The organism is Bradyrhizobium diversitatis (assembly GCF_016031635.1).
Lineage (GTDB): Bacteria > Pseudomonadota > Alphaproteobacteria > Rhizobiales > Xanthobacteraceae > Bradyrhizobium > Bradyrhizobium diversitatis.
The window spans coordinates 55109-170451 of record NZ_JACEGD010000019.1; the positions used below are offsets into that span (position 1 = coordinate 55109).

Here is a 115343-nt window from a genome sequence, read left to right on the forward strand (position 1 = left end):
CTGCATAGGGCACCTTCCATTAGAGGCGGGAGGTGTCTAACCCAACGCCGTCGCCGTTTCCACCCCTTTAGACCTCGATATTTTCCAGTCGTACCGGCAGCTTGCGGATGCGCTGACCGGTGGCGTGATAGATCGCGTTGCAGATCGCGGCGTTGGTGCCGACATTGGCAAGCTCGCCGAGACCCTTTGCGCCCACCGGGTTGATGTGATCGTCCTGCTCGGAGAGCATGATGACCTCGACGCCGGGCACATCGGCATTCACGGGCACGAGATAGTCGGCAAGATTGTCGTTGACGTAGCGCGCATTGCGCTCGTCGATCTCGGTGGCCTCCAGCAGCGCCGAGGACATGCCCCAGATCAGGCCGCCCATCAGCTGGCTTCGCGCGGTGCGCGGATTCATGATCCTGCCTGCCGCGAATGCGCCGACCAGCCGGGGGCAACGGATTTCGTGCGTGAAGCGGTTGATGCGGACCTCGACGAACTCGGCGCCGAAGGCGTAGGCGATCTTGTCCTTCATTTGGTGACCGCCGACGAACCGAGGCTGCCCGGCATGCAAGGCCTTGAACGAGTCGAGCGGTGCGCCTTCCGGCTTCCACTCGCCATATTCCTCGACCACGCCGACACCGAGCGCATCGAACGCCTTCTCGATATCGAGCGGACGGTCGCCCTTCGTCGCCTGGGTCGACGGCGCCGGGCTGATGCCGACAGTCTCCTTGGCCTTGTCGGCGAGGCTGTCGCTCGGCCTCACCGCTTTGAACAGGCGCTGCCGGATCTGATCGCACACCATCATCACCACGGAGCAGGTGCTGGCGGTCGAGTTGGAGCCGCCGGCAACCGGCGCGGGCGGCAGGTCGCTGTCGCCGATGAAGACCGCCACTTTTTCAAGCGGCACGCCGAGCCGCTCGGCCGCCGTCTGGGCGATGACGGTATAGGCGCCGGTGCCGATCTCGTGGCCGGCGATCTCGACACGGGTGCGGCCATCGCGCTGGAGGCGCACGCGCGCGGCGGACGGCGCCATCTGCGTCGGATAGCAGGTGGCGGCACAGCCGTAACCGACCAGCCAATCCCCGTCTGACATCGATCTTGCCTGCGGCGTCCGCTGCGACCAGCCGAACGCCTTGGCGGCTTCGTCAAAGCACGCCATCAGCGACCGCGACGTGTAGGGCTTGCCGCCAATGGGCTCGGTGGTGGTGTCGTTGATGCGACGGAGCTCGACCGGATCCATGTTGAGCTTCACGGCGAGTTCGTCCATCGCGCTTTCCAGCGCGAACAGATAGGGCACTTCCGGCGGCGAGCGCATGAAGCCGGGCGTGTTACGGTCGGCGCGCACGATCGACACCAGGCTTTCGACATTCGGGCACGCATAGAGCCGCGTCGTGGTCTTGGTGCCGCCGACGCAATAGGCGTCGGGCCGCGAGGAGATTTCCGCTCCCTCATGCCTCAAGGCGACCAGCTTGCCATCCCGGCTCGCACCGAGCTTGATCTCGTGCCGCGTCTCGGCGCGGTAGGTCGCGATGGTAAAGCCCTGGTCGCGGGTCGGGACCAGCTTGACCGGACGGCTCAGGCGCTTGGCAATGCCGGCGATGATGGCGGTGCGCGGCGTCATCGAGCCGCGCGAGCCAAAGCCGCCGCCGACATAGGGATTGACCACGCGCACCTTGTCGGCGTCGATGCCGAGTTGCTCGGCCACGCCGTTCTTCAGGCCATAGACATACTGACTGCCCTCGTAGATGACGAGATTGTCGCCCATCCAGACGCAGCTGGTCGTGAACAGCTCCATCGGATTGTGGTGCTGCGTCGGCGTGTCGTAGGACGCGGTGAGCTTGACCTCGGCCGCATCGAAGGCCTTGGCGAAGTCGCCGACCTCGGGATCTTCCTTGAACTGCGCGTTCTGTCCCTTTGCGGCTGCCGTGGTCGTTCCCGGCGATTCGAAGCTGGCGCTCGGCGCCGTCGCCGTATAGCTGACCTTGACGCGATTGGCGGCCTCGCGCGCCGCCTCGTAGCTCTCCGCGATGACCACAGCGATGATCTGGCCGTCATGCGCGATCTCGGCCGATTTCAGCGGCTGGATCGTGGTGCCGGCATAGCCGCCATTGCTGAACAGTTTCGTTTCCTTCAGCTTCGGGGCGTTCTCGTGCGTGATGATGTCTATCACGCCGCGGACGCCTCTAGCGTCGTCGAGATCGAAGCGGTCGATGCGGCCCTTGGCGATAGCGCTGGTGACCAGGAACGCATAGGCCGGATTGTCCAGCGGCATGTCGGAGGCGTAGGTCGCACGCCCCGTGACCTTTGCGGCGGCATCGTAGCGCGGCACGGGCTGCCCCATATTCGCCTTCGGCTCGAGAGCTGCAGCGGTCATGATCAGATCTCCATCGTTGCGGCCTGCTGAAGCGCGCGTGCCACCACGCGCCTGCCGAGCCCGATCTTGAAGCTGTTGTGCCGACGGCCACGGGCGTCCGCAAAGGCGGCATCGGCCACGCGCCGTGCCAGCGCTTCGTCGAACTTCTGTCCCTTCAATAGCGCCTCCGCCTCGCGCGCCCGCCACGGCACGGTGGCGACACCGCCGAGCGCGACGCGTGCGTCCCTGATCGTGCCGTCCTGCACGTCGAGCGCGATCGCAGCCGAGGACAGCGCGAATTCGTAGGATTGCCGGTCGCGCGCCTTGAGATACACCGAACGGGGCCACCGGCCCTGGATCGAGAAGGCCGAGATCAGCTCCCCGGGCTGAAGCGTGGTCTCGATCTCGGGCGTGCTGCCCGGTGCCTTGTGCAGCTGCGCGAACGGTATGCCGCGCGTGCCGGCCTTGCCCGTGATCTCGACCACGGCATCGAGTGCGATCAGCGCCTGCGCGAAATCGCCGGGATAGGTCGCGATGCACTGGTCGGAGACGCCGAGCACCGCATGCATGCGATTGACGCCGTCCATCGCGGCACAGCCGGAGCCGGGATTGCGCTTGTTGCAGTTCTCATAGGAGACATCGCGAAAGTAGTTGCAACGCGTCCGCTGCATCACGTTGCCGCCGAGCGTCGCCATGTTGCGCAGCTGAGCGCTGGCGGCGAGCTTCAGCGAATCCGCGATCACGGGATAGCTGCGCTGGATCTCGGCATGCGCGGCCACGTCGGACATCCTTGCGAGCGCGCCGAGCCGCAAGCTTCCGCCGCCTGGCTCGATCGCCGACCAGGCGTGGGCCAGCGGATTGATATCGACGATTGCGGCGGGCCGCATCACGTCGAGCTTCATCAAATCGATCAGCGCGGTGCCGCCGGCAAGCGGCTGTGCCGCCGCCTTCGTCAGCGGATCGTTGGCGGCACCGGCGGCGAGCGCCCGCACGGCCATATCGGGGTCTGATGCTCTCTGATACGAAAACGGTCGCATGCGCCTAGCCTTTCATGATCTCGGGTGCTGCCTGCTTCACGGCAGCGACGATGTTGGGATAGGCAGCGCAGCGGCAGATGTTGCCGCTCATATACTCGCGGATGTCGGCCTCGCTCCCCGCGTGTCCCTCCTTCACGCAGGCCACGGCAGACATGATCTGGCCGGGCGTGCAGTAGCCGCACTGGAACGCATCGTTGTCGACGAAGGCCTGCTGCATGGGATGCAGGCGGTCGTCGGTGGCCAGACCCTCGATCGTCGTGATCTCCTGCCCCTCGGCTGCGAGCGCCAGCGTCAGGCACGACACCACGCGGCGATCATCGATCAGTACCGTGCAAGCACCGCACTGGCCGTGGTCGCAGCCCTTCTTGCTGCCGGTGAGTTTGAGATGTTCACGCAGCGCATCGAGCACCGTGGTGCGCGCGTCGATGAGCAGGCGCTTGTCCTTGCCGTTGACGCGCAGCGTGACCTCAACGGGAAGTGACGGATCCCGCGCGACGGGCACATTCGCATCCTGCGCAGCCGCGCGCGCCGTCATCGGAACCAGCGCAGTTCCGGCAGCACCGGCCATAAAGGCGCGGCGATCGAATGTCGATGTTCTGGAACTTGATTTGTCGGACATGGGCCGGCCTCCGCCGCTATCTGCAAGAGCAGCGCACACCTGCACCGCTCATCGCCCCCTTAACCTTGAGCAATGAGCGCAGTTCCGAATGAGAAAGGGCGGCGCAGTAAATACCGCGCCGCCCTTCGTCAACTTTTCCTGATCTTTTCGCGCGGCCCCCGCTGCGAGCTCAATAACCCAGCGCGCAGCCGTCCTTGCGCGGATCGGACCCGCCGGTGAGCGTGCCCTTGTCCCAGTCGATCCAGATGGCCTGGGCGCCGCCGAGCGGGCCGACCACGCTGGTGGTCTTGTGGCCAAGCTTCTTCAAGCCTTCGACGATCGCAGCCGGCACGCTGTCCTCGAGCTGATACTGGCCCTCGTAGTGCAGGCCGCGCGGCATGTCGATCGCCTCCTGCACGTCGCAGCCATAGTCGAGGATGTTGGTCAAGACATGGGTCTGGCCGGTCGGCTGATACTGGCCGCCCATCACCGCGAACGGCATCACGGAGCGTCCACCCTTGGTGAGCAGGCTCGGCATGATCGTATGCAACGGACGTTTGCCGCCTTCGATGCAGTTGGGGTGACCCGGCTGGATGCGGAAGCCGCCGGCGCGATTCTGGAACAAGACGCCGGTCTTGTTCGACACGATGGCGGAACCAAAGGAGTGCGCGATCGAGTTGATGAACGAGCAGACGTTGCGGTCCTTGTCCACGACCGTGATGTAGATGGTCGAAGGGTTCATCGGCGGCGCGACATTCGGCAGGTCGAGCATGCCGTCCATGCGGATCTTGGCGATGTGCTCGTCGCAGAACTCCTTGGCGAGTATCTTGGCGACCTCGGTCTGCATATGGTCGGGATCGGCGACATGCACCTCGCGCTGCATGTAGGCGATGCGTGCGGCCTCGGCTTCGAGATGGAAACGCTCGATGCTGAGCGGCGCGAACTTGGTCAGATCGAACCGCGACAGGATATTGAGCATCAGCAGCATGGTGAGGCCCGGTCCGTTCGGCGGGCACTGCCAGACGTCGTAGCCCTTGTACATGGTGCCGATCGGCGTCGTCACCTCAGTGGTATGCGCGGCAAAATCGTCGAGCGTATGCAGGCCACCGATGCCCCTAAGGGTCTCGACCATATCCTCCGCGATCGCGCCCTTGTAGAAGGCGTCGCGGCCGTCCTTGGCGATCGCGCGCAGGGTCTTGCCGAGCTCGGCCTGGCGAATGACGTCGCCGGCCACCGGCGGCTTGCCGCCCGGCAGAAGGTAGCGCACGGTGTTGGTGCCATTCTTCAGCTTCTCGAACTGGTTCTTCCAGTCGAAGGCGATGCGGGGCGCGACGACGTAGCCTTCCTCGGCCGCCTTGATCGCGGGCTGAAGCAGCCGGTCGAAGCCGAACTTGCCGTGGTCGCGCAGGACCGTCGCGAAGGCATCGATCACGCCTGGAATCGAGACCGCATGCGCCGAGGTCAGCGGCACGGAGTTGATCTTGCGCTCGAGATACCAATCGGCGTTCGCCGCCTTGGGCGCACGGCCGGAGCCGTTGTAGGCGATGATCTTGCCCTCGCCGCGCGGCTGGATCAGCGCAAAACAGTCCCCGCCGATGCCGGTCGATTGCGGCTCGATCACGCCGAGCAGGGCAGAGGCGGCAACGGCCGCGTCGACTGCCGTGCCGCCATCGCGCAGCACCTCGATCGCCGCGAGCGAGGCTTGCGGATGCGAGGTCGCAACCATCGCGTTGGTGGCATGGACCGTGGACCTGCCGGGGAAATGGAAGTTTCTCATCGAATTTCTTGCTCTCTTGGCCGTGGGCGCGAGTGGCGCGCCATCTCGAAAACCGCGTCTACATGACACATTCCGGCCCGGCGGGGCAATGCTGGCATACCAGGAAAATGGCTGCCATCTGCTGGGCGTATGGAGTTTTCGACGCCGGCAGCCATGCGGGTTCTCCGGATGGCTGCCGCCTGCTAAACGAGCCGCCATGTCTGATCTGAATTCGGCGACCAAGGTCGCGGCCTTCTATCAATTCGTCGCCCTCCCCGATTACCGCGAACTGCGCGAGCCGCTGCGCGCGTTCTGCGCCGGCCTCGGGCTGAAGGGCAGCGTGCTGCTGGCGCAGGAGGGCATCAACGGCACGGTCGCCGGTGCACCGGAGGCGATCGATGCCTTCACCCATGAACTCGCACACGGCGACATGTTCGGCGGCAGGCTCAACAATCTCGAATTGAAATTCTCGACCGCGGAGGCGATGCCGTTCGGGCGGCTCAAAGTGCGGCTGAAGAAGGAGATCGTCACGCTCGGTGACGAGACTGCCGATCCGACCCGCCAGGTCGGCACCTATGTCGATGCCACCGAGTGGAATGCGCTGATTGCGAAGCCCGACACGCTGCTGCTCGACACCCGCAACGCCTTCGAAGTGGCCATGGGGACGTTCGAGGGCGCGGTCGACCCCGGCATCAAGAGCTTCGGCCAGTTCAGGGACTTCGCCGCGATTGAGCTTAATCCGGCCAAACACCGCAGGATTGCGATGTTCTGCACCGGCGGAATTCGCTGCGAGAAGGCGAGCGCCCATCTGCTCGCGCGTGGCTTTACCGAGGTCTATCACCTCAAAGGCGGCATCCTGAGATATCTGGAAGAGGTGCCGGAGGCTGAGAGCCGCTGGCGCGGCGAATGCTTCGTGTTCGACGAGCGCGTGGCGCTCGGCCACGGTTTGCGGGAACGGGACAAGGGACACTGCCGTGACGAATGAGATCAAGGCGCTGAGCGAGCGCATCGACACTTTGGAGACGCGCCTCGCCTATCAGGACGACACGATCGAGACGTTGAACCAGACCATCACCGCACAGTGGAAGCAGATCGACAGGCTGACGCGGCAGATCACCGAGCTCAATACTCGGCTGCAGGAGGCCGAAGCGAATGCGCCGGGGCCTGCCAACGAGCCTCCGCCGCACTATTGAGCGGCGTTACTGGCCGGACGCCTTGGGCAGCAGGTCCATGACCTCGCCGGACATCAGCAGGCGGTTGCGGCCTGCGGCCTTGGCGGCATAGAGCGCCTGGTCCGCAGCTTCGACCAGGGCAGCGACTCCTGCGGTTCGTTCGAAGGCCGGCCGGCAGACTGCGCCGCCAAGCGACGCGGTGACGCATCCAGCCGCCGGATTGCTGCCATGCGCGAGGCCGGCCTCGTGAATGGCGCTGCGGATCCGTTCGCCGACCCGGGCGCAGCCGGCGGCATCGATATTCGGCAACAGCATGGCGAACTCCTCGCCGCCATAACGCGCCGCCAGATCGCTGGCGCGCTGCGCTTCGGCCGCGATGATCTTGGCGATCAGGCGCAGGCAGGCATCGCCCGCGGGATGGCCGTATTCGTCGTTGTAGGCCTTGAAGTGGTCGACATCGATCATCAGCAAACCAAGGCTGGAGCGGTCGCGATAGGCGCGCGCCCATTCCTCCTTCAGGCGCTCGTCGAAGCGGCGGCGATTGGCAAGGCCGGTGAGGCTGTCCTCGATCGCCAGCGTCTCGAGCCTTGTTTCCAGCTTCTTGTGCTCGGTGATGTCGCGGGAGATCGCGACCACGCCGTCGACGCGGCCATCGTCCCTGCGCGTCACCCGCATGGTCGATTCGAGCCAGATCTCGCCGTTCTGCCGGTGCTGGTTGCGATAGGTGAGACGCGCCTCCTCCCTCTCCCCGCGCTTCATGGCGTCGACGATCGCCTGGACCTCCGGCAGATCCTCCGGATTGACACCCGCAAGCGCCGGCGAACCGATCAGCTGATTGGGACGCCAGCCGACGACGCGTGCCGACGAGGGCGAGACATAGCGCAGCTGCTCATCGAGGCCGATGCGGGTCACCATGTCGCTGGAGCCTTCGGCCAGCAGGCGGAAATGCGCCTCGGTCTCGGCAAGCGCGACGGCCATGCGTTGGCCGCGCTGCAACTGCCGCACCAGCACACCGCCGATCACCGCGATCAGCATCACCAGCGCGAGCACGTAGAGCATGCGGGAGATTGCCGCCGCGCGCCAGGGCGCGAGCAGCTCGTCCTTGTCGACGGTGGCGAGCAGGAGGAGCGGGAAACGATTGCTGCGATTGAAGAAGCTGACGCGTTCGGCACCGTCGAGCGGCGAGGTGAAATGATAGGCGCCGCTCGGCCGTTGCAGGCTCGGCTCCCGGAACAACGGCTTGTCGGCGACACTACGCCCGACGAATGTCTCGTTGCTGGGAATGCGCGCGACGATCAGTCCGTCGCCATGCGCCAGTGACACCGAGCTGTTGCGGCCGATCTCGAACTGCTCGTAGAAGTGCGAGAGATATTTCGAGCTGATGGTCGCGACCACCACGCCGCCGAAGCTACCGTCCTGCTTGCTGAAGCGGCGCGACAGGGTCACGACCCATTCGCCATCCAGCAGGCTCTTCACGGGACGGCCGACATGGGCCTCACGCTTCGGCGAGAGCTGGTGATATCGGAAGAAGGCACCGTCGCTGAGGGTCGCGCCGATCGTACCGGGTGAGGTCAGCCAGTTGCCCTGATCGTCGATGATGGCGAGGCTGTGAATGCGCGCGATCGCCTTCTTGCGCGCGTCCAGCAAGATACGCAGCTTCGCGATCGTGACCGGTGCGGTGCCGTCCATCTCCAACCGGCTGACCACGCCGACGACGCCGGAATCCAGGAGATCGAGGCTGTCCTCGGCATGCTGGGTCAGCGAACGGGCAACGTTCGCCATCTCCAGCTCGGCGTCCTTGAGCACCGCATCGCGGGCCGTCCATTCGCGCCAACCGCTGACGCCGAGGATGGTCGCGCAGGTCAGCGCGACGAAAGCCGCTGCGCGCAGTGGCAAGCGGCTCCATCCGGCTCGTTGGGTAGCACTCATGCGACAGGTCCTCCGATCGCTCGGAAACTCTGCCGCTTCTGTTATTTAATCCTGAAGTCACTACCGGACTACGCGGCGATTCCCGCCCTTTCCAGTAGTCCTACGGACGCGGCGGTCGGCGCATCGCTAACAACACATTAGCAGGCTTATCGGAAACCGGCGCGCCCGATGCCACTAGCTGAAGATGGCCTTAACCCTGTCCCAGAGCGAGGGATGGTCGGCATCGGCATCGGCCTTCGAGGGCGTCGGTTGCGCGGCACTCACAGGATCGGAAGCCGGGAACGTATCCTTCAGCCCGGCGTCGAGCTTGGATTGCCGGTCGGCAGCAAGGGCTTCGTGCAGATCGTCGGCATGCTTGTCGTGCGGCGCGGGATTGAATGTCTCAGCCATGATCTCCTCCATGGACTGTCAACGCGGTCCGATTGCACAGGTTCCCCTGTTCCGCTGAGGGCCGCGGCGGTGTATCAGGAGCGATAACCTTCTTCAGGACCATTCGTGCCCCAGTCTGCAAAAAAGCCTTTCATCGACGTGCTCTCCGGCCAGCGCCAGACCATCCCGCCTGTGTGGATGATGCGCCAGGCCGGGCGCTACCTTCCGGAATATCGCGATGTGCGCGCCAAGGCAGGCGGCTTCCTCGACCTCTGCTTCAACCCGGAGCTTGCCGCCGAGGTGACACTGCAACCGATCCGCCGGTTCGGCTTCGATGCGGCGATCATCTTCTCCGACATTCTGGTGATCCCCTACGCGCTCGGACGTGAGGTGCGGTTCGAGGTCGGCGAGGGCCCGCGGCTCGAGCCGCTGGACGATCCAGCCAAGGTCGCGACGCTGGCGCCGCGCGCCGACCTGGGCAAGCTCGCGCCGGTGTTCGAGGCGCTGACGATCGTGCGCGGCGCGCTGGACCTGAAGACCGCGCTGATCGGCTTCTGCGGCGCGCCGTGGACGGTCGCGACCTACATGGTCGCCGGCCACGGCACACCGGACCAGGCGCCGGCGCGGATGATGGCCTACCGTCATCCGGAGGCGTTTGCGAAGATCATCGACGTGCTGGTCGACAGCTCGATCGAATATCTGTTGGCGCAGCTCGCCGCCGGTGCCGACGCGCTACAGATCTTCGACACCTGGGCCGGCGTGCTGCCGCCCGCCGAGTTCGCGCGCTGGTCGACCGAGCCGACGCGGCGCATCGTGGAGGGCGTGAGGGCCAGGGTGCCGGACGCGAAGATCATCGGCTTCCCCCGCGGGGCCGGTGCGCTGCTGCCCGGCTATGTCGAGGCAACCGGCGTCAATGCGGTCAGCATCGACTGGACCGCGGAGCCGGCCTTCGTCCGCGAGCGCGTGCAAAGCAAGGTCGCCGTGCAGGGCAATCTCGATCCGCTGGTGCTGATCACAGGCGGCTCCGCGCTCGACCGCGCGGTCGACGACGTGCTGGCCAATTTTGCGCAAGGACGGCTGATCTTCAATCTCGGCCACGGCATCCAGCCGGAAACGCCGATCGCCCATGTCGAGCAGATGATCCGGCGCGTGCGGGGCTGAGGGACAAGACAAGCCGTCTACCCACGTCGTCATGGCCGGGCTTGTCCCGGCCATCCACGCCTTGCCATGCGACACGAAGAACGTGGATGCCCGGGACAAGCCCGGGCATGACGAGCCGTTGTGATCGGGTCTTACAAAAAGTGCGAAAACAACCCCATGCACAGTAGCCAAGTCATTGAAAACCTTGGACGGGCATGACGCGCCTGTGCGTTTTGACTTGTCGGGCAAAACAGGCGCAGAATGGCATCATCAAAATCGTGATTTCGGCAGGGCTTACCTAGGCCGGCTGCGCTCGATGATCTCCCCCGCACCCTTCGCCAGCAGATCCAATCCCACAGCACGCCCGAGCTCGCGTGGGCGGTTGGCGGGGCCTGCACGCAAGGCTTCGATGATGGTGTTGCCGGAGAGATCGAGCACGGAGGCGGTGAGCGACATCTGATCGCCCGTGATGGTCGAGAACCCCGCGACCGGTGAATTGCAGTGGCCGTTGAGTATCCACAGCACCTCGCGCTCGGCATCGGCCGAGGCGTGCGCGGCGTGAGACAGGCCGACGCGATCGAGGCCGGAGCGCGCCATGATCAGCGCATCGGCCGGACCCACAGCACCGCCATCCGGAAGACGCTGCTTCTCGCCATTGTCGAGCTTGCGCACGCGCGTGTCGGCGGCGCCGCGGAAGTGGATGACCTCGACATCGGGAAACAACCGCCGCGCATAGGCCGCTCGGCGCACCGCGTTCGTGCCGATCTTGAAGCCCTTGCCGCGGGACTGGCGCAGCGCCTCAAGGGTCACGCCGTCGCGCAGCACCAGCGCATCACTCGGCGGATCGCGCGACAGCGTGGCACCGATGACGAGGCCGGGCGTATCCTCGTTGCCCGGCATGTCCTTCAGCGAATGCATCGCTGCCTGGAGTTCGCCCGACAGCACGGCAGCGCGGATCTGCGCCACGAAGGCGCCGCCCTTGCCGCCATGCGGCAAGAGCTTGCTGGTCTGGTCGAGATCGCCCGTGGTGTCGAACTTGACGATTTCGACATCGAGACCGGGCACGGCGGCGGTCAGACGGCGCGCGATTTCTTCCGTCTGTGCCAGCGCCATGGCGCTCTTGCGGGTGCCGATCCTGAGTCGTGTAGCCAAGTCGTTCTCCATCGGGGACGCGCGCTCAGCGCGCGTCCTCCAATATCATGTCGGAAGCTTTTTCGGCGATCATGATGATCGGCGCATTGGTGTTCCCCGAGACGAGATCGGGCATGATCGAGCCGTCGACGACGCGAAGGCCGTCGAGCCCCCTCACCTTCAGCCGCTGATCGACCACCGCGAGCGCGTCGTTGCCCATACGACAGGTCGAGGTCGGATGATAGATGGTGCTGCCGCGCTCGCGGCAATAATCCAGGAGCTCGGCGTCCGTCGATACCTTCGGCCCGGGATCGTACTCGCTGACCACGAACGGCTTCAGCGCCGGCGCGTTCAGGATCTTGCGCAGGATCTTCAGGCCCTCGACGTTGGTGGTGCGGTCGGTCTCGGTCGACATGTAGTTGATGCGGATCTCCGGCGGCACGCTCGGGTCCGCGCTCCTGATGCGCAAGGAGCCGCGGCTCTCGGGCCGGAGCTGGCACACAGACGCCGTGAAGCCAGAGAAATCGTGCAGTTTCTCGCCCATCTTGTCGGTCGAGAACGGCAGGAAGTGGACCTGGATGTCGGGCGAGGCGAGCCGCGGGCTGGTCTTGAAGAACGCGCCCGCCGTGCCGGCCGCGATCGTCAGCCAGCCCTTGCGGAACAGCGCGTAGCGTGCGCCGGCCATGGTGCGCCGAAGCGGATGATTGACGGTGTCGTTCAGCGTGATCTTCTGCGAGCAGCGCATCACGATGCGGACCTGCATGTGGTCCTGGAGGTCGCGCCCGACGCCAGCTGCGTCCAGCACCACATCGATGCCGTGCTTGCGCAGGAGGTCGGCAGGACCGACGCCGGAGAGCTGGAGCAGCTGCGGAGAGTTGTAGGCGCCACTCGACAGCACGATCTCCTTCCGCGCCCGCACGCGGCGCAACGCCGCGCCTTGGCGGTATTCGACGCCGACCGCGCGACGCCCTTCGAACAGGATGCGCTGGCCGAGCGCGGACGTCTCGATCTTCAGATTGCCGCGCGTCTTGGCGGGCCCGAGATAGGCCACCGCGGTCGAGGCACGCCGGCCGTTGCGCGTCGTGGTCTGGAACAGGCCGACGCCTTCCTGCGTGGCGCCGTTGAAATCAGGATTGTAGGGCAGACCGGTCTCGACCGCGGCGTCGATGAAGGCTTTCGACAGAGGATCGGTCACGATCATATTGGACACCGGCAGCGGACCGCCCGTGCCGTGATACTGATCCGCACCGCGCGATTGGTTCTCGGCCTTCTTGAAATACGGCAGCACGTCGTCGTAACCCCAGCCGGTATTCCCGAGCTGGCGCCAGCGGTCATAGTCCTCGTGCTGGCCGCGGACATAGAGCAGGCCGTTGATCGAGCTCGAGCCGCCCAGCGTCTTGCCGCGCGGCTGGAACACCTGGCGCCCCTTCAGCTCGGGCTCCGGCTCGGTCTGGTACATCCAGTTGACCGTCTTCTCCTTGAACAGCTTGCCGTAGCCGAGCGGGACGTGGATCCAGATGTTGGAATCCTTCGGGCCGGCTTCGAGCAGCAGCACGCTGTGCTTGCCGCTCGCGGACAGCCTGTTGGCGAGCACGCAGCCGGCGGAGCCGGCGCCGACGATGACGTAGTCGAATTCGGGATCGGCCGGCGCGGGGGAGGAATTTGCGTTCATGCGCTACTGTTCTTCTTGTTGGTGTGGGCGTTTCCGTCGTTCACTTAGCACAATCATTCGCGCACGCGCAGCGCCTCGACCAGCGACTTGAACGCACGGGCGTATTCCGCGCCTGCCCTTGCGATGTCGGCGCGTCCGGCGCAGGCGACCGCCGCTTCCGTGACTGCGCCGAGCAGCAGCCGCGCCAGCGGCTCGACCGGCTGACGGGCGATCAGGCCGGCCTCCATCGCCGCCGCGATCGCGCGCGGCAGCTTGCCGCCGAAATGCCTGGCGTCGATCTCGCGCCAGCGTTCCCAGCCGAGCACGGCGGGACCATCGCGCAAAATGATCTGGCCGGTCGGGCCCTTCGCGGTCGCCGCAAAGTAATGCTGGGTGCCGGCAACCATTGCGGCGAGGACGTCCTTCTCGGCCCGTGCGGTGCGGTCGATCTCGGCAACGAGGTCGCGCGAGACCTCGTTGAACACGGCTTCGAACACCGCCTCCTTGGTCTTGAAGTGATGATAGACCGCCCCCTTGGCGACGGCGGCTGCCTCGGCGATCTCGTCCATGGTGGTGGCTGCGAATCCTTGCGTCCCGAACAGACGGCGTGCCGACGTCAGGATCGCTTCGGTGGTCGCCGCCCGTCGCTCCGCTTGCTTCGCCATCACTCTCGTCTGAGTTTCGCCTCTCCCGCTCGGAAGAGGCGTTCTGTGTTCTCGGCCCGGATTGATTCAACTCACTCTCGCTTTAGTCCAATTGAGCGAAGCCAACCAGTTGACTTTTCGACCATTGGTCGGTATTTACCGACCATCAGTCGGTTTTTCCCGGGAGCACGCTATGCCGAGCCGCGATGTCGTCGAAGCCTTCGCGCAACGGCTGGAAGCCGGGGACTTCATCGGTGCCATCGAACAGTTCTGCACGCCCGATGCCGTGACTTACGAGAACAACGCCGCCCCGACGGTCGGGCGCGACAAGCTCGTCGCCAAGGAGCGCGGCGTGCTGGCGGCGTCCAGGGAGGTCAAGGCCGTCCGCGTGGGACCGAGCCTGATCGAAGGCGACCATGTCGCAACCCGCTGGCGCTTCAGCTTCACCAATGCCGAAGGCGTCACGCGGACGCTGGACGAGATCGCCTGGCAGACCTGGCGGGGCGACAAACTGGTCGAGGAGCGCTTCTACTACGATCCGAAGCAGCTCGGACGCTGACGCGAGGCACACATCAGCGCGGACGGCGGTGTTGACGCCCGGACCGGAGGCTGGAGATCACCCGAAGCTCGGTGCCCGACGATGCCTGCGCGGGGCTTGTCATTTAAGGACCGGTCGGTCTATATATCAGCATGAGGCAAAGCACCCCAGCGCCGTTGCCCCGTGGCCGGCCCCGAAGTTTCGACATGGACGCCGCTGTCGAACGCGCGATGGATGTGTTCTGGTCGCGCGGCTATCACGCCACGGCGCTGCCCGATCTCCTTCGTGCGACCAGGCTGTCGCGGGGCAGCCTCTACGCCGCTTTCGGCGGCAAGCATTCGCTCTTCTTGCGCGCGCTTGATCGTTACATCGCGGGTGCCTTGGCGCGGATGGATGTCGAATTCGATCCCCGAAACGACCCGGTCGACGGCCTGCGGGCCTACCTGGCCGGCTACGTCGATCGCACCAGCGGGAGCAACGGCCGGCGCGGATGCCTCCTGGTGGCCACGGCCATGGAATTGGCTGGCGGGGATGCCGAAGTCGGTCGACGCGTTGCGGGCTTCTTCAAGGCGATGGAGGCCAAAGTGACCAATGCACTGTCCCGCACGAAAGCGGCGGGCAGGTTGGCCGATGGTGTCGAGCCGGCAACGGCCGCCCGGGTTCTCGTCTGTTTCGTTGAAGGGCTGCGCGTGGTCGGCAAGACGGCACCGACACGGACGACATCGCAGGCCGCCGTCGACGCTCTCATCGGCCGTTTCGTCAGGTAAGGACACCGCAACGCTTCCGCTGATGCCGGGCTTATATTTGGACTGATCGGTCTTGAAAGGGACGTGCGCCATGTCTGCCATCCAGATCGTCTGCGCGGTCGCCGTTCCCCTGATCTGGGGTTATCAGTTCGTGGCCATCAAAGTGGGCGTTGCGGAGTTTCCGCCGCTCTTCTTCCTCGCACTGCGCTTTCTGGCCATTACGCTGCTGCTTGTTCCGTTCGTCGACAGGCCCACGCGTCGGCAGCTCGGCCCTGTCGCGGCCATTTCGCTTTTCCTTGGCGGACTGAATTTCGGGCTCTTCTATGTGGGCCTTGGGCTCGGCTCGGGAAGCATGTCGGCGGTCGCGTACCAACTCGCCACGCCCTTCACCGTCCTGCTGGCCTGGCCGCTGCTCGCGGAGAGGCCGTCACTCGCCACCTGTGCCGGAGTGCTGCTTGCATTCGTCGGCGTGACCGTGCTGGCAGCGGAGCCGGGCCAGTCCGCCAACCCGCTTCCGCTGCTGCTTGTGGTTGGAGCAGCTTTCGCCTTCGCGGTATCCAACGTGTTGACGAAACGCTATGGCCCCTTTGATCCCTTGATGCTGATGGGATGGTCGTCGCTGCTCACGGTGCCGCAGGTCATGTTGATGTCGTTGCTGCTCGAATATGGACAGGCGGCGAGCCTCGTGACGGCAGGCGAGCGGGGCTGGCTGGCGCTCGCCTACACGGTCTTCATCGGCGGAATCATTGGGTTTGGCCTCTGGTTTTGGCTGATCGCCCGTTGCTCGATGGTTCGCGTCGCGCCCTTCGGTCTGCTGCTTCCGGTATTTGCGTTGCTTTCGAGCGTTGTCTTTCTTGGCGAACGCATGACGCCAAAGCTGATCATCGGCGGGCTGCTCGCGATTTCCGGGGTCGGCATCACACAAGTAAGGCCGCGCGCTCGCTCAATTTGATCCCGGACGCCCCCCTCGCGGTGACCTGCGGGGCTTCGCGGCCAGGGTCAAGCGAACGTCGCCCGGGCTGCTGCCGCACGAGTTCAGGAGGATACGAGCACGGCGCGGTCGCCGCGCGTTGTATCGATTTTGTTACCGATACCGTGAATTGAACACGCAGATGTGGTCACGCCGGTCGTGGCAAACGGGGATAATTCATAGTTCGTCAAAGGTTTGCAACGAATTCTCCTGATCGAGCCGGACAACGGCCGGTGCTGCTAGGCCATCGCATGCGGACTCAAACGACCAACTATGTCGCACGGCTGTTCGCCGGCGATCTGTCGGCCTTTGGCGGTCCCGCAACCGACGAGGCCGTGGCCGGGCATATCCGGGCCGAACAGATGTCGCTCGTGCTCGGCTATTCGGTCGGCATCATGCTCGCCAATGCCTGCAACGCCATCGTTCTCGCCATCGCACTGTGGCAGTCGCCGGACAGAACCCTTGCCCTGATCTGGGCCGGCGCCGTCGCCGCCGCCGCTATCGGATTCGGCCTGCAATCGCGCGCGTCACGCCGCATCACCAAACCGCAATTCGTCTCGCGTCGCGCGATGCACCGGCTGGTGCGCAACGCCTTCATCCTCGGCGCCGCCTGGGGCACTGTCCCGGTCGCCTTCTTCGCCGACGCTTCGACCGGCGGCCAGCTCGTCATCACCTGCCTGTGCTCGGGCATGCTGGCCGGCGGCGCACTGGCCTTCGCCACGATCCCGATCGCGGCCATCGCCTTCACGGCCCCCATCTTCGTCGGGATCGCGATCTGCCTCGGCAGGAACGGCGACCTGGCCTTCCTGCTGATCGCCTTTCTCGTCGTGGTCTATGGCAGCGTGCTGCTGCGCGGCGTGTTCGTTAATTCGTTCGCGTTCGCGCGGCGCGTGATACGGCAGATCGAAGCCGAGCGCACGGTGCGGCTGGATCCCCTCACCCATCTGCCCAACCGCGTCGCCTTCAACGAAACGCTCGATGCGGCGCTCAAACGGCTGGCGTTGTCGGGTGAGGAATTCGCGGTGCTGCTGCTCGACCTCGACCGCTTCAAGGAGGTCAACGACCAGTTGGGCCATCCCGCCGGGGACGAATTCCTGGTCCAGGTTGCAAGCCGCCTGCAACGTTGCACGCGTGCGGCCGAGCATGTCGCGCGCATCGGTGGCGACGAGTTCGCGCTGGTCATGGCCAATCTGGCGCGGCCGGAGGATGCGCTCGAAATCGCCGAGCGTTTCGTCGCGGCCTTCACCGAACCGTTCCGGATCGAGGGCCGCCAGATCGTCGGCGCGACCAGCGTCGGCATCGTGCTGGCGCCACGCGATGGCAACACCGCTCTCGACATCATGAAGAACGCCGACACGGCGCTCTACCGCGCCAAGAAGGCGGGGCCGGGCACGGTGTGCTTCTTCGAACAAGCCGACGACAGGCTGTCCCGCGACCGCAAGGCGCTGCAATCAGACCTCGAAGGTGCGATCGCACGAAATGAATTGTTCCTGGTGTTCCAGCCATTCCTCGATCTCGGCACCGACCGGATCACCGGCCTGGAGGCGCTGCTGCGCTGGCAGCATCCTTCGCGCGGGCTGGTGCCGCCAAGCGAATTCATCCCGATCGCGGAAGAGACCGGGCTGATCCACGAGATCGGCGAATGGGTCATCCGACGCGCCTGTGCAAGTGTTGCCGAGTGGCCGGAAGACATCAGGGTCGCCGTCAATTTCTCGGCAGCGCAATTTCACAACACAGGCATCCTCCAGATCATCGTGCAGGCACTCGCCGATGCCAGGATCGCCCCACACCGGCTCGAGATCGAGATCACGGAATCGATGCTGCTGTCGAAATACGGCTCGGCCGCGACGGTCCTGAACGCGCTGCTGGAGCTCGGCGTCACGGTGGCGCTGGACGATTTCGGCACCGGATTTTCCTCGCTGACCTACCTGCGCAAGCTGCCGTTCAGCCGCATCAAGATCGACCAATCCTTCATCCGCGACATGCTGGTGCAGCCGGACTGCGCGGCGATCGTCAAATCGGTGATCGGGCTCGCGCGCGATTTGCGGATCGGCGTGGTGGCGGAGGGTGTCGAGACTGCCGACCAGCTCGAATGCCTGCGCCAGATCAGTTGCGACGAGGTGCAGGGGTATCTGATCAGCCGGCCGGTGTCGGCCAATGGCGTGCTGGCGTTGCTGGATACGAAGAAGTATCGGGCGACTTACGCGGCCTAGGGGCTTTGAAGATCAGTGCCGCTACGGAGCCGGTGTGCTCCCTCCCCCGCCTGCGGGGGAGGGCTGGGGAGGGGGTGTCTCCACGGCGGGTTCCCCCAGAGGAGAGAGCCCTCACCCGCGCCTTTGGCGCGACCTCTCCCGCAAGCGGGAGAGGTGGAGACCGCGGCGCCCGCCGATTGCTCCAACGAAATTCCGCCCCGGGCTCGATCAGACCGCGTCCGCCCGCAGCAGCGTGTCCACCGTGATGGTGCCGCGGGCGCGGGAGACGCAGGCGCAGATCTTCTGGTTGCTGTGCTTCTGGTGGTCGCTGAAGAAGACGTCGCGGTGGTCGATCTCGCCGTCGACCTCGACCACGTCGATGACGCACAGGCCGCATTCGCCGCGCTTGCAGTCGAACATCACGTCATGGCCGCAGGCGTTGAGCACGTCCAGCATCGAGCGCTCGCGCGGGATTTCGAGCTCGATATTCGAGTCCTTCAATCGCACGCGAAACGCTTCGGTCGGCAGCGTGCCGCTGGAACCGAAGGTCTCGTAGCGGAGATCGGGGAGCGCATGGCCGGCGCCGATCCAGGCATGGCGCGCGGCGTCCAGCAGCCGCATCGGGCCGCAGAACAGCGCCAGCGTTGCTTGCGGCAATGAGGCGAACAGCGCGTCGAGATCGAGCCGCCTGCCCCCGTCGCTCGCATGGACGACGAGGCGATCACCAAGCATCGCGGCGAGCTCGTCGAGATAGGCGGCTTCGCGGCGCGAGCGCACCGCATAGTGCAGCATGACATCCGACCCGCGGCGCGCCAGCGCCTGCGCCGCGCCGAGGATCGGGGTGATGCCGATGCCGCCGGCGATCAGGCAATAGTTCTGCCGCGTCCAGTCCACGGCGAGCAGCGAGGCGGGCTGCGTGATGTCGAGCCGCGCGCCCGGCTGCAGGGACCACATGTAGCGGGAGCCGCCGCGGGAATCATCAGTGCGGCGCACCGCAATTCTGAAGCCGTGCGGAGAGGCCTCGCCGACCAGCGAATAAGACCGCGTCTCCGGCTGGCCGTCGATGGTCACGCTGACATTGATGTGGCTGCCGACCGGATAGGCCGTGACGTCGAGCTGATCCGGCCTGATCAGGAATTCGCGGATTCCGGGCGCAAGGTCGCGGGTCGTGACGAGCGTTGCAGGAATCCAGGTTTCGATGAAGCGCATGATGACTGCCCTCAATCGGTTGCGGTCTTGATCAGCGCGAGCGCCGGCAAGAGGTCGAGATGGGTCCGGTTGCGCAGCGCGAGCCGCAGGTTTCGCACCGCGAGCCGCGCATGCTCACGCATGACGGCCTCGGCGCGAGCGCCTTCGCGGTTCTCGATGGCGTCGATCACGACGCGATGGTGCTCCTGCCCGATGATCAGGATCTGCTGCGCCTCGGGCAATGCCGACTGCGCCATCACGAAGCCGCTCGGGGAGGCAAACGGCAGCGCCGAGGCGCGGTCGATCTGGCGGATCAGCGGCGGGCTGCGCGACAATTCCGTGAGCACGGCGTGGAAGCGCGCGTTCAGCGTGACATAGGACGAGAAGGCATCGACCGAGATCGGCACCTGGCGGAGCAATTCGTCGATCGCCGCAAGGCATTCCTTCAGCGGCTCCAGCTCGCGCGCGGGGACGCCGCGTTCGGCCGCAAAGCGCGCAGCCAGGCCTTCCAGCGTGCCGCGCAGCTCGATGGAGTCGGAAATGTCGCGCTCGGAAAACGCCTTCACCATGAAGCCGCCGGAGGGGATCGCCTCGAGCAGGCCCTCCTCCTCCAGCCGCACCAGCGCCATGCGCACCGGCGTGCGCGAGGCGCCTGTGGTCTCCACCGCCTGGAGCTCGGAGATGCGCTCGCCCGGCCGCAAGGCGCCCGAGAGGATCTGGTCGCGCAGCGCGAGCTGCGCCTTCACGGTCTGCGAGACAGAGCGGTCGACCTCACGCTCGGCCATGCCCTACTCCGCGGCCTGAAGGTGCTTTGGGGCGTTTTCCTTCGCCACCATCCGGTCGATCAGCTTGCGCGACCACATCGCGCCGGCGTCGATGTTGAGGTTGTAGAAGATGCGGTCGGGGTTTTCGTCCATTGCGCGCTGCTGCGCTTCCAGGATCAGCTCGTCCTCGCGGAAGATGCCGGAGACGCCCTCGCGGATCTCGGTGGTGATCCGCTGCTCACCGAGGCGGTAATTGCGCACGAAGGACCAAAAGTAATGACAGGTCTTCTCGGTCTCCGGCGTGATCGTGTTGAGCACGAAGCCGTTGACGCCCTGCGACCGGTCGCCTTCCGGCGCACCGGTGCCGGTCGGCGCCACACCGACGTCGATCGCGATGGTGCACGGCGCCTCGAAGCGGATGATCTGCCAGCGGTCGACGAGACCGGGCTTGCCGAGCTGCTTGGCCCAGAACGGCGGCGGCTCGATGCCGCGCATCCAGCGCGTCACCGTCACCGTCTTCTCGCCATGGGTGACGTCGAACGGCGCTTCGGCGACCGCGTCGTTGCCGATCGACGAGCCGTGCACGAAGGTCTCGTGGGTGAGGTCCATGAGATTGTCGAGCACGAGGCGGTAGTCGCAATTGACGTGGATGGTCTTGCCGTCGCCCGCCCAGGCCGGATCGTGATTCCAGTGCATGTCCGGCACCAGCGCGGGATCGGCCAGCGCGGGATCGCCCATCCAGAGCCAGATGTAGCGGTGACGCTCGACCACGGGATAAGCGCGCACGCAGGCCGAGGGATTGATGGTCTCCTGCGAAGGCATGAAGGTGCAGCGCCCCTGCGCATTGTACTTCAGGCCGTGATAGCCGCAGACGACGGTGTCGCCTTCGAGCCGGCCCTTGGACAGCGGGACCAGGCGATGCCAGCAGGCGTCCTCCAGCGCGGCCACCGTGCCGTCAGCCTTGCGGTACATCACGACATGCTTGCCGCAGATCGTCCGCGGCAGCAGCGCCGCCTTCACCTCGGCGTCCCAGGCGGCGGCGTACCAGGCATTCATGGGGAAGGGCTTTGTCATCGGTCTCGCTCCCACGGCTTTATGTATGCGTTATGTATACAGTAAAGGTGGGATAGAAACATTCAAGGGCAAAAATAGCGTATTATGGTACCTAATGGTTGTTGTTTGTATACACATCTAAACCCAGCTATCATCGCACGCGAAGGCGGGCGATCCAGTACTCCGCAGCGGAAGTTGCCTGAACAAATGACCGCCACGGAGTACTGGATTCCCCGCCTTCGCGGGGAATGACAGCGGTGACTGTGGCCCAAGCGGAGGATGGGGCTACCATCCGGGGGACGGTAAGAGAGCTCGCGCCTGGCGCCTACGCCCCAAACACCTTCGCCAAGCCCGCCTTGGCCTCCTCCTGAATCCGCGTCAGGTGCTCAGTGCTGCGGAAGCTTTCGGCGTAGATCTTGTAGACGTCCTCCGTCCCCGACGGCCGCGCGGCGAACCAGCCATAGTCGGTCTCCACCTTGATGCCGCCGAACGGCTGGCCGTTGCCGGGCGCCTTGCTCAGCGTCGCGCGAACCGGATCGCCGGCGAGATCCTTCAGGCCGAGTTGCTCGGGCGTGACGGACTTCAGGATGTTCTTCTGCGGCCCGGTCGCGGCGACGTCGATGCGCGCGTAATGGGGCATGCCGAACTCTGCGGTGAGGTCGCCAAAGATCTGGCTGGGATCGCGGCCAGTCTTCGCCATGATCTCGGCAGCTAACAGGCCGAGGATGATGCCGTCCTTGTCGGTGGTCCACACCGTGCCGTCGCGGCGCAGGAACGAGGCGCCTGCACTCTCCTCCCCGCCGAAGCCGAAGCCGCCGGTGAGGAGGCCGTCGACGAACCATTTGAAGCCGACCGGCGTCTCCACCAGCTTGCGGCCGAGCTTTTTAGCGACGCGATCGATGATCGAGCTCGACACCACGGTCTTGCCGATCGCGGCATCCTTGCCCCAATGCGGGCGGTGCGCGAACAGATAGGAGATCGCGGTCGCCAGATAATGGTTCGGATTCATCAGGCCGCCGGTGCGCGTCACGATGCCGTGACGATCGGCATCGGTGTCGTTGGCAAAGGCGACGTCGAAGCGGTCGCGCATCGCGATCAGGCTCGCCATGGCGTAGGGCGAGGAGCAATCCATGCGGATCTTGCCGTCCCAGTCCACCGTCATGAAGCGGAATGTGGGGTCAATCGCCTCGTTCACCACCGTGGCGTTGAGGCCGTAGCGCTCGATGATCGGATGCCAGTAATGCACGGCGGCACCGCCGAGCGGATCGATGCCGATTTTGACGCCGGCGGATTTGACGAGGTCGAGATCGACGACATTGCCGAGATCGGCGACGTAAGGGGTGATGAAGTCACAGGCGTGGACGTTCGCGGACTTGCGCGCCTTGGCATAGTCGATGCGCTTCACGTCCTCGAGCTCGCCTGCGAGGTAGGCGTTCGCGCGCTTCTCGACGGCAGCGGTCACGTCCGTATCGGCCGGGCCACCATGCGGCGGATTGTACTTGTAGCCGCCGTCCTCCGGCGGATTGTGCGAGGGCGTGATGACGACGCCGTCGGCGAGGCCCGAGCTGCGGCCCTTGTTGTAGGTGAGGATGGCGTGCGAGATGACGGGGGTCGGCGTGTAGCCGCCGTCCTTGTCGATCATGACATCGACGCCGTTGGCGGCGAACACCTCGATGGCGCTGACGAGTGCCGGCTCGGCCAGCGCGTGGGTGTCGATGCCGATGAAAAGGGGACCCGTCAGCCCCTTTTCTGTTCTGTAATCACAAATGGCCTGCGTGGTCGCGAGGATGTGCCCTTCGTTGAACGTGTTCTTGAACGAGGTGCCGCGATGGCCCGAGGTGCCGAACGCCACGCGCTGCGCCGGATCCGATGCATCGGGCTTGCCTGCGAAGTAGGCCGTCACCAGCCGTGGAATATTGGTGAGCGCGTCCGGCGAGGCCTGCTTGCCCGCCGCGGGATGAACATCAGCCACTGAAATATCCTCGTCCTGTCGTCACGGAAATAGCGGGACACCATAGCATCGGCCGCGCCCCCGCCAAGGCCACAACACGCGCGACAGGGAAGGCGTTCCTTGGGGTGAGCGCCCGCGCGCGGCAGTGACTGCGCCAATGGCCGGTTTGTTAACTCCGGAGCTCTATGACAGAGCCATGCTGTGGGATCGGGCACGCTTCAATCTCGGCGCAACGTGGACGCACGTGGCGGTCGCGCTGCTGTTGTCGGCCCCGATCGGCGCACATGCGAGCGACGGCGATAGCGACGGGCCGCGCACGATTTCGACGATCTCCAGCGCCGAGACCGACCTCGGCGCCGGCGAGACGCCGTCATCCCGGGCCATGATCCGAAGGATCATCGAGAGAGAAACCGCAAAGACCAATTTGCCGGCCGATGTCGCCGAAGCCGTCGTCTTTGTCGAAAGCGGCTATAACCCGGCGGTCATCGGCAGCGTTGGCGAAATCGGCGTGATGCAGGTGCGGCCCGAGACGGCGGCGATGCTGGGATTCCGCGGAAGCAATGCGGAACTCGCGGAGTTGGACGTCAATATCCATTACGGGGTGCTTTATCTCAGCCGGGCCTGGCACCTGGCGGGCGGGGATCTCTGCCGCGCCCTGATGAAGTACCGGGCAGGTCACGGCGAAGAAGAGATGACCACGCGGTCGCAGGTCTATTGCAACCGAGCCCGCAACCGTCTCCTCGCCATGAACGCGATGCCGCCAGGGACCGCAGCTGCGGCGGCCCCCGATGCGGCGCCCCCGGTCGCTGCTGCGGCTCCGGCAAAACCTGCGAGCCGCCCGAAGATGCCGGTGCAGCCCAAAGCGGTCTATGCCCGCTATCGTCAGGGCACCGCGGCCGCCAGCCGCGCCTATTGGGCCGCACACGAGGCCCGGATCAGCCAGATCAAGGCGCGCATCGAAGCCAGATGGAAGCGCGTCGCATCGCGTTGACGGCGAGCCGGCTTGCCCCGCCGCGAGCTCCGCATCTACTGTGTGTCGCAAAAGTTGCGTACCTGGAGGTCGCGTCATGGAGGTCATACTGCTCGGCACCGGTGGCCCGCGCCCGGACCCGCACCGCATGGCGACCACCACGCTGATCAGGCTCGGCGACGAGAACATCCTGTTCGACGCCGGCCGCGGCGTCGTGGTGCAGCTCAGCAAGGCCGGCGTGCCGCTCGGCACCATCAACACGGTCTTTCTCACGCACCATCACTTCGACCACATCGGCGACCTCTATGATGTGATGCTGAATTCATGGATGCACGGGCGCAAGGACGAGCTGCGCATCTATGGTCCGCCGGATACCGAGCGGCTCGTCAGCACGCTGATCACGCAGGTCTACGACAAGGACATCATTTGGCGGGATAAGGGCGAGCCCGCCTTCGGCGGCTGGAAGCCTGTCGTCGCAACGGACATCGTACCGGGTCCTGTTCTCGACACCGGCCGCTGGAAGATCAGCGCCGAGCCGGTCTCACACGGCGATGGCCTCGACATGCCACCGGCCTTCCTCGCGCGCTGGATGTGTCTCGGCTACCGCTTCGAAGCGGAGGGCAAGGTCATTGCGATTTCCGGCGATACTGTCCCTTGCCCCGGTCTCGAGCGGCTGGCCGAGGGCGCCGACCTGCTCGTCCAGTGCTGCTTCCTCGCAACGCCCGAGATCAACAACGAGCACCTCCGCCGCCTTGCGAAATACACGATCGCCTGTGGTGACACGGTCGGCAAGGTCGCGGCCAAGGCCGGCGTCAGGAAGCTCGCGCTGACCCATCACCGGCCGCGCACCGACGACACCATGCTGAAGGCGCTGCTTGACGATGTGCGGCGGGACTATTCAGGGCCGGTCGTGCTCGGCGAGGATCTCACGCGGATCGAGGTCTGAGACCATCGGCCGTCCGGCCTCAGGACAATCCGACCTCGATCCGGAACGACAGCTGCTCTTGCGCCTCAGGCGCAATGTGCATCAGGCCCGGCTTGTCGGTGAACTCGCCGTCGAAGCCGGCGGGACTGGCATGGCCGCGCCACGGCTCGATGCAGAGGAACGGAGCACCTGACGGTTTCGACCAGACGCCGAGCTCGCGGAAGCCGCGCCAGGACATTTCCAGCCACGGCCCGGTCGATGCGCCCTGCCCCGCGGCATAGCGGACCGAAGTGCTCTCGATCCGGTCGAAGATGATGGCGTCGTCGGTGAACAGGGAGTCGGACAAAGGAAGCGAGTTGCCCTTGACCGGGCTCGGCTCCGCTGCCGGCCGCAGCAGCCCACCATCGAGACGGCGGACGGGAGACGACTCCGCGCGCGCGAAAGTCAGCGCATAGCTCTCCTTTGCCAGACCGGGCTGGAGCGGCCAATTGAAGGCGGGATGACCACCAAGCGACGCGGGCAATGTCTCCTTGCCGGTGTTGGCAATCGTGAACGTCAGGTCGAGGCCGGTGTCATCGATGGCATAGGCAGCCGTGAGCCGGAACGCGAACGGATAGAGCGCGCGCGTCGCCTCGCTGTCATGGAGCACCAGGGTGCAGCGGCTCTCGCCGCGTTCCGCCCACGCAAAGCGGCTGTCGCGGGCAAAGCCGTGCTGGGTCATCCGATACGTCTTGCCCCGGTGCCGCAATTCGTCGTTGGCGAGGCGCCCGACGATCGGAAACAGCAGCGGCGCGTGGCGCGGCCATTCCGGCCCCGCCTGCCAAACGAATTCGATGCCGCTGTCGTCCTTCAGCGAGCACAGCTCGGCACCGTGCGCCTTGATGGTTGCCGTCAGGGAGCCGCTGCGGAGAGAATAGGTATCGTCACTCATGCCCGGACGTCTACACCCCCAACCCACCCGCAGCAAGGCAGGGCCGATCATGCAACTCGAGCGTTTTGGCGCCGATCGAGCGCTGCGTCATATTTCCGTACCCAACGATTGCTCTGTTGGTTCAATCACCGTCTGTCTCCCCGAGGCCGATCCGACCTGAAGCCGATGAAATCCATGGTAGCCAATTGAAGTTCTTCATCAACGGCCGCTTTCTGTCGCAAAAGCTCACCGGCGTTCAGCGTTATGCCGCTGAAATGGTCAAGGCGATCGACGTGCTGCTGGCGTCGGAGCAGACTCCTGCCTCGCTGCGCAACGCCGAGTGGCAGTTGCTGACGCCAGCGGATGCAAGCGAGACCCTTCAACTCGATCGAATCAAGCTTCGCGCCGTCGGCCGGTTGCATGGGCACGCTTGGGATCAGATCGATCTCGCTCGCGCCGCGGCCGGAGGCCGCTTGATCAGTCTGGCCAATTCCGGCCCCGTCTTCCATCGCGACCACATTGTCGTGCTCCACGACGCCCAGGTCTTTCGCAGACCCGACTTCTTCAACTGGCGCTACTTGACCGTTCATCGAACGATGGGGCGGCTGCTCGCCCGCCACGCAGCCATCGCGACGGTGTCGGCATTTTCCCGCAGAGAACTTGCCGAGGTGCTGAATCTATCGGCACCGAACATTCCCGTCTTCCCCAACAGCGCCGAACACTTCGCCGCCACGAAGCCCGACCCCGGCATCCTTGCGCGACTGGGCATTCAACCGCAGAAATTCTTCCTGTTCGTGGGCTCGAAGACCAAGAACAAGAATCTCTCCGTTGCGATTCGCGCCGTCCAATTGCTCGACCGGGCCGACGTTCCACTGGTCATCGTCGGAGGCGATAACAGCAAGGTCTTTCAGGACAATTCGGGCGAAGGGGTTTCCGGCCTGTTGCTTGCCGGGCGTCTGACGGACGGCGAGATTGCAGCTCTCTATGCGCATGCATCGGCATTCGTGTTTCCCTCGCTCTACGAGGGGTTCGGCGTACCGCCGCTCGAGGCCATGATCTTCGGCTGTCCGGTCATCGCCTCGACGGCTGACGCCGTCGTGGAGACGTGCGGTGACGCGGCTGCGTATTTTCGCGCCACCGATGCCGACGCGCTGAAGCAGCTGATGCTCGAAAGACTGGCAATCGGCGCGATCTCGGACCAGGAACGCATGCGGCAGCAGGATCGCCTTGCCTTCTATTCGTGGAAGAAGTCGGCGAAGGCGCTGCTCGATCACCTCGAACGACCGGCGCACATCGCCAGCGCTGCCTGAAGCTCGGCGCAGCTCGCCTATTGCGCGCAATGGTTCTTGCACAAACCATTTGCAACTCGCGGCTCCCCTGCACAGTTCCATGAGAAATTTTTTTCGCTCTTGCAGCTATCGCGGCGCAACAACACCACATCGCTGCCCCAATATCGCTACGGATTCGAGGAACTGTTCCGCCAGCAGTGAAGCTCAGAACGAGGATGCACGATGCCCGGCTCTCCGACGCAGCCTTATGCAAGACAGACGATGAAGGTGCTGCACGTCGCCGAGACGATTCGTGGCGGGATTGCGAGCTACCTGAATGAGTTACATCCGCAGCAACAGGCGAGCTTCGGCGCCGAGAACGTGCACTATGTCGTTCCCTCGGATCATCGAGGCGATCTCGCCGCCGTCGATGACAAACAGATTACGACGTTCGAGCGATCCGGCCGCAGCATCGCCGGGCTATTGCAGATGCTGCGCGCAAGCATGCAGGCGCTGGATGCCTTCAGACCGGACGTGGTGCACCTGCATTCCTCGTTTGCCGGCCTCGTGCTCCGGCCCGCGCTGGCGGCCCGCTCGGACGGACCGCGCGTCGTCTATTGTCCGCACGGCTGGGCGTTTTCGCGTGAGACCGGCCGCCTCAGTCATGTGGTGACAAAGGCGGCGGAGAACCTTCTCGCGCGCACGTCGGACCGGATCATCTGCATCTCCGTCGACGAGTTCAACGAGGCGGTCCGCGCCGGAATTCCCGCCGACCGCCTCACCGTCGTCCACAATGGCATCTCGAAGAGCCGCACGCTGCAGCCCGTTGCGGCGGAATGGACTTCCAAGAAGGTCAAGGTCCTCTTCATTGGTCGTCTGGACCGGCAGAAGGGCTTTGATCTCCTGATCGAAGCAGCTCGCTCGCTCGAGGATGTCCTCGACGTCCGCATGATCGGCGCCTCCGTCGTCAACAAATATGAAGGCCCGACCGTCCCTTCCAACGTATCCCTGCTGGGCTGGCTGGACCGCCCAACCATCGAGACCCAGCTCGAGGCCGCCGACCTCGTCGTGATCCCGTCACGATGGGAAGCCTTTGGCCTCGTTGCCCTGGAGGCGATGCGCGCAGCCAAGCCCATTCTGGCGTTCCGCAGCGGCGCATTGCCCGAGATCGTCGTCGATGGCGTCACCGGCGTGCTGTGCGAGCCGGTCGCCGTCCAGCCGCTGGTCGACGGTTTCCGGCGAGCACTGGATCTCGATCTCAAGGTGCTCGGGCAGCGCGGCTACGACCGCTTCAAGCAGCTGTATGACGTTCAGAAGACGCATGGACAATTGCAGCAGGTCTATGCCGAGCTGCTTCAGGACGACCGGACACCGGTCGCAACGAAGGCGGGGCTGCAATCGGATCTCTCAAAGTGACGAACAGCATGCACGCTTGCCCGCGCAGATGCCGGAGATCGCGATGGCGATCCACCGAGCCCGGTCTGGTGTCGTCGCCGGTGTATCGCGCGTGGGCATGACCTAGACCATGACACACCCACGCACCTTGATTCGCGACAGTGTCCGCCTCGCGGGCTTCATCTCGTCCATTCTGCTGTCGGTGCCGGCCTGCGCTCAGCACGCTCAACCGCTCGATGCCCGATTCCTGCTGGGTGTCGGCACCCATCAGGGGCTGGGCGGGCCGGTGAGCGCGCGCGGGTACGTACCCGCAGAGAACGTCGCCCAGATCAAGCAACTCGGCCTCAATTCCTTCCGCGACGACTTCCCCTGGTCCGAGTTCGAAACGGCAGGACGCCGGATGGGCTTCACGCCCATACTCGGCAGGCTGGAGGCGCAGGTGAGGTCCGGCGTCGCGCGCCCGCTCCTGATCCTTGCGTTCGGCCATCATCTCGTTCCGAATTCCTCGCCACCGACGACCGACGAAGCCCGGCAGCGATTCGCCGATTATGCTGCGGCCGCGGCGCAATCGGTCGTGGCGCAACACCCGCTGTTCGAGCTCTGGAACGAATGGAACCTGGCGGCAAAGAAAGATGCCGCGTTCTCACCCGAAAACTATCTGGCGCTCGCGGAGGCCGCACGCCCGGCGGTGAAGCGGGTCGCGCCGAATGCGCCTTTCCTGGTCGGGGCGCTCGGCGACGATCCGGGCTGGACATGGACGGAGAAGATGCTGCGAACCGGCGTTCTCCAGTACGCGGACGGCGCTTCGATCCATCTCTACAATTTCTGCATGGGCCCAAGCAAACGCACCTCCGCCGAGATCATCGATCGGCTCACCGCGTTCCATCGGCTCGTGAGTCAGGCGAGCGGAAACGCCGACTTCCCGATCTATGTCACCGAGACCGGCTGGACCACGGCCACCAACAAATGCGGCGTCAGCGAACAGGCCCAGGCCGACAATACGGCACAGCTCATCCTGTGGGCGTCGACCGCGGCACGCTGGCTCAAGGGCATGTGGCTTTATGAGCTCAAGGACAGCGGCAGGAATCCATCGGAGCTGGAGGACAATTTCGGCCTCTACCGTTTCGACAATTCGCCCAAACCCGTCGCCTGTGCGGCCCAGGGCGCCTGGGCTTTCATTCGCTCCAGCCTGAGTGCCGAGCGACGAGAACTCGCCAGCGGCGTCGTGTCGATCAATGCGTCAACGGCTTCCGGCGGCAGAATTGCAGTCTGGTCCGAGGCCCCGGACCGACGTTACGAAATCCGGCTCAAGGACGATCAGGAAGGAGCAACCTTTGCGATGCCGTGCGATTCGGCGGCAAGACCGGCGTCCAGGGCCTGGATTCCGGTTTCGAGCACACCGGTTCTTATTGCAGTCAACAACGGTGCCATTCCCGCCCTGGAGATCCGGCCGGCGCGGTAGGCGTGAATTTGCAAAACACGAGGTTACGCGATGAAAGTTCTTTTGACGTCCACGCTTTATCCGACACCTCAGGCACCAAAGATCGTTGGCGGTGCAGAGGTCTTCGCCCGACGTTTCGCCGAAGGCCTGGTGCAGCGCGGAGACGAGGTCGAGGTGATACGGGCCGCACCGGCACCCCACCAGGCTCGCGAATCCTGCAACGGCATCGACATCTATTCCGCGCCGGTGCAAAACATCTATCTGCCTTTCACCGAACAGAAGAACATCGCGCTGCGCAGCATCTGGCACGCGGTCGACGATTGGCAGATGCAGGCGCCCCTGATCGCGGAACGAGTCCGGGCCTTCAAGCCGGACGTCCTGCACTCCAACAATTTGTCGGGTCTCACCACCGCGATCTGGCGCGTTGCCGCCCAGCTCGGCGTCCCGGTGCTCCATACGCTTCACGACTATTATCTGACCTGTCCGCGCTGCTCGCGTTTCGACAAGGGACGGTCTTGCGAGCGCACTTGCACGAGCTGCGGAATCCTGAGCTATCATCGCAAGCGCGCCACGCATTGGCTCAGTGCCGTGGTCGGCGTGAGCGAGCGCGTTCTGTCCATTCATACGGACATGGGCATGTTCACCGAGACGCCGATCCGTACCGTGATCCGCAACGCCTCGACCGAGCCGCCACGTGAGCCCTATCCTCGTCCGATCTGCACCACTGAAGTGACGTTCGGGTTCATAGGCCGCCTCACGGAGGAAAAGGGCATCGACAACCTCATGCGCGCTCTTGCTCTGCTGCCCCGCGATCGCATCCGCATGATGATCGCCGGCCGGGTCAGCGACGAGGAGCAGGGACGCCTCCGGGGCCTCTCGCGGGATGCGCGAATAGAGTTCATGGGCTTCGTGGCGCCGGACGATTTCTACAGGCAGGTCGATGTCGTGGTCGCGCCATCCATCTGGCACGACCCGGGTCCACTCGTCGTCGCAGACGCCAAGGCGGCTGGCAGGCCGCTGCTCGGAACGCCCTTTGGCGGCATGCCCGAGGTCATCGAGCACGGCGTGACGGGCTGGCTGACCGAAGCCGATCCGCAATCCCTGGCCGACAGCATGCTCGCAATCGCGGCGGATCCGCACAAGATCGACGAGATCAGCCGGCGCCTCATTGCGGATACCAACAAATGGGTATTTGCCGACGTGCTGTCGTCATACAAGAACCTGTATGAGCAATTGCGCGAACAACGGATGTCGCGCATGCGCGCAGCAACGGCCGAGGCGCCGCTGGGACGGACCGTCGGCAAGGAGCGCCTCATTCCGAGATGACACGCCTCTTGGCGATGGCGGGCTACGTCTATCAAAGCGCCGCGGCGATCATCCTGATCTTCGCGATCAGTCACCTGTTGCCCGCCGCCGACTACACCAATTTTTCCCTGGCACTGGCCTCGAGCCAATTGCTCTGCGTCCTGATGTTCGAGTGGCTGCAGCTCGCCGGACTGCGCTTTCTGGCGGCAGCGAAGGAGAACGAAGCGGCTCGGTTGAGGTGGTCGCTGCTTGTGGCGAGCCTGTCGAGTGCGGGCGCGCTCGTCCTTGTCGGGAGCTGCGCATCCTTGACCAGCGTGCTCCCGACAGGGATCGTCGCCCTGGGCCTCGGCATATCCGTGCTCCAGGGCTTGACGGATCTCTATTTCCTGTCGGTCCGCCTGTCCGATCGGCTGGGCATCGCGTCCTTTCTTCTTGCGTTTCGTGCCACCGCCCTTCTGACCGCGGCCGCCGCCGGCGCAGCGATCTCGGGAACGGCCGAAGCGGCGCTGCTCGGCGTTGCCGCCGGCCACATGCTGGGCCTTCTCGCCGGGCTGGTGGCCTATCGCACTCCCCTGGAGCGCGCTTCGCTGCAAACGATGCTCGCCGACTGGAAGGATTTCTCCCGCTACGGCATGCTCGCCGCGGGCGCGTCGGTCATCCATCTGTCGGTGCCGGTGCTGCTCCGTGTCATCGTCATCGGCCGGCTGGGTGCGACGGGGGCTGGCGCCGGATTTTCGATCGCGCTCGACCTGCTGCAACGTCCCTTCTGGGTCCTCAATGCAGCGATCCACACCGTGAACTATCCCGAAGTGGTCAACGATTTCGAGCACGGGACCGGCACAAAATCCCTGCAATCTGCACGCCGCATGTTCGAGTTCATGATCTGCACGACCCTCGTGCTACTCGGCGGATTGGTCGGCTTCATTCCGGATGCCGCGCGCATCCTGGTGCCCCGGGAGAGCCTGGATGGCTTCCTGGCGACGGCGCCGGCGATCGCCGCCTTCTATTTCCTGCATACCCATTTGCAGGCGACGATAGCCGTTGTCCCCCACCTCGAGAAGCTGGCGACCAGGCTGGTCCTGGTCGCCGCCGGGCAGCTCGCCCTCGTTGTCGCCCTCTCCCTGGTCGCCGTGTCGGCCGGCCTGTCGCCGCGAGCGGCGGTGGGCTGTGCTTCGCTCGCCACCCTCGCAACGATTCTGGTCGCGCTCGGTCCTACGCTGCGGTTCGAGGCATTCCCGCGCTGGTCCTTGGTCATGCAGGCGCTGGTGGCCGCGATCCTGATCGGATCGCTCGGTTCGATGCCGACGGAGCCCGCTGCATGGCTCGCCGGCAAGATCATGATCGCCGCGCTCGCAACGGCGATCATCGCATGGCGCGGGGACTTTCTCATGCTGGCTCGCCGCGGCTGATTCGCCGCACCCGCAAGTCTGCCAAATCAGATCCGACATCCGAGACTGAACCGGGCCTCGCTACCAACTCCCGCAGCGGGTGTGTGCACCGTCACGAGCGACCACAACCATACCGGGTATATCCTATATTTTAAACGACCATAGAAACGGCATCTGCAAACGTTCTGTGCAGGAAGTTTCACGAAGAGCGGATGACACTCCGTAGGATTGCGGACGCTGCACAACCCTTTGCCGACATCACGCACTGCAAGCGTGCAGCATCGTTCCCCTTCCCGACTGTCGCATGGATCCAATCGGCATATGCTGCGCATACATTCAGCAGTCAGATCGACAAAATTCTTGAAAGCGCCTTCCTCACGCCATCCTGCTCCGGCATCGCAGTCAACGTTCTGCTGCAACAGAGCGAGTCTGTTCCTGCACAAGGAACACGTTTCGCTCGCTATTTGTAGCTTTGGTTTTTATCTGAAATTCACACTCGCCAGAGAAGCTTGAACGCAAATCCCTGCGAGCAATTTGGTTCGCGCTGAAATCGAGTGTGCAATGCCTGATCAAACAATCCTCTCCGCCGGCGGCTTCATCAACTCCATCGGCGTCAATACACATGCCGGCTTCGGGTGGACCGGCTACAACAATCTCGCGCTGATGGTCGACAATCTGGAGTATCTCGGCGTCACCCATCTCCGCGACGCCATGGGAACCAGCCCGGCTGCGCAACCGGTGGTCGAGGGACTCGCCGCTGCCGGCTACAAGTTCGACTTCCTCGTATCGTCCGCCCTGCCCCAGATGGGCACGACCGGACTGCAGAAGTATATCGTGTCGCTCGAGAAATTCGTGGCGAGCCATCCGGGCAGCATCAGCGCCATCGAGGGTCTCAACGAGGCCAATCACCAGCCCTTCAGCTACAATGGCAGCTCCAGCCTGAGTGCCGCAGCCCAGTTCCAGAGCGCGCTTTATCAAGCGGTCAATGCCAACGCCGCCCTCGGCAGCATTCCCGTCTACAATCTGTCACTGGCCTACAACGATCCCCAGGGCTACAACCAGCTCGGCAACATGTCCGGCTCGGTCGACTATGCCAACGCCCACGCCTATGTCAGCACCAGCCTGACCCCCAGCAGCTCCATTGCGGCGACGCTGAGCGCCGTCATGACCGCAGCACCTAGAAAGCCCGTCGTCATCACCGAGACCGGCTATACCACGCAAGCCAACACCCAATATCTGGGCGTCAACGAGACCGTGCAGGCCAAATCGATCCTGAACACGCTGGTCGATGCCTACAAGGCCGGTGTCAGCGCGACCTATCTCTACGAGCTGTTCGACCGCGACTCGTCGGCCGCCAATACGAACCCGGAAGCGAACTTCGGACTGTTCAATTCCGACGGCACGCCGAAGCTCGCGGCGACGGCGATTCACAACCTGACGACCATTCTGGCCGACGACGGCAAGGGCGGCCTGCAGCCGACTGATCCATTGAACTACACCCTGAGCAACATGCCGGCCACAGGCAACAGCATGGTGCTCGGCAAGAGCAATGGCGCCTACGAGCTCGTCGTCTGGGCCGAGCCGAAGCTCTGGAACGACGCCACCGACACCGAGGTAACCAACAGCACCCAGACGGTCACGGTGAATCTCGGCGGCGTGCATCATACGGTGAAGGTCTACGACACGCTGACGGGAACCACGGCGATCGCCAGCTACACCGACGTCAGCTCGATCACGATTCCGGTCAGCGATCACCCGTTGATCATCGAGATCGACGCGCCTCCGACCACGCCGACTCCGCCTGACAGCCGGGCCAGCGTCACGGGCACGGCTGCCGAGATCGTGCCGCAACTGTCCGACCTGAGCGAGTCGACGGCGCTGCAAACCATCACGTTGACGGATTCGCACGTCCTGCCGGTCGCTTCGAAAGCGACGATGGACTACATCATTGCCCATTACGGCAGCGCGCTGTCCAAGATCCAGGGCGGCTACTCGTTCTCCGTGACGAATACCGCCGCGACCTGGACCAACACGAAGACTTACGACGCGAGCGGGAAGCTGCTGTCGAAGTCCGACACCGGCCTCAATTCGAGTGGACAGCCGACCTCGACCACCGTCGTCTACAGCGATGGTTCCCAGGACCTGATCAGCTACACCAATGGTGTGAAGACGAAATTCGTTCATGTCGGCACCGATGCGACCCGGACCACCGATACCTACAACACGGCCGGAACCCTTCTGAGCGAGATCGTGCAGAAGTCGGACGGCTATTACTCCACCACGCTCTACACGAACGGCGTGAAGACCGCCGCCTACGTCAAGAACGCCGATGGTTCGCAGGACAATTATTCCTACAACATCACCGGAAAGAGCTTTACCACACAGGTTCAGCACCTTGACGCGTCGGGGAAGGTCACCTCGGTCGTTCGCAGCCATGCCGACGGCTCGCTGGATTCGACCCAGGTCTACAAAAGCGACGGCAGCAGCGTGATCGCGTTGTACAGCGCCACGGGCGTCAAGCTGGTCGAGACCAGCTATCATGCCGACAAGAGCAAGGACGTCTGGACCTACAACATCAAGGGCCAGACCTATGCGACCGAGCACGACGTCTACGATGCGACCGGCTTCCTCACCACGCTGGTCCGCAGGCACGCCGACGGCAGCCTGGCCTTCAAGCTGATGCAGACCGCGGACGGCACCAAGACGACCAACTGGTACAATGCCTCCGGCAGCCTCACCAGCGAGGTGGTCCAAAAGGCCGACGGATTCACCTCGACGACCCTCTACAGCAATGGCGTGAAGACGAAGGCCTACATCAAGAACGCCGACGGTAGTCTTGACAATTATGCCTATGGCGTCACCGGCCAGAGCTACACCACGCTGATCCAGCACATCGATCCGTCCGGCAAGGTCACCGCGGTGACCCGCAAGCATGCCGACGGCACGCTCGACTATACGCAGGTCATCAATGCCGACGGAAGCAGCGTCATCACCAACTACGACGCTGCAGGCGTGCGAACCAAGCAGACCGACTATCACGCCGACGGCAGCAAGGACGTCTATCTCTTCGGCATCACCGGCCAGAACTACACGACCGAGCACGACATCTACGATGCGACCGGCTTCCTCACCACGCTGGTCCGCAGGCACGCCGACGGCAGCATGGCGTTCAAGCTGGTGCAGAGCAAGGACGGGATCAAGACGACGGACTGGTACGATGCCAAGGGCGTCCTCACCAGCGAGGTGATCACGAAGGCCGACGGTTACAGTTCGACAACGACCTATTCCAACGGCTTGAAAACTGCGGCCTACATCACCAATGCCGACCAGAGCCAAGACATTCACAAATACAACATCACCGGCCAGAGCTACACCACGCAGCACCAGCACATCGATCCGGCCGGCCGGACGACCGAGGTAACCCGTTGGCATGCCGACGGCTCGCTCGACTATACCGAGGTCGTCGGCAGCGATGGCAGCAGCGTGGTGACCAACTACGACGCCTCGGGCATCAAGAAGACGGAGACCGATTATCACGCCGACGGGTCGAGGGATGTCCATCTCTTCAACGTCGTCGGTCAGAACTACACGACGGAGCACGACACCTACGATTCCACCGGCTTCCTCACCCACATCGTGCGCACCCACGCCGACAACAGCCTGGCATTCACGTTGGTGCAGAGCGCTGACGGCACCAAGACCTCCGAGTGGTATGACGCGAAGGGTGTCATCACCAGCGAGGTGACGACCAAGAGCGATGGCTACAACTCCACGACCGTCTATACCGGCGGCGTGAAGACCGCGGCCTATATCAAGAACGCCGACGGCACGTCGGACAATTGGAACTACAACGTCACCGGGCAGTCCTATACGACCCAGCACCAGCACCTCGATGCCTCGGGCAAGCTGGTCGAGCTCACCCGGACCCATGCCGACGGCACGCTGGACTATACCCAGGTCATCCACGACGACGGCAGCAAGCTGACCGACATCTATAACAGCGCCGGCGTCAAGACTCAGGAGATCGCCAACAACGCCGACGGCTCGAGGGACGTGTTCCTGTTCAACTTCAACGGACAGGCCGGCACGACGCAGCACGAGAACTACAACACCGCCAATGCACTGCAGTTCATCGATCAGACCAAGACCGACGGCACCCATAACGTCACGGCCGTTGGGAGCGGCGTGACGATCCAGGGCGGAGCCGGCAACGACGTGTTCTCGGCCGCGCCGAATTCGACCACCATCGCCTACGATCACGGCCAGGACCAGATCCTCAACTTCCAGGCCGGCGACGGCACGACTCACGACGTGATCCAGATCTCGAAGCTGTTGGCGGCAGACTACAGTCACCTGCAGATGACGCAGTCCGGCACGAATGCGCTCATCACGTTCTCTGCTAACGATTCGATCCTGCTGAAGAACGTGTATGTCAGCAACCTGACGAGCCACGATTTCCTGTTCGTCTAGAATCGCGGCAGATTGGCATCCATCGAGACAGCGTGGGATGGGAGGAGCCCCTCTCCCACGCACAGCTGACAGCCAATGCCCTTTCAACAGGCAAGGATCGCCTTCGACCTACTCACCTGATACTTCCGGACCGACCCTGGCTCGTTCAGAGGCACATCAGCACTTCACATGATTGGCGCTGGTTGCGAACTTGCGTCACAATTGCTGTCTAGAAGAGACCTTCCTGCTGCAGGGATATCGACGCCGACATGGAAGTCCGCGAACCAAAGCGATTCGTTCTTCTCGACTTCTACCGGTTCATCGCCGCGCTAGGCGTCTTCATCTTTCATCTGAAGAACATCGACAAAGGCATCTCGCCGGTCTGGAACGGCTCTTACGGCCTGTTTGTCGACATGTTCTTCATCCTGTCCGGCTTCGTGATCTCCTATTCCTATCCCGCGACCTCGACAGGCCTGCGCACCTATGTGCGCTTCCTCGTCAGGCGGATCGCGCGAATCTACCCCTTGCATCTGCTCACATTATTGATATTCGCGGTCCTTGCTCTCGTGGGTATATCCGGGCCGACCTCGCACGCGAGCTGGCTGGACTTCCTTCACAACCTCCTCCTCGTCCAGGCGTGGGGCGTCACAGATCACCTCAGCTTCAACTCGCCGGCCTGGTCCATCAGCGCCGAGCTGTTCTGTTACGTTCTATTCCCACTGTTCATGCTGCTGGCCGGCAGGGTCTCGCCGCTGATGCTCGCGATCATCGTCGCGCTCTGTTACGGAATCCTCGCCCACGCTCACCTGCCGATCTGGCAGGAACGCTCGCAGATGTACGGAGCAACCTTCGATTTCGGGATGTTGCGGGCCCTTCCGAGCTTCCTGAACGGGATTCTCCTGACCGTCCTGTTCAGGCTCTCGAGCGACTATCGCAGGAAGCCCGTCGCATTCGCCGGAATAGCACTGTTCGCCGGCTCGGTCCTGATCCTCAACCTCTATGCCAAGCCCGACCTTGCAATCATAGTGTTCTCTCTCGCGATTCTCGTCACAGCCACCGGAGAAAGCGCCTTCGCCCGGTTTCCCGGCTCTGACTGGCTCGGCCGCCTCGGCAACACGTCATACGCGATCTACATGGTTCACGAAGTGCTGCTGATCCTGCTTTTCAAGCCAGCGTGGCACTATTTCGGACTTCAACCAAGCATGTTTCCAGTGTTTGCGTTGGTCTGCTGCATCATTCTGACAGTCGTCGCCGACGTGACGTATCACTATGTCGAGAATCCCGCTCGAAAATTGATCAACCGGCTTGCGCCGGGCGATGCAAGGTCGGCCCGCATCCCGAAGGCCGAGCCGCTCGATCTTTCGAAGACCCGGCAAGCGGCCAACGCGAGCTAGGTGTCTGCAGGGCGGATCTTGCAGCTAGGTTCTCGACGATCGCCGCACACGGCCCAGGATTTCCTGGCATATCCGCACCACGGCCGGCCGGGCGATCGCGACAACAACGACGAGATATACCGAAGAACCGAGCAGCACGAGCGCCGCGAGACGCAGCCATGGCGACGTGGCCGGCATCGCAACGGAGGCACCAGCCACCGCGCATGCCATCACCGCGGAGCCCGCAAGTGCGGGCATCAGCGCCGCGGCATAGGGCCTGATACCGAGTGACAGGATCCGCATCGAGGCTCCGGCGGATAGCGGATACAGCAACAAGGCGCGAGCGACGTAGCCGACAGCAATCGCGATAAGGCCAAACGGCGCAGCGAGGATGAAGATTGCTATGTTCGAAACCGCGTAGATCAGCGTCAGCCAGGTTTGCCAATGCGGTTTGCCGAACGCCAGGATAACGGAGTGATTGTAGAGGCCAATCGTGGTCAGGAATCCGGTGACCGACATGATCGCGAGCAGAGGCGCGGCCTCGCTCCACTTGGACCCGAAGAAAGCAGTGATCAGATCCGGCGCCAGAACCGCTATGCCGGCGAAGATCGGAGCCGTCAGCAGCGACGTGTACATGACGAAGGCAACCAGCGTCGAACGCGATGCTTCACGGTCATGCTGGAGGCCAGCGATGGTCGCAAAGAACACCCGGTTCAACGCATTCCCAATCACGGTACTCACGGCATTGACCAGGCGCTTGGCCAGGCTGTACAAGCCCGCGCCGGCGGCGCCGGTATACCAGGTAACGAAAATCAGATCGGAATTGGCATTGGCGAAGTTCGTGATTCCCGTCAGCGCCACGTAGCGCGCATAGCTCAGGAGTTCGATCACTGCCTGCCGGCTGACCCTGAGCCGAGGGCGCCAGGGCGTCAGGATCCAAAGGCTGACCAGCGAGATCAACGACGTCGAAACGAGCTGTCCGACCAGCGCAACGACCCCGTACCCCTGGATCGCCAGCCCGATCCCAACCGCCCCGCCAACCGAGATTGAAGAAAGCGAGCGGATGGCGAGGGATCGAAACAGTTGATTGCGCATCAACCAGGCTTCGTGCGTCCGTGACAGGCCCTGTACGGCCACCACGATGCAGAACCCCTTGAGAACGATGGCAATGTCCGAAAGACCCGAGAATCGTTCGATTGCGCCGCTCGAGGCGAACAGTGCGAGCGCTGCAAACAAGGAGAGGCCCGCGATGAGCCAGAACGAGGCAGTGTAATCCTCGTCCTTCGGCTCGGCACGCGCTTGGACCGCTATCGCGATGCTCTCGATCAGGACTGCCCGGCAGAATTCGAGCGCCAGCGCCCCCGTTGCCACGATGCCGAGAATCTGCGGCGACAGCAGCCGCGCCATGATCATGTAGATCGCGAGCGTGAGAGCCTGCCCGACTGCGGAATCGAGTGCGGACCAAATGACGCCCGAAACGATCGAGCGCGGCTTGATATTCTCGTGGCGCAATTGGAGGCCTGTCACAATTTCCGGTTAGGCCGACTTTCGTCGTTGAGCCATTGGCTGCAATGGTCCAATAGTCGCCTTGTTTACGAGGACACTACGGCAAGAAAGCAGCTACAATCCGAGGCAGCATGAATTTTCGGACCAATCTACGACGGTTGATGAACGAGGTCGGTTGCGACTTTATTCATCAGCTGCCGTATCCGCACGTGGACTTGTTCTTCTGGCGTCCCGACGACGGAACGATAAATTTCGGTGACTATCTTTCGGTCGTCGTCGTTGACCATCTCTTGCGGCATTTCGGCTATACGCTCGCCGACGAGGTGCCGCGGCAAACGCGCTTGTTCGCGATCGGCTCCGTGCTCCATTACGCGCGAAATGACGATGTGATCTGGGGCAGCGGCGTGAACGGACGCCCCGGCCAGGATGACCTCAATCGCCGCGTGCAGAACCTGGACGTGCGAGCGGTGCGCGGCCCTCGTACACAGGAGATTTTGCGGCGCCGGGGCATCGCGGTACCCGAAGTGTTCGGGGACCCTGCGTTGCTGCTCCCTCAGCTGTTTCCGAATCGCTTTCGCCCCACCGCCAAGAAGCCGTGGGTGTTTGTTCCGAATTTGCACGATTTGAGTCTTATCGACCGTGGCGCCGATACGGTGGTCTCACCGCTGGGATCATGGAACCGACGAATTGACGCCATTCTCGAAGCGGAGCTGGTTCTGGCAAGCTCGCTCCACGGCATCATTGTCGCCGAGGCATTCGGGATACCGGCTCGCTACGTGCGTCTGAGCAGCGGAGAATCCGAGTTCAAGTATCGTGACTATTACGAAGGCACCGGCCGGTTTGCCGTCGAGTTTGCCTCGAGCATTGACGAAGGTCGTGAAATGGGTGGGGCTGAGCGCCTCAACTTCGATCATCGTGCCCTGATGAGTGCATTCCCGATCGACCTCTGGAGCGGAAACAGCTGACATGGCCAAGCGCCTCCGCGTCGCCATCTACGCACCGCATTTTGCGGAATATTCCTATCGTCTCGCGTCGGGATTGGCTCGCCATTGCGACGTCCGGCTGGCGCTCAACCGCAAAGACGCGAACCAGCAATGGGAACTGGCCGATATCGCCGTGACCGCTCCATTCGAGACGAGAGTTCGCGACCTGAGCCTGCGCCGCGGCGGCGCGATCGGCATCCCGGCCTCCTTCCTGGACATAATTTCCTTTCGTCCCGACGTGATTCATTGTCACGAAGTTCCGGAGATCTACACGTCCAGGCTGATCCAGCTAATTCGTCCGCTCGGCATTCCGCTGGTGTTGACCGTTCACGATGCGATCCCGCATTCGGAAGGCGGCTCCGGTACGTCGCCGCGTGAAGATTCATGGCGGGGTCGCATGCGGGCAGCAGCATCCGTCGTCACCACGCATGGTGAGAGCTGCATCGCCGATTTTCGCCGCGCCTCGCCCGACTTCAAAGGCGAAACCGTCTCCAGCATGCACGGCGTGCTCATGGTTCCACCGGCCGGGAGTGCGGTCACCGCGCCTGAAGCTGCACGCATCCTGTTTTTTGGGCGGATGTGGGCTTACAAAGGTCTCGACGTTTTCATCGATGCGCTCGACATGTTGGCCAGGCGCGGTGTGGCCCATGAAGCGATCGTCGCCGGCCGCGGCCCCGAGATGACACGGCTCGGCGCGCGGATGGAGGCAATGCCGACGGTCAAGACCATCAACGCCTACATCTCGCCTGCCGATACCGGGCGACTGTTTCAATCCGCGACCGTTGTCGCCCTGCCCTACAAGGATGCAACGCAGAGCGGCGTGCTTGCATCTGCCTATGGCAACTCCCGGCCCGTCGTTGCCAGCGCGACCGGCGGCATTCCCGACGTCGTGACCGATGACGTCAACGGGCTGCTGGTCCCGCCCGGCGATGCCACGGCACTGGCCGACGCGCTCGAACGCGTGCTGACCTCCAAGCCTCTGGCCGAGACATTGACCGAAGGCGCACGGCAAACCGCGGCCGGCCTCCTCAACTGGGATCGCATCGCTGAAGGTCTGCTGGGGTCCTATCACAAGCTCGCCGGTCGCACCGTGAGCTGAGCGGCATGATCCGGAAAAGTACGCAGCGGTTTTCCGAAAAGCTCATGCTCAAACGACAATCCAAAGCGCGATGACGATTCATCCTTATCGCATCGCGCTTCAGCGGCGCCCTCAAACCGATTGCTCGATCTGCGGCCGGGAGAACATGCTGCGGATCGCGCCGTCCAGCAATCGCCTTAGCCTGACCTCGATCAGCTCATAGCTGATCGCGCTTGCAACCAGCGACACCACCAGCCCAAGCCCGATGAAGGCGGTCCACAGCAGCCAGCGGTCGACGCCGGCGGCGACCAGCTTCAGGCCGATCACCTGCAGGGGGAACAGCACGAAGGGGTGCACCAGATAGAGGCTGTAGCTGATCTTGCCGACATATTGCAGCGCCGGTAGGCTCAGAGCCCTGCCGAGGCCCGAGTCCGGAGCGAGCACCATGCCAAACAGCAGAAATCCCGGAATGAGCCCGACGAAGGGGTGAAACAGCACCAGGCTCGCATACAGCGCAGCTCCGCAAGCAAGGCCCGCGAGCAAGCCGATGCGTCCCGGAATCGAGATGCGGAATCCCGTGGCGCTGAACAGCATGCCGATGCAGAAGAAGGCGGTGATCGGCCAGTGCATCAGGCAGGCGATGCCAAGCAGGACCAGGGGCGCCGCCAGCAATCTGCCACCGGTGCGCCACACCGAGAACGTCAGCGCAAACCAGATGTAGAACGCCCACTCGTATGTCAATGTCCAGGCGTTCTGCTGGGCGATGGGCAGGCCGAGCGCGTCCTGCACGAAGAACAGATTGGCCGCAAAGATCGCGAGGTAGCTGCTCAGATCGATGCCGCGGAAGAACTTGTAGGCCACGATCGGACCGATCGCGAACAGCGCAAGATGCAGCACGACGAACACCGGCATGATGCGCAGGACGCGGTCGAAGAAGAACCGTGACAGCGACCCGTGCCGCACCAGGCTCGCCGGGATCAGGAATCCGCTGATCATGAAGAATAGTTCGACGCCGTGCCCGCCGACATTGATCACCGATTGCAGCCAGGGCCAGAGCGGCGGCAGGAAGCCGGGATCCGGGATGTCGTACATGCCCCCCTTCGGCATGTCGTAGAAATGATCCATCAGCACGCTCAGCGCAGCGATCGCGCGAAGGCCCTGGACCGACGGAACGAACGATCCGTCATAGGCAGTGCCCGGCTGGTGGGGTGTTTTGATCACTCTGCGGCACCCTGGGTGCTGAGGGCCGGCTCGAGAATGACAGGTTTTCTCCGCGCCGAGCGGAACCTCTGCCCGAAGGAAATGCTGGGCTTCTCGATGAAGGCAAATGTCATCCAGCTGACCAGGATCGACAACGCAAGGATCACGGCCAGGAAGATCGACCATCCCAGCGGCCCGTCGCCGAACCAGAACAGGCGGTGGACGACCACGATCACGAACGGCGACATCAGGTAGACCGAATAGCTGATCACACCGACGAACGCCATCGGACGCCACGCCATTCGCTCGCCGAACACGGCAAAGGCGATGAAGACCAGCGCCGCGCAGACATAGGCCGATCCGATCGAATAGCTGTAGAAGAAATTCTCGTGATAGACGCCTCCGAAACGCCGATCGGACAGGGCGGCGGCGAAGATCGCATACAGCAGCGTGCAGACGGCCACATGGGTCCATCGCAGCTTGCCGCCAATGACGGTGTCGCGGATGATCTTGCCCAGGAACATCGCCGACAGGTTCAACCCGACCTCCATCACGGAGGATACGGTTCTGTTCTCGATCAGAAGCGCAGCGGTCGTTCCGACCAGCGCGGCCGCGACGACGATCGTCACCGCCGTGAAGCGCTGGTTCAACAGTCCCATCGCAAAGAGGATCGTGCATCCGACGTAGAACAAGAGCTCGATCGCCAGCGTCCAGTAGAACACCCAGAGGTTCGGGACGTTCACGAAGGTCTGTAGCATCGTCACGTTGGCGGCGACCTGCCCCAGCGGATAGACTTTCGAATTGAGCAGCTGCATCGTCACGAGCCCGACGACGAGCGAGGTCCAGTAGGCCGGATAGAGCCGGAAGAAGCGGCTGATCGTAAAGTCCCGCACGGGCGTGGCGCTGTCCGGAAAGCTGAACGGAATGACGAAGCCGCTGACGAAGAAGAAGAGGACGACGCCGAACCGGCCGAAGTTCATGTAGTAGCCGAACACGTCATGGATGGGCCGGTAAAAGGCGCCCGTCGGGTGCTGCTCGACGATCACCTCGAATACGTGCTGGACAAGGACCGACAGCACGGCGATGCCGCGCAGCGTGTCGATGAATGCGAGCCGTCTATGCATCGTTCGTTCTCACCTGCTTCCGCTCGCCGCCGGTAGATCCGGACCGAAGCCATCCAATGGTCGTATCGGCGGCCGCATGACGATCGGCACGGCGTCGGCCCCGCGTGCGGAGGTGGCACGCCGCGAGAACACTTCGCTGAAACTCAATGCGATGATCAGTAGGCCGGAGGCTGGGCCGTAATTCAGGACCGTGATCGTGAACAGGTTGACGACGAAGAGAAGCGTCAGCTTGTACACGTCGGTCGCACCGAACGTTGCCCGAAACACCATCACCATGAACGCGACGAAGGGAAGACCGAACATCAGGTACGTCCCGATGTAGAAATTGTCGACCGGCACCCAGTAGGGCGAAAGCGGCGAGAACAGCTTCTGCGGATAGTTGAAGCAGCCCGCGCCGCAACCCGTCACGAGGCCTATCGGCATGAGCTGGCTCATATAGACGAAGGGCAACTGCCAGCTGTTGTTGATGCGATCGAGAATGCTGAACAAGGTCGAGTGCGGCACGGCGGCGGTGCCGGAGGCGACCACGATCATGAAGAACGGCACGAAGATCGCGACGAAGGACCACTGTGCAATGGACCGGATCGCGGGGAAGCGCGATCTTTCCGGCAACATCCGCACGAACACCAGCAAGAGCAAATAGAGCACGAGGACGATCATGGTCGTCTTGCTCGTGGTCAGCTTGGTGGCATAGATCGCGATGGAGCCGAACAGGAGGCACCACGTCGTGCTCATGCGAATGGAGGTGATCGCGAACGACACCAGGATGAAGAAGGCCGCCATGGTATTGTCGGCTGCAAAGCCCATGAGGCGCTGGTCGTCGCCGCCATAGGCCCACCACAACCGGCCGGCCTCGCGTACGGCGCCGAAGGCCTCGTATTTGTAGCCCACCCAAGGCATCAGGTAGAACTTCGTCAGGAAAACGCCGATCACGGACAGGTAGAAAGTCACAGCGATGACCGACAGCAGCTTTCGGTATGAGCCCAGGCTCGAATCGCAGAAGCAGAATCCGACGAAGACCGGCAGCATCATCTTGAACGATGAGATCGCTGCGTTCATCGTCCCCATCATGAAGTAGCCCAGCACGAGCGACAGCATGATCTGCACGAGCACCAGCAGAGCCAGCGTGCTGCGACTGCGCAGGACACAATGGACGAAGAACTGGGCGAGGCACAGGAGCGCAACGCCGTCGGGCACATACCACAGCGCATCCATGTGATAGATGCTGGTATAGTAGCGCATCACGCCGCCGAAGGCGTCGCGGACCAGATAGGCGCCGAGCGCGATCGCCTCGATGTTGAGGCTGATCAGCGTGATTTTCGGCCGGTTCAGCGCGAGGATGGTCATGTCCGGCTCAGTTCGTCGGCCGCGCCGATGGCGCCGGTGAGGCGGAGAAATCGGTCCGGCTCCCGAGAGCGTTCCGCATCCACTTGCCGCCGGGAATCTCGACGTAGCGATAAGTGAAGTGCGAAACCACGAGCACCGCGGCCAGCGAGACGACCAGGTTCAGCGTGGCCGGCAGGCCCGCCCAGACCGAATCCAGCGCAGCGATCCGCCCGGCTCCCACGGCCCGTACGAAATATTCGGCCAGCAGCACCACGAGCGCGTGCACCATATAGATGGAGTAGGAACGGCGACCGAGCCAGACCAGCGGCTTGGCCACCAGCATCCGCGGCACCAGCAGCGCATCCGGAAAGGCCAGCAGACTGCCAAGGAAGACCGCGAACGTCACCGGCGCGAGGAAAGTTGCCGCAGGATTGGTCTCCGCCAGGGACACCAGGACGATGCTGGCGATCATGGCGACGAATTGCAGCATGCCCTGCACGGCAGGACCCGGCTTCGCCGGCAGGCGATCGACGATCCTGACCGTCAGCACGCCCAGGAAGAAGCTCACGAAGCAGCGCAGGATCCCGAAATCGGTCTGAAGCCCGAGGCTCCTCTTGTCGAGCACGAAGATGATGAAGACCAGGCTGCCGACGGCAAGCGCCCCGCACAGGACGTAGAACCACAACAAGGAACGCATGCGCTGGGCCAGCAGTACGATCAGACCGAACACCAGATAGGTATAGAACTCGACGCTGATGCTCCAACTCGGCGCGTTCCAGCTGAGATAGTCGATGAACCCCATGGAGTGCAGCAGCAGGACGTTGAGAACGAAGGAATAGGCGTTGTTCACCTCGAAGGCCGCCGGCGCGGCCACCACGACGCCGGCCATGACCAGGCTGATGCGCAGGAGGCGAAACAACAGATTTGCCAACAGCATGACGATGTGCAGCGGATAGACCCTCGCCAGGCGCCGCACCATGAATTCGCGCAACGAGAAGCGCCCGAAGTCGCTCTCGACATAGCTGAGCGACATAACGATCCCGCTGAGAACAAAGAACAAATCGACCAACAGCCAAGCGCTCCTGAAGAACGAGCAGTTGATCCACGCATTGTGCGGGAACGCCGCGAGGAAAGTCGGCATCAGCAGCAGGTGGTGAATCACCACCGAAGTCGCGGCGATCCCCCGAATGCTGTCGAGCGGCAGGACATGCGTCTTCTCACGATGAACCGACTCCGTCACATCAACATTCCATAGCTATTGCACCGCAGCAGTGTGTATCAGGTCTCGCGCATGTTCAATCTTCGCGATCGCGGACTCGCGCTCGATGCATGACGATCGACGATAGTTTCAATGCTCGCAGATCATTCCGACATGCGAGCGCCAACTTCACGCCACTTTTTGTTCGAGGGCGCGCATGCTTCGGGCGCAAATTTCATGAGCCGTGATGATTGCGAGTATTTGCGTGGAAAGTGTGCGCGAAATTCGGCGCTGTTGCGGTGGGGCGCAGCGACATTGATCCCGGATCTCTTCGCATGCAGATGTCGCATATGTCGCGCGGACATTTTTCGGCAGGAAGGGAACAATGTCCGCGTATGGCGCTTGTGTCCGTTTTGCGACGCGTGCTTGCGGCGCTTTGACGGGCGAACGCCTCATTTGTTTTCAGGTTGCAACATTCCTGGGCGCAAGCATGCCGATCTCGCAGGCATTGCATCTCCCGCTCTTGCAACCGATCGGAAGCAGCTAACGCATTCGTTGTGGGCGATCGGTGTATCGAGCTTTTGCGCCGCACAAAAATTGACACAGTTGACTGGCAAGTTTCGCGTGTTCTCCTACTGCAACAGGGACGACGAAGGGACACGGATGGGCTGCGGAGCGACACGTCGTCACATGAAGCCGCGATGGCTCCCGATCGCCTTCGCGGGCTCTGCCCTGATTCTCATCAGCGTCGATGCTTGCCATGCGCAGTGCGTCGAATTCTCGGACCGCGCCTCGCAGCTCGAACTCGACACCTTCGTCAAGTCGCCCTCCTCGCTGCTGGAGCGGCTGCGCAATGACAAGGAGAAGTTGCGATTTCGGCTCTCCACCTATATCGCGACGGATCCATCAGTGTTGCCGTCCGTGCAGACGCTCATCTCCGCATCGGCTTCAGCCGATCGGACAGGCATCGGCGCCGCGCTGCGGATAGCCGAAGGGCGGTGCACGTCGACGAAGCCTGACGCGGCGCGCAAGATCAGGGATTTTGCACAGCGGATCGGAGATCTCAACGTGCAAGCAGGCTATTCCGCAGCGGGAGAGGACAACTCCGGCGCCCAGCAGGCCCAATCGCAAGGCAAGGGACTTGCACAGCCGCGCCGAGGCGGAGCCCTTCTCGAGGGCGAATGGAAGACCAAGCTGGCCGACCCGTTCAAACCCGTCCCCCTTCCGAATTGATCAGCGACCGTCAAAGGCAGCGAATTCACAGATGTATCAGCCTAGAGAGCACTTTCAGTCGGGCCACCGTTTCGGTATCGAGTTCGGCGGAGCGGTCCTCAGCTTCGAGCGCGTGACCGATGTGCTGCGCCGCCAGTGGCCGATCATTGCGGCGTGCGTCGGAGCTTCGCTGGCCCTGGTGATCGTGTACCTGGCCACGGCGCAACCCATGTATACGGCGAATGCCCGCATCATGATGGATACGCGTCAGGCGCAGGTGCTGGACAAGGACAGCAACACCAGCAGCGCTCTGATCGATACCGGCTATGTCGACAGCCAGGTCGAAATCATCAACTCGGACGACCTGATTCTGTCCGTTGTCCGTCGCCTGAAGCTGACGGAGGATCCGGAGTTCAATGGTTCGAGTCCGGGCCTCCTCTCCCTCATCATCGGCAAGGTCACGTCGCTATTCGGCTCCCGCGAGCCCGCGTCCCAGGAACGAATCGAACATGCCGTGGTCGAGCAGATTCAGAAGAACCTGCGAACGGAGCGCGTCCTCGCCACATATGTCCTGTCGCTGAGCTATCGCTCGCGGAGCCCCGACAAGGCCGCCAAGATCGCCAACGCCGTCGCCAATGCCTACCTTGTCGGCGCCCTCGAAGCCAAATATCAATCCACAAAGCGGGCAACCGAGTGGCTTCAGCAGCGCAGCCTCGAGCTGAGCGAGCAGGCGACGGCCAGCGACCGCGCCGTGCAGACCTTCAAGGCCGAGCACAACATCGTCGGTACCAGCCGCGGCCTGATGTCCGAGCAGCAATTGTCGGACCTGAACACGCAGCTGGTTCAGGCGCGGGCTGCGACCGCCGAGGCCAAGGCCCGGCTCGACCGGATCGACGCAATCTCCGATCAGGATCTCGCCCAGCCGACGGTGACGGACGCTCTCAACAACTCGGTCATTACCCGTCTCCGCGCCCAATATCTCGACCTCCAGGCCCAATATTCCGACTGGTCCAGGCGCTACGGCAAGCAACATCTTGCGGCGGTCAATTTGGCCAACAAGATGGAGGAGCTGCGCAAGAATATCGCCGATGAGCTGCGTCGGATCGGCGACGCTTATCGCAGCGACTACGAGATCGCAAAGAGCCGCGAGGCGTCGCTCGAAAAGAACGTGAAGGAGCTCGTTGCCCAGGCGGGCCACACCGGCCAGGCCGAAGTCAAGCTGCGCGATCTCGAAAGCGCCGCCGACACCTATCGCAATCTCTACAACAACTTCCTCGAGAAGCTGCAGAGCGCGACGCAGAACCAGAGCTTCCCGCTCAGCGAGGCGCGTCTCATCAGCACCGCCGCCAAGCCGGATCGCAAGAGTTCGCCGCGCACGGTCCTGGCGCTGGTGGGAGGCCTGGTGGGCGGTCTCTTTCTCGGCTTCGGCGTCGCTTTTGCGCGGGAGCTGCTGAGCGACGTGCTGCGGACCCCCGGCGAGGTCGAGGACGAGCTCGGCGTGAAATGTCTCGGCGTCCTGCCCGATATTCGGTCGTCCACGAAGGCCGGCCCATCCGATCTGTCCCGCTACGTCGTTGACCACCCATTCTCGCGGTTTGCCGAGACGCTGCGCAACATCAAGGTGTCGATCGACGTTGCCCGCCTGACCCGCGAGATCAAGGTGATCGGCATCGTCTCTTCCCTTCCCAAGGAAGGAAAAACGACTGTCGCCGCCAATTTCGCGCAGTTGGTCGCCCTGACGGGGCACCGCACGGTTCTGATCGACGGCGATCTGCACACGCGCTCGCTGACGCGAGAGCTCGCGCCCAATGCCAAGAGCGGACTGGTGGAGGCCCTGAACGATCCCGCGAGCCTCGGCTACCACGTGCAGCGGAGCAAGGAAACGGGACTGGATTTCCTCCCCTCCGTCGTAGCTTCCCGCATGGTGAATTCGGCCGACGTCATCGGATCGAAGGCGATGGCCGAACTGCTCAAGGTGCTGAGAGACCACTATGAGTACATCGTGATCGATCTTGCCCCGGTGATGCCGGTGGCGGATTCGAAGGCCGTGAGCTTCCTGATCGATGCCATGGTCTACGTCATCGAATGGGGGCAGACGACACGAAGCGCTCTTCAGGAGTCGGTTTCCGGCTCGGAAGTCCTTCAGAAGAAACTGCTCGGCGCCGTGCTCAACCGCGCCAACCCGAAGATGCTCAAGCGCATCGAGGCCTACAAGGGCAAGCACCACAACAGCTATTACGTCGAGCATGCCTGAAGCGCAGGCGCGGCGACTGGCTTTAGGTTGAATTGATTGCCGCGGGTCGGTCGCCTCTCCCGCCTGCGGGAGAGGCGTAGGCCGCCTCCGGCGGCCGTCGTCTCAAAAGACGCCGAGGCAAAGCCTCGGCTATGGCGAAGCGCCGGGTGAGGGCTTTCTCCTCTTGGGGATTGTCTCATTGCGGAAGCACCCTCTCCCGCAAGCGAGAGAGGGGGCCCACTACCGTCGTCGCAGCCGATCAATCCTCATTTCATCGCACTTTAGCCGAAACTGGACGGCTTCGGGCCCGCTGCCGTTTGGCGGCAGGCCTTATTCGTGCTTAGCGGGATTGCCGCGCGAAAGGCCATCGGGTGCGTCTTCGCGCACGAGACAGCTCGAGCCCGTCGGGCGATCGGAGATTGCGCCAGGCACGCCCGGGCTGTTCGGGCCTCCGTATTCGTCCGGAATCCACAACTTGCGGTTATTGCTCTAGCCAAAAGCAAGGATTGGCGACAAAATGGTGGCTCAGACAATGCCACCATCGGCGCGACCTCCGTCGGAAAAGACGAGACAATCCTGGCCTTGATGCCTCAAAATGCTGAAACTTTAGGCATCTTTCTTTCTCGGTACCCCTGAGGCTAATCTCGCCTCATATTCGCAGTTCCTTTTCCGGTGGCTCGGATGCTGATCGTACTTACGATTCTGACGATTTGGGTTCTGCTCAACATTCTATTCGTGTTGATTGTAGTTCCCCCGCGCAAGCCGCTTCGGCAACCTATGACGACGACGCTCTCACCGGCGCCCATCGACCCAAGCCAGCGTGAGATCGAGCATGACGAACCCTTCTCGATCCGCCATGTCATCGTCTCCGTTGCAATGGGGGCCTTCTTCGTGCTCGTGCCGCCGTTGCTCGCCCTGCGCGATGCAATCATGCGGCTCTTCGGCAGGCCGCCGCGCAGCGGAACCTGAGGCCCTCAGGCCGGAGGTTCCAGCCAATTCAGAAATCGACCGACTAATAGGCTTCCTGGAACATCACTGCGGACGCAGTGCGGGCCATGATCTTCAGGTCGAGCCAGATGCTCCAGTTGCTGACGTACCAGACGTCGTACTCGACCCGCTTCTCCATCAGGTCGATCGTCGGCGTTTCTCCCCTGAATCCGTTCACCTGGGCCCAGCCCGTCAGGCCCGGCTTCATGTGATGGCGGTAGACGTACTTGCTGATGAGCTCGTCGTAGTAATTGTCGTGGGCGAGCGCGTGCGGGCGCGGGCCAACCAGTGACATGTCCCCACGCAGCACGTTCCAGAGCTGCGGCAGCTCGTCGATGCTCGTCATGCGCAGGAAGCGCCCGATCTTGGTGACCCGAGCATCCCTCTTGGTCGCCTGCGTCACTGTCTCGCCGTTCTCACTGACGGTCATCGTCCGAAATTTCCAGATCTCGAACGGCCTGCCGTTAAAGCCGCGGCGCGACTGCCGGAATATGACGGTTCCCGGGGAATCCAGCTTGATCAGCACGGCAACGGTCAGCAACAGCGGCGTGAGCATCACAAGCGCGAACACAGCGATGCCGATGTCGAGACATCGCTTCTGCAGCCGCTCGAGGATAGTGAGCGGGGGCCGCTGGATCTCGACCGCGACGGTTCCGCTGACCGGCAGAAAGGGACGGGTCACCAAGTCAGCGACCGGGTCGTCCGGCAGCAGGCGAATGGGCTGCGGGACGGCGCGCAAATATGGCCCGAGCTTGCGCAGCATCGGCAATTCGTTCCAGTCGATCGCAAGCAGGTATTCATCGACATCAGCCGAACGCGACTGGCGGATGACGTCGCGGATCTGACGCTCCCAGTGCCCATCATCCCGGTCGGCTCCGAGCACGAAATGGCGCGTGACGTCGAAGCCATTCCTCCGCAGATCCTTGAAGCGGTTCGAGGTGAAGTCGAGCGGCTTCAGGCTGAGCAGGATCACCTTGCGGTCGACCAGCCGGCTTCTCGCAAAGCTCATGCCGAACACGGCCTGCCAGCCGAAGCGGAGGCTGATCAAGCCAAGGCCGCCGATCAAGGCGAACACGATGACGGCGCCACGCGATAGGTTGTCGGTCGATTTCAGCAAGAAGGCCGCAACGGCTAGGATCGTGAGCGACGTCAGCCAGATAAACACCGCCATTCGAAGCTGCCATACGAGATTGAGCAGGCGGTGCGTGGAATAGACGTCGCGGAAATAGGCTACCCCGACGAACACCACGCCGACAAACAATCCGGCTCCCACCGACGCGCCATCGGGAGGCGAAGCGACGGCCATACCATACAGCGAAGCACCCGCCGCATAGCTCAGCAGGATCAACAGAAAGTCAGCACCGATGACGACGATCTGAAAAGGCCTCTGAAGAGCGCTGCCGCGCGCAGATGACAGCGCATGAGCATTCTCAGAACCATAAGTTGCAACAGCCATTCGAACCTCTGCCTATCGAGAGAGTGCCTGACGCTCATCGTGATGCTGAAGACTCGTCACTTCCCCGCAGTGAAAGTGTTGTTTGATCGCAGCGACATTGTGGCGCTGCACGCAAAACTTTTGCGGCGCACGGATGACGCGTCGTGTTGAAATGCGCAGCGAAATTCGACGCGCTGAAAATGTCGTCACAGTGCTGACATATGAGCGGACGGACTGCCCTATTTTGAATCAAGTTCCGCGTCCAATGCGGTGCCGGTCGTTGCATCACGCGACTTCGCTCAACTTTGAGGCGGCGCGTTGCTTCCGCCGAAAGCAAAGCCGGGTCGACACGAGAATCTCCTCGGGCTTCAATCTGTGGATGCATGCGAAGATTTCTGCCGAGTGATGCAGACTTGCCGCAAGCTTCGGCGCAGCGATGCAATTCCTGCGGATCGCTCCTGTTCCTGCACGCGCTGTTCCTGCGCCCCCGACCCGAGGCCGGCAAAAAATGCCGCGCCCTTCTTTTGGCGTGATCAGGTCGGAGAACAAGACGCGGCCCCACCGAATTCACGTTGTTCGAGTTGGATGGAAGCTCTCCGGTGCCGACGACTTGGGGATATTGTTTCGACCACCGGATCGATTGAGCGCCATGATATCCCTCGTGCGACCACGCCCGCCCGCTCCCAAACCGCAATTGCCGGACGGAGTGAGGATCTATGCGATCTCGGATATTCACGGCTGCGCGCATTTGCTCCAGCCGATGCTGCGGGTGATCGACGCCGACGTCGCGCGCAGCCGGCCACGCTATGCCGTCGAAGTCTTCATGGGCGATTACATCGATCGCGGCCCGGATACGCGCTCCACCCTCGACATCCTGATCGAGCGGAGCCGCCGAGGAAATGCGGTTTTCCTCAAGGGCAACCACGAGGCTTTCCTGGTCAGGGTGTTCGAAGACCCTTCACTATTCGAGGACTGGATTGCCGTCGGCGGGACCCAGACATTGATGTCCTACGGGCTTGCGCCGCCGGACCTCAAGCGCGACGAGCCGGCATCGATCCTGCGCGATTTGATTCGCGCGATGCCGACCGAGCATCTGGAATTCCTGGACAATCTGCGGTTGAGTTTCAGTTGCGGAGACTTCTTTTTCGTCCATGCCGGCGTTCGCCCGGGCGTGCCGTTGGCCGAGCAGACGGAGCGCGATCTGCTCTGGATTCGCGAGGAATTCCTCCGGAGCGAAGAGCAGTTCGGCAAGTATATCGTCCATGGTCACACGCCGGTGCGCAGCGCGGAATTCCTGACCAACCGCGTCAACATCGACACCGGCGCCTATGCGACCGGCAACCTCACGCTGATGAGCATCCAGGGAAGCCGCATGCTCGCGGTGTGATACGGACGCGGCGTGCCGCCATGGCGAAACGCTTCGCCTAGTTGAGCAAGCGGGGCTTCTCTACCCGGGCCCGGGTTTCGGCCATCCAATCGTTCCAGGCCCGCTCATGTTTGACGTAGAGCTCGAGCCAACGCTCGTTCTCGCCCTCGCGAACACAACGCTCCTCGTCAGCCAAACCAGCGCTCAAGCGGGCGTCAGGATTGTCCAGGGTTTCGAATTCGATCGTCTCCGATATCGTCAACCCAACAAGCACACGTTGTCCGGCGCCATCGACGATGTAGCGCCGAGGCGCGTCCTTTTTGGGTTCACTCATACCTCATGCCCCATTCTGTCAGTGAGACCCCAGATGCCTGACCTTACCTAAAAGGCTCGCCGGGCATGGCCGAATGTCGAGGTGGGATTCGGCTGGGTCGCTCGACGCGAAGTACCGCGGGATGAGTTCGCAGGTCCTCGCTGGACGCGCCAGGCGCGCAGTACGTATCCCAAGATGAGGCCTGTGCCGAAAATGGAAGCGGAGACAAGTGCAGAAGCCATAGGAGTCGTCCCGGATAGTGCAGGACTTATCAAGGCCAAGCAGTGTGTCGACATCATGGTTCTCGGCGATTCCTGGCGCCGAAAGATTGTTCAGGCGTGACCTCTCGTGAGCATGCAGCGCTAGTGGCGGCCCTGTGGGCCTCCCGTGCATCTCATCTCGGCCGCAACGTTCGTGATCTTTCTAAAAGGGCCACCCTCTATATAGAGAGTGTGCTCTTGATATGGAGAGTGTGCTCTTGGCCCTCGTATCCTGTTGCCGTCGAGCAAACGCCTCTTCCTCGCGCAATGAAATTTAGGACAACCGGGCCAGCCCATGCCCTTGCAACCATCTGGAACCCGTCGCATTATTTCGCGTCTTACTCACGAGGGATTCAATCCAATGCAGGTCCGCGTCCTTATTCCATCCATTGCCCTGTCTGCCCTCGGCCTCGGCTTGACTGTATCGGTGGCTCCAGCCGCCGAGCTCGCCCTTGCTCCGGCGCATCAGCGGGCAGCCCACGTTCAAGGCGGAGTTGTGCTATGGGATGACGTCTACCCGCCCGCAATTTACGGCCCCCAGCTTCGCCCGGTCGAGGAAGTCGCGGCCATGAAGGCACAGGCGCGCCCGGTGTCCCAGCGCTGGTGGGGATATTGGTACGTCCGGTAGGAGACCGAAGCGAATTGACTTGAGCGACTTTGCGCTAAACACCAAAGGCGCTGGATTGACCGGGGAGCGGTCGCCGGATTTGAGCCAGCGCATTCTCCAAGGCTGCTTCTCGTCATTCTGGCTCGGGGCCAGTATCGCCCACATGCCTCGCAAGTGCCAGCAGGCTGGCTTGCAACCCGAAGGCATGGACCGACGGATCGTACTTGAGGTGGGTCATGCGCAATACGTCATGGCGCGCGACTTCACCGCCTCGGGGTCGGCTCTGGCTCACAGATATCACCTGCATCCCGACTGAAAAGGCTAGCTGTATCCGGCTGCCGTCATCGACCTTCTCAAGATCGTACGCCTGCGCGACCAGGTGCGCTCGAACCCGCATCATCCGCACTGACGATCGCCATCCGTCGGCGGCGGGTCCGCTGCCGGATTGATCAATCAATTCCGATTGCGGGGTGCCGCGTGCCTCCCAAGAACATCGCTCACGGCAAAGCAATCAAAAGACGAATGCGGGTAAGATCGAATCGGGGACATTCTTGAAGCAGGACCAGGGAGGGCTGCCATTTCTCCCTTGCGGATTGCAGCATCCACAACCGCCGGTTTTACAGATTCAGTTGGCGGCGCAAAGCTTCACGCTCGTCGAGAAGTTCTCGTAGTCGTCGAGCATTGTCAGATTGCGTCTCCTGCCACTCGATGCGGTCCTCGGCAGTCCACAGGTAAGACTCGCAATTCAACCGAGCTTTCTCTGCCCTATCAAACTCGGTGAAGAGTTTGATGTCGCGCTCAACCTGGTCCAGCTGTTCCTGCAGAGTTCTTGGCATCAGCCGTTCCCTCGGCCCTGCCTCTAGCCCATTTCGATTTTCCGTGTATTCGGCGTAGCGATCAACAGGCATTCACTCGCCTCGGGCGCATGGATCGTCGCTCAGACATCACCGCAGGTTGCATTTCTAGGTGTAGATATCCTTATTTCTCGATTGAGGTCAAACGAGGACGGCTGCGACGCAACTTTTGATCTGGAACGGGGCCGCCGGATCCGGACCACGAGGGCAACAAGATTGCTGCAGATTTCTCGACTTGAGAACAGGTCCCAGGAGCCGCCTACATATATATAGCTTACGATTGAATTGATAACTTATTGCAACTCAGACCTGTGCCGGTCCGTGAGCGCTCTGGAATTGAAGGCGCAGCGCGGCATCCGTCCGGTCGTCGATCTCGCCACGACCGAAGCGCCGAAAGCCGCGACGAACCGCTACTGCTCATATGGATCTCTGCGATGAAGTCGGCCTAGACGCCCGAGCTTATTGATCGCATCGCCGCTCCAGGCAATCGCTCCATGGTTGGCACATCAACGGCCCTTTGGTCAGCCAGGTTGTACTGGATCTGCATCATGATCTGCACGTGTCCACCGGAAGACGACGCAGGATCAGGAATCCGAGGCCCGTGGCTCGAGCCAATCAGCGGCGCGGATCGGATGGCTCCGAGATTGCATTGCAGGACTTGTCCCCATCGGACGCGAGGCGATCGCGCACGACCCGCGCGGGCTCGCCAATGGCCACGACCTCGGGAGGAACGTCCTCGCGTACGGTGCTCCGCGCGCCGACGACGGCGCCTCTGCCCACCTTCACGCCCGGCGCAACAAACACGTCGCTGGCGATCCAAACTTGATCGCCGACCGTGATCGGGGCGGTGATGTAGCTGAACGCGAGATCGGCCATGTCATGCGATCCCGTGCAGAGATAGGATCGCTGCGAAATGACCGAATGAGAACCGATTGAAATGCAATCCAGGCTGTACAGTTCGACGTGATCACCAATCCAGGAATAGTCCCCTATTTCAGTCTTCCAGGGGTAGGTCACGCGCACCGTCGGGCGCAGCAGCACCTTGCGGCCGATCTTTGCTCCGAACAGGCGCAACAGAAAGCGCCGCCATGCAAAAAAGGGCTGAGGCGAAAGTGCAAAGAGTGTCGATTGAACGACCTGCCAAAGCAGCACGACGACCGCTCCCCGTCCGCGAAACCCCGGCGGTACACGAAACTGATCCAGCTTCTGAAACTCGCGCATTCTGGTAAGTTCGGCCGACAGAGGGAGGACTATGTTTCACCGGTCGTCTATGGCGGATGCCTGGGTCGTCAGGTAGGCCTCATAGGCGCGCCGCATCCCGGCCTCCAACGGAGTCTTGGCCTGCCACCCGAGTGCTGAGAGGCGACTGACATCAAGCAGCTTGCGCGGCGTTCCGTCAGGGCGTGTCGGGTCAAAGACGATATCCCCCCGATAGTCGACGATACCGGCGATCATACGGGCGAGCTCAGCGATGGTGATGTCGCTGCCGGTCCCGATGTTGATCGGCCTCTCGTCGGAATAGTTCTTCATCAGGTGAATACAGGCGTCCGCCATGTCGTCGACGAAGAGAAACTCGCGACGCGGCGAACCGCTTCCCCAGACCACGACGCTCTTGCTTCCGGCGACCTTGGCTTCGTGAAAGCGTCGGATCAGGGCCGCTGCGACATGGCTATATTCCGGGTGATAGTTGTCCCCGGGGCCATAGAGATTGCTCGGCATCACGCTAATGAAGTCAGAGCCATATTGGCGTCGATAAGCCTCTGCCATCTTGATGCCGGCGATCTTGGCGATCGCATAGGGCTCGTTGGTCGGCTCAAGCAGACCAGTCAAGATCGAGTCTTCGCGCAACGGCTGAGGCGCAAATTTTGGATAGATGCAGGATGAACCGAGAAACATCAGCTTCTCGGCACCGCTTGTATGCGCAGCGTGGATGACGTTAGCCGCGATTGCGATGTTCTCGTAGATGAACTCGGCGCGAAGCTTGTCGTTCGCGGAAATTCCTCCCACCTTGGCCGCTGCGACGAACACGACCTGCGGCCGCATCCTTGCGAACCAATCGGACACCTGAGCTTGGTTGATCAGGTCGATTTCGGTTCGCTTCGCGGTGAGCAACCGGACGTTTTCTTGCGCGAGCCTGCGCACGAGCGCAGCACCGACCATCCCCCGATGCCCGGCGACGTAGACGCTCTTGCCATTCAGATCAAACTTTGTGGTTGGCACTCGATAGCTCCCGCCTTGCATCCTTCAGATCGCTTGCCACCATCTCGTGCACGAGCTGGCCGAACGTCCGCTTCGGCTTCCAACCCAGCACCCTGTTCGCTTTGCTCGCATCGCCAACCAGAATGTCCACCTCGGTCGGGCGGAAATAGGTCGGGTCGATTCGAACCACCGTCTTGCCGGTGCTTCTGTCGATGCCAGTCTCATCAACGCCCTTGCCGCGCCATTCGATCTCGCGTCCTACCTCCTTGAAGGAGAGTTCGACCATCTCGCGCACCGAGCGGGTCTCGCCAGTGGCAAGCACGAAATCGTCCGGTTTGTCCGCCTGCATGATCAAGTGCATCCCTTCGACATAGTCCTTGGCATGCCCCCAATCTCGTTTCGCCTCGAGATTGCCCAGGTAAAGCGTATCCTCGATCCCGACCTCGATGCGGGCCACGGCGCGCGTGATCTTGCGGGTTACGAACGTTTCACCGCGGATGGGACTCTCGTGGTTGAACAGGATGCCGTTGCTGGCAAACATCCCGTAGGCCTCGCGGTAGTTGACCGTGATCCAGTATCCGTAGAGCTTCGCGACACCATAGGGCGAGCGCGGATAGAACGGCGTTGTCTCCCTCTGCGGGATCTCCTGCACCAGCCCATACAGCTCGGACGTGGATGCCTGATAGAACCGCGCCTCCTTCTCCATGCCCAGGATGCGGATCGCCTCCAGAAGCCTCAGTACCCCGATTGCGTCGGCGTTAGCGGTGTATTCGGGACTCTCGAAACTGACGCCGACATGGCTCTGCGCCGCGAGATTGTAGATCTCCGTCGGCTTGATCTGCTGCACGAGCCTGATCAGGTTGGTGGAATCCGTCATGTCGCCGTAGTGCATCAGGAACGGCACATCGCCAATGTGCGGATCGCGATATAAATGATCGACACGAGCAGTATTGAAGGAAGACGAACGCCGCTTGATGCCATGAACGACATAACCGAGCGATATAAGGTGCTCGGCGAGATATGCACCGTCTTGTCCAGTGACGCCCGTAATTAGCGCAACACGCCCACTCATATGCGAAAACCTGCCGTTGACCGCCGGGATTGGAAACAAATACGATAACGATGGAACGGCTCAACCACCGTTGTCATGTAGAAGCGACCTTCCATGCAGGTCAATCGTGGCAGGGACTGATCATTAACGCCGGAGACATTCTGACGTGTCACGTCAGGACAGACGAAGAGCGTCATTGATCGATGTCGTCGCCTTCTCGGAAACCACACCCGTCCCGTGTTCAGATCTACCCGGCAGATCGCAAATCGAACTCATGCTCTCGATCCAGCGACGCACGATGGTGCGGCGGTCCCAACGTTCGATGGAACGCTTTCGTCCCTCTGCGCCAAGCCTCTCGCTAAGAGAAGGATCTTCGCTTAGCTGAAGGATGGCATCTGCAAGCGATCGAACGTCTCCCGGCGCAACGAGCAAACCGGCACCCTGCACTTCGGCAGCAAGCCCCGTGCCCCGTTCTGCCATCGCGACGACGGGGCGCGCGGACGCAAACATCGCCCCCAACTTGGACGGCAATACAAGGTCGGCCGCCTCCGCCCTCTGCGGGACTACGTGAAGGTCAGCCGTCGCCAACAATTCGTTGAAACTTTCGTTCGACTGGAGTCCCAGGAAATGAACTCTCGGATTCTCAGAGGCCATGTCTACCAGTCTTGCCTTGTGCGGCCCTTCACCAGCGAGAATGAAATGCAGTCGCGGATTACGCCGAAGAAGAGCGGCGGCTTCGACGAGGAGGTCGAGTCCCTGCTTGGCCGACATGGTCCCGGAGTAGAGAGCAACGACGTCATCTTCGTCGATATTCAGGGATGCGCGATATTTGGTCTGCTTCGGACGGGGAAATATCACATCCGTGTCGATCCAGTTTCGGATCTCGGTCGTTCTTTGCGGATCGACGTCCTTGTCCCACAAACGCTCCACCATTTGCGGACAGATGCTGGAAACGCGATCAAACGACCTGAGGACCGCCGCCTCCGCCTTGAGCATCACCTTCCGTAGGGAAGCATTCCGGAGCAGTCCTAGACCGTATGCGGCATCAATTTCGAAGTCTTGCACATGAAGCCACGACTTAGCACCGGTGCGACGAGCAACAAAGGAAGCAAACCGGGCCGACATCAACGACGGCGCGACGGAAATTATGATGTCGGGCCGCCAGGAATATGCATCGATCAGCGCCGGCACCAAGCTTGTCAGTGCAAAGGACAAGTGGTGAATCAGACGCTTTGCACCAGTCGGCTGCTTGGGAACGTAGATCGGCGCTCGCATGACGCCCACGCCCCCCATCATCGAGCGCCTGAAATAGGAGCCACTCAAACCGGCTGGGATGCTCCAGGCCGGATAGTAGGGAGGCGCCGTAACGACCCTCACCTCGTGGCCCTCGGCAACAAGGCTTTCGCAAAGCTCCGTATTGTATTTGGCCACGCCGATCAGATCGGGAGCGTAATTGATGCCGACCAAAAGAATACGCATTCAATCCAAATCCTAAACGATAACTCGTATCCAAAGAACCCGAGACAGCCAAGGATCACCGCTTTGGCTTCGCAGCCTCCGCTGAAACGATCGCTGCCGCGGCGGCTAATCGCCGCTTGAACTCCGGTGCGAAATCGAGGGGACTACGCTCGGTAAGGCCCGCCAATCGTCGGAAAGAAAAACTTCGCTCCGGGCCAGTACGTGCGCTTGCGCAAGGTACCAGTCTGTCGCTCCCCGCACTTTCGCTTGCGAGGTGGTGGCAGCTCTCATTAACGGAGTAAAGAAAGGATCATTTTAATGATGAACGCGTACCGTCAAGAGCCGTCAAGCGCGACAAGCAACGCAAGCTCTCCGAGAAACGTCCCGCCTAGTAAGGCCGGCGAAGGACCGGGCTTGTCTCCGCTATACAGACCCGATCCCAATACCAACCGTAGGGAGTTTCCACGCGGACTTGAGGGCAACGCCGCCGCGGCACATAGCGGTATGGATATGGTTGAGCCCAGAAGGTAACCGGGAATACGTGTTCGGCCGGCGTCGGGACGACGGGTGCCGGCAACTGCATCGCAGCGATTGCCTGCGGCCCGGCCAACAAGACCATTGCCGATACCAACAACCCCAAACGCCGGATAGTCTGCTTTGCCATCACCTTCCCCTGCGCTCGCCAACCGGCGACGAAATGCACCAAATCAGAATATTTCAAAATTCAGCCGGATATCGAGCAGATTATTTATCAACGGGATCGGAAAAAGGCAACGGACCATAGCGTATTCATCCACCAGCCCGGAATATCGAATCGGGGCCGCTAGAAGGCGCCGGCACCCTCCTTTTCCGGTGCTCGCCGGTACTCGCCCCTGATGAATTGTGTGCTGACAGCCTGAAACAGCGGGGCGTTCTCCCTGCCAAGACCCGCGAAGACCAGGATATCGCGCAGGGTTCGCCACCGACTTTCGTCGTATTCGCCTATTCGGGCGCCGACAGGCAGCACCAGCGACCGCTGCTGCTCCATTTCGAACTTGACGCGCTCGGGAGCGAGGCCGGACCGGTCAAAATCGACAATGATCGGAATCGCCCGGCTGTAATCGGCATAGGCAAATTGCCACCCCCGAACCAAGCCGTGCAACAGATCGGCAATTGCGGACGGCCGCTCTCGAATCAGATCATTGCTGGCGAAATAAACCTGCCCAGGCACGTGGATTGCGTAGTCCTGGGGTTTCATGACGCTCAATGGGACGTAGTCCGCGCTTGTCTGGCTAGGCTGCTGATCGATCGGGACAACGATCGCGTCCACATCCCCGGATCTCAGTGCCTGGAAGTTGGCCCGGTCGGAAACCTTGACGATCTGGCTACGTGGCAATCGAAGCCTGGCCATCATGGCGTCGAAGACGACCTCTGCCTCACTCCCCTCGCGGCAACCGATGCGCTTGCCGATGAGGTCATCCGGCCGATGCAAGCCCGACCGCTCCAGCGCGAAAATCGCCACCGAGGTGTCAAGGAAGCTGGCTGCAAAGGCAGTGACAGGAGCCCCTCGCCAAACCGCAAGCAAGAACTTCTGGCCCGTCGTCACCCCGATTGCATTCTCCCTCGCAACCGTTTCGACGAAATTGGGATCGTCTGGAAGGGCTCTCATTGCGACGCCTCGCTTGAAATAGCCCTCCTTGGCAGCAATCATCTCGCCGGCGAAGCGAGCGGAGTAAGGTCCATCCAGGAAGAAGCTGGCGTGAAACGAGGAATCGGCGGGGGTGTGGACGGGCGTAACGTCGGGAATCAAGGCGAAGACAACAATGCCGGTTGCGGACAGCGCCGCGAGACCGATCGCCACCCGGCGCGTCACCGTTGATCCCGATCGCCGTCGTCGGTGACGCATGAACGTATCCCCTTCCGACCTTCGAATTTTGTGTTCCAAATGGCAGAATTAGGATAATAAGAGCACAAGAAGTAAGGTTATTTTTTCATTCGTCTTGTTTCGGCTACGGCCTTTCCTGATAGCACCCAACCGGATCTTCCTTTTTCTGAGTTGATATTATGACAATTGCATCGGCTCGCCCGACCTGCGCCGCGGACAGTCCGGTAGAGATTCACGTTCTCGATGAGGCGAATCCGGCACGTGCAAGTTTAGTCGTACGATGGTGGCGACCCAACATTGTCGAACTGCTGGCTCTTGTGGCCGACGCTATCATCATCGTCGCAAGCGGCGTCGGCTGCGCTGCCGGATACCAGATCTATGCACGGCCTGAGCACGACCAACTCGACGTCTACACCGCACTCAGCTTCCTCGTTGCGCTCAACTTTATACTTCTGATCAAGGTTCAGCACGGCTACGCTCTCAAAAACTTTACTGACCTGCCGCAGCTATTCAAAAAGACACTGGCAACGTGGACCGCCTTGTTCAGCGCGCTGATCGTTATCACCTTCGCCATGAAGGCCAGCAATCAAGTCTCGCGCGGCACGATAATCTCGTTCTACCTGGTCACTCCAGTCCTGCTTCTGCTGGCGAAGGCAGCCATTGCGCGATTTGTCACGACGGCGTTGCGGAACGGTGGTGCCTTCGCCAGGCGCCGCGCCGTGGCGATCGCCGAGCGCGGGTTGCTGTCATCGGAGGCAATGGCAGAGCTCACACAGCATGGCTACCGGATCACGCGGATCATGGAGCTCCGCCCGGAGTGCCTGACTTCGCCGGCGCTGATCCCGTCGATCGGACCGCGCCTCGACGACTTCGTCGCCTACGCGCGGGAGAACCAGATCGAACAGGTGTTCCTGCTGCTCAAGTGGGATCATTGGCACGCGATCGACATGATCGCGGACGCGCTGAGAATCCTTCCGATACCGGTAAATCTCGTCTCCGATCCGGATGTCTCGAGGTTCTTGCGCTACCCGGTCACGACTGCCGGAAGCAGCATGATTGCAGAGATACGGCGTGCACCAATTTCGCGACAAGAACAGGCTCTCAAACGCGCGTTCGACCTGATCGGTGCCAGCCTCGGCCTGCTGGTGTTCGCACCGGTCATGCTGATGACCGCGATCCTGATCAAATGCACGTCGACCGGCCCGGTGTTGTTTCGGCAGACCCGGAACGGCTTCAACGGTCGCGCCTTCAAGATCTACAAGTTTCGGACGATGCGCGTGCTGGAAGATGGACCGATCATTCTGCAGGCGCGCAGGAACGATCCTCGCGTAACCCCGGTCGGCAGATGGCTACGTAAGACCTCGATCGACGAACTGCCGCAGCTCCTCAATGTCCTGCTGGGCGACATGTCGCTGGTCGGCCCCCGCCCCCACGCGGCTGCGCACAACTCGGAGTATGAGCAGGTCATCAGCAACTACGCGTTTCGCCAACACGTCAAACCAGGCATCACCGGCTGGGCCCAGGTCAACGGTTACCGCGGCGAAACGCTGACCGTCAACATGATGAAATCCAGGGTCGACCTGGACTTGTGGTACATCAACAACTGGAGCATCTGGCTCGACGCGAAGATCATCTTGCGCACCGTGGTACAAGTGACTCGCGATCCCGTGGCCTACTGATGTCTTGTCCCGCCCCATCCGGTAGAGGCATTCCATTCATTCAGCGATGCCGCCAATCGTATGGGCACGCGCCTGATCGTGGATTCGTTCGCCCAGAATGAGAATCAGGCAATTAACTCTGTCCTCAAACAAGCTCGCATCGGGGCTGCGCATCATCCTATAACGTTGCGCAAAGAGGGCACCACCGCTAAGGCCCTAGCGCCCGCCAGCAGCAATCCAATTTCAGGAAGATGAAAACCTACCTCATCAAATATTTCGTTCTGGGCAGCGAGCAGGTCATCTTCAGCTTCTCCAATTTCTTCTACCTGGCGGTGGTCGCGCGCCGGCTGCCGCTGGCCGAATTCGCCGAGCTGAGCCTTGGATATACCTGCTATCTCATTCTCATCGGCGCTCATCACGCGGTCATCTGCGATCCCATCATCGCGACCGGAATCAGCGCACAGGACAGTCAACGATCATTGTTACGGCGCCTGTGGACGATCAATGTATCCTTTTGCTGCCTGGCACTGGCCGCAGGATGCGCACTCGTCTTGACCAGCAGCACTCACGAGATGCAAACGCTCACCGTTGTAGCTCTCGCCTGCCTGTTCTTCAGCTTTGCCGGTCCGGTCCAGTTCGTTCGGCGAATTATGCACATTCAGGGACACGTGCAGGCATCCGCCGTCGCAGCAGCGGCTTACGCAACGGTCCTGATCGTGTCAGCCTGGATGCTGCCCCACGTCAATCTGGAATCGCACTTTGCATATACCGTACCGTTCATCCTCGGCAATCTGGTCTTCCTTGTCTCAGCTTGGCGAAACATCCCACGCAAGCTCAACGACAACCAGAACATCTCCCTGAAGTCCCATTTCCGGGCGGGATATTCGTTCCTGATCAACAACCTCCTCGGCCTGGCGACGACAAATATCTATCCGTTCGTGTTCGTGTTTCTGAACTCGCCTGAAGCCGTTGCAAGCTATCGGCTGATGTTCGCCGTGATAGCTCCATTCGCGCAGTTGCTTGGCGGGCTCTCAGGATTCATCACGCCGCGCATTGCAGTCGCGAGGATCAGCCAGATTGAAACGCCTCACCTGCTGATCCTGGCTCTGATCGTCTTTGCTCCGCTTCCGTTGGCCGTCATGGCAATTTGGTTCGGCAGCGACGCGGCCTCTCTCATCTTCGGAGCCAAGTATGTCGCGCTCGGAGGATCAATCCCCGTTGCATTGATTTCGACGAGCTTCGCCCTCGCACTCGCGACCGTGAGCATGTGGCTGAGGGCCAATCACCGGCTCGGCCTGATGCAGGCCGGCAGCTTGATCTCCGCGGCGATCACCGCCGTCATCGCGATTCCCAGTTGCCTGGCTCTTGGCGTTACCGGTGCGTTCGTGTCGCTGGCGATTGCCAATGGCGCCGCGGCGCTTTGGGTGGCAGTCAAGGGAACCTCGGGCCGTATCCGAACGCAGCCCGGTTAGCCGCTCAATTCTGCGACGTCTCCGGCATTGAGCCGCGGCGGATTGAGGGGGGTGCAGGAATATGGACCGTCCGTTTGGTGAGGAGGAGCATGACCGCCGAAGCCACGACGGTAGAGCTATGGATTGCCCATTCCGACCACCCCACTTGAAACGGGCCGCGAAGCAAGATCATGCATAGCATCGGCGAAAGACAGAGAATGAAGTACAGCGGCGACAGCCTTTGGGCAGCGAGGCCGCGACGTTCTACCCGATCGAGAACATAGACGATCGCAACCGACATCAGCATCGCCCCAACAATCCCGAAGCTGAAATAGCCCTCGATCGGCGGCGGAGCCGAAACGTTATCGGTGCCGAAGCCTTTCAGGATGAAGATGTAGTCATGCATGATCTCGCCGACTGTTCTTCCCTTCCCCGCCCAAAGATCGCGCGGAACGAAGAACAGCAGTGCCCCCATGATGTTCGATCCCCATTCCAAGCCCTTCATTTCGACCCACATGATGGCATAGCAGAACAGATCCAGGCCTGAGAAATCAGGATGGACGAAGAACTGGGAGAACGGCCGCTGATCGAGAGAGACGTTTGCGTACCGGAAAATGGATCCGAATATGGGCGACGCCAGCAATCCGGCGAAATAGGTGACAAGAAACAGACGAACGCTCCTTGGACCAAATATCGCAAGCACGCAGAATACGATCAATGTCGAGGAGCGAAAACGTGCGGAAATGAGCGGATTGTTGATGAAGAGACCCGCCAGAAGCAGAACTACAAAGCATGTCACCCAGCCCGTGTTCCGGCGAGCCAAGGCGACACTGGCACCGATTACGGGAGCAACCAGGGTGAATGGCCGGAAGAATGCCGTGACCAGAATGTTGATCATCTTGCTTTCGCCAACCACTGAACCGAAAGCCTCGCGGTTCACCTGAAGCAATGACGAGCCAAGATAACCAACCAATCCGAGCGATACGACCATCGAGGCAGCTGCCAGAAGGGTGTAGTTCGGGTTTGGCTCGGCGGCGAGGCTTCTGTCCAGAAACCGGTTAGGGCGGGATTCGGGAGCTCGAAAGGGACGATAGACGACGAAGCAGAGGCCCACGATCGTCATGAATGCGCAAAGGACGCTGGCCGGCACAACGAGACTTACATCAGCCAGAATTGGATCGAAGTCGTTTCCGATCTGCTGAAGAGGCGCCACGGCCAGAAACAGAAGGTTGAAGACGAAGAAGACAACGAACAGCAGGTAAGATCTGGCCAGAGCAATCTTCAGTCCGAATAGGGAAACGATCCCGTTCACCGCCAGTATCATGGCAGCGATCAACGAAGCACGCGGGCTGGACCAGGCCTGGGTGAACGAGAGGAGCAAGTAGGCTCCGGCCGAGCCGATCACGACATAGTCGAAGACGCTCTTCGGCGTCACATACAACTGGGAAGCGGCTGCACTACGCGAGAACTGGTTCATAACCTAAAAAACATTAGAGTTCGCCAAGCTCCACGTTGCGGCGCCGGCTCTGGAAAGAGCACATCCCACCGCAGTTCAGCCTCGGTGCAGATCGTACAATACATATCTCGGTCGCGTTAACGCTTCGAACTCGCTCACCTTGCGGCCAAATCTCAGGTGAGATATCCTTGTAATATATAGAAGATATCAACGGAATACTTACTTGAATGTCCTTTTTCCCGGCCCGGATTAACGACGACCTAAAGCTGCACGCCCGTATGGACCGGCGTCGGCTTCTCTCCGCCGGCATCCTCCTCGCGGGAGCATCTTCAATGCCGGCCTCGGTGGCGGCCGCGACAAGTTCAGGAGCAAAGGCGAAGAAAGTTTACGCTCATTGGCATTGGTTTCCGACCTCGTTCGATAACTGGCCGGCGGACAAAGATCAGTATGCCGATTATATGTCGCCAGACGGGACCCAAGGTAAACTTCGGGCCGAAGGCGGCTTCGTTCGCGAACGGCCCCTGCCTCGACCTCCACGCCCAGAGGCAAACTGGGCTGTGCTCGACATGCTCGATGAGATCAAAGCCGCTCGTCACATCGGGCTGGATGGTTTCCTGTTCAACATGGGAGGCATAGACGACGGCTCCCCGTACATGATCCACCTACGCAACATGCTCGAGGCCGCCAAACAGGGCCCGCCGGGATTTGAAGTCATACTATCGATCGATACCGTAATTCTGGTGAAGACACCGGTCGACGCGATCGCCGACGCGATCCTCAAGCTGGCGCGGAACTCCCACGTTGCGCGTCAATCCGACGGCCGACTGATCCTGGGGGCCTTTTCTCCCGAGCAATGGGACGTTGGCCGATGGAAGGAACTGTTGCAACGACTGACGGCCAGCGGAGAGAAGGTCTTCTTCTATCCTACATTTCTCGATGTGCGCAGAACGATCGATTTCATGGATTTGATCGATGGCGCATCGATGTGGGGGGTCGACAAACTGAGCGACATCCCTCTTCTCAAGAAAGTAGGAAAGTTGGCGAAGCAGGCCGGGAAGGTCTGGGCATCCGTGGTGTGGCCCCAGGACTTCCGGCCGCACAATCGCTGGTTCTCGGAATGCCACAACAGTGAATTATTCCGGGCCTCTTGGGCCGCGGCGATGGAAATCGGCTCCGACGCGGTCAACATCGCCACCTGGAACGACTATTCCGAAGGATCCGAAATTCGACCGTCCACCAGCATTCAATATGCTTTTTATGATCTCGCTGCGTTCTATATCGCTTGGTTCAAGAACGGCACGATGCCGCCGATCACCGAAGACGTGCTCTACTATTTTCACCGAATCGAGTCCACCGAGGCGGCTGGGACCGGCTCTGCTCAACCGTTTAGGTTCGCGACAAATCTGGTCAGCCGCTTTGCCGATCCGCCTCAGAACGACATTGAGTTGCTTGCGTTCTTGAAGGAGCCGGGCGAGCTCACGATAGTGACCGCGAAAGGCGCGAAGAGCCTGAAGGCGAAAGCTGGAATCACGTCGTTTCGAATTCCGCTGGTGCCGGGCAAAGTGAGTTTTCGCCTCAGCCGCGGAGACGCCAGCGTCATAGACCTCCCGAGCGCGTTCGAAATTCGTGAGACCTCGGCCTATCAGGATTTGCTGTATCACGGCGGATCGTCGTCCCGTCCACCGGTCTAGAATATTCCGGTCGTGGTTCAGGCGAGGACTGCCTGGATATTGGCCGTCATTTCTCTTGAGCGCACCAGCGTTAGTGAGTCCCATGCATTCAACTTTCTTCCCGGAATTGGCTGCCGGCGGATTTTCCAGAATCGACGGCACGATCGCGTTTTACCAACGCGTGAATGCCCTCGTGACGCCGAGCACCAGAATGATCGATTTCGGCGCAGGCCGCGGCTCGATCCATGAAGACGCCAGCTCGGAGTACCGGCGCAATCTCTGCAATTTCAAGGGACGCGTTGCCGAAGTCATCGGACTGGACGTCGACGAAGCCGTCTTCACCAATCCGTCGCTGGACGAGGCGATGCTCTTGGATCCGACGGGACGTGCGCCGCTGCCTGCCAATTGCGCCGACATCATCCTGTCGGATTACACATTCGAGCACATTCCGGATCCGGCTCAAAGCACCGCCGAGATGGACAGACTTTTGAAGCCCGGCGGCTGGATCTGCGCGCGAACTCCAAACAGGTACGGCTACATCGCATTGGCCAACCGCCTGGTCCCCAGCGGAATTAGCCGCACCATACTCAGCTCGGCACAACCCGAGCGCAAGGATGAGGACATCTTTCCGGCGGTCTATCGTTTGAATACGCCGGCTACGCTACGGAGGTATTTCCCACCCGCGCGTTTCGACCATTTTGTATATGCTTGGGACGCGGAGCCATCCTACCACGCCAACAACCGCGGCCTCTACCGTGCGTTCCAACTCGTTCAGTCGCTTACGCCTCAGGCCTTCAAGACCGTCTTGATGGTCTTCATCCGGAAGAAGCTCGACTGCCCGGCGGAAGCCGCCTAGCTGGTGCGCTGGTGAATTCGCGTCCTCGAGGCGATACACTATCGAAATAAACCTTAAAGCCGAGATCTTGACCAAGCCGCAGCACTTTCGGTTATTTTGGGTGGGCGCGAGGAACGACTATGCTGAAGATTGTTATTCAAGTTTTATTTCTTTTCTTCCCCTGGAGAGTCCGTCGGCGGGTCCTCAACGCGATCCCCGGTTTTTCGATCCATCGCGACGCGCGGATCGGTCTGTCCTTGATTCTGGCCGACGAATGCGTCCTGGAAGCGAAGACCTACATCGGTCATCTCAACTATATCGGCCGGCTCGATCGGTTGCAGATGGATGAAGATGCGGTCATCGGCAATCTGAACTGGATCGGTGGACTGTCAACTCGCCTGAATTCGCCGGCCTTCCGAAACAGGACGAAGCGACGTTCGGATCTTATCATGCGCAAGGCGAGTCTGGTGATGAGCCAGCATTACATTGATTGCACCGACCGGATCGAGTTTCGTCAATTCTGCGGTCTCGCCGGATTCCGCAGCCAGTTGTTGACCCACGGGGTCAATCCAATGTCCGCCCGGCAGACATGCTCTCCAATCACGATAGGAGCCTACACGATGATCGGCACCGGCGTGATCATTCTGCAGGGCGTCACCATCCCGGACTATTGCGTGGTGGCTTCGGGCGCCGTCGTGACCCACGTCGCGCCCCAAGAATACTCGATGATCGGCGGTAATCCCGCGGTTCACCAGCGAGACATCCCCAAGACCGCAAAGATCTTTCACCGAACGGCCTTCACAGTCACCTGATATTCAAACGCGGCTCGTAGCCGTATCCGGGGCCGGGCCCATGTGCCGCAAACAGTGATTTGGCCTCCCCGACCCGTCGGGCGACATCAGGGATCCGCGGCGCTGCCCCGCCAAATGCTGCACTCGCCATCGATTATTCATTGGCTAACATGCTGAAGGACCGACGACCTCGTGCCCGGTAAAATGATCGTTGTGGCGGGCCCCCTTCCTCCGCCGGTTCATGGCGCAGCTCTCATCACCAAGCGGGCGGCCGACACTTTGCGCGCTGCCGGATTTCAACTCGCGTTCGGCAACACCTCACCAGGCGATGCTCGCGATCGGTGGCGGCATCATTTCAATCGCGCACGCGCATACGTCCGATGCGGACGAACTGTCCTTCGCCACCCGGAGGCCTCGATACTCTACCTCTCTCTGTCCGGCGGCTATGGACTGCTCTATGACCTGCTGGTCGTCGTCCTTGCGCGGTGGCTCGGGAAGACGATCGCGTTCCATCATCACAGCTTCGCCTACCTGACGAAGCGTAACGCCATCTTGGCGTCCATTATTCGCATGGCCGGCGTCAACCAGTTTCATATCGCGCTCTGTCCCAGGATGGCCACGATACTTTCGGAGATGTATGGCAAGCATCTAAGGACGCTCGTCATTTCCAACCTGGCGTTTATCGATTTGCCCGCCGTCGAACTACGGAGCTGTGACCGGACATTCAGCTCGATTGGCTATCTATCGAACATCTCGCTCGAAAAAGGTATCGACCGCTTTCTCGACCTGATGGCTCGACTGCGCGAGAGCGGATCCGGCCTGACGGCACGAATCGCTGGTCCCTGCGCCGATCTCGAGATTGAGCACTACATCAAGCGCCGCGCGAACGAGATCGGTGGGATTGAGTATGTGGGGCCCGTATATGACGACGCCAAGGTCCACTTTCTCTCCTCGATCGACGTCCTGGTATTTCCGACGAGATACGTCAACGAGGCGCAGCCTGTGGTGATCTATGAGGCACAGATGGCAGCTATCATCGTCGCTGCCTCCAACCGCGGATGCATCGCCAACATGGTGCCGGAGGAACTGCTGCTCGATCCGCGCGCGTCAGATCTCGACGGGATCGCGGAACAAATCCTCGCGTGGGAAAAGTCGGTCGCTGACTTTCAAACCGCCCTGAACGAGACCGAGCGTAATCGCGCAGCGCTGCTCGTTCAGCGCGAAGATGACGCGAGAAAGTTCGTAGACCTTTTCGATGCCCCTGCGATCAGATGAGCAGGGCGCTCGGCGAGCTCATTTTTGAGACAGTGAATATCGAAACATCGACATCTTCATCGTTCCCAGAATCGTGTCGACGCGCTGATAGCCGTAGACGGTCGCATCCTTGCAGTGATCACTATGGTAGTAGCAGATCTTGACCCTGATCATTCGAGAGCAGTTGTTCTTGACGCTCACGATATGATCCATAAGCTCTCCGTTCTGGACGTGCCCCTTGGCAGCCGCCTCAACATTGAGGCAGGGACGATTGGCGCCGTCACGGATGACGGGCGATTCCGATGTGTCGGCGGCGCCCTGCATCGTGAATTTTGATTTCGTGCTTTGTGCGTGAGCCGGCGGAACGTTCTGGATCAATGTCCAGGCCGGAGCCATGCAGATCAGCAGGACAAGCCGAAAGAGCGATCGAACCATTACCGCCACATCCTTTCAGGTAAATCGACTCCCGGCACAGTGGCCTTCACGCCGTCATATGCCAACCGCTTCGCAAAAGCTTCACGGGCGACCAGGCGAACGCCCCCGAGGCTCGCCAGCAATCTATCCCTCTGAGGCCAACCGACTCCCGTCAGGTTGCGTGCCGCATCATCGGTGAAGTCGCTTTCGACCATGCCAGCGAACTCGGCAACGACCTTTTGCTGCAGCTGCTCCCCAAGCAGTGGAAATATCGCAAGCGCCAACCTGTTGCGACGGAGCGCAATCCAGCCTTCGTATGGTCCAGCCGCGTACGACTGTTCAAGATAGCGAATATTTCCCGCGTCGAAACCGTCTCGCTCGTTCTTCACCCAATACAGCAACAGCCAAAGAAAAGCGTCGGCCGGATCGAGCATCAACGACGACTTCAGCTTGGTCTCTGCCGCCGTCAATCTGCGCTCCAGGTCATGGGAACCTTTTCCCTGCAGGCCCTCCTCGGCCGAGCGAAGCGCAATCAGCGCTCGGGCTCGTACCAGACTGGGGTAGGGAAGGCTCGATGGCGGGTCCGCGTCCATACGAACCGCGATCGACTCCACGATCCCCGGCTTGAGCTGTTCACCGACCAAAATGTGCGTGGCGACGGAGCTGACCTGCAGATCGGCCCAGAACGATGGCAACACGACCAGTGACCAGGCTACTCCAGCGATACCCGTCAGAAGCAATACGCCCCTGCAACATTTCCGCCAGATCCCGCCCATGTTAATCGACGTAGCCGTAACGGGCATAGTTCTTCTTGTAATAGTAACGGCTGTGGTACGACTCGTAGCGAGCAAGGCGCTTCGTATCTGCCTTGTTGAGAACGACGCCAAGCAGCTTGTCCTGGATTTCCTGAGAACCACGCAGATTGTGCCTGACGACGTCCATCAGGGTCTTGCCCCACTCCACGACGAATATGTAGGAGTCAACGAAAGTCGACGTCACGCGCACGTCCACGACCGGCGCCATCGGGGGCATGTCGAGCACGATGTAATCGAACTTGTCCCTCAGCTCGCCAATCAGGCCATGCATCATCTTGGATGCCAATATCTCGTTGGTATGAAGAAGCTTGGAGGTCGTACCCGCAGCCAAGATCGAGAGCCCCGTCTGCGCATCAACCGTCAATGCTTGCTCCAGTTTAGCCTTATGCGCGAGGATCTCGACCAAACCAAACTCCGCGTCGGGCGTCAGCGCGCGAGAGAGCGAGGGATTGCGGAGATCGCAATCGATCAGGAGGACGCGCGCACCGCCATGGGCCATCAATTGCGCCAGGTTGGCAGACAGCGTGCTCTTGCCTTCATTCGGAAGAGTCGACGTAACCGCCAGCACGCGGTTCTCTCGAACGATCGAGTTCAGATCGACTGCCACCTTCGTCGAGCGCACCGCTTCGGAGAAGCGCGAGAGAGGATGATCAACGACATAACGCAGCAATTTCGGCCTTGCGTCCTTGGTCGCAGCTGCGTTCACCGTCGGCAGCAGCGCTATACAACTCGCTCCGAGCACCTCTTCGACCTGCTGAGTCGTCCTGAACACCCGGTCCATCATTTCACGCACGATCGCCAGGACGAAGCTCAACACCAAACCGCCAAAAAGAGCCACGCCCAGCACGATGAGAGTCTTTGGATAGCTCTTGACCAGCGGTGTCGTTGCTGCACTGATCACGCGCGCTTCGCTGATGGGGAACGATTGCTGCTGGACCGATTCCATGTAGCGCTGCAGGAAATTGTCGTACATCGCCTGATACGACTGCGCATTGCTGTCGAGCTCGCGTAGCCGAACCTGCGCCTGATTGGTGAGCTGAGACTCCGAGACCACGGTGGCCAAACTGGCCTTGATGCTCTCCTCGCGCGTGACGGCGATATCATAGTCGCTCTTGTAAGACTCCTGAATGCGCTTGAGCTCGTCGATCATGTTCCGCTTGATCTCGTCCATTTGGCGACGCAGGTTCACCGCGGCAAGATGATCGTGGCCATACTTGGCGGCCCAGATCGCTTCCTTGGCGGCCATGTCGACATACTGGCCTCGCAGCTTGACGATGGTCTCGTTCCGAAGAGCGTCCGCCACTGCCGCGTCCGGTATTTCGCGCTTCAGAATATCGTTGATGCGGTCCAGCCGCGCCCTGGCCTCGGCCGTCGAGGCATGCGCCCCGACCAGCTGGCTATTCACTTCGGCGAGCTGTTGCTCGTTCATCAAGCGCCCGCCGGTATCGACAATGTTGTTGGCGGTCTTGAAATCGACAACCGCCTTCTGTGCCGCGGATGCCTGAGCGCGCAACTCCTTGATGCGATCCTGCAACCAGACGCTGGCGCGACGCGTCGATTGGTACTTGGCTTCCAGCTGGTCAACAATGTAGGCGTCAGCGATCGCATTGGCGATCTGCGCCGCTTTCGCTGGATCACGCGACGTGAAGCCGATCTCCATGACGTATGTGAGACCGAGACGCTTGATGGTACGATTGCTCTCAAAGCGTTGCAGAGCCTTGCGCTGCAATCTGAACTCGGAACCGGCACGGCCACTGGAAAACAGATCGGAAAAGAAATTGCCGATGGACCCGATCAAGCTTCCGCCGTTGCCGAGGAACTCCGGATCTTCCGTCAGGTGCAGGTCACGAATGACCGCCAAGCTGATATTCTCGGACTTGAGAATTTCGACCTGCGTTTCCACCGACGCGGAATCAGGGGCCACGTCACCGAGCATCGATTGCTGCTGGAACAATTGTACTTTGCGGGTGTCGATGACGATCGACGCCGTAGAGGTGAATTGCGGAGCTTCGGTAAAGAGATAGAGAAGCGCCAAGATCACAGAGGCGGATATGATCGCGACAATTGTTGGGAACTGATGCCGGATGACATCCAAATGCAGAGTCAGCGATTGAAACGGGGAGCCTTGAGTCTCGGCGAATTCGCGATTGATCTCTGAGGTGGACTTGTTCAGCTGCAACATCCGGTAAATCCTGAAATCAATCAATGCCCGTACTTGGGCCGACAAGCGCGCGGCGACGTGATTTCACGTGTCCGCAAATCACGCATAGTCATCGAAGCATGGACGCACCACGTGCTTCACGGGCAGTATATCGTGCGAGTCATCGCGGAAGATCAAAGGCAGCGCGTGACACGCTGCCTTGGTTTATTTTCTCTAAGGGGATGCCGGCGCAAGAGGCCCGGACGTTATTGCGTCGGACTGACCGCAGGATAGGCGGTCGAGGGAGACACTGAACCCGTATAAGTCGTCACACTGTTCGGGTAGTGCAGGCCACCAAAGTTCTGGGCACCGGAGCCGCTGCCACCAAAGGCAAATCCGAAGCCGGTCGTCGGGCCCCCACCACCGGAGCCACCACCCCCGGCACCGCCCGCCGCAGCGATTGCAACATCACCGGTTGCGGCCTGATAGGCAGCAATCACGTCCGGATTGTTTGTTCCGGCGACGGCGGCCTGAATCTCATTGGCAAACGCCTGATCGGTCTGTGCCGCCATGCGGGCGACCTGGGCAAGTCCAGCGACGATCGCGCGCAACTGGTCCTTCGATGTCGCCGGGTTCTTCAACAGTTCGATCAGACCCGGCACTGTCGTCGGATCCGACGCTCCAAGGTCGCGGACGCGCGAAATCAACTGCGGACCGCCGTCAGGATATTGCTGCAAAAGCGTTGCAGGAGATCCCTTGAAATCGGAGATGATCTGAGCCTGCAGTTGCCGGCTGGGCGGATAAACAGCCGCGCTGGCGGCGGAGGATATCGAGCTTGCGATCGCAATCACCACAGCGGCTCGAACCGTAAACCTGATAAGGTTCATAATTTCCTCAACAACTAGTTTGCCTTTATGGCCCGAACGAAACGATTGGAAAGTAGTCGAAAGAGGCAGTCCTGTCCACCAAATCTAAAGGAATAGTTAAGGCCCAAGTACCTGGAAAGAGGACTGTTTTGGCGATCCCGAAGTGCGAGCACGGGACGACAGCGCATTTGCCGCAGCCCCTTTCGGCTCGATGCTCCCCTCGCCGGAGTGAAAGGATTGCGCCAGGCCGACCCCGAAAAGCGCAAAGAAGGGGATGCTGTAACCCGGTATCTGCAACGTGAAATCGAGGCCGGAATGGAGCAATGCCAGCAGCGCAGTGCCGATGGCAGCCAGGGGAATCGAAGCGTCACGCTTGCGGCTGAGCACCCCGCGCGCAAGCACCGTGAGCATGACCGCCCAAGCAGACGCCAGGAGGAGCGTCATCGGAATTCCGGCCTCCAAAGCGACCTCCAGAGGGGTCGAATGGGCTGCATTCCAGGTACCGCGCATAGAAATATTCGGGCTGCGGAAGGCTGGAAAGACCGACTGGAAAGTCCCCATCCCAGTACCGAACCAGGGGGTATCGGCGATGATGAGCAGCGAGGACTTCCACCCCTCAAGCCGGCCACTATCGGTCAGCCCCTGGCTATCGAAGCGGCCCACGACACGACCACCGAGCAATTCCAAGAGAACGAGAGCGACCAAGGCGGCGGCCGCCAAGGCCATCCAGACGCCGGTGCGCGGCCGAAGGTCCTTCCGGAGGAAGACGACAAAGACGAAGATCATGGAGAGGAGCGAAACAGCCACGCCCGCCCGCGAGCCAGTCATGAACATCGCCATGACGCAGATCAGGAGCGCGGCGAATTTCAGAGCTATCGAAGCCTGGGGAATTTTAGCCAGATCGCGGGAGAGATTGCTCCATCTGAAACGTCCTCCGGGAAGGTGGCGGCGCACGTCCGTAAGAAGCAGAAGTATCCAGATGACCGCACATGAGCCGAAATAGGCCGCGGCGGTATTGCGGTTGATGAACGTGCCGGTGACGCTGCTGAGATAGGCGGTCTTGTCGCGCCACAGAATCATGGTCGGTTCGATGAGAAACGAGAGGACGCCATATGCAGCGTAGAAGCTGCCTGAGAGCGCAATCACCAGCATTACCTGGCGTGCACGCCTCGCGTCGGCGCCAATGACGAGCCCCACCAGAATAGCCAAGATATTTGCAAGTGGCGCCCCCACAGCAAAGAAAGCTTCGTACCTGACAATCGAGGCCGATGGCGCAACGGCCGTATCGAACAGCGAGCCGAGCTGCTTCCAGATCGGATGATATGGCGCAATCCACGGGCTGTCAGACAACTGTTCGTGCAGCGCGAAGCCGTAAGCGGCGACAACGATGAAGATGCCTGCGATGATCCAGAGATGGGGACGACGCAGCGCGTTCGCCGGCGCAAAGATCAGGGCAGTTCCCAGACAAGCGCACCAGAAGGCAATGGCAAGATTGTTGGTCGACCCAAACGGGAACGGCGCGCTCGCTACAACAAAGAACAGCACACAGCTGGATACGAGATCGGCCGACCAGCGAATGTTCATCGAAACACGGCCCATCGCTTTCGTCTGACGCCTCCCAGTGGAGAATACATTAGAGCGGATGATCCCGCAGGCGTCCAGCAAGTGCCGCACTCGGCAGAGACGGCGGTGGATGATCCATTCTGAACCGTACCCCGCCTACAGAGGTTAATTTCCGGCGTCAACTCATGCGGGAGCACAGTAAAGAGGGAGAACGCTTTGCCGGCCCTGCTCCGCAATGCGTCCCCATCCTGGCGGCCTCGAGTTCGTTAACAGGACGGTTCGCCCCAAGCGCGGATCTCATCCGATGAAGGGGCTGGACGGTCCCGATTTCAATCGTCTACGCTGGATTTCCGCAACGTGGTCCAGTAGTGCTTCGCCCGCACCGTATCCCCAGGCTTGCGAAAGCCCACGTCGCCAATTGCCGGCGGATTGTTTCCGGGAGAATTCCTGCTTCCGATCGAACGTTTCCACGAAGTTCTTATGTCAGACGACCAGCGTTGCTGGCCGTCGCTCTGCGAGGGTAAATTGAATATTGACGTCATCTTAGCGACACGCGGCAGACCGGCAGACGTTCAAGTTCTTCTAGACCAGCTTCGACTTCAAGAACGCGCGCCTGATAGCGTCATGCTTGTGGGCGCTGAACCCAAGGATTTGCCCGATGCTGCCGCCGTCCCGAATGATCCGAGCGTGCACCGACTGGTTTCTCCTCGACCGGGACTGACGTCGCAGAGAAACCACGGCGTACAAACGGCCAAGAAGATAAGCACTCCCGAGGCCTGGCTTGCGAAGATCATTGTCTTCTTCGACGATGACTTCAGGCCCGCAGCCGATTGGCTGCAGAAATGCGAAGCGCTGTTTGCTGCAAGTCCACAGGTCCTCGCCGTTACGGGAGCGGTGATCATGGACGGGGCAAGAGGCAGCATCGCAATCACCGAGGATCAGGCTTCCGATGCGCTGGCGCTGCCTCGGGCGAGCGATCAGACCGGATACAGCAAGTCGAAGGAGGGCCTGTACGGGTGCAATATGGCCTTCAGAGCGACAGTCTTCGACCAATGTGCATTCGACGAGAATCTGCCGCTCTATGGCTGGCTGGAGGATACGGATTTTTCCGGACAGATCAGGAAGTTCTCGGACATCTATCGAGCTTCAAACTTGACCGGTGTACATCTCGGGTCAAAGTCCGGACGGGTCAGCGGCTACAAATATGGTTACTCGCAGCTCGCCAATCCGCTCTACCTTGCGCGCAAAGGAACAATTACCCTCGGAAAATGCGCATACTTTTGGACACGAGCGCTCGCGTCCAACGCGCTGCGCTCACTTCGCGAGCATCCGATGATCGATTATCGAGGCAGGCTAGCCGGAAACATGGCTGCAATGGCGGATTTGATTGCCGGATCAATTCATCCAACCAACATCTTGTCCTTCCACCGCTAAAGCATAATCCGGAAAAGCGCGCAGCGGTTTTCCGAAAAGACCATGCTTAAATAACAACCTAAAGCGCCATGACGATTAGCCCTAATCACATCGCGCTTTAGAAACGCATTGCGCACGACGCTCATCACGCTCTGGACACGAGTACGAAAACCATGATTGACGAAAACCTCATTTACGATCTCGGCGCCCACAAGGGTGAAGACACCGGCTTCTATCTCAAAAAGGGATTCAAGGTCGTTGCCATCGAAGCTGTACCGGAATTCTGTAGCGCTCTTGGCCAGCAGTTTTCCCAGCAGGTTGCCACAGGGCAACTGAAGATCCTCAACCTGGCCGTCGCCAGGACGCCGGGGAATATCGACTTCTACGTCAACACCGAGCACTCGGTCTGGGGAACGGCAAATCTCGAGTGGGTCAAGCGAAACCAGATGCTGGGCGCAGCGAGCGTGCAAAAGATAACGGCTAAAGCCGAGCGGCTGGCCGATATCATGCGCGATCACGGCATTCCCAGATATTGCAAGATCGATATCGAAGGGAACGATTTTGACGCATTGTCATCGCTCGAGAACATTTCCGAACCGCCGCGATTTGTGTCGATCGAGTCCGAGAAGAAGAATTGGAATGATCTCGTAAGGGAGTTCGAACTGCTCAGGAACCTGGGCTATTCCAAATACAAGATCGTGGATCAAAGCCTCGTCTCCCTGCAGGAGCCGCCTCAGCCAGCGACCGAAGGCTGTTTCCAGCCGCACAGATTCGAACAAGGCAGCAGCGGACTGTTCGGCAACGAATTGCCCGGGCGGTGGATGGACATGTTCGAAGCGCTTGAGGTCTACAAGGGGATCTTCCGCGGCTATGCGCTGGCGGGAGACGCCGGCATCTTCCAGGGACGAAAGAGCGTATTCCGCATGCTTGGCGGGATTCAGGCCGCGCTGGTGCGCGCGGCCGGGCGAAAGGATTACCACTTCCCGGACTTTCCTCCAGCGGGTTGGTACGACACGCACGCAGCGCGATAGCGCGTCGGGAGCAGATCAGATCGGGAAGCGCCAGCTCATTTGCCGAGGCTGATTGCGCCTTGCCCGAACTAAAGAGGGCAATCGATCGAGTAGATCCTAAGATCCACATTCAGGCGGCTGTTCCGGGTCTGTGCCCGGAAGGCATAGAACGCCCCGAGGCTATCGTTCCCGGGATCGAGTTTTATTCCGGGGGTTAATTCGTCGGGCGGGACCAGAAGGCCGATGTGCCGGTTGAGGGCGGAGATCTCGATCCGCCCCTCGCCGTCCGCAAAATGCCCGCTGAGCTGGGTCACGGTGACCTTCGGCAGCCCGCGGCGCTGATGGCAGACATCCTCCTCCCAGAGCTTGGTCTGTTGCACCAGCGGTTTGCCGGCGCCATCGGGAACGACGATATCGGGAAAAGACGGGCGCAACATTCCGAAGAATTTGCTCTCCTTGGAGTTCGCCGAGAGACGGACGGTCAAGGACAGTTCGCCCTTGGCCCCCCTCAGGCGCGACAGGATCGGAGCATCGGGCTCGGCTGAGACCAGCACGTCGATCCGATGGCGGACGCCCAGCTCCGCGGCAGCCCCGAGAGCCTTTCCGATCGGTGCAAGCCCGAAGGCGAGAAGAACGAGCGCCAGAAGACGCCAGAATGCTCGAAACCGCATGAAGCCTCTTGCAACACTGCGGGGTGGACCGACGACCGGCACGCCGCGTTCAGTGGCGCCTTGATCCAAATCCCGAACTGGTAGCCCCGGCAGAACCGCTTCGATTGCTAAACGAAAATGGCACCGGGACAAAGGCCCGGTGCCATCGGTCTTGGTCGATCAAGTTGGCGTCTTACGGCGCCAGCTTGATGTTGTTGCGGAAGATCAGGGCATCGTTGGAGAGGTTCACGGCATCGCTGCCGGTCGCCATGATCACACGCAGATAGGTCAGGAACTTGGCGACTTCGACGTTGCGCGAGTTCGAGACGTAGATGATGTCCTGATTCTTCATCATGACCTTGGTGGCGAGGAAGAAGCCGCCCGGATCGCGGAAGTTCACGTTGAAGATGACCGGGATCGTCTCTGACGTGTACTTGCTCACGTCGATGCCGAGCTGGGCAGCGACCTCGCGCGGTTCGCGGCGATAGAGATAAACCGCAGCCGGATCGGCCTGGCCATCCAGCAGACCGCCGGCCTTGCCGACCGCTTCGCCGAGGTTGATGCGCCAGGCATCGAAGTTGAACTCGCCGCTCTGGCCGCTGGCACCGAACGCCAGGAACTTCTGCTGTTCGCGATAGACGTAGATGCTGTCGTCGGGACGAACGTAGACGTTGTTCTCGGGTGCCATCACGAGATTCTCGAACGGCACGGTCGCCCGCTTGCCGCCGCGCTCCAGCATGACCCAGGTCTCGAAGCCCTGGCCCTTGATGCCGCCGGCGCGGGTGATCGCGTCGAGTACGCGATCCTTCGCACCCGCCGCGCTCGCCGGATAACGCGCCGGCGAATTGACTTCGCCGAGCACGCTGATGAGCTGGGTGCGCTGCGAAGACATCGCAACGACCGCCTGCGGCTCGATGGCGCGGTTGCCGATCTTCTCAATGATCGAGCGCTGGATCTGGACCGCTGTAAGGCCCGCGGCTTTGACCTGGCCGGCATAGGGCACGGTGATGAAGCCGTCATTGTCCACCGCCTGGTCCGGGATGGTCACGAAGTTACCCGGACGGACGCCGGCTTCCGCCGGTATGAACAGACCGCCCGCCGCGGCTTCGAAGATGGTGACGCTGACGACGTCGCCGATGCCGAACACGATGCTGGCGGGCGGACGGCGATCGGTGAACACGCCGGCGAGCCCCTTGGGCTCATGGGTGTGCAGGATCTTCACCGTAGCCGGATTGAGCGGCACCAGCTCGTAGGCCGGCGCGTTCTCAGTCTGGATCTTGTTGTTGACGTCGTCCGTCAGTGGACCCGAGCCGGGATTGGTCGAACAGGCCCCGAGCGCTAAAGCGACCGCCAGAAACGCAGGCTTCAAAACATAGGTCTTGGCAATAGATGACATGAATCGCGCCCGATAGTCCCAATTGACGTAAGTTGGTACGGCCTAGGGGGTGGGTGCGACAAGCGTTCCGGGCGGTTAACAGAGCGATCCGTTGGCTAGTGTTGCCTGCGAGCCACTCTTGGAGGCTTGGTTTAACCCTTTGTGACTATTTGTTGTATTTCGTGTGCCCGGCGGGCGGGCAAAATGCGCAAGTTGAGGCCTCAGCATGTCGGGCGGAGGCCTCGCCGCCCTTCGCCAAAGCTGGGTCCATTCAGGATAGGACTCCCCCGTGTCTGGCCTCCTTCTGATCCCGCTGTTGGCAGGTTCCCTCCTTGGCGCCGCTGGTCGGCCCTGGAGCCCTGCCGCCCCCTGCCCCGGCAGCCCAGAATCGTCGTGCCACGAAGCGCCACTTGTTGCGGTCGCCCAACCGGCCCCCTCCTCCGTCTGGAAATTCACCCGGACCCAGGGGGCCAAGGACGGCGAGAGCGTCGCCGCCATCATGAAGACCGCGGATACGGCCCAGTCGGACCCGGACTTTGCCGGCCTGATCGTCCGCTGTGCGCCACAGGGCAAGATCGACGTGATGGTGGCCTTGATCCGGCCCTTCCCGCCACGGAGCCGCCCGAAGGTCACGATCGCTGCGACCGGCGGCGGCACCTTGACCTTCGACGCCCGCATGGCGGCCGCAGGCGCTACCGTGCTGCTACCGGACGAGGTCTCTGCCTTTGCCGCCGGCAAGTGGCAGACAGCGGCCTCGCTGTCCGTGGCGGTCAGCGAAGGCGACAGCGAAATCAGGGGCGTAGTAGCGCTGAACGGGCTGCGAGAGGCCTATCATTCGCTGCTGGCAAGTTGCAGCCAATAGGCCAAATTTAGCCATACAACTTAAGGGTCTTTTTAGGGAGGGAAACCTAGTGTCCGGAGCACGGAGAGTGTTTCGGATGACCGCGTTTTTGATTTTCAGCTTTCTCGTCGGTGCCGTGCTGGGGCAGCGCTTTCGCGTCCTGGTGCTGGTGCCGCTGACCTTCGTCATGTTGCTCGCCGCCGTCCCGGTCGGCTTGATGATCGGTCTCACGGTGATCGAGAGCCTGAAAGGCATGGTGTTCGCAGCCATTGCCCTGCAGGGTGGCTATCTCTTCGGGTCAGGGGCCCGCTTTGGCCTTGCTGCCGCGCGTACCGGGCGCGTATTCGCCCGCCCGGTCAAGTCTGCGCGCTGATGACGCCGGGCTGAGGCTGCCACCAGCCTTCGCAGGCCGCGCGAAAGACAGGCGGGTTGCCGGCAAAGACCTCTGCTTGAAAACCCACCGCTCGCTTGTATGGTGACCTGACCGTTTCAGGATTCCCTTCGAGCGCCGTTTGTCCTTCGCTTATTTTATCCTCATCGTTTCCATCGTTTCCGCTTCCGCTCTCGAAATCGCCGGCGTCAAGTTCGGGGCACAGCTCGCGACGATGGTCGCAGCACTGAGCTTGCTGGCGGCCGCCTCGAGCACGCGCAAGGCCGGCTACGATCACTATGTTCGCGCGACCTCGTGGGGCCGGTGGATCCTGATCGCCATTCCGCTGTGTATCGCCGCCCAACTGGTCCCTCTTCCGCTCAGCTCGGCGCATCCGATCTGGGCGAGCGCTCACGATGTCCTCGGCGGCCTGCCGCTCGGGCCGATCACAGCCGACATCGGCTTGACCCTGAACGCGCTGCTGCTGGCGCTTGCGGCGATCTCGTTGCTCGGCGTCACCGTCCTAGTCGTGCGCAACCGCAGCCGTGCCCAGTTGATCCTCTTTGTGCTGAGCGGCGTAGCCGCGGTCGCAGCCTTGATTCTCGACTTGCATCGGCTGTTGCCGGCGCTTGTTGCAGACGTACCGCACGACCTCACGACGACCTTGGCCGGCCTTGGCCTCATGCTCAATCTGGCGGTCATTCAGCTCGCCGCTGAACGGGCCGAAACGCATCACTCGGTACTGCGCTCGGCCGCGATCGGCCTTTGTGGCCTGGTCGGAGCTTTGGTCAGCGCCGCCGCGATCTTTGGGTTTTCCGGAACGAACAGCGCAATCGCAGCGGCTTTTGGCGTTGTGCTGATGCTGCTGATCCTCGTCATCCGCAGGTTGGATCTGTCACCATTGGCTGCGAGCGCATTGTCGGTGGCAGCCCTGGTCGGCGCCGCGATCGTGCTCACCTTCCTGTTCGAGCAGAGCTCCGGACCGGTCCTGATGCGGCTCGTCCCGGAGATGGGAGCCGAGACCAAGGCCGCCCTCGAGCGCATGTTGGCCGACACGCGCTGGTTCGGCGCTGGTGCCGGGACCTTTGCTGCGGTGGGCAGGATCTATCAGAGCGATGCCGGAGCTGTCTTGAACGCGCCCTCGGCGGCCACGGCCGTCTTTGCGGGGATGGGATGGATTGGGTTGGCTGCCATGATAGCAGTGAGCCTGATCGCTTTGGTCCGCCTGTTCTTCGGCGCTCTGCAGCGCGGACGCGACTCGTTCTTTCCCGCGGCAGCCGCGGCCTGTGTTCTCTTTGCGCTCGTCCAGAGCTTTGCAGGTCCCGGATTGCTGCGCCCGGCAGCAATCCTGTGTCTCTCGGTGATCGTGGGGCTGGGGCTGTCGCAGAGCGTCAGCCAATCCGGATCACGATAGAGGCGCAGTCCGTCAGACCGCGCGATCGCCGAGCGAGGCCCAGTAGTTCGGGTTCTTGGGCGATTGAATACGGACCCAGCGATAGGGCTTCTTCGACCAGGGCATGATATGGCCAGAGAGATTGTCCAGCACGAGATCGCCTGAGAAGGTCCGCACCACGACGACGAGATGATGCTCGCCCCAGGAGGTCACGACCTCGCTGAGCAGCACCGAACGCGCCGGGAAGCCCTTGGCGATCAGATCGTGGCGTTTTGTCACGGCGTAGTCGTTGCAGTCGCCGCTCGCGGGATGCAGCAGCCACTTTTCGCCGCGCAGCCCTTCCAGATTGGGTTCGGAACGGATCGCGCTGTTGACCCGCTGGTTGACCTCTTGCATCTGCGCCAGGCGTTGCGCCGTAAGCTTCAGGCGTCCGCCGCGGAAGACGATCTGTTGCGGCCGCGGTTTGCACTCGTCCTTGTACTTCAGGCAAAAGATGGTGAATGCCATCGGCGCCAGCGTCGGCCGGTCGAACTTGATGTACTGGATGGTACCGCGCAGCCCCATGGGCGCGCCGACGAACGCTGCGTCCGCATTCTGCTGCACCCCCGCAGCAACGACGATTGCGGCCACGGCCGCCAGGAATTTCACGACTTTGCGCATGTTGCGCTCCCCGTTCTTGTTGAGGGGACGGTACGTGAGACGCCTTGAAATACGGCTCAAACGCCGCGCGACCCTTTAATCAAAATGCGGGCTAAGCGGTCGGAAATAATTAAGAATACCGAAGTGTGACTTTTCTGCTAAGAGCGGTCGCGATGATCCGCTCGTGACGCCAGAAGCGATTCGACCGACCTGATGGGTTTTTCCAGCCATTTTCGAAAGAAGGCCAAGCCTCGGCTTCCCGACGGCGTTCGCGTCTATGCCATCGGCGACGTGCACGGCCGCGCCGATTTGCTTCAATCGCTGTTAACCGTGATCGACGTCGATCTCGCCCGCTCGGCCCCCGAACGGGCCATTCAGGTCTTTCTCGGTGACTATGTCGATCGCGGCCCGGACTCCCGCGCCGTTCTTGATCTCTTGATCGAACGCTCGAAATCGCACGAGACGGTTTGTCTGAAGGGCAACCACGAGGTCTTCCTGCTCGAGGTCCTCAAGAACCCGGCCCGCCTGCAGGAGTGGCGCCACTATGGCGGCCTGCTGACGCTGGTCTCCTACGGCATCACGCCGACCATGAATCCGTCCGCGGAGCAGCAGGTCGAACTGATCGAGGGACTGAAACGTGCGCTGCCGCCGGAGCACTTGGCCTTCCTCCAGCAATTGCCTTCCTCCTTTACCTGCGGCGACTTCTTTTTCGTCCATGCCGGCGTCAAGCCGGGCGTCGCGCTCGATCGCCAGAAGGATGCGGATCTGCTCTGGATCCGCGAGGAATTCCTGACCTCCGAGGAGCGCTTCGGCAAATATGTCGTTCACGGTCATACGCCGGTCAGCGCGCCCGATATCCGCCCGAACCGCATCAACATCGACACCGGAGCCTACGCGACCGGAAACTTGACGCTGCTGACCATCCAGGGCGATAGTCTGCTGGCAATTTAAAGGGCTCTGGCTAGACCTCGGTCCCGTCGTCGGGCCCGCCCGCACAGGCCTCGTCAATTCCTCCATGAACCGCATGATCCTGCTTCGCGTCGTCGGCATCTGCACCGCAATCGTGCTGGCGCTTCACGCCGGCATGGCGTTCTATGGCGATCTGACAAGGCCGAACTTTCGCGCCGGCGATTTGTTCTCGGGCAAGCTTCCGCCCGACAAGGCGAAGCTGGCAGCCGCCGCTGGCTTGGCTGCGTTTTCATGGGACGGCGATCTGCTTGCGAACTACGCGGCGGCGATGGCCGCTGACGTTCTTCAAGGTCCGTCGACCGCGGCGGGCGGCAGGGCCAGCGAGAACAAGGCAGCCCAGGCCGCCGTCTTGGCTGCCTTGAAAGTCTCACCGATCCGGCCCGCGCTGTGGCTCACGCTCGGCATGCTACAGGCCCAATCCGGCGAAGCGGTCACGCCGGCGGTGAAGATGTCCTACTTGACCGGATCGGTGCCGATCGACGTTGCCTTCTCTCGCGTCCGGACCGTGACGTCGAGCGCGGCGGCGACCGATGAGGAGATCAAGCTCCTGGCGCAATCGGACATCCGGTCGGCGCTGGCCAGTCGCTCGCGTTACGAGCCTCTGTTGATCGCGGCCTATGTGCAGGCAACACCGCAAGGCAAATCGCTGCTGCTGGAGACGACGAAGATCACCGATCCCAAATTCAACGAGATCTTGCGGCGGTACTGAGCCGCGCCAGCCTTGTGGCTATCGCATCCGGGGCTGCAGCGAATTCTTCAGCGTACCGATTTCGGATTGACGGGCACAAAGTCCTCGTCGCGGCGCGGCTGATCGGATCGCCCCTTGTAGACGAACATGCCCTTCTTGGTCGCAACGATGTCGCCTCGCTGCAGGCTTTCATCGTTGAGCAGGCTCTCGGTCGCGACAAGGTCCGGATCTACCGGAATGGGCTTGGAGAGCTCGGGATGCTCCCGCCGCTCGCGCAAGACGTCCTTGGCGCGGCGCCGTGCGTCCTCGATCCGCTGGCGCCATTCGTCGCGCGTGACTTCCGGCTCGCTGGATGGAAGATAGTCGTTGAGTGAGGGCGCCAGTTCGGTCTGAGCGAGACCCAAGGCCGGACAGGCGAGTCCAAGGCCGAGTATACCGGCGATGGTTGCGACCGTCCGAGACAGCTTCCCAAACCGCTTTTCACAGTGGCCACGTCGACCCGTTCGCACGCTGGTGCCTCCCTGACAGAACGATAAGGACGACCATCGGCCAATGTCCTCGTCTTCCATTCCTCAGCCTACACCTTTGCCGATGGCAGGAAAGCCAGTTCGCGGGCGAACTTCCCTGGGGCCTTCCCGCAAAAATCGAAAAACAACCCCATGCACAGTAGCCGGAGCCAGTCGGATCAATGGGTTACAGTTTTCCGAAATGAAATTGACCTGTCGGGCAAAACAGGGGCAGAATGGCATGGTCCGGAGAGCGGTCGACCGGATGACCGAAGGACCTGAGATCCGCGTCACGGGATCGGCCCAAGGGCAGACGGCTCTGCTCTAAGACCTCATTAGGTCATTGCTGCTAACTTTCGGCATCCGCCCCGTGGAGTTGCTGAGAATGCGCGCAAGTCCGGTATTGCTGGCAGGTGTCGTCGTTGCGGCTGCGGTCATATCTGGCCCCGCGGCGCACGCCAGCCCCCTCTGCATCAAGGAACGGACGCCGTTCGCCTTATCGCAGGATACGGTGAGATGGACGATGTCGATCGAACCCGGAGCCGACTGCATCCAGGGGCTACGTTGGTCGTACATGCAGATCTTCAACGTCTCGGTCGTGAGCGGACCATCGCGAGGGCAATTGGCGGTGGTCGGGTCAGGCTTCCGCTATTCGGCCGAAAGCACGGCGCGCGGTGCCGACAGGTTCACGCTGCTGATCTCGGGCAAGAACCGGCACGACCCCGGCACCTCGACCCTGGAGGTCGAGGTCAACCCGCAATAAAGCTTGTCTCACAGCGCCGCCGAAGCGGCTAATAGCGGCTCGACCCGCTCCCCCGGGTTCTGTTCCCGTGATAGGGCCGGGCGCGTCCGCCGCTCGTGACCGGCGGCTCGATGCGGCTCGGAATATTCCGGGTCGCGTTGGGAGGCGCGGGCTGCGAGGGGTTGACGATGATCACGTTGCGATTGGGCGACGAGGGGTCATTGACGCCCTGGGCCGAAGCGCTGGCAGGCACGGCAAACGCGAGTATGATCAAAACCAATCGTTTCATGCGATATCTCCCGATCAACAACGTCAGGGAGGCGGACACCGTTCCTTCACGGCTGCTTGACAGTTCGTTGCGTGACCTCACCTGGGCACGGCGACCAGCTTGCCATCCCTCCAAACGCCTTGGGCGGCCCTTCCGGCAGGAAGGCTCCCCGTCACGTTCCGGATTGCGGTCGGCCGGGACGCAGCTTGGGTGGTCTGCGCTTTTTTCGTCGGGGTCGTGATGATGCTGGAGCTGGTGGTGTTGGCCTGATCCTTGGTCCCCTGCGCAGAAGCGGACTGAACCAGGAAGGCCAAAAACATGGTTGCTGTCAAAACGCCGCGCATGGTCAAACACCGGAATGAGGAGCCGGGCGAAATGTCACAGGTTTCTGCCCAAAAGCAAGCGCTTCGAGACGATCGCGCAGGACCTTTGCAGGGCGGCCATAAAGCGCTCACCCCGGCCGAGGGGAGCCGGGGTGAAAAGCCTAGCGAAACAGCAATATCCGGGCTAGTTGATCGGCCTTGATGACCGAGACCGGCGACACAGCAGCCAACGCCTCGAAGGCGCAAGAGATCAAGGCCGGACTCGTCCGCCTGCTATCGGAGCGGATCCGCGAGATCTCCGACGACCCGCGGCAGATGCGGGATATCGTCTACGAGTTGGCCCGCGTCAAGCTTCTGGAACAATTCACCCCCGCCAGTGCGTGGGAAGCACGAGAGCTCCAGCAGGTCCTCGAACGCGCCATTCGGGAGGTCGAGCGGTCGTTTGAGCGAGACGGAACTTCCTCATCAGCAAAGGCGAGTGCCACCGTCGCGTCGCATTCTCCGCAAGTGGATGTCCCTCCTCACGCGCGGGTTACTCCTCCGCCCCTTCCAACGTCGCCTGCTTTGGCTTCCCCGACCCCTTCCATGGCTGCGGAAACGGCACGTCGTCCTGTCGCATCGCCGAGGTCGCCCGACCATCCCAAACAGCGGGGGGCCTTCAATTCTCTCATTCGCTTGACCGCCATCCTCCTGCTCATTGCGGGCGCCGGGACCGCGATCGTCTCTTGGCCACGGCTGAGGACACAACTGACCGCATTGTCGCAGGTAGCGCCGCCGTCCGAGCGGGCGAAGACTTCGGAGCCTCAACCGACCACGATTCCAAGTCCCTCGCTGGGCGAGACCTTGGAACGAACGCCGGAGAATCCAAAGGAGCCGGCGCCGATTGCGCACCCCTCGATGCCTTTGCCGACGACGTTCGGCGTCTACGCCTTGAGCGAGGGCCAACTCCATGAGCTCAAGCCGGTGCCCGGAAAGATTCCGGACCGGCGCGTCGCGATCTCGGCAGCCATCAACGCGCCGAGCGTGACCACACTGATGGACGGCGATGTCAAATTCGTCGTGTTCAGGCCCGATGGGGGCGTCGACGCAAGCGGGACTGAAGTTCGGGTCGTCGCGAAAGTTTCCCGGGCGTTGGGCGTCGATGCCAGCGGGAAAGCCGCCATGGTCAACGCCGGCGATTCCTGGGTCATCCGCAGCATGTCGTACCCCTACAAGGTAGGTCCGATCGAACAGCAGTCGCGAATGCTGTTGCTCCAGCCGGAGCAGGACGGCTTCACGCTCGCTCCCGGCCGCTACATCGTCGTGGTCAAGGGGATGGGCTACGACTTCACGGTCGCCGGAACGGTCACTGATCCCAATCAATGCGTCGAACGCATCAATGCGGCGAACGGCGCGTTCTACTCGCCCTGTCCGCCGCCACGACGCTAAAGCAACACGACGCTAGAGCAACACGAAGCTAGAGCAACATGGGTTCTGATTGTCTCGGAACCGAAGCCCTCGATTCCTGTCTCGATACGTCTTCTTCAAGCGAGCCGTCATCCACTCGCTCGAAAACGCTCTCGCCGCCTTTCTGTTTCTATTTGGACGGCTTGTTGTCCTTTGGGGCATCCGCCGGCATGTCGCCGACCTTGCCGTTATTGGCGACGCATTTCTGGAAGTATTCGCGCTGATCCTTTCCCGTTCCCTTGGCGCTGCCGGCTGCGGGATTGCCGATTTGTCTGGGCGGAAAGGCCTTGGCGACCGCAGCATCGCATGCGCGCGCCACTTCGGCGGTGATGGCCGAAGCCGTCGCCGGCGCAGCCAGAGTCAACACACCTGCCAATCCAACCAACGTCTGTAGATTTTTGACCGGCACCTCTGCTCTCCTTCAAATCCGTGAATGCTTGCCGGAACCATAGCAAAAAGGGCCGCAGCACCAAACCGCAAAGCGATGCTGAATTGTCCCGCGCTCTGCCCTGGGTGCCGCATAGGACTCTTGGCGGCATCCTGACGGCACGCCTGTTCTTCGAGACGGCGCTTACGCGCCTCCTCTCCATGTGCAGCGTCCGCTTTCGGCGCTGGCGGCTCAGGATGAGGCCATTCGGCGTCCGTGGCCGTTGAAACTGCTGTCGCGCACTCCGTCCTCATCTCGAGGCGAGCGATGGCTGCAGAGCGCGCAGCAAGATCCGCAATACTAGCTATCGAGCTGCGGCGGCTTGAAGTCCGGGAAACGCGTGAGCATCGCGGTCTTGACGAACTTCAAGTGAGCAATGGCGCTTGCCAATTCCTTGAGCCGGCGCTGGCCGTTCGAGATGTCGGCCGCGAAGAGATCCTGATGATGATTGTCGAGCGGCTCCCGCTCGAGATATTCATCGGTCCCGTTTCCGAACGTGACGGATGCACGCGCGAGGGCATCGTCAACGCGCCGGTTGAGCCCGGCCTGCTCCCTCTCCGACTCCTGCAATGCCGTATCGATCGCCGCCAGGACGGCACCGATCCGCACGCGGTCGGTTGCCGCATCACGCTCGACGGAGCGGGCCTTGAAACCCTTGTCCTCGCGGCGGGAGCCGAGAAGATTGTGTGCGCGCGCTCTCAGGAACAGCTGAAACATTTGGGCCATCCCACATTCGAGATCTGGGCCGCTACCATCGGTCAGGCATAGTTAACAAAGCTTAAAGCTTGCACCCGCCCAACCGGCTTTGTGCGATCCAGACCAGCCAAGCCTCTTCCTGCTTGGAATCACGCTGGAGCCATCGAACCTCGTCCGCGGCGGCAGCCCCTAATCTCCCTCATTCATGTGCGGAAGATCTTAGGCATGGGTGGACATAAGACGGAAGCCGAATCCCGTATTCCTCTCGGCAAGCGGCCGCAAGCGGCAAGCGCACGGTGGCCGAGCACGTCTGCTCTTCGCATTGATGAAGACGGCTTCGACGGATTTCGAATGCGGTCGCTGCCCGGTTGCAGACGACATTAACGAAACATCCGTGGTTATACGGAGCGTCATTCACCAACTTCATCTCGGTAAGGTTGAGAGGTTAGCTTAATCCGCGTTGTTTGTTGCGAATTTTCACGCTTTCCTTATCCATCTCTCGCACCGGGCTTCCCCAAGGCCCGGCCCCGCCCAAGCAAAGCCGTCGAGCGAATGGGTCCGCTTGGCGGCTTTGTCGTTGTGTCGACGAGAGGATCATTTCGCTATGGCGCGCAGGCCCTGGTCGTTCAAGGAAGACCGCCGGCTCATGGAGCTGGCGAAGTCTTCAGCCTCACTGGAACAAGCAGCGAAAATTCTCGGGCGCTCACCCGATGCAGTCAAGCGCATGGCGCTACGGCTTGGCCTTTCGTTAAAGCCGAAGACGGGCAAGAAGACCTGACTTCGGCGCGACAGCGCTCGCCTCGCGCCTCACAGTCCGTCGCTGCGCGGAGCCAGCAACGTTGAACTGCCCGAACGTATCACGTTGAAAGCAGGCGTGTGCAGCAGACACCCCTTTAACGATACTTTCGGCTTTCGAACCTGACGGACAACCAAACCTTGTATGTTGGCGTCATGCGCAGGAACCACCTCATAGCAGCTGCGAGCATCTGTCTTGCGCTGATCGTCTATGCCACCCTGGCGAGGCTGGCGGGTAGACCCGCGCTCATGGGGCATCACGAGGCCTATTGGGTCGTCGTGATCGAGCGCTTCAGCGCCTACGGGCTGCTCGGCTTCCTGCTTTCCTTCCTGCTGCCCGGACGGTTCGCTCTTGCCTGCTCTCTCGTCGTCGCGGTCGCTATGGGGCTGGAGCTGATGCAGGCGTTCATACCCGACCGCGATCCGGGTTTCCTCGACGTGTTGCAGAAGGCGGCGGGAGGCACCGTGGGCGTCATGCTCGCCCAGATGATCTTGGCGTTCTTGCCCAGACCACCTTCCTAAGGCGGCCGGCTCAAGCCACCCCGCGCCTGTTGCGGGACTCGGAGGGAGCGAGGAGTCCGGCCATCTGCCGATGGGTGTTCTGCAGCGCTTCAATGGCGAGATCGAGATCGAAATCCGTCTCGCGAATGGATGCAAAGAATTCGACCATCAGCGCCGGATCGAGTTTGACGCGTGTCATCCCATCGCGGCTCTTGCGACGATCGAGTGACAAATGGATGGCACGGTCCCGGGCCTCCATGGCGCCGCAGCCGCAAAGCGCACCGAGTTCGTCGTATGTCATCCAGATTTGAGGCATGTTCTTCCACCACGCTTGACCGGCCGCAATACTAGCTCTCGGTCGTAAAGGCAGCATTGCTTCAGCGCGGCTGCGACGCGACTTCGAGACAACAACGTCAATGCAACGCTAATCAGGGCGACAGGCACGAGCTTCGTGTGGCGCTGCGCGGATCGTCATCGATCTGGCTCTCACTTGGGCGAGCCAGCCGTGAAAGGACGCCGCGGGCGGGAACGGCCGTCGAGCCCCTTGGGCAACTTGTCGGACTTGAGCTTCACGACCGCGCTGCGGGCGTCGGCAACCGGCGGATCTTCCTGACTGTAGATCAGCGTCACCTCGAACTTCACGTCAGGCGCTTCCCGGGCCGTTCCCGAACAGGTCGCCATCGCGCCGGTATACACACCGGAGAGCTCGACCTCGACTTCGTCGAGCCCGAACACGGTCGGCGGGCCGTCGGCATGTCGCCGTGTGGTTAGAACGGCCGTGAAACGCTGGTCGTCGTGGAACTGATAGGAGCCGCCGTAGGTGAAGAAGCTGTCACTGCCGGAAATCCGACCCTGGGCCACATGCACGATACCGGTGCCTTGCGCTTGCGCGGTTCTGAACCACGCCGCGTAATTGCCCTCTTTCAGCATGGAAACATCCACCCATGAATTCCATGCGTATTTGCAACGAACCGTGGGGCCGCGACAATGACCGGCGCGGCGAGCATTCCGCCACGGTTAACGCCGTGCAAAGTCAATCCGTCAAATTTCCACCGGCGCGGGAGGCGGCGCCCCGCAGCAGGATCAGAACAACTCTATTCCGTCGTCCGCGGTCTCGACTGCCTCGACCGAGCGCACGGCGGCTCTCGACGCCAGCCCGAAGGTTTGCAGGAACTCCCGGTGCACGTCGCGCTCGCGTTCCATCGTGTAGCGCGCAAAGAGCTGGTCGAGCACCGCCTCGTCCTGCGCTTGCGGCCGCGGCTGCTGCGCGGCGGCGCTCGCGGTCTCGAGCCGCGCCGCGACCGCGGGCAATGCCGCGGAGCCTTCACCGAGCGTGGTCATCAGGCCTAGCGCCGAATTCATCAGGCCCTCGAATTCCGCACCTTCATCGACGAGCCGGCTCATCAGCTTGCCGAGCCGTTCATTGCCGGCCTCGACCTCGCGCAGTGCCTGAAGGATCCGCGGTTCGAGCTTGGCGAGCTGCGTGGGATCGCCCTGCACACGGAGCTCCTTCAGCTCCCCGGCCGATCGCTCGATGCCGTCGAGCACGGGCTTCAAACGCCCCGCTCCCACCGAGACATGGTCGGCCGTTGCCTTGAGCTCGTTGGCAATGACGACGAAAGCGCTGCCGCGGCTGCCGAGATGGCTGGCCTTGAGGCCCGCATTCATTCCGATCAGCGTGATGTCGATCGTCGCCTCGGCCAGCCCGGCGATCGCCTGGCGAAATTTCGTCAGCGTATCCTCGACGATCGCGAGCGCCTCGTCGACCGAGCGGCCCGCCCCCTCGCAGGTGGCGATCAGGGTCGATGCGTGCGCCAGCGTCTGCTTGATGCGCGTCAGGAACGACGACGAGCCGCCATCCTCGCCGCCAAACAAGGTGCGGCCGTGCCCGACGACGCTGCCCGCATCGTGCAGGATGGCGGTCAGCGCGCGAACGATCTGGCCGATGTCGCCGCCGAACTCGCGCTGGGCATCCCTGAGCTGGGCCGCCTGCAGCTGGCAGATCGCACGCGCGCCGTCATCGCTCGCGATCGGCTCGGGAACGAGGCTCGGGGCGGCTCCAGCCACAAGGCCGAGACCGTGGGAGACATGCTCGAGACGCTGACGCGTGCTGTCGCCCGCCTGCAGGGAAACAATCGCGCTGCCGACCGCCTCGGCGATCTTCCTGGTGCTGGAACCTGCGCGGTCGGCCAGATGGCTGCTGTTGCGGCGCTGGTCATGCAATCCGGAATAGGCGGAGCCGAGTTCGGCGCTCTCCGCCGCCAGTTGATTCCGGTAGCGGCTCTCGAACTCCTTCTGCCGGCCGAATGCGGTGGCGACCGCCTCCGAGAGGCGCTGCTGATCCCGCGCACAGCCCTCGATCGCGCCCTGCACGGCCTTGCCGAGATCATAGGCCTCCTGCGTGAAGGCGAGAAAGCCCTCGCGATCGCCGTCGAGCGCGGCTGCCTCGATCCGCGCGCTGCGGGCGATGATGGTGATCATCTGGATGTGCTTGAACAACGGCTTGAGCAAGGCGGACGCCTCCGCCGTGCTCTTGCCGATCGTCTCGAGCAGGGCGCTTTCGGCCGGCAGCGCCTGCGCCAGGTCGCTGAGCCGCGCTGCGATTTCCTGTAGCGCGGTCGCGGCGCCCTCGATCTCTGCGCCGGAGAGTTCCGAGGAAAGCGTTGCGAGGCCCTGGTTCAGCTCCTTGAAGATGAGATGTCCGCGCCCGAGCTCGTGACCGACGCGCGCGAACACGTCCTCGATACGCGAGGAGACGTCCTCGATTGCGGCGATCGCCTCGGCAAGCGTGTCGGCGGGAATGACTGACATTGCGCTCAACCTGCCGCCGCAACGTGCCCGGTCTGATACCAGAGCATGATTTCGCGCGGGATATGGTGCAGCGATACGACCTTCTCGACGCCGCCATGGGCGATGGCTTCCTTGGGCATGCCGAACACCACGCAGCTCTCTTCATCCTGAGCCCGCGTCGAGGCGCCGAGCTTGCGCATCTCCAGCATTCCGCGCGCGCCGTCATCGCCCATGCCGGTCATGATCACGCCGAGCGCATTGGCGCCGGCATGTTGGGCCGCCGAACGGAACAACACGTCGACGGACGGGCGATGCCGGGACACCGGCGGCCCATCCTTGATCGCGATCTGGTAGCGCAGGCCGATGCGCTGGAGCAGCATGTGGCGGGCTCCCGGCGCGATATAGGCGCAACCCGGCAGCACCGGTTCGCCGTCCTCGGCCTCCTTGACCCGGATCTGGCAGACGCCGTCGAGACGCCTGGCAAAGGCCGCGGTGAAGCCTGCCGGCATGTGCTGGACGATGACGATGGGCGGACAGTGCAGTGGCAGCATTTCAAGGACGTCGTTGAGCGCTTCGGTGCCGCCGGTCGAGGCACCGATGCACACGATGCGTTCCGTGGTCGGCCGGACCTTGCCCTGCACCGGCGGCGGGATGATGGCATCGGCGGTCAGCTTCTTCTCGATTGCGCGACGCTCCGCGCGCGGGCGCACCCGGGCGCGGGCGGCCGACTTCACGGCCTCACGCAGCCGCGTGGAGCATTCGAGCAGCGCCTGCCGCGTGTCGATCTTCGGCTTCGGCACGATGTCGACCGCCCCCGCCTCGAACGCCTCGAACATCACGTTCGAGCCTTCCTCGGTCAGCGAGGAGCAGATGATCACCGGTATCGGACGTTGCGCCATGATCTTGCGCAGGAAGGTCATGCCGTCCATACGCGGCATTTCGAGGTCGAGGATGATGACGTCAGGCAGCTCCTTCTCGAGCCGCTTGGCCGCCACGAACGGATCGGACGCGGTCGCCATCACCTCGATATCAGGGTCTTCACTCAGGATCGTCAGCAGGATTTGGCGCACCGACGCCGAATCGTCCACGATCAGCACGCGAACTTTCTCCCTCGGCATTCTGGTTGCGCTCCGGCTAGACCTGGAAGATGGTTGGCTGAACCTGCTTCAGCCCAGGCACTGCACTGTGAATCATCGATTCCGAATGCCCGACCAGCAGATAGCCGCCCGGACGCAGATGGCTGCACAATTGCTCCACCACCTTGCGCTGGGTCTCGCGCTCGAAATAGATCAGGACGTTGCGGCAGAAGATGATATCGACGTCACGGTCGACGGGATAGGACTTGTCCATGAGGTTCATCCTCATGAAGTGCGTCATGCGCCGTAGCTCAGGTACGATCCGCACTTCGCCGCGCGACTTGTCCCGCGACGACGAAAAATACCGTTTCACGAACTGCTCCGGCACCGGGGCGAGCACGTCGCGGCTGTAGATCGCCGTCCTGGCGAGGCGCAGCACCGCGGTCGAGATGTCGGTCCCGAGAATGCGGTACTGGAAGCGCGAGCCGCTCCGCGTCATGTCGTCCAGCACCATCGCGGTCGTGTAGGCTTCCATGCCGGTGGAGCTCGCCGAGCTCCAGATCTTCAGATTCGCGTTCCTCCGTCCACGCACCTTGAGCAGGGCGGGAATCGCGACTTCGCGCAAGAAAGTGAAGTGCTGCGGCTCGCGGAAGAAGTCGGTCTTGTTGGTCGTCACCACATCGATGAGATGGGTGAGCTCGGTGTCGAAATGGTCCGCCTCGAACAGGTTCTCGACATATTCATTGAGGTCGGAGAAATTCAGCGCGCGCACGCGCTTGTGCAGCCGCCCCTCCAGCATCAGCCGCTTGCCCTGCGGCAGCTTGATGCCGACCTGGCCCTCGATCAATTCGGCGATGGTCCGGAAATGGCGGTCGGACAGGTGCACGGCCGTATCCTGCATGGCAGGCATCATGGCCGGCGGCTCCCGTCCGGGACGGCCGCCTGCATTGCATAACCGGCCATACGGAGCATCTTGAATCCTACACTTTAACTAAAATTGCCGAAGACGGATCGGCCCGCCGATGGGGGGCCGATCCGTCAGAATCCTAGCGCTGGAAATCCGCGTCCCGATCGTCCTCGCCGTCGTTCATGTCGAACGCGAAACCGCCGCCGCCGGCAACCTTCGCGGCGCGCGCCGGCTTGGCCAGCGGCTTCCTCGCCGGACGTTCGACCGCCGCCATGGTGGCCGCCTTGGCGCGCAGCTGGTTGACCGCCCGGTCGATCGGCGCGGCCGCCTGGCTCTTCGCGCCGTGGTCGATGCGGAAATACGCGATGGTGGACTGGAGCTGTTCGGCCTGCGAGGCGAGCTCCTCCGAGGTCGAGGACACCTGCTCGGATGCGCTGGCGTTCTGCTGGCCGACCTTGTCGAGCTGCTGGATCGCCTGGTTGATCTGCGCCGAACCGACGTCCTGCTCGCGGCAGGCGGCGGTGATCTCTTCGACGAGCTCAGCGGTCTTCTTGATGTCGGGAACGAGCTTGGACAGCATGGCGCCGGCCTCCTGCGCCACCTTGACGGTGTCGGTCGAGAGCGTGCCGATCTCGGCCGCTGCCGCCTGGCTGCGTTCGGCGAGCTTGCGCACCTCGGAGGCGACCACGGCAAAGCCCTTGCCGTGCTCGCCTGCGCGCGCGGCTTCCACTGCGGCGTTGAGCGCGAGCAGATCGGTCTGACGCGCGATCTCCTGCACGATCGTGATCTTCTCGGCGATGGTCTGCATCGCGCTGACGGCACGGCCAACGGCTGCGCCCGAGGCTTCCGCGTCCTTGGCCGACTGCGCGGCGATCTTCTCGGTCTGGTTGGCGTTGTCGGCGTTCTGCTTCACGTTCGCGGCCATCTCCTCCATCGAGGAGGAGGCTTCCTCGGCGGAGGAGGCCTGCTCGGTCGCACCCTGCGAGAGCTGCTCGGCGCTAGCGGAGAGCTCCTGGCTGCCGGCGGAAACGTTCTGCGCGGCCGTCAAAGCCTCCGACACGATCTGGCGAAGCTTCTCGATCATGCGTTCGAGCGCGAGGCCCAGCGTATCCTTGTCCGACAGCGGCTTGGCTTCGACCGTGAGGTTGCCCTGCGCAATCTCGTTGGCGACGGCCGCGGTCTGGTTGAGGTTGACCGTCATCGTATTCAGCGACTTGATGAGGTCGCCGATCTCGTCATTGCTGAACGAATCGATCTTTTGGCTGAGATCGCCGATCGCCACCGCATCGGCAAGGCCGACCGCGCTGGAAAGGGAACGGCTGATACTCAGAGCCATCCAGACCGCCGCAGCGATGGCGATGACGAGCGACGCGAGGATCAGGGAAATGAGAATCAGGGTGGCGCGGCCGCCATCGACTTTGGCCTGCTCGCTCTCCGCGGCCATCTGCTTCTTCACATAATTGATGTAGTCGCTCGCCGCCGTGAGTGCCGGCGTGGAGGCCTTCAGGCCCTCGGTCATCGACCGCTCGGTCGCCCTGGCCTTGTCCTGTTTGGCAAGCGCAAGCGTCTGGTCCTGTACCGCGTTGGAGTTCGCGTAGGCAACGGCAAAAGTATCGATCAACTTCCTGCCGGTCTCGCTCGCGCTGGAATAGACCTCGTCCTTTACCTTCATCGCACGTTCGCGCAGTTGGGCGATCTGGCTGATGAACTTGTCCTGGTCGGCTTCCGCCGCGAGGATCGTGTTCTTCTCGGCCCGCACCTGAAGCAGGACGGCCTCCTGAAGCTCGCCAACCTTGGCCAGCCGGCCGGCACGGGCAGACAGATGCTCGGCCGTCGCGACCATGTCGTTCAGCTTCAGATACGCGACGCCACCGGCGATCATGGACAGCAGGATGACGACGCCGAAGGCGGTGGCAAGCTTGGCTTTGACGGTGAATCTCATGTCAGTCTCGTTGGTTCGAATTGGGGTGCTTACGCGCGACTACGCTTCACTCTTGCAAACTCAGGCGGCGCGCGGCGCATCCGCGCCGGCATCGCGCCCATCCGGAATCCTGTCGTTCGCCATCAGCCTGGCGAGGTCGAAGATGACGACGAACTTCTCGCCCTTGCGGCCGATGCCGGAGGCATAATCGGATTGCCATCTACCGCCGACCTCGGGAATCGGCTCGATCGCCTGCTCGTCGATGTCGGTGACCTCGAACACGCAGTCGGCGACGAAGCCGACGCCGACCAGGCGGCCTTTCATCGGCACGTCGAGGATGATGATGCGGGTGGCTTCGGTGGCCGGCACGCTGGGCAGGCCGAGCTTGGTCCGGAGGTCGACGATCGGATAGCCGCTGCCGCGCACGTCGATCATGCCGAGCAGGAAGTTCGGAGCGTGCGGAAGCCGAGAGATCGGCCGCATGTCGAGGATCTCGCGGACATTGCGGATGCTGATGCCGAACGTCTCGCCGGCGAGCCCAAGCGTCAGATATTGCGAGGTTGCGGCCATGATGCAGTCCAATGATCCGAAGGTTGGCAAATGAATGCGGTCCGGCATAAAGGCCGGACCGGCTGATCAGCGCTGGAAGTCGGCGTCGCGGTCGTCTTCGCCGTCGTGCATGTCGAAGGCGAAGCCACCACCGCCACCGGCGACCTTCATCGCGCGTGCCGGTTTGCGGACGGGGGCCGGCTTCTTCGTCTCGCGATCCACAGCCGCCATGTGCGCAGCCTTGGCCCGGAGCTGACCGACGGCGCGGTCGATCGGCTCGGCCGCGGCAATCGCCTTGCGTGCCGCGTGCTCGATCCGGAAGAACGAGATGGTGGACTGGAGCTGCTCGGCTTGCGAAGCGAGTTCCTCCGAAGTGGAAGACACCTGCTCGGACGCGCTGGCGTTCTGCTGGCCGACCTTGTCGAGCTGCTGGATCGCCTGGTTGATCTGGGCCGAACCGACGTCCTGCTCGCGGCAGGCCGCGGTGATCTCCTGCACCAGCTCCGCGGTCTTCTTGATGTCGGGCACGAGCTTGGACAGCATTTGGCCCGCCTCTTGCGCGACCTTGACGCTCTCGGTCGAGAGCGTGCCGATGTCAGCCGCGGCCGCCTGGCTGCGCTCGGCGAGCTTGCGCACCTCGGAGGCGACCACCGCAAAGCCCTTGCCGTGCTCGCCTGCGCGCGCCGCTTCCACCGCCGCGTTGAGCGCGAGCAAGTCGGTCTGGCGCGCGATCTCCTGCACGATCGTGATCTTCTCGGCGATGGTCTGCATCGCCTCGACGGCACGACCGACGGCGACACCGCTGGCTTCGGCGTCCTTGGCCGATTGCGCCGCAATCTTCTCGGTCTGGTTGGCGTTGTCGGCGTTCTGTTTCACGTTGGAAGCCATTTCCTCCATCGAAGAGGAGGCTTCCTCGGCAGACGAAGCCTGCTCGGTCGCGCCCTGGGAGAGCTGCTCGGCGCTCGCGGACAGCTCCTGGCTCCCGGCGGAAACGTTCTGCGCCGCCGTAATCGCCTCGGTGACGATCTGCCGAAGCTTCTCGACCATCACGTTCAGCGACCTGACGAGATCTCCGATCTCATCGTTGCTCGCCGAGGGAATGGTCTGGCTGAGATCGCCGTCCGCCACGGCGCCCGCAAGGCCGACCGCTCTTCCGAGCGAGCGGCTGATCGAGATGGAGATCCACAGCGCGGCGCCAATCGCGATCGCCAGCGAGATGCCGATCAACGTCATCAGCAGGAACTGGGCCTGATATCCTTCTTCCTTGGATCGAGCCGCCTGCTCGGCCAGCTGCTTCTTCGTGTTGACGACGTAGGCACCCATCGCCTCCATCGCATCTGCGACGGCCTTCCGGCCGTCGCCTGTCGAACGCTCGGTAGCTTTCGTCTTGTCTGTCTTCGCCAGCCGAATCGTCTCTTCCTGATACGTATTCATCTTCGCGTATGTGGCTGCAAAGCTGTCGAGCAGCTTCCGGCCCCCCTCGCTCGCCAACGCGTAGACTTCATCCTTGGTCTTCGTCACGTGCTCGCGAAGTCTGGCTGCCTCGGCGGCAAACTGCTCGGTCTGCGCATCGGTAGCGAGGATCGAATTCTTTTCCGCGCGAAGCTGAAGCAGGATGTCCTTTCCGATCTGCGTTGCCTTCTCCATCCGGTTTGCACGCAGGACCATGTTGTCAGCGGTCGCCATCATGTCGCCGAGCTTCAAGTAGGCCACGCCGCCCGCCACTCCCGACAGGACGATGATCAAGCCGAACGCACTGGCCAGCTTTGCCTTGACGGTAAATCTCATTTCCAGCCCCTACCCAAGTCTCGCCCGAGACCTCATTTCAATTCAGAATGCGTTCCATGTTGGGAACGATGACGAACTCTTCACGCCACTTCGCGATGAAGCGAATGAACTCCGGCTTCCAGTGCATGCCGACGCGCGGCGTCTGCTGCACGTCGGTCTGCGCGATCTCCGTGACCTCGTAGACCTTGTCGGCGGTGAGGCCGACCAGAACCGGTTCGCCGTCGAAATCGAGCTCGATGACGACGATGCGTGTGTCGGCCGAATTGTCGAGCTGCGGCATGCCGAAGCGGATGCGCAGGTCGGCGAGCGGAATGACGTTACCGCGCACGTTGATCACGCTGGGAACGAAGGCGCGCGCGCCTGCCACCTTGGTGACGGGGACGGGATCGATAATCTCGCGCACGAGGCCGGCGTCGAGCGCAAACTTCTCCTCGCCGAGGCCGATCATTACGACCTGCATTGCGCCGCTCTGATGCTCGCCCGCCAAATTCCCGTCCATCACGCCGCCTCGCTGATATGCTGCTTCTCGACCTTCGACTGCGCCATTGCGACGAGCTGCGCGACGTCGAGGATCAGAGCCGCCGTGCCGTCACCGAGAATCGTCGCGCCGGAGAAAATCGTGACGTCGGAGTGCAGCTTGGAGAGCGACTTGATCACGGTCTGGTGGTTGCCGATGATCTGGTCGGCGACGAGGCCGACGCGGGTCTCGCCTGTAGAGATGATGATCGTCTTCTGGTGCTTGTCGGGCGAACCCGACGAAGACATGATCTCGCGCAGCCGCAAGAACGGGACGAGATTGCCGCGCACATTCAGGAAGTTGCGGCCGCGCGAACGTTCGTCCTCGGCCGTCAGCTCGACGCACTCCTCAACCGCCGGCAGCGGAATGATGTAGCGGCCTTCGCCGACGCGGATCAGGAGGCCCTCGATGATCGCGAGTGTGAGCGGCAGGCGCAGCGTCACGGTGGTGCCCTGGCCCGGCCTGGTCGACAAATCGATCGAGCCGCGCATGTTCTCGATGGTACGCTTGACGACGTCCATGCCGACGCCGCGGCCCGACAGCGCCGAGATGGTCTGGGCGGTCGAGAAGCCGGGATGGAACAGGAATTGGTGGATCTCGTGATCGGTCAGCACGGCGCCGGCCGCGATCAGCCCCTGCTCTTCCGCCTTCGCGCGGATACGCGCGGTGTTGAGACCGCCGCCATTGTCCTTCACGGTGACCAGCACCTGCGCGCCGGAATGCACGGCGGCGAGCTCGATGCGGCCCTGCTCGGTCTTGCCATTGGCAGCGCGCGTGGCGTTGTCTTCGATGCCGTGGTCGATGGCATTGCGGATGAGGTGCACCAGCGGATCGGCCAGGCACTCGATCATGGTCTTGTCGAGCTCGGTGTCCTCGCCCGAGGTGACGAATTCGACCGGCTTGGACAGATCGCGCGACAGATCGTGCACCAGCCGACGGAAGCGGCCGAACAAGGAGCCGATCGGCACCATGCGGGCGCCCATCGTGGTGTCGCGCAATGACGAGGCAAGGCGCTCGATCTCTTCGGCGATCATCTTGATCGAGAGGTCGGAGCCGGAGGCGGCGAGCTGGGTCAGCCGCGCCTGGGCGATGACGAGCTCGCCGACGCGGTCCATCAACTCGTCGAGGCGTTCGGCCTGGACGCGGACGGTGGCGATGCCGCGCTCTTCGCGCTTGGCTTCGGGTTTCGGCTCCGGCCTCGATTTGGGCTCCGTCTTGACGACGGGCTGCTCGGCGACCGGCGCGGCGGGAAGCTCGACCGGGGGCGCAGGCATCTCGGCCATGGGTGCCGGCTCCTCGTCGAGGAGCTGAAAGAGCGGTGCAGGCGCGGGCGCTTCGACATGCTCGAGCGGCGAGAGGGTGAGCTTCAACTCGTCCTGGACGAACATGAAGACGTCGTCGATCGCGTCCTTGTCGCAGGCCGCGTGCAGCTTGACGTCCCATTTCAGGTAGCAGTCTTCCGGCTCCATCTCGTCGAGGAACGGGATGCCGTCGGTGACAGGCACGACGAAGCATGGACCGAGCTTGCAGAGATCCTCCAACAGGTCGAGCGGATTCGAGCCGTTGCGCAGGATGTGGGATTCGAACTCCAGATAGAGGTGCCAGCTGGCCTGCTTGCTTCCGCCAGGTGCCAGCGGCGGCGCCTCGGCGATCTCGACGACCGCAGCGGCGGGCTGGTCGAACGAAACGAAGCGCTTGAGGTCGTCGAGGATGGCTTCACCGATGACGTCGTCGGTCGACTGCGGATCCTCGATCAGCGCGCGGATGTAGTCCTTGGCGGCGAGCGCGACCGAGATCAGCTCCTGCGTCGGCTTGATCTCGCCCTTGCGGACGCGGTCGAATGCGGTCTCGAATTCGTGGGTGAAGGAGGCGACCTTGTCGAAGCCGAACATGGCGCCCGATCCCTTGATCGTATGCAGGGCGCGGAAGGCGGAATCGACCAGTTCGCGGTCGTCGGGACGCTGACCGAGGTCGAGCAGGGCTCCTTCCAGAACCTCGAACAGCTCGCTGGCTTCCTGGCGGAAGATCTCGGTCGGATCCATCGCACTCATGCGCGCACCAGCTTGGCGACCACGGCGAGCAACTGCTCAGGCTTGAAGGGCTTGGTGATCCAGCCGGTAGCGCCGGCGCTCTTGGCTTCCTGCTTCACCGTGTCGTTGGATTCGGTGGTCAGGAACACGATGGGCATGCCGACTGCGCTCGGCAGCTTGCGCAGTGCCCGGATCAGCTCCAGCCCGTTCATGACCGGCATGTTGAGATCGGTGATGACGAGATCGAGCTTGCCGGCTTGCGCCTTGGCGAGCCCCTGGGCGCCGTCGCCCGCCTCGATCACGTTGTGACCGGCCGGCTCGAGCACGACCTTGATCATCTGCCGGATGCTGGGGGAATCGTCGACGGTAAGAATCGTGGCCATCAGGTGCCATCTTTCTTTTGCGGGAAGTGCTGATCGATCATCGCCTCGCTGGCGAAGCCGGCGCGGCGAAGAGTGTTGCGCAGAGACTGAGAGAATGATGTGAGCACCACCGGGCGGCCTTGGGCCTCGCCCGTCCTGGCGGTCGATAGCAGAAGCTGGATCGAGGTCACGTCGGCCTTGTCGACGCTGGAGCAGTCGATCTCGAGTCGCTCCTGGCGGCCGAACGCCTCGCGAATGAGCTCATACACGTTGCGAATGGCTGCGATGCTGCAGTCCGCGGGTAACCGCAACGACCACTTCGGCTCCGTCGGATTGAGCGCCATCGCTGCCCCGCCTTTGCTAAAATTCCGACACTCGTTTGACGCGAATCGAGTGAGCAAACCCCTAACACGGGCATCCGTACAACTACGGGTGACACTCGTTCGGAATTCGCGCAACTGTACGCAGGCGTGCACAACCTGCTGAGATGTCATCGAGACGTGCGCATCCGTGCGGCCGTTTGCTTCGCGTTAAATTCGCCTGGGCTATGGCTGGGGTTCGTGTCTTTGCCAGCGAAGAGAGCCCCGGCCACCGATGCTGACCCAAGCGCTCGTGGTTGATGACAGCCGCTCCGTCCTCAACTTTCTGAAACGTCACATCGAGGCTGAAGGTCTGGTCGAGGCCACCACCTTCCTCGATCCCGTGGAGGCGCTGGCCTGCGCGCAGGAGCGCCCCTTCGATCTGGTGCTGGTCGACTACGAAATGCCGCATATGGACGGCATCGGCTTCATCCGCGCCTTTCGCAGGCTTCCCGGCTGCACCGACATCCCGATCGCGATGATCACCTCGCGTCAGACCGATGACGTCAAGATGGAAGCGCTGCAGGCCGGTGCAACCGATTTTTTACCCAAGCAGCCACAAAGCCTCGAGATGACGGTGCGCCTTCGGAATTTGGTTCAGCTTGGTGCAGCCGTGCGCAAGCTCAACGACCGCGCCGCACATCTGGCCAGTGACGTCGCAGCAGCAACGCGAAAGCTCGGCGAGCGCGAGGAGGAGATCATCCTGCGACTCGCGCTCGCGGTCGAATACCGCGACAACGACACCGGCGAGCACACGCTGCGGGTCGCCAGGTACAGCCGTATCATCGCCCACCAGCTCGGCCTGCCGGCCCGGCTGTGCCGCGACATCTATCTGGCCGCTCCCCTGCACGATGTCGGCAAGGTCGCCATTCCCGACAATATTCTGCTCAAGCCGGGCAAGCTCACCGACGACGAGATGGCGGTGATCCGGACGCATGCGACGATCGGCGAGCGGATCCTGGCCGATTCCAGCTGCGAGCTGATCCAGCTCGGCGCGCAAATTGCCGCAGGCCATCACGAGCGTTGGGACGGCGCGGGCTATCCGAACGGCCTCAAGGCGGATGAAATCCCGGTCGCCGCGCGCGTGGTTGCGGTTGCCGATGTCTTCGATGCCCTGACGACGCGGCGGCCGTATAAGGAGCCGATGCCGCTCGAGGCGGCGCGCAATTACCTGGCTGAGAACGCGGGGCGGCAGTTCGATCCAGCCTGCGTTGAGGCCTTCCTGTCGCGCTGGGACGAGGTGGTCGAGATCGCCGCCGGCCAGCGGACGACTCCTTTTCAGTGGACCGAGGCCCCTCTCGCTCCGTCGCAGTGAGTGCGGCGGAGAGCGGTTCGACCGAGGGCCGTTCGGCCGGGGCCGCCCCGACCGCGTGACCTGATCAGCCGGCCAACAGCCTGTCGCGGCTCCATTTTTTCTCTAGTCGCCGGTTTGAACCTGTTCCTGCTAGAGTGGCACCAACAACTAAGAGTGATTTTGGTCACACTTGCTTGGGGCACCCTGCTGTAGGCATCGAACCGGGACGGGCCGATAGAGCATCGTCGAATTGGATGAGACTTCCCATGAAAAGCCTGATCGGCGCCTTCGTCGGCGCGTTCTGCCTTGCGGCCCCCGCTTTGGCACAGACTCCTGCCGCGATCGTCGAGGACGTTCAAGGCAAGGTCGACGGCATCGCGTTCATGGACTATGTGGCGCCGGGCAAGATCATCAAGCTCGGACCGAAGGCCAGCATCACGCTCAGCTACCTCAAATCGTGTGAGCGCGAGACGATCAGCGAGGGCGTCGTTCTGGTCGGCACCGAGCAGAGCATCGTACAGCTGGGCGAGGTCAAGCGGGAGAAGGTGCCCTGCGATACCAATGCGGCAAAACTGTCGGAGCGCCAGGCGAACCAGAGTGCCGCAACGTCCTTCCGCAGCGTGGGGCCGGACGCCAAGAGCACCCCGTCCAAGCTGCCGACGCTCTACGGTGTCGCACCACTGGTGCAGGCGAGGAGCGGGAGCACTCTGGTGATCGAACGCACCGACGGCAAGGAGCCCACGATCACCGTGCCGCTCAGGAACGAAACCATGGTCGGCGGCAAGTTCTATGACTTCGCCAAGGCCGGGAAATCGTTGACCCCGGGCGGCAGCTATCTCGCCATTCTCGGCGCCAAGCGCTACGCCTTCCAGATCGACGCCAGCGCCACGTCATCGCCGACGCCGATCATCGGCCGCCTGCTGCGGCTCGAATAGGCGGCTCCGCGAAGGCGCGATGCGGCGGATCGGCAGGCGGGACATCGTTGCGACGATCCTGATTGCGCTCCTTGCGGGCGCGGTCTTCACGTCACCGCCGCTTCAGGCGCTGCAAGGTCTCTCCCTCGACATCCTCACGGCGCTGCGCGGCAAGATCATTGGCGATCGCCGTGATCCCGCCACCTCGCCCGTCGTCGTGGTGGCGATCGACGGAGAGACCTACGACACACCGCCCTTCAAGGGATCGCCGACCCAGACCTGGACGCGCGAGATCGGCCGGGTGCTCGGGAGCATCGCCGAGGGCGGGGCCAAGGTGATCGGCTTCGACGTCATCTTTCCGAGCTCGATCGAGCAATCCGAGATTTCCTTTGGCGACGCGCCGCTCGGCACGCGCATGAAGGGCTTTGACCGGGACTACCTGATAGCCCTGCGGCAGATCTCCGACACCGGCAAGCTGGTGCTCGGCGAAATCCTGAGCAACGACCACCCGGAGAGGCCCTACCGCGCGCAACAGCTGGCAGTGAAGAACAACATCCGCGCTCTCAACGTCCATACCGACCCCGACGACGTGATCCGGCGGATGCCGCTGAGTTTCTCCGTCGATGGCAAGCCGGTGCCCACGATGGCCGTCGAACTCGCCGCGCGGGCACTCGGCGCCAAACCCGAGATCGGCCCATCCGGCGCGATGGAGTTGTCCAGCTATGCGATTCCCAGCGCGGTGCCCAACACGCTGACGCTCAACTTTCGCGGCCTGGGCCGCGACGTCCCGACCTATTCTTTCGCCGACCTGCGCGCCTGCGCCGAGAAGGGCGACCGCGATTTCTTCCGCCGCGCTTTCGACGGCAAGGTGGTATTGCTCGGCACCATCCTCAATTTCGAGGACCGCAAGCTGACCTCGATGCGATTGTCCGGTGGTTATGACGGCTCGCCCGCGCCACGATGCGCCCTGCCCGCCCGCGCCGGCACCGCGCAGCAGGCCCGTAGCGACATCGCGGGTGTGTTCGTGCATGCCGCTGCGGTCCGAAATCTGATCGAGCAAGACGCGGTGACCGAGCCCGGCTTTGCCGCGCGGACCGCTCTCACGATTGCGCTCGCGGCGATCATCGCCTGCGTGGCCTGCATGCTTGCACCGGTCGGCGCGGTGACCGCCTGGCTCGCCGTCATCGCCATTTACGCGGCCTTCGCCGTCGGTGCGTTCGCGCATGCGCTGGCGCTGCCTCTTGTCGAACCGGCCCTGGCAAGCCTCGCCGCGCTGGCGATGATGATCGGCTACCGGTTCGTGCTGGCCGATCGCGACGAGCGCTTCCTCCGCAAGAGCTTTGCCTATTATCTCGCGCCCGAGGTCATCGATAACATGATGGCGTCCGGCAAGATGCCGGCGCTCGGCGGCGAGATGCGCAACGTCACGATGTTCTTCTCCGATCTCAGCGGCTTCTCCTCGATCGCGGAGACCATCACGCCGGTCGAGCTGGTCACGCTGATGAACGAATATCTCTCCGCCATGACCGACATCATCGAAAGCCATGGCGGCTACGTCGACAAATATATCGGCGATTCCATCGTCGCCATGTTCGGCGCGCCGGCCGACGATCCCGCGCACGCGCGCAACGCGGTTCGTGCCGCGCTGAAGTGCCACGAGAAGCTGGCGGAGCTCAATGCCTACAATCCCGCCTTCGCCGGTCATGGCCTGTCGCATCGCATCGGACTCAACAGCGGCGAAGCCGTGGTCGGCAATATCGGCTCGCGGCGCCGCTTCAATTACACGGTGATGAGCGACACCGTGAACGTCGCCTCGCGGCTCGAGGGCGCCAACAAATATTACGGCACCGCGATCATGGCATCGGAAACCACGATGGCGCAGACCGGCGATACCTTCGCCTGGCGCGAGCTCGATGCGATCAGGGTCCAGGGGCGCGGCGAGGCGATCAGGGTGTTCGAGCCGCTGGCGGAGAAGGACGCAGAGAGCGACCGGCAGGCGAAGCTGGCTGCTGCCTATGCAGAAGGGCTCGCCTGCTGGCGCGCGCGGGACTTTGCGAAGGCGGCTGACGTTTTTCGGCAGATGGCAGAAGCCGATCCGGCCTCAGCGCTGTTCGCCAGGCGCGCGAATGCGCTTGCGGCAAATCCACCGCCGCCGGACTGGACACCGGTCAATGTTCTGGAAGGGAAGTGACGTAGCGAGCCTACGGCGCCGACTTCCTCTCTCCCCCTGTGGGAGACGGTGGCTCGCCGCGATAGCGGCGAGACGGGTGAGGGGTATCTACCCTCACGAAGAGCATTGCGAGCGGAGAGAACCCCTCATCCGCGCCACCTTCTCCCACAAGGGGAGAAGGAAAGAACCGCGGCTATGCGACGCGCTAAAACGGCAGCCCCACGTAGTTCTCCGCGAGCAGGCGCTGCGCCGTCTCGGACGTGAGCAGATAGTCCAGCTCCGTCTGCTGAAGCCGGTCCTCGTATTCGAGCCGGTCGGGGAAGCGGTGCAGCAGCATCGTCATCCACCAGGAGAAGCGTTGTGCTTTCCAGATCCGCGCGAGCGCCTTGGCGGAATAGCCTTTGAGACCGGAATCGTCGCCGCTCTGATAATGCGCGAGCAGGGCGTGGTAGAGATAGTAGATGTCGGAAGCGGCGCTGTTCAGTCCGCGTGCGCCGGTCGGCGGCACGATGTGGGCCGCATCGCCGGCGAGGAACAGCCGGCCATAGCTCATCGGCTCGGCGACGAAGCTGCGCAACGGCGCGATGCTCTTCTCGATCGAGGGCCCCGTGATCAGACAGCCGGCGACCTGCTCCGGCAGGCGGCGCTTCAGCTCGGCCCAGAACGCATCGTCGCTCCAGTCCTCCACCTTGTCGGCGAGCGGCACCTGGATGTAGTAGCGGCTCAGCACCTGCGAGCGCAGCGAGCAGAGCGCGAAGCCGCGATCGTGCTTCACATAGATCAGCTCCGGCGACACCGGCTTGGTGCGCGACAGCACCCCGAGCCAGCCGAACGGATAGACCTTCTCATATTCGCGCAGCACGTCCTTCGGGATCGACCTGCGGCTGACGCCGTGGAAACCGTCGGCGCCGACGATGTAGTCGCAATCGATGCGGATCGTTTCACCGTTCGAGCGATAGGTCACGTAGGGCCGGTCCGACGTCAGATCATGTGGCGTCACGTCCTCGGCATTGTGCACGACCTTGCCGCCAAGCTGGTCGCGCGCCTCGTAGAGGTCGCGCGTCAGCTCGGTCTGGCCGTAGACCAGCACCGAATTGCCGCCGGAATGCTTGTGCAGGTCGATCTTGGAGAGCACGCCGTCATGGGCGATCTCGAACCCGCGGTGGATCTCGCCCTCGCGGTCCATCCGCTCGCCGCACTGCGCCTCGCGCATCAGCTTGGCAAAGCCGTGCTCGAGCACGCCGGCACGGATGCGGGCGAGCACGTGATCGCGGCTGTATTTCTCCAGCACGATGGTGTCGATGCCCTTCAGGTGCAGAAGCTGGGACAGCAACAACCCGGACGGCCCACCGCCGATGATACAGACCTGAACTTTCATTTTTGCATCCTCCCGTCGGCACTTTTTTGCAGATCGGTCGCTGCAAACCGATGGAGGGTTTTGCCTTTGTCTTGTACTATTCGAACATGAGAAGCGCAGCCCCCGCCCCGGCGATCCGGGTCTACAATCTGTTCGGCGAATCCGGCGATCTGCCCGACGTCGTGCATTGCGAGACGATCGCGTCCCGCTCGGTGCTGCACGACTGGACGCTGGCCGTGCACCGTCATGCCCGGCTGCACCAGGTCCTGCTGATCGAGCGCGGCGGCGGCGAGGCGACACTCGACGGGCGCGCGGTGCCCTTGAGGCCGATGCAGATCGTCAACGTGCCGGTCGGCCACGTCCACGGGTTCCGCTTCGTGCCCGATACGCAAGGCTGGGTGTTGACCATCGCCGCCGAGATTCTCGATGAAGCGCTGCTCGCCGCCGAGGGGGTGCGCGGGGCGCTGTCGCGGTCGGCCGTGGTGCGCGGCACGCCGCAGATCCGCGCGACGATGAAGCAGATCTTCGCCGAGCACGCCGCCCGCGAGTTCGGCCGCGCCCACGTGCTCCGCGCCTTGTCGTCGGCCATGATCGGGCTCGTGGCCCGCGCGCTCGCGGGCGAGAGCGGCGGCAATGGCACTGCCGAATCCGGCCTATTCCGCCGCTTCGAGGCGCTGCTCGAACAGCACCATCTGGAACGCTGGAGCGTTGCGGACTACGCTGGCGCGCTGTCGATCACGCCGACCCATCTCAACCGGATCACGCGGGCGGCGACCGGCGACACCGCCTCGCATCTGATCCTCAACCGGCTGATCCGCGAGGCGCGGCGCAACCTCGTCTACACCAACCTGCCGGTCTCGACGATCGCCTACGCGCTCGGCTTCGAGGACCCCGCCTATTTCAGCCGCGTCTATGCTGCCGCCACGGGATTGTCGCCGCGCGCGTTTCGTGCGCAGCTGCATGACGGCGAAGCCTGAACCACCGGACGAAAAACCACGCGCGCTGATGGTCGGAGGCCACGCCGCAGTCGCGTTGGTTGCCGGCGCGCCCCACTTACCTTCGTATATAGGCCCTTTACCTCTGTACAATTGAGCGGCGAATGCGCGCGCCTTAGCGTGTCTGCATTCGGCGCCCTGGCGCTGGTGGCATGGAACCTCCCTAACCTCGGCGCAAGGCGACCCCCTGTCCGGTCGTCTGCGCCGCCTTTTCGGCAAGCCATCGGCGCCTTCAGTATTTTTCGGCCGACACATCGCGCCATTTCGGCCGGATCGCGTCGTGTCGAACTCGGGATTTGTACATAATGTCTTCGTTTGGGAAGATCGCGCTCTTTATCGATGGCTCCAATCTCTATGCCACCTCCAAGGCGCTCGGCTTCGACATCGATTACAGGCGGTTGATCAGCGAGTTTCAAGCCCGGGGTACGCTGCTGCGCGCCTTTTACTACACGACCGTCGTCGAGGATCAGGAGTTTTCGTCAATCCGCCCGTTGATCGATTGGCTCGACTACAACGGATACACCGTCGTCACCAAGCTCACCAAGGAGTTCGTCGACGTCACCACCGGCCGCCGTAAGGTGAGGGGCAGCATGAATGTCGATCTTGCCGTGAGTGCGATGGAGCTCGCCGAACACGTCGATCAGATCGTGCTGTTCTCGGGCGATGGCGACTTTCGGTCGCTGGTCGAGGCCCTGCAACGCCGCGGTGTCCGCGTGACGGTCGTCTCCACACTCTCCACTCAGCCGCCCATGGTCGCCGACGACCTGCGCCGGCAGGCGGACGTGTTCATCGACCTGGCAGACCTAAAACCGAAAGTGGCGCGCGATCCGATCGACCGGCCGGCAACGCGCGAGGTGCGGCAGCCACCGCAATTCCTCGCGCGCGGATCAATCATTCGGAGCGACCGGGTGGAATGAACCGGGGACGGCCCCGCCGGCACCTCAGACGTCGAAGAACACCGTCTCCTCGGGCCCCTGCAAATTGATCGTGAAGGAGTACACGATCTTGCCGGCGCGCTCGCTGCGCGTTGCGATCAGCGTCTTGCGACGGGTCGGCTGTTCGATCAGGTTGAGCACCGGATCGGCGGCGTTGGCCGCCTCTTCGTCCGAGAAGTAGAGCCGCGTGTTGAGGCCGATGTTGATGCCACGCGCGACGACCCAGACATTGATGTGCGGTGCGCATTTGCGGCCCGCCCTGTCGGTGATCGCGCCCGGCTTGATGGTCTCGAAGGTGACGAGGCCGCTCTCGAAGTCGGAACCGGCGCGGCCCCAACCGCGAAACTCCGGCTCCAGCGCGCCCGCTGAGCGATCGGCCGGATGGTTGTAGCGACCGCTCGCATTGGCCTGCCAGATCTCCAGCAGCACGTCGCGCAGCGGCGTGCCGGTGCCGTCGAGCACCTTGCCTTCCAGCGTGATGCGTTGACCTGCGGTGTTCGGCGTCACCAGCACGTTGGAGAAGTTCTTCTCGAAGATGTCGAAGCCGGCCATCGCCGGGATCAAGCCGATATGGACGTAGGGCCCTGCCGTCTGCGAGGCGGTTTCCTTGAGATAGTTGAGCGGCTGCGGCATGGCTCAGTTCCCCTCGGTACGATTTTCGAAATAGGTGGAGCGCTGGCCGCGCAGGACGATGTCGAAGCGGTAGGCGAGCGAGTCGAAGGGCGACGAGGCGTTGAGGTCGAGCGGCGCGACGAGGCGGTCGAGCGCATCCTTGTCCGGGATCGTCGTCAGGATCGGGCAGACCGGGATCAAGGGATCGCCCTCGAAATACATCTGCGTGATCAGCCGCTGCGCGAAGCCCGAGCCGAACACCGAGAAGTGGATGTGGGCGGGGCGCCAGCTGTTGACGTAGTTGCGCCAGGGATAGGGGCCCGGCTTCACGGTGCGGAAGTAATAGTAGCCGCTGTCGTCGGTCAGCGCGCGGCCGCAGCCGCCGAAGTTGGGATCGATCGGCGCCAAATAGGTATCCTTCTTGTGCCGGTAGCGGCCGCCGGCATTGGCCTGCCAGAACTCGACGAGCGTGTTCGGAACGCCGCGGCCGGTCTCGTCCAGCACGCGGCCATGGACGATGATGCGTTCGCCGACGGGATCGCCGTCCTTGGCGTAGTTGCGGATCAGATCATTGTCGAGCGGGCCGAGATCATTGTGCCCGAACACCGGCCCCGTGATCTCCGAGATCGAGTTCTCCAGCGACAACAGCGCCTGGCGCGGCGAGCGCAGCACCGAGGATTTGTACCCCGGCGCATGCGCCGGCGGATGGATGGAACGGTCGCGCTGGAAGAAGCCGCCGTCGCCGAGCGGCGGCGTAAAGGGCTCGGGACGATTGAGGCGGGGATCCCGCAAGGCTGGCGCCTGGGCATTCATCGGCGTTGTCTCTCCCTGTGGCGCCCGGGTCCCGGGCGCGCGGCTTGTCGGGAGATCATGGAACGGTCTATTCTCAAGATAAATAGATCGATTATAATGAATTGCATGAAGGAAATCGATCATTTGGCCCTCGACGGCCACGCGCTCGAGCTGTTCCTCGCCGTGCTGGAGGAAGGTTCGGTGACGGCGGCGGCGACACGGCTCGGCCTGACGCAATCGGCGGTCAGCCACGGGCTGAACAAGCTGCGGCGGATTGCCGGCGATCCCCTGTTCGCCAAATCCGGCCGCGGCATCGTCGCCACGGCGCACGCCCAGGCCCTCGCCGCGAAGGCGCGCGCGTTGATCGACGAGATGCGCAGCTTTGCCGGCGGGGTCAGCTTCGCGCCGGCGCAGGCCCAGCTGTCGCTGACGATCGCCGCCAACGACTTCCAGCGCGACCTGCTGCTGCCGCGCTTCTTCGATCATGTCGCGGGACAGGTGAAGAGCCTGAACCTGCGCGTGATCCCCTCGCAGTCGCCTTCGCCCGCGATGCTGCGCGAGAACCGCTGCGACCTCCTGATCACGCCGCTGCCGCCGTCGGGCGTCGACATCGTGCAGAAGCGGCTGCTCAGGGATCACTATGTCTGCTATTATGATGCAAAGGCGCGTGCCGCGCCGGCCAGCCGCAACGCCTATCTCGCGGCGCGTCACATCACCGTGGTCTATACCGATAATGAGCGGCTCGACTTCGACCGCCGGCTGGCAGCGAACGGGCTGCACCGCGACATTGCGATCTCCGTGCCGAGCTTCTCCGGCGTGCCCTCGTTCCTGCGCGGCTCGCAGATGCTTGCGAGCATGCCGAGCCTGCTCGCGCCCGGCGTGATGCGCGGTTTCGCGCAAACGCCGATACCATTAGCCTCCCGCACGCGAACGCTGGCCGAGCTGCCGATGTTCATGGTCTGGCACCAGCGCTATCAGAAAGACCCGGCCCATCGCTGGATCAGGAGCCAGCTCGAGACTGTCGCGGCGACGGCCGCCGCCTGAACGACCGGCCCTCCGCTGCAAAACCTGATTCCCGCCAAACCCACTGGTTGCGCAAGGGGAGCCACGCTAAAATCCCCCCATGACAGTGACCGACATTGCGAGCCGGACCTACAATCACAGC

At 62.3% G+C, this 115343-nt stretch carries 103 protein-coding genes (2 of these 103 running past the window's edge); 47 read left to right on the forward strand and 56 right to left on the reverse strand.

Annotated features, from left to right (window positions below; genetic code table 11):
* The 5 genes from H1B27_RS21185 to ggt all read right to left on the reverse strand — a co-directional run.
* Positions 1-6: the 5' portion of an FKBP-type peptidyl-prolyl cis-trans isomerase gene (locus tag H1B27_RS21185; protein WP_061878596.1), read on the reverse strand. Its footprint begins 459 nt before the window's first position; the window shows 6 of its 465 coding nt (coding positions 1-6); it begins with the start codon at positions 4-6; the stop codon falls past the left edge of the window.
* 61 nt (positions 7-67) lie between these two features.
* Positions 68-2359, reverse strand: a complete 2292-nt coding sequence (locus H1B27_RS21190) for a xanthine dehydrogenase family protein molybdopterin-binding subunit (RefSeq protein WP_197967395.1) — start codon at positions 2357-2359, stop codon at positions 68-70.
* 2 nt (positions 2360-2361) lie between these two features.
* A complete protein-coding gene (locus tag H1B27_RS21195; RefSeq protein ID WP_197967396.1) occupies positions 2362-3375 on the reverse strand; it encodes an FAD binding domain-containing protein in 1014 nt (337 codons plus the stop codon).
* A 4-nt stretch (positions 3376-3379) separates the two neighbouring features.
* Positions 3380-3994: a (2Fe-2S)-binding protein gene (locus tag H1B27_RS21200; RefSeq protein ID WP_061878599.1), complete on the reverse strand. Its 615-nt coding sequence runs from the start codon at positions 3992-3994 to the stop codon at positions 3380-3382.
* 169 nt (positions 3995-4163) lie between these two features.
* Positions 4164-5750: a gamma-glutamyltransferase gene (gene ggt / locus H1B27_RS21205; protein WP_061878600.1), complete on the reverse strand. Its 1587-nt coding sequence runs from the start codon at positions 5748-5750 to the stop codon at positions 4164-4166.
* A gap of 196 nt (positions 5751-5946) precedes the next feature.
* On the opposite strand from ggt, the gene trhO reads away from it, so the two are divergent.
* Positions 5947-6714, forward strand: coding sequence for an oxygen-dependent tRNA uridine(34) hydroxylase TrhO (trhO, locus tag H1B27_RS21210; protein ID WP_197967397.1), 768 nt, complete (start codon positions 5947-5949; stop codon positions 6712-6714).
* Entirely contained in the window at positions 6704-6922 is a 219-nt protein-coding gene (locus H1B27_RS21215) for a SlyX family protein (RefSeq protein WP_197967398.1), read from the forward strand. Before trhO ends, H1B27_RS21215 begins: the two co-directional genes overlap by 11 nt.
* Before the next feature lie 6 nt (positions 6923-6928).
* Here H1B27_RS21215 and H1B27_RS21220 read toward each other — a convergent pair whose 3' ends face one another.
* Both H1B27_RS21220 and H1B27_RS21225 read right to left on the reverse strand, forming a co-directional pair.
* Positions 6929-8830 (reverse strand): diguanylate cyclase, encoded by a 1902-nt coding sequence (locus tag H1B27_RS21220; protein ID WP_197967399.1) that lies wholly within the window; start codon positions 8828-8830, stop codon positions 6929-6931.
* Between the two features lie 174 nt (positions 8831-9004).
* Positions 9005-9220 (reverse strand): hypothetical protein, encoded by a 216-nt coding sequence (locus H1B27_RS21225; RefSeq protein ID WP_061878725.1) that lies wholly within the window; start codon positions 9218-9220, stop codon positions 9005-9007.
* Between the two features lie 105 nt (positions 9221-9325).
* Between H1B27_RS21225 and hemE the strand changes: the two genes are divergently transcribed.
* Positions 9326-10360, forward strand: a complete 1035-nt coding sequence (gene hemE / locus H1B27_RS21230) for a uroporphyrinogen decarboxylase (RefSeq protein WP_197967400.1) — start codon at positions 9326-9328, stop codon at positions 10358-10360.
* A 273-nt stretch (positions 10361-10633) separates the two neighbouring features.
* Here the strand turns inward: hemE and H1B27_RS21235 are convergent, their stop codons facing one another.
* The 3 genes from H1B27_RS21235 to H1B27_RS21245 are packed head-to-tail and all read right to left on the reverse strand — an operon-like array spanning position 10634 to position 13786.
* Entirely contained in the window at positions 10634-11491 is an 858-nt protein-coding gene (locus H1B27_RS21235; RefSeq protein ID WP_197967401.1) for a hydroxymethylbilane synthase, read from the reverse strand.
* 25 nt (positions 11492-11516) lie between these two features.
* The gene (locus H1B27_RS21240; protein WP_197967402.1) at positions 11517-13142 is read right to left on the reverse strand and encodes a GMC family oxidoreductase; all 1626 of its coding nucleotides are present in this window, start codon (positions 13140-13142) and stop codon (positions 11517-11519) included.
* A 53-nt stretch (positions 13143-13195) separates the two neighbouring features.
* The gene (locus tag H1B27_RS21245; RefSeq protein WP_061878607.1) at positions 13196-13786 is read right to left on the reverse strand and encodes a TetR/AcrR family transcriptional regulator; all 591 of its coding nucleotides are present in this window, start codon (positions 13784-13786) and stop codon (positions 13196-13198) included.
* Between the two features lie 172 nt (positions 13787-13958).
* Here H1B27_RS21245 and H1B27_RS21250 point away from each other — a divergent pair, with 172 nt between their 5' ends.
* The 4 genes from H1B27_RS21250 (at position 13959) to H1B27_RS21265 (ending at position 18232) form a co-directional block, all read left to right on the forward strand.
* Positions 13959-14324 carry a nuclear transport factor 2 family protein gene (locus tag H1B27_RS21250; protein WP_197967403.1) on the forward strand — a complete coding sequence of 122 codons (366 nt, stop codon included), beginning with the start codon at positions 13959-13961 and terminating at the stop codon, positions 14322-14324.
* A 185-nt stretch (positions 14325-14509) separates the two neighbouring features.
* Positions 14510-15070 carry a TetR/AcrR family transcriptional regulator gene (locus H1B27_RS21255; protein WP_246515574.1) on the forward strand — a complete coding sequence of 187 codons (561 nt, stop codon included), beginning with the start codon at positions 14510-14512 and terminating at the stop codon, positions 15068-15070.
* A gap of 70 nt (positions 15071-15140) precedes the next feature.
* Entirely contained in the window at positions 15141-16001 is an 861-nt protein-coding gene (locus H1B27_RS21260; protein ID WP_197967405.1) for a DMT family transporter, read from the forward strand.
* Between the two features lie 269 nt (positions 16002-16270).
* A complete protein-coding gene (locus H1B27_RS21265; protein ID WP_197967406.1) occupies positions 16271-18232 on the forward strand; it encodes a putative bifunctional diguanylate cyclase/phosphodiesterase in 1962 nt (653 codons plus the stop codon).
* Positions 18233-18439: 207 nt separating this feature from the next.
* Here the strand turns inward: H1B27_RS21265 and H1B27_RS21270 are convergent, their stop codons facing one another.
* The 4 genes from H1B27_RS21270 to pgm all read right to left on the reverse strand — a co-directional run bounded on the left by H1B27_RS21270 (position 18440) and on the right by pgm (position 23188).
* A complete protein-coding gene (locus H1B27_RS21270) occupies positions 18440-19420 on the reverse strand; it encodes a PDR/VanB family oxidoreductase (RefSeq protein ID WP_197967407.1) in 981 nt (326 codons plus the stop codon).
* An 11-nt stretch (positions 19421-19431) separates the two neighbouring features.
* Positions 19432-20184 (reverse strand): GntR family transcriptional regulator, encoded by a 753-nt coding sequence (locus tag H1B27_RS21275; RefSeq protein WP_197967408.1) that lies wholly within the window; start codon positions 20182-20184, stop codon positions 19432-19434.
* A gap of 3 nt (positions 20185-20187) precedes the next feature.
* A complete protein-coding gene (locus tag H1B27_RS21280; protein WP_197967409.1) occupies positions 20188-21237 on the reverse strand; it encodes an aromatic ring-hydroxylating dioxygenase subunit alpha in 1050 nt (349 codons plus the stop codon).
* Between the two features lie 304 nt (positions 21238-21541).
* A complete protein-coding gene (pgm, locus tag H1B27_RS21285; protein WP_197967410.1) occupies positions 21542-23188 on the reverse strand; it encodes a phosphoglucomutase (alpha-D-glucose-1,6-bisphosphate-dependent) in 1647 nt (548 codons plus the stop codon).
* 175 nt (positions 23189-23363) lie between these two features.
* Between pgm and H1B27_RS21290 the strand changes: the two genes are divergently transcribed.
* Complete coding sequence (locus H1B27_RS21290; RefSeq protein ID WP_197967523.1) at positions 23364-24158, forward strand: transglycosylase SLT domain-containing protein; 795 nt, start codon at positions 23364-23366, stop codon at positions 24156-24158.
* A 76-nt stretch (positions 24159-24234) separates the two neighbouring features.
* Positions 24235-25083: an MBL fold metallo-hydrolase gene (locus H1B27_RS21295; RefSeq protein WP_197967411.1), complete on the forward strand. Its 849-nt coding sequence runs from the start codon at positions 24235-24237 to the stop codon at positions 25081-25083.
* A 19-nt stretch (positions 25084-25102) separates the two neighbouring features.
* On the opposite strand, the gene H1B27_RS21300 is transcribed toward H1B27_RS21295, so the two are convergent.
* Positions 25103-25993 (reverse strand): aldose 1-epimerase family protein, encoded by an 891-nt coding sequence (locus H1B27_RS21300; protein WP_197967412.1) that lies wholly within the window; start codon positions 25991-25993, stop codon positions 25103-25105.
* Positions 25994-26178: 185 nt separating this feature from the next.
* On the opposite strand from H1B27_RS21300, the gene H1B27_RS21305 reads away from it, so the two are divergent.
* From H1B27_RS21305 to H1B27_RS21340, 8 genes are all read left to right on the forward strand, one after another.
* Positions 26179-27282 (forward strand): glycosyltransferase family 4 protein, encoded by a 1104-nt coding sequence (locus tag H1B27_RS21305; RefSeq protein WP_197967524.1) that lies wholly within the window; start codon positions 26179-26181, stop codon positions 27280-27282.
* A gap of 240 nt (positions 27283-27522) precedes the next feature.
* Complete coding sequence (locus tag H1B27_RS21310) at positions 27523-28656, forward strand: glycosyltransferase (protein WP_061878620.1); 1134 nt, start codon at positions 27523-27525, stop codon at positions 28654-28656.
* A 109-nt stretch (positions 28657-28765) separates the two neighbouring features.
* Positions 28766-30097, forward strand: coding sequence for a cellulase family glycosylhydrolase (locus H1B27_RS21315; protein WP_197967413.1), 1332 nt, complete (start codon positions 28766-28768; stop codon positions 30095-30097).
* A 30-nt stretch (positions 30098-30127) separates the two neighbouring features.
* Entirely contained in the window at positions 30128-31402 is a 1275-nt protein-coding gene (locus H1B27_RS21320; RefSeq protein ID WP_061878622.1) for a glycosyltransferase family 4 protein, read from the forward strand.
* Positions 31399-32790 carry a hypothetical protein gene (locus H1B27_RS21325; RefSeq protein WP_197967414.1) on the forward strand — a complete coding sequence of 464 codons (1392 nt, stop codon included), beginning with the start codon at positions 31399-31401 and terminating at the stop codon, positions 32788-32790. The genes H1B27_RS21320 and H1B27_RS21325 overlap by 4 nt, the downstream gene beginning before the upstream one ends.
* Before the next feature lie 191 nt (positions 32791-32981).
* Positions 32982-33239, forward strand: a complete 258-nt coding sequence (locus H1B27_RS21330; protein WP_197967415.1) for a hypothetical protein — start codon at positions 32982-32984, stop codon at positions 33237-33239.
* 91 nt (positions 33240-33330) lie between these two features.
* Positions 33331-37239: an RHS repeat protein gene (locus tag H1B27_RS21335; protein WP_197967416.1), complete on the forward strand. Its 3909-nt coding sequence runs from the start codon at positions 33331-33333 to the stop codon at positions 37237-37239.
* A gap of 248 nt (positions 37240-37487) precedes the next feature.
* Complete coding sequence (locus tag H1B27_RS21340; RefSeq protein WP_197967417.1) at positions 37488-38612, forward strand: acyltransferase family protein; 1125 nt, start codon at positions 37488-37490, stop codon at positions 38610-38612.
* A 24-nt stretch (positions 38613-38636) separates the two neighbouring features.
* Here the strand turns inward: H1B27_RS21340 and H1B27_RS21345 are convergent, their stop codons facing one another.
* Complete coding sequence (locus H1B27_RS21345) at positions 38637-40118, reverse strand: lipopolysaccharide biosynthesis protein (RefSeq protein ID WP_311976967.1); 1482 nt, start codon at positions 40116-40118, stop codon at positions 38637-38639.
* Positions 40119-40258: 140 nt separating this feature from the next.
* Between H1B27_RS21345 and H1B27_RS21350 the strand changes: the two genes are divergently transcribed.
* Together H1B27_RS21350 and H1B27_RS21355 are read left to right on the forward strand one after the other, a co-directional pair.
* A complete protein-coding gene (locus tag H1B27_RS21350) occupies positions 40259-41062 on the forward strand; it encodes a polysaccharide pyruvyl transferase family protein (protein WP_061878627.1) in 804 nt (267 codons plus the stop codon).
* Between the two features lies 1 nt (position 41063).
* Positions 41064-42179, forward strand: a complete 1116-nt coding sequence (locus H1B27_RS21355; RefSeq protein WP_061878628.1) for a glycosyltransferase family 4 protein — start codon at positions 41064-41066, stop codon at positions 42177-42179.
* 111 nt (positions 42180-42290) lie between these two features.
* On the opposite strand, the gene H1B27_RS21360 is transcribed toward H1B27_RS21355, so the two are convergent.
* From H1B27_RS21360 to H1B27_RS21375, 4 genes are read right to left on the reverse strand one after another with little or no spacing between them, the layout of a single operon-like run.
* On the reverse strand, positions 42291-43379 hold the full coding sequence (locus H1B27_RS21360; protein WP_061878629.1) for an acyltransferase family protein: 1089 nt from the start codon (positions 43377-43379) through the stop codon (positions 42291-42293).
* Positions 43376-44482: an acyltransferase family protein gene (locus tag H1B27_RS21365; protein WP_197967419.1), complete on the reverse strand. Its 1107-nt coding sequence runs from the start codon at positions 44480-44482 to the stop codon at positions 43376-43378. Before H1B27_RS21365 ends, H1B27_RS21360 begins: the two co-directional genes overlap by 4 nt.
* A gap of 9 nt (positions 44483-44491) precedes the next feature.
* Positions 44492-45829, reverse strand: a complete 1338-nt coding sequence (locus H1B27_RS21370) for a hypothetical protein (protein ID WP_061878631.1) — start codon at positions 45827-45829, stop codon at positions 44492-44494.
* Positions 45830-45836: 7 nt separating this feature from the next.
* Positions 45837-47048: an acyltransferase family protein gene (locus tag H1B27_RS21375; protein ID WP_197967420.1), complete on the reverse strand. Its 1212-nt coding sequence runs from the start codon at positions 47046-47048 to the stop codon at positions 45837-45839.
* Between the two features lie 111 nt (positions 47049-47159).
* On the opposite strand from H1B27_RS21375, the gene H1B27_RS40250 reads away from it, so the two are divergent.
* The 3 genes from H1B27_RS40250 to H1B27_RS21390 all read left to right on the forward strand — a co-directional run bounded on the left by H1B27_RS40250 (position 47160) and on the right by H1B27_RS21390 (position 51420).
* Complete coding sequence (locus tag H1B27_RS40250) at positions 47160-48239, forward strand: hypothetical protein (RefSeq protein WP_246515576.1); 1080 nt, start codon at positions 47160-47162, stop codon at positions 48237-48239.
* 31 nt (positions 48240-48270) lie between these two features.
* A complete protein-coding gene (locus H1B27_RS21385; protein ID WP_197967421.1) occupies positions 48271-50472 on the forward strand; it encodes a Wzz/FepE/Etk N-terminal domain-containing protein in 2202 nt (733 codons plus the stop codon).
* A gap of 660 nt (positions 50473-51132) precedes the next feature.
* The gene (locus tag H1B27_RS21390; RefSeq protein WP_061878806.1) at positions 51133-51420 is read left to right on the forward strand and encodes a hypothetical protein; all 288 of its coding nucleotides are present in this window, start codon (positions 51133-51135) and stop codon (positions 51418-51420) included.
* A 43-nt stretch (positions 51421-51463) separates the two neighbouring features.
* Here the strand turns inward: H1B27_RS21390 and H1B27_RS21395 are convergent, their stop codons facing one another.
* Complete coding sequence (locus tag H1B27_RS21395) at positions 51464-52894, reverse strand: undecaprenyl-phosphate glucose phosphotransferase (protein ID WP_197967422.1); 1431 nt, start codon at positions 52892-52894, stop codon at positions 51464-51466.
* Positions 52895-53522: 628 nt separating this feature from the next.
* Here H1B27_RS21395 and H1B27_RS21400 point away from each other — a divergent pair.
* On the forward strand, positions 53523-54260 hold the full coding sequence (locus tag H1B27_RS21400; protein WP_061878804.1) for a metallophosphoesterase family protein: 738 nt from the start codon (positions 53523-53525) through the stop codon (positions 54258-54260).
* A gap of 37 nt (positions 54261-54297) precedes the next feature.
* Here H1B27_RS21400 and H1B27_RS21405 read toward each other — a convergent pair whose 3' ends face one another.
* The 7 genes from H1B27_RS21405 to H1B27_RS21440 all read right to left on the reverse strand — a co-directional run bounded on the left by H1B27_RS21405 (position 54298) and on the right by H1B27_RS21440 (position 62833).
* Positions 54298-54573 carry a hypothetical protein gene (locus tag H1B27_RS21405; protein WP_197967423.1) on the reverse strand — a complete coding sequence of 92 codons (276 nt, stop codon included), beginning with the start codon at positions 54571-54573 and terminating at the stop codon, positions 54298-54300.
* A gap of 1463 nt (positions 54574-56036) precedes the next feature.
* Positions 56037-56327: a hypothetical protein gene (locus tag H1B27_RS21415; RefSeq protein ID WP_246515577.1), complete on the reverse strand. Its 291-nt coding sequence runs from the start codon at positions 56325-56327 to the stop codon at positions 56037-56039.
* Positions 56328-56888: 561 nt separating this feature from the next.
* A complete protein-coding gene (locus H1B27_RS21420; RefSeq protein ID WP_197967425.1) occupies positions 56889-57494 on the reverse strand; it encodes a WcaF family extracellular polysaccharide biosynthesis acetyltransferase in 606 nt (201 codons plus the stop codon).
* Between the two features lie 36 nt (positions 57495-57530).
* Positions 57531-58493 carry a GDP-L-fucose synthase gene (fcl, locus tag H1B27_RS21425; protein WP_311976968.1) on the reverse strand — a complete coding sequence of 321 codons (963 nt, stop codon included), beginning with the start codon at positions 58491-58493 and terminating at the stop codon, positions 57531-57533.
* Positions 58474-59544: a GDP-mannose 4,6-dehydratase gene (gene gmd, locus H1B27_RS21430; RefSeq protein ID WP_197967426.1), complete on the reverse strand. Its 1071-nt coding sequence runs from the start codon at positions 59542-59544 to the stop codon at positions 58474-58476. The genes fcl and gmd overlap by 20 nt, the downstream gene beginning before the upstream one ends.
* A 153-nt stretch (positions 59545-59697) precedes the next feature.
* Positions 59698-61002, reverse strand: a complete 1305-nt coding sequence (locus H1B27_RS21435; protein ID WP_061878796.1) for a WcaI family glycosyltransferase — start codon at positions 61000-61002, stop codon at positions 59698-59700.
* A gap of 802 nt (positions 61003-61804) precedes the next feature.
* Entirely contained in the window at positions 61805-62833 is a 1029-nt protein-coding gene (locus tag H1B27_RS21440; RefSeq protein WP_245312001.1) for an ABC transporter substrate-binding protein, read from the reverse strand.
* 191 nt (positions 62834-63024) lie between these two features.
* Between H1B27_RS21440 and H1B27_RS21445 the strand changes: the two genes are divergently transcribed.
* Both H1B27_RS21445 and H1B27_RS21450 read left to right on the forward strand, forming a co-directional pair.
* Positions 63025-64524 carry an undecaprenyl-phosphate glucose phosphotransferase gene (locus H1B27_RS21445; protein ID WP_197967427.1) on the forward strand — a complete coding sequence of 500 codons (1500 nt, stop codon included), beginning with the start codon at positions 63025-63027 and terminating at the stop codon, positions 64522-64524.
* Between the two features lie 230 nt (positions 64525-64754).
* On the forward strand, positions 64755-65975 hold the full coding sequence (locus H1B27_RS21450; RefSeq protein ID WP_061878794.1) for a lipopolysaccharide biosynthesis protein: 1221 nt from the start codon (positions 64755-64757) through the stop codon (positions 65973-65975).
* A gap of 4 nt (positions 65976-65979) precedes the next feature.
* Here H1B27_RS21450 and H1B27_RS21455 read toward each other — a convergent pair whose 3' ends face one another.
* A complete protein-coding gene (locus tag H1B27_RS21455; protein WP_197967428.1) occupies positions 65980-67431 on the reverse strand; it encodes a hypothetical protein in 1452 nt (483 codons plus the stop codon).
* A 206-nt stretch (positions 67432-67637) separates the two neighbouring features.
* Here H1B27_RS21455 and H1B27_RS21460 point away from each other — a divergent pair, with 206 nt between their 5' ends.
* The 4 genes from H1B27_RS21460 to H1B27_RS21475 all read left to right on the forward strand — a co-directional run bounded on the left by H1B27_RS21460 (position 67638) and on the right by H1B27_RS21475 (position 71981).
* Complete coding sequence (locus H1B27_RS21460; RefSeq protein WP_197967429.1) at positions 67638-69101, forward strand: endo-1,3-alpha-glucanase family glycosylhydrolase; 1464 nt, start codon at positions 67638-67640, stop codon at positions 69099-69101.
* A 55-nt stretch (positions 69102-69156) separates the two neighbouring features.
* On the forward strand, positions 69157-69936 hold the full coding sequence (locus tag H1B27_RS21465; RefSeq protein ID WP_197967430.1) for a class I SAM-dependent methyltransferase: 780 nt from the start codon (positions 69157-69159) through the stop codon (positions 69934-69936).
* 119 nt (positions 69937-70055) lie between these two features.
* A complete protein-coding gene (locus H1B27_RS21470; protein ID WP_197967431.1) occupies positions 70056-70727 on the forward strand; it encodes an acyltransferase in 672 nt (223 codons plus the stop codon).
* A 183-nt stretch (positions 70728-70910) separates the two neighbouring features.
* Positions 70911-71981 carry a glycosyltransferase family 4 protein gene (locus H1B27_RS21475; protein WP_197967432.1) on the forward strand — a complete coding sequence of 357 codons (1071 nt, stop codon included), beginning with the start codon at positions 70911-70913 and terminating at the stop codon, positions 71979-71981.
* 18 nt (positions 71982-71999) lie between these two features.
* Here H1B27_RS21475 and H1B27_RS21480 read toward each other — a convergent pair whose 3' ends face one another.
* The 5 genes from H1B27_RS21480 to H1B27_RS21500 form a co-directional block, all read right to left on the reverse strand.
* On the reverse strand, positions 72000-72395 hold the full coding sequence (locus H1B27_RS21480; protein ID WP_197967433.1) for a hypothetical protein: 396 nt from the start codon (positions 72393-72395) through the stop codon (positions 72000-72002).
* Positions 72395-73114, reverse strand: a complete 720-nt coding sequence (locus H1B27_RS21485) for a hypothetical protein (protein WP_197967434.1) — start codon at positions 73112-73114, stop codon at positions 72395-72397. Before H1B27_RS21485 ends, H1B27_RS21480 begins: the two co-directional genes overlap by 1 nt.
* Positions 73115-73151: 37 nt before the next feature.
* On the reverse strand, positions 73152-75371 hold the full coding sequence (locus H1B27_RS21490; RefSeq protein WP_131873773.1) for a polysaccharide biosynthesis tyrosine autokinase: 2220 nt from the start codon (positions 75369-75371) through the stop codon (positions 73152-73154).
* A 224-nt stretch (positions 75372-75595) separates the two neighbouring features.
* Complete coding sequence (locus H1B27_RS21495) at positions 75596-76216, reverse strand: hypothetical protein (protein WP_197967435.1); 621 nt, start codon at positions 76214-76216, stop codon at positions 75596-75598.
* A gap of 96 nt (positions 76217-76312) precedes the next feature.
* A complete protein-coding gene (locus tag H1B27_RS21500) occupies positions 76313-77779 on the reverse strand; it encodes an O-antigen ligase family protein (RefSeq protein ID WP_197967436.1) in 1467 nt (488 codons plus the stop codon).
* A gap of 459 nt (positions 77780-78238) precedes the next feature.
* On the opposite strand from H1B27_RS21500, the gene H1B27_RS21505 reads away from it, so the two are divergent.
* Complete coding sequence (locus tag H1B27_RS21505) at positions 78239-79192, forward strand: glycosyltransferase family 2 protein (protein ID WP_197967437.1); 954 nt, start codon at positions 78239-78241, stop codon at positions 79190-79192.
* Positions 79193-79344: 152 nt separating this feature from the next.
* Positions 79345-80202: an FkbM family methyltransferase gene (locus H1B27_RS21510; RefSeq protein WP_197967438.1), complete on the forward strand. Its 858-nt coding sequence runs from the start codon at positions 79345-79347 to the stop codon at positions 80200-80202.
* 68 nt (positions 80203-80270) lie between these two features.
* On the opposite strand, the gene H1B27_RS21515 is transcribed toward H1B27_RS21510, so the two are convergent.
* Together H1B27_RS21515 and H1B27_RS21520 are read right to left on the reverse strand one after the other, a co-directional pair.
* The gene (locus H1B27_RS21515; RefSeq protein WP_197967439.1) at positions 80271-80852 is read right to left on the reverse strand and encodes a hypothetical protein; all 582 of its coding nucleotides are present in this window, start codon (positions 80850-80852) and stop codon (positions 80271-80273) included.
* A 172-nt stretch (positions 80853-81024) separates the two neighbouring features.
* Positions 81025-82227, reverse strand: coding sequence for a polysaccharide biosynthesis/export family protein (locus H1B27_RS21520; protein WP_061878780.1), 1203 nt, complete (start codon positions 82225-82227; stop codon positions 81025-81027).
* Positions 82228-82705: 478 nt separating this feature from the next.
* Here H1B27_RS21520 and H1B27_RS21525 point away from each other — a divergent pair, with 478 nt between their 5' ends.
* The 3 genes from H1B27_RS21525 (at position 82706) to H1B27_RS21535 (ending at position 84831) form a co-directional block, all read left to right on the forward strand.
* On the forward strand, positions 82706-83068 hold the full coding sequence (locus tag H1B27_RS21525) for a hypothetical protein (RefSeq protein ID WP_245311998.1): 363 nt from the start codon (positions 82706-82708) through the stop codon (positions 83066-83068).
* A gap of 76 nt (positions 83069-83144) precedes the next feature.
* Positions 83145-83420, forward strand: a complete 276-nt coding sequence (locus H1B27_RS21530; RefSeq protein ID WP_061878779.1) for a hypothetical protein — start codon at positions 83145-83147, stop codon at positions 83418-83420.
* A gap of 460 nt (positions 83421-83880) precedes the next feature.
* The gene (locus H1B27_RS21535; RefSeq protein ID WP_246515580.1) at positions 83881-84831 is read left to right on the forward strand and encodes an O-antigen ligase family protein; all 951 of its coding nucleotides are present in this window, start codon (positions 83881-83883) and stop codon (positions 84829-84831) included.
* Between the two features lie 12 nt (positions 84832-84843).
* On the opposite strand, the gene H1B27_RS21540 is transcribed toward H1B27_RS21535, so the two are convergent.
* Entirely contained in the window at positions 84844-85470 is a 627-nt protein-coding gene (locus H1B27_RS21540) for a transglutaminase-like cysteine peptidase (protein ID WP_061878777.1), read from the reverse strand.
* Positions 85471-85662: 192 nt separating this feature from the next.
* On the opposite strand from H1B27_RS21540, the gene H1B27_RS21545 reads away from it, so the two are divergent.
* Together H1B27_RS21545 and H1B27_RS21550 are read left to right on the forward strand one after the other, a co-directional pair.
* A complete protein-coding gene (locus tag H1B27_RS21545; protein WP_197967441.1) occupies positions 85663-86400 on the forward strand; it encodes a metallophosphoesterase family protein in 738 nt (245 codons plus the stop codon).
* A gap of 64 nt (positions 86401-86464) precedes the next feature.
* Positions 86465-87127 carry a hypothetical protein gene (locus H1B27_RS21550; protein WP_197967442.1) on the forward strand — a complete coding sequence of 221 codons (663 nt, stop codon included), beginning with the start codon at positions 86465-86467 and terminating at the stop codon, positions 87125-87127.
* A 47-nt stretch (positions 87128-87174) separates the two neighbouring features.
* Here the strand turns inward: H1B27_RS21550 and H1B27_RS21555 are convergent, their stop codons facing one another.
* Positions 87175-87510, reverse strand: a complete 336-nt coding sequence (locus H1B27_RS21555) for a hypothetical protein (protein WP_245311996.1) — start codon at positions 87508-87510, stop codon at positions 87175-87177.
* A gap of 625 nt (positions 87511-88135) precedes the next feature.
* Between H1B27_RS21555 and H1B27_RS21560 the strand changes: the two genes are divergently transcribed.
* Positions 88136-88375: a hypothetical protein gene (locus H1B27_RS21560; protein WP_197967443.1), complete on the forward strand. Its 240-nt coding sequence runs from the start codon at positions 88136-88138 to the stop codon at positions 88373-88375.
* Positions 88376-88403: 28 nt separating this feature from the next.
* Here H1B27_RS21560 and H1B27_RS21565 read toward each other — a convergent pair whose 3' ends face one another.
* Positions 88404-88643, reverse strand: coding sequence for a hypothetical protein (locus H1B27_RS21565; RefSeq protein ID WP_156504929.1), 240 nt, complete (start codon positions 88641-88643; stop codon positions 88404-88406).
* A gap of 503 nt (positions 88644-89146) precedes the next feature.
* Here H1B27_RS21565 and H1B27_RS21570 point away from each other — a divergent pair.
* On the forward strand, positions 89147-90373 hold the full coding sequence (locus tag H1B27_RS21570) for a hypothetical protein (protein ID WP_197967444.1): 1227 nt from the start codon (positions 89147-89149) through the stop codon (positions 90371-90373).
* A 148-nt stretch (positions 90374-90521) separates the two neighbouring features.
* Here the strand turns inward: H1B27_RS21570 and H1B27_RS21575 are convergent, their stop codons facing one another.
* Both H1B27_RS21575 and H1B27_RS21580 read right to left on the reverse strand, forming a co-directional pair.
* On the reverse strand, positions 90522-90758 hold the full coding sequence (locus H1B27_RS21575; RefSeq protein ID WP_311976969.1) for a hypothetical protein: 237 nt from the start codon (positions 90756-90758) through the stop codon (positions 90522-90524).
* 360 nt (positions 90759-91118) lie between these two features.
* Positions 91119-91535 carry a hypothetical protein gene (locus H1B27_RS21580; RefSeq protein WP_061878772.1) on the reverse strand — a complete coding sequence of 139 codons (417 nt, stop codon included), beginning with the start codon at positions 91533-91535 and terminating at the stop codon, positions 91119-91121.
* Between the two features lie 583 nt (positions 91536-92118).
* On the opposite strand from H1B27_RS21580, the gene H1B27_RS21585 reads away from it, so the two are divergent.
* A complete protein-coding gene (locus tag H1B27_RS21585; protein WP_197488678.1) occupies positions 92119-92292 on the forward strand; it encodes a hypothetical protein in 174 nt (57 codons plus the stop codon).
* A gap of 173 nt (positions 92293-92465) precedes the next feature.
* The gene (locus H1B27_RS21590) at positions 92466-92831 is read left to right on the forward strand and encodes a VanZ family protein (protein WP_061878814.1); all 366 of its coding nucleotides are present in this window, start codon (positions 92466-92468) and stop codon (positions 92829-92831) included.
* 10 nt (positions 92832-92841) lie between these two features.
* Here the strand turns inward: H1B27_RS21590 and H1B27_RS21595 are convergent, their stop codons facing one another.
* The 12 genes from H1B27_RS21595 to H1B27_RS21650 all read right to left on the reverse strand — a co-directional run bounded on the left by H1B27_RS21595 (position 92842) and on the right by H1B27_RS21650 (position 105094).
* Positions 92842-93183 (reverse strand): hypothetical protein, encoded by a 342-nt coding sequence (locus tag H1B27_RS21595; RefSeq protein WP_245311994.1) that lies wholly within the window; start codon positions 93181-93183, stop codon positions 92842-92844.
* Between the two features lie 113 nt (positions 93184-93296).
* Positions 93297-93740 carry a hypothetical protein gene (locus H1B27_RS21600; RefSeq protein WP_061878770.1) on the reverse strand — a complete coding sequence of 148 codons (444 nt, stop codon included), beginning with the start codon at positions 93738-93740 and terminating at the stop codon, positions 93297-93299.
* A gap of 153 nt (positions 93741-93893) precedes the next feature.
* On the reverse strand, positions 93894-95621 hold the full coding sequence (locus tag H1B27_RS21605; RefSeq protein WP_197967445.1) for a chemotaxis protein: 1728 nt from the start codon (positions 95619-95621) through the stop codon (positions 93894-93896).
* A 5-nt stretch (positions 95622-95626) separates the two neighbouring features.
* Positions 95627-96718 (reverse strand): protein-glutamate methylesterase/protein-glutamine glutaminase, encoded by a 1092-nt coding sequence (locus H1B27_RS21610; RefSeq protein ID WP_061878768.1) that lies wholly within the window; start codon positions 96716-96718, stop codon positions 95627-95629.
* A 16-nt stretch (positions 96719-96734) separates the two neighbouring features.
* Complete coding sequence (locus H1B27_RS21615) at positions 96735-97589, reverse strand: CheR family methyltransferase (protein WP_197967446.1); 855 nt, start codon at positions 97587-97589, stop codon at positions 96735-96737.
* Positions 97590-97722: 133 nt separating this feature from the next.
* Complete coding sequence (locus tag H1B27_RS21620) at positions 97723-99525, reverse strand: methyl-accepting chemotaxis protein (protein ID WP_197967447.1); 1803 nt, start codon at positions 99523-99525, stop codon at positions 97723-97725.
* 60 nt (positions 99526-99585) lie between these two features.
* Complete coding sequence (locus H1B27_RS21625) at positions 99586-100074, reverse strand: chemotaxis protein CheW (RefSeq protein WP_197967448.1); 489 nt, start codon at positions 100072-100074, stop codon at positions 99586-99588.
* A gap of 66 nt (positions 100075-100140) precedes the next feature.
* Positions 100141-101841, reverse strand: coding sequence for a methyl-accepting chemotaxis protein (locus H1B27_RS21630; protein ID WP_197967449.1), 1701 nt, complete (start codon positions 101839-101841; stop codon positions 100141-100143).
* A 37-nt stretch (positions 101842-101878) separates the two neighbouring features.
* A complete protein-coding gene (locus tag H1B27_RS21635) occupies positions 101879-102340 on the reverse strand; it encodes a chemotaxis protein CheW (protein ID WP_061878763.1) in 462 nt (153 codons plus the stop codon).
* On the reverse strand, positions 102340-104409 hold the full coding sequence (locus H1B27_RS21640; protein WP_197967450.1) for a chemotaxis protein CheA: 2070 nt from the start codon (positions 104407-104409) through the stop codon (positions 102340-102342). Before H1B27_RS21640 ends, H1B27_RS21635 begins: the two co-directional genes overlap by 1 nt.
* The gene (locus tag H1B27_RS21645) at positions 104406-104771 is read right to left on the reverse strand and encodes a response regulator (protein ID WP_061878761.1); all 366 of its coding nucleotides are present in this window, start codon (positions 104769-104771) and stop codon (positions 104406-104408) included. The genes H1B27_RS21640 and H1B27_RS21645 overlap by 4 nt, the downstream gene beginning before the upstream one ends.
* Positions 104771-105094, reverse strand: coding sequence for an STAS domain-containing protein (locus tag H1B27_RS21650; protein ID WP_061878760.1), 324 nt, complete (start codon positions 105092-105094; stop codon positions 104771-104773). The genes H1B27_RS21645 and H1B27_RS21650 overlap by 1 nt, the downstream gene beginning before the upstream one ends.
* Positions 105095-105344: 250 nt before the next feature.
* On the opposite strand from H1B27_RS21650, the gene H1B27_RS21655 reads away from it, so the two are divergent.
* From H1B27_RS21655 to H1B27_RS21665, 3 genes are all read left to right on the forward strand, one after another.
* Positions 105345-106424, forward strand: coding sequence for an HD domain-containing phosphohydrolase (locus tag H1B27_RS21655; RefSeq protein ID WP_197967451.1), 1080 nt, complete (start codon positions 105345-105347; stop codon positions 106422-106424).
* Between the two features lie 245 nt (positions 106425-106669).
* Positions 106670-107338: a hypothetical protein gene (locus H1B27_RS21660; protein WP_197967452.1), complete on the forward strand. Its 669-nt coding sequence runs from the start codon at positions 106670-106672 to the stop codon at positions 107336-107338.
* Between the two features lie 19 nt (positions 107339-107357).
* The gene (locus tag H1B27_RS21665; RefSeq protein ID WP_197967453.1) at positions 107358-109508 is read left to right on the forward strand and encodes a CHASE2 domain-containing protein; all 2151 of its coding nucleotides are present in this window, start codon (positions 107358-107360) and stop codon (positions 109506-109508) included.
* Between the two features lie 184 nt (positions 109509-109692).
* On the opposite strand, the gene pobA is transcribed toward H1B27_RS21665, so the two are convergent.
* Positions 109693-110865, reverse strand: coding sequence for a 4-hydroxybenzoate 3-monooxygenase (gene pobA, locus H1B27_RS21670; protein WP_197967454.1), 1173 nt, complete (start codon positions 110863-110865; stop codon positions 109693-109695).
* A 50-nt stretch (positions 110866-110915) separates the two neighbouring features.
* On the opposite strand from pobA, the gene H1B27_RS21675 reads away from it, so the two are divergent.
* Entirely contained in the window at positions 110916-111821 is a 906-nt protein-coding gene (locus tag H1B27_RS21675; RefSeq protein WP_197967455.1) for a helix-turn-helix domain-containing protein, read from the forward strand.
* Between the two features lie 323 nt (positions 111822-112144).
* Positions 112145-112756, forward strand: a complete 612-nt coding sequence (locus H1B27_RS21680) for a LabA-like NYN domain-containing protein (protein WP_197967456.1) — start codon at positions 112145-112147, stop codon at positions 112754-112756.
* A gap of 24 nt (positions 112757-112780) precedes the next feature.
* Here the strand turns inward: H1B27_RS21680 and pcaG are convergent, their stop codons facing one another.
* Positions 112781-113407 carry a protocatechuate 3,4-dioxygenase subunit alpha gene (gene pcaG / locus H1B27_RS21685; protein WP_197967457.1) on the reverse strand — a complete coding sequence of 209 codons (627 nt, stop codon included), beginning with the start codon at positions 113405-113407 and terminating at the stop codon, positions 112781-112783.
* A 3-nt stretch (positions 113408-113410) separates the two neighbouring features.
* Complete coding sequence (gene pcaH / locus H1B27_RS21690) at positions 113411-114199, reverse strand: protocatechuate 3,4-dioxygenase subunit beta (protein ID WP_197967458.1); 789 nt, start codon at positions 114197-114199, stop codon at positions 113411-113413.
* Positions 114200-114295: 96 nt separating this feature from the next.
* Here pcaH and H1B27_RS21695 point away from each other — a divergent pair, with 96 nt between their 5' ends.
* Together H1B27_RS21695 and pncB are read left to right on the forward strand one after the other, a co-directional pair.
* On the forward strand, positions 114296-115222 hold the full coding sequence (locus tag H1B27_RS21695) for a LysR family transcriptional regulator (RefSeq protein ID WP_197967526.1): 927 nt from the start codon (positions 114296-114298) through the stop codon (positions 115220-115222).
* A 79-nt stretch (positions 115223-115301) separates the two neighbouring features.
* Positions 115302-115343 carry the start of a nicotinate phosphoribosyltransferase gene (gene pncB / locus H1B27_RS21700; RefSeq protein WP_028178239.1) on the forward strand. 1263 nt of this gene lie beyond the right edge of the window, so the window shows 42 of its 1305 coding nt (coding positions 1-42); its start codon is at positions 115302-115304; the stop codon falls past the right edge of the window.

Excerpts from the sequence above, each read along its gene's own strand:
- H1B27_RS21190 (WP_197967395.1), bottom strand. The coding sequence starts at position 2,359 with ATGACCGCTGCAGCTCTCGAGCCGAAGGCGAATATGGGGCAGCCCGTG.
- H1B27_RS21195 (WP_197967396.1), bottom strand. The coding sequence starts at position 3,375 with ATGCGACCGTTTTCGTATCAGAGAGCATCAGACCCCGATATGGCCGTG.
- H1B27_RS21200 (WP_061878599.1), bottom strand. The coding sequence starts at position 3,994 with ATGTCCGACAAATCAAGTTCCAGAACATCGACATTCGATCGCCGCGCC.
- ggt (WP_061878600.1), bottom strand. The coding sequence starts at position 5,750 with ATGAGAAACTTCCATTTCCCCGGCAGGTCCACGGTCCATGCCACCAAC.
- trhO (WP_197967397.1), top strand. The coding sequence starts at position 5,947 with ATGTCTGATCTGAATTCGGCGACCAAGGTCGCGGCCTTCTATCAATTC.
- H1B27_RS21220 (WP_197967399.1), bottom strand. The coding sequence starts at position 8,830 with ATGAGTGCTACCCAACGAGCCGGATGGAGCCGCTTGCCACTGCGCGCA.
- H1B27_RS21225 (WP_061878725.1), bottom strand. The coding sequence starts at position 9,220 with ATGGCTGAGACATTCAATCCCGCGCCGCACGACAAGCATGCCGACGAT.
- H1B27_RS21240 (WP_197967402.1), bottom strand. The coding sequence starts at position 13,142 with ATGAACGCAAATTCCTCCCCCGCGCCGGCCGATCCCGAATTCGACTAC.
- H1B27_RS21245 (WP_061878607.1), bottom strand. The coding sequence starts at position 13,786 with ATGGCGAAGCAAGCGGAGCGACGGGCGGCGACCACCGAAGCGATCCTG.
- H1B27_RS21250 (WP_197967403.1), top strand. The coding sequence starts at position 13,959 with ATGCCGAGCCGCGATGTCGTCGAAGCCTTCGCGCAACGGCTGGAAGCC.
- H1B27_RS21255 (WP_246515574.1), top strand. The coding sequence starts at position 14,510 with ATGGACGCCGCTGTCGAACGCGCGATGGATGTGTTCTGGTCGCGCGGC.
- H1B27_RS21260 (WP_197967405.1), top strand. The coding sequence starts at position 15,141 with ATGTCTGCCATCCAGATCGTCTGCGCGGTCGCCGTTCCCCTGATCTGG.
- H1B27_RS21265 (WP_197967406.1), top strand. The coding sequence starts at position 16,271 with ATGCGGACTCAAACGACCAACTATGTCGCACGGCTGTTCGCCGGCGAT.
- H1B27_RS21270 (WP_197967407.1), bottom strand. The coding sequence starts at position 19,420 with ATGCGCTTCATCGAAACCTGGATTCCTGCAACGCTCGTCACGACCCGC.
- H1B27_RS21275 (WP_197967408.1), bottom strand. The coding sequence starts at position 20,184 with ATGGCCGAGCGTGAGGTCGACCGCTCTGTCTCGCAGACCGTGAAGGCG.
- H1B27_RS21280 (WP_197967409.1), bottom strand. The coding sequence starts at position 21,237 with ATGACAAAGCCCTTCCCCATGAATGCCTGGTACGCCGCCGCCTGGGAC.
- H1B27_RS21290 (WP_197967523.1), top strand. The coding sequence starts at position 23,364 with ATGCTGTGGGATCGGGCACGCTTCAATCTCGGCGCAACGTGGACGCAC.
- H1B27_RS21295 (WP_197967411.1), top strand. The coding sequence starts at position 24,235 with ATGGAGGTCATACTGCTCGGCACCGGTGGCCCGCGCCCGGACCCGCAC.
- H1B27_RS21300 (WP_197967412.1), bottom strand. The coding sequence starts at position 25,993 with ATGAGTGACGATACCTATTCTCTCCGCAGCGGCTCCCTGACGGCAACC.
- H1B27_RS21310 (WP_061878620.1), top strand. The coding sequence starts at position 27,523 with ATGAAGGTGCTGCACGTCGCCGAGACGATTCGTGGCGGGATTGCGAGC.
- H1B27_RS21315 (WP_197967413.1), top strand. The coding sequence starts at position 28,766 with ATGACACACCCACGCACCTTGATTCGCGACAGTGTCCGCCTCGCGGGC.
- H1B27_RS21320 (WP_061878622.1), top strand. The coding sequence starts at position 30,128 with ATGAAAGTTCTTTTGACGTCCACGCTTTATCCGACACCTCAGGCACCA.
- H1B27_RS21325 (WP_197967414.1), top strand. The coding sequence starts at position 31,399 with ATGACACGCCTCTTGGCGATGGCGGGCTACGTCTATCAAAGCGCCGCG.
- H1B27_RS21330 (WP_197967415.1), top strand. The coding sequence starts at position 32,982 with ATGACACTCCGTAGGATTGCGGACGCTGCACAACCCTTTGCCGACATC.
- H1B27_RS21335 (WP_197967416.1), top strand. The coding sequence starts at position 33,331 with ATGCCTGATCAAACAATCCTCTCCGCCGGCGGCTTCATCAACTCCATC.
- H1B27_RS21340 (WP_197967417.1), top strand. The coding sequence starts at position 37,488 with ATGGAAGTCCGCGAACCAAAGCGATTCGTTCTTCTCGACTTCTACCGG.
- H1B27_RS21350 (WP_061878627.1), top strand. The coding sequence starts at position 40,259 with ATGAACGAGGTCGGTTGCGACTTTATTCATCAGCTGCCGTATCCGCAC.
- H1B27_RS21355 (WP_061878628.1), top strand. The coding sequence starts at position 41,064 with ATGGCCAAGCGCCTCCGCGTCGCCATCTACGCACCGCATTTTGCGGAA.
- H1B27_RS21365 (WP_197967419.1), bottom strand. The coding sequence starts at position 44,482 with ATGCATAGACGGCTCGCATTCATCGACACGCTGCGCGGCATCGCCGTG.
- H1B27_RS21370 (WP_061878631.1), bottom strand. The coding sequence starts at position 45,829 with ATGACCATCCTCGCGCTGAACCGGCCGAAAATCACGCTGATCAGCCTC.
- H1B27_RS40250 (WP_246515576.1), top strand. The coding sequence starts at position 47,160 with ATGCTCGCAGATCATTCCGACATGCGAGCGCCAACTTCACGCCACTTT.
- H1B27_RS21385 (WP_197967421.1), top strand. The coding sequence starts at position 48,271 with ATGTATCAGCCTAGAGAGCACTTTCAGTCGGGCCACCGTTTCGGTATC.
- H1B27_RS21390 (WP_061878806.1), top strand. The coding sequence starts at position 51,133 with ATGCTGATCGTACTTACGATTCTGACGATTTGGGTTCTGCTCAACATT.
- H1B27_RS21395 (WP_197967422.1), bottom strand. The coding sequence starts at position 52,894 with ATGGCTGTTGCAACTTATGGTTCTGAGAATGCTCATGCGCTGTCATCT.
- H1B27_RS21400 (WP_061878804.1), top strand. The coding sequence starts at position 53,523 with ATGATATCCCTCGTGCGACCACGCCCGCCCGCTCCCAAACCGCAATTG.
- H1B27_RS21405 (WP_197967423.1), bottom strand. The coding sequence starts at position 54,573 with ATGAGTGAACCCAAAAAGGACGCGCCTCGGCGCTACATCGTCGATGGC.
- H1B27_RS21415 (WP_246515577.1), bottom strand. The coding sequence starts at position 56,327 with ATGCCTGTTGATCGCTACGCCGAATACACGGAAAATCGAAATGGGCTA.
- H1B27_RS21420 (WP_197967425.1), bottom strand. The coding sequence starts at position 57,494 with ATGCGCGAGTTTCAGAAGCTGGATCAGTTTCGTGTACCGCCGGGGTTT.
- gmd (WP_197967426.1), bottom strand. The coding sequence starts at position 59,544 with ATGAGTGGGCGTGTTGCGCTAATTACGGGCGTCACTGGACAAGACGGT.
- H1B27_RS21435 (WP_061878796.1), bottom strand. The coding sequence starts at position 61,002 with ATGCGTATTCTTTTGGTCGGCATCAATTACGCTCCCGATCTGATCGGC.
- H1B27_RS21445 (WP_197967427.1), top strand. The coding sequence starts at position 63,025 with ATGACAATTGCATCGGCTCGCCCGACCTGCGCCGCGGACAGTCCGGTA.
- H1B27_RS21450 (WP_061878794.1), top strand. The coding sequence starts at position 64,755 with ATGAAAACCTACCTCATCAAATATTTCGTTCTGGGCAGCGAGCAGGTC.
- H1B27_RS21455 (WP_197967428.1), bottom strand. The coding sequence starts at position 67,431 with ATGAACCAGTTCTCGCGTAGTGCAGCCGCTTCCCAGTTGTATGTGACG.
- H1B27_RS21460 (WP_197967429.1), top strand. The coding sequence starts at position 67,638 with ATGTCCTTTTTCCCGGCCCGGATTAACGACGACCTAAAGCTGCACGCC.
- H1B27_RS21470 (WP_197967431.1), top strand. The coding sequence starts at position 70,056 with ATGCTGAAGATTGTTATTCAAGTTTTATTTCTTTTCTTCCCCTGGAGA.
- H1B27_RS21475 (WP_197967432.1), top strand. The coding sequence starts at position 70,911 with ATGATCGTTGTGGCGGGCCCCCTTCCTCCGCCGGTTCATGGCGCAGCT.
- H1B27_RS21480 (WP_197967433.1), bottom strand. The coding sequence starts at position 72,395 with ATGGTTCGATCGCTCTTTCGGCTTGTCCTGCTGATCTGCATGGCTCCG.
- H1B27_RS21490 (WP_131873773.1), bottom strand. The coding sequence starts at position 75,371 with ATGTTGCAGCTGAACAAGTCCACCTCAGAGATCAATCGCGAATTCGCC.
- H1B27_RS21495 (WP_197967435.1), bottom strand. The coding sequence starts at position 76,216 with ATGAACCTTATCAGGTTTACGGTTCGAGCCGCTGTGGTGATTGCGATC.
- H1B27_RS21500 (WP_197967436.1), bottom strand. The coding sequence starts at position 77,779 with ATGAACATTCGCTGGTCGGCCGATCTCGTATCCAGCTGTGTGCTGTTC.
- H1B27_RS21505 (WP_197967437.1), top strand. The coding sequence starts at position 78,239 with ATGTCAGACGACCAGCGTTGCTGGCCGTCGCTCTGCGAGGGTAAATTG.
- H1B27_RS21510 (WP_197967438.1), top strand. The coding sequence starts at position 79,345 with ATGATTGACGAAAACCTCATTTACGATCTCGGCGCCCACAAGGGTGAA.
- H1B27_RS21515 (WP_197967439.1), bottom strand. The coding sequence starts at position 80,852 with ATGCGGTTTCGAGCATTCTGGCGTCTTCTGGCGCTCGTTCTTCTCGCC.
- H1B27_RS21520 (WP_061878780.1), bottom strand. The coding sequence starts at position 82,227 with ATGTCATCTATTGCCAAGACCTATGTTTTGAAGCCTGCGTTTCTGGCG.
- H1B27_RS21525 (WP_245311998.1), top strand. The coding sequence starts at position 82,706 with ATGAAGACCGCGGATACGGCCCAGTCGGACCCGGACTTTGCCGGCCTG.
- H1B27_RS21530 (WP_061878779.1), top strand. The coding sequence starts at position 83,145 with ATGACCGCGTTTTTGATTTTCAGCTTTCTCGTCGGTGCCGTGCTGGGG.
- H1B27_RS21540 (WP_061878777.1), bottom strand. The coding sequence starts at position 85,470 with ATGCGCAAAGTCGTGAAATTCCTGGCGGCCGTGGCCGCAATCGTCGTT.
- H1B27_RS21545 (WP_197967441.1), top strand. The coding sequence starts at position 85,663 with ATGGGTTTTTCCAGCCATTTTCGAAAGAAGGCCAAGCCTCGGCTTCCC.
- H1B27_RS21550 (WP_197967442.1), top strand. The coding sequence starts at position 86,465 with ATGAACCGCATGATCCTGCTTCGCGTCGTCGGCATCTGCACCGCAATC.
- H1B27_RS21560 (WP_197967443.1), top strand. The coding sequence starts at position 88,136 with ATGTCGATCGAACCCGGAGCCGACTGCATCCAGGGGCTACGTTGGTCG.
- H1B27_RS21565 (WP_156504929.1), bottom strand. The coding sequence starts at position 88,643 with ATGAAACGATTGGTTTTGATCATACTCGCGTTTGCCGTGCCTGCCAGC.
- H1B27_RS21570 (WP_197967444.1), top strand. The coding sequence starts at position 89,147 with ATGACCGAGACCGGCGACACAGCAGCCAACGCCTCGAAGGCGCAAGAG.
- H1B27_RS21580 (WP_061878772.1), bottom strand. The coding sequence starts at position 91,535 with ATGTTTCAGCTGTTCCTGAGAGCGCGCGCACACAATCTTCTCGGCTCC.
- H1B27_RS21585 (WP_197488678.1), top strand. The coding sequence starts at position 92,119 with ATGGCGCGCAGGCCCTGGTCGTTCAAGGAAGACCGCCGGCTCATGGAG.
- H1B27_RS21590 (WP_061878814.1), top strand. The coding sequence starts at position 92,466 with ATGCGCAGGAACCACCTCATAGCAGCTGCGAGCATCTGTCTTGCGCTG.
- H1B27_RS21595 (WP_245311994.1), bottom strand. The coding sequence starts at position 93,183 with ATGCTGCCTTTACGACCGAGAGCTAGTATTGCGGCCGGTCAAGCGTGG.
- H1B27_RS21600 (WP_061878770.1), bottom strand. The coding sequence starts at position 93,740 with ATGCTGAAAGAGGGCAATTACGCGGCGTGGTTCAGAACCGCGCAAGCG.
- H1B27_RS21605 (WP_197967445.1), bottom strand. The coding sequence starts at position 95,621 with ATGTCAGTCATTCCCGCCGACACGCTTGCCGAGGCGATCGCCGCAATC.
- H1B27_RS21610 (WP_061878768.1), bottom strand. The coding sequence starts at position 96,718 with ATGCCGAGGGAGAAAGTTCGCGTGCTGATCGTGGACGATTCGGCGTCG.
- H1B27_RS21615 (WP_197967446.1), bottom strand. The coding sequence starts at position 97,589 with ATGATGCCTGCCATGCAGGATACGGCCGTGCACCTGTCCGACCGCCAT.
- H1B27_RS21620 (WP_197967447.1), bottom strand. The coding sequence starts at position 99,525 with ATGAGATTCACCGTCAAAGCCAAGCTTGCCACCGCCTTCGGCGTCGTC.
- H1B27_RS21625 (WP_197967448.1), bottom strand. The coding sequence starts at position 100,074 with ATGGCCGCAACCTCGCAATATCTGACGCTTGGGCTCGCCGGCGAGACG.
- H1B27_RS21630 (WP_197967449.1), bottom strand. The coding sequence starts at position 101,841 with ATGAGATTTACCGTCAAGGCAAAGCTGGCCAGTGCGTTCGGCTTGATC.
- H1B27_RS21635 (WP_061878763.1), bottom strand. The coding sequence starts at position 102,340 with ATGGACGGGAATTTGGCGGGCGAGCATCAGAGCGGCGCAATGCAGGTC.
- H1B27_RS21640 (WP_197967450.1), bottom strand. The coding sequence starts at position 104,409 with ATGAGTGCGATGGATCCGACCGAGATCTTCCGCCAGGAAGCCAGCGAG.
- H1B27_RS21645 (WP_061878761.1), bottom strand. The coding sequence starts at position 104,771 with ATGGCCACGATTCTTACCGTCGACGATTCCCCCAGCATCCGGCAGATG.
- H1B27_RS21650 (WP_061878760.1), bottom strand. The coding sequence starts at position 105,094 with ATGGCGCTCAATCCGACGGAGCCGAAGTGGTCGTTGCGGTTACCCGCG.
- H1B27_RS21655 (WP_197967451.1), top strand. The coding sequence starts at position 105,345 with ATGCTGACCCAAGCGCTCGTGGTTGATGACAGCCGCTCCGTCCTCAAC.
- H1B27_RS21660 (WP_197967452.1), top strand. The coding sequence starts at position 106,670 with ATGAAAAGCCTGATCGGCGCCTTCGTCGGCGCGTTCTGCCTTGCGGCC.
- H1B27_RS21665 (WP_197967453.1), top strand. The coding sequence starts at position 107,358 with ATGCGGCGGATCGGCAGGCGGGACATCGTTGCGACGATCCTGATTGCG.
- pobA (WP_197967454.1), bottom strand. The coding sequence starts at position 110,865 with ATGAAAGTTCAGGTCTGTATCATCGGCGGTGGGCCGTCCGGGTTGTTG.
- H1B27_RS21675 (WP_197967455.1), top strand. The coding sequence starts at position 110,916 with ATGGAGGGTTTTGCCTTTGTCTTGTACTATTCGAACATGAGAAGCGCA.
- H1B27_RS21680 (WP_197967456.1), top strand. The coding sequence starts at position 112,145 with ATGTCTTCGTTTGGGAAGATCGCGCTCTTTATCGATGGCTCCAATCTC.
- pcaG (WP_197967457.1), bottom strand. The coding sequence starts at position 113,407 with ATGCCGCAGCCGCTCAACTATCTCAAGGAAACCGCCTCGCAGACGGCA.
- pcaH (WP_197967458.1), bottom strand. The coding sequence starts at position 114,199 with ATGAATGCCCAGGCGCCAGCCTTGCGGGATCCCCGCCTCAATCGTCCC.
- H1B27_RS21695 (WP_197967526.1), top strand. The coding sequence starts at position 114,296 with ATGAATTGCATGAAGGAAATCGATCATTTGGCCCTCGACGGCCACGCG.